The organism is Nostoc mirabile CHAB5784 (assembly GCF_020829645.1).
Lineage (GTDB): Bacteria > Cyanobacteriota > Cyanobacteriia > Cyanobacteriales > Nostocaceae > Nostoc > Nostoc mirabile.
In genome coordinates this window covers 57672-173014 of record NZ_JAIVFS010000004.1, presented here as the reverse complement: position 1 = coordinate 173014, position 115343 = coordinate 57672, and the positions used below count along the sequence as shown (strand labels likewise).

Genomic DNA, 115343 nt, shown 5'->3' with positions numbered 1-115343 from the left:
GAGAGTTTAGTTAGCGGGTGTGCAGATAAAACTATCAAAGTATGGAATTCTAAAAGCGGCAAACTTATTCGCACCCTCGCAGAAGATTTAGGCGAAATTTCCTCTGTTGCGATTAGTCCTGATGAACATTACCTCGCTGTTGGTAGTTGCCAACACCCCAAAAGTAATGTTAGAGTCTACAATGTCAATTCTGGCAAACTAATCCACACTCTGTTAGGACATCAAAAACCGGTTAACTGCATCGCCATCAGTCCTGATGGACAAATTCTTGCCAGTGGTAGCAATAAAATCAAAATTTGGAACTTGCATAAAGGCGATGCCTGCGGCGGGCTATGCCAACGCATTTGTACCCTTTGGCATTCATCCGCAGTTTATGCTGCTGCTATCAGCTCTGATGGTACAATCCTTGCTAGTGGTAGTTCTGACAACAAAATCAGGCTGTGGAATCCCCGCACGGGCGATCCATTACGCACCCTCAACGGACATTTAGGTGGGGTGAAATCAGTAATCATTAGTCCTGATGGAGAAATTCTCTTTAGCGGTAGCACAGACAAAACTATCAAAATTTGGTATCTAGCTACAGGTAAAGTATTACACACATTGACTGGACATTTAGAAGAGGTAAGATCCTTAGCTGTTAGTCCTGATGGAGAAATTCTCTTTAGCGGTAGTGCAGACAAAACCATCAAAATTTGGCATTTGCGGACGGGAGAGTTACTGCAAACTATCACAGAACACTCAGGAGCAGTAAACTCTATTGCTATTAGCCGGAATGGTCAATTTCTTGCTAGTGGTAGTTCTGATAAAACCATCAAGATTTGGCAGATTAATTAAGTTTTTTAGTTACTCGTTTGGTGATTGTTTTTGGCTAGTTCCGTGCAACTTAATAAAGCTATCAAAAGCATACCATGCTAAAACATACCAGGGAATAATTTCTAACTGCAACCCTTTGTTAAGTAATTGCCGCAGCGAAAGACTAGCTAATCCTAAAGGGAAAAGAATCCGCAGATCAAAAGCACCATGTGTTGACTGTTTGACGCGCTGGTTTAAGTCAACAACCGCAGATGATACTCCTGCTGCTGCCTCGGTGTTACCCTCGGTAACATCGGCAAAAATTATTCCTAAATCTTTAAGTGTTGCTAGCACATTTTCTAGACTGCCATCTTTACCATCGTGATTGATAACAATACTGCCATGATGGACATTTGTCTTAACTTGATTAATGTGAGAATTTGCTGACAAAGCATTGGCGATGCGTTGCATCTTTTCTGGTTGACGATGGGAATGAGCCACTCTTAACCGCAATCTTCCGGGAGTCGAACTTACAACTTTTGTAGATATCGGTTTTGGTGGTGTTTTGAAAGTGGGTTTGTCTATAATTTCCGGCATTTTATTGTAAGTGCTATAACCATTAGTCAACATGCAACCACCTTTTTTACTTGTGTGATAGTGGATTCTTTGTTGTGGGTTTGTTATCTATAGGAATGAGTGCAAAATTACTAAAAAACGAACCGCAGAGAAGCCAGTGCGTTGGGCGGCTCTGCCGACTTGTTCGCGCAGCGTCTCCCCTTGGGAGAAGCATCTGGCGCGACGCAGAGAACACAGAGGAATAAGAGGAGCGAGAGAGTTTTTGCGCTATCTTGCACTAGGGACTTCCAAAACATAAATTATATTATGTCCGCTTGATTACTTATTAAACCCGGAGAACCCCACCCCGCCAAAGCTGTGCTTTGTCTCCCCTCCCCGCCTGCGGGGAGGGGTTGGGGGTGGGGTTCTTTTATTTTGGTAATTGGAAGTCGCCTATGGGGAAGAATTTAACTTGCTAATAGGCAGATGAAATTACACACCATTATCGGCGACATTATCCGCATTGGTGGCAGTGGCTTCAAACACGGGGGTTTCTTTTTCTTCAGCAAGTTCTGCTCTGGCTTCGGCTACCATGTCTTCCCAGGTTTCTCCTATTTCTGCAATGGTTCCTTTGCTTCTTTCATAAAGACCAATTCCGCCTTTGATGACTGACTTGACTAAGGGTTTACCAACTCCAGCGACAATGGGCAATAGAACAGGTGCTAAGAGGACTGCACCAATTCCGGCTATAATACCGGGAGCGCCTGCATCTTCAACAAAATCACTAATTTTAGGTGCCATGTTCAATTTTCTCCTATTAATTAAGAAATCTTGGAAAGCTTTTTAAGATACTCTTGGCGGCATAGTTGTATCATCTTGCCGATAGTAGAGCTTTATGTTGACGATTTTTAAGAATTGGACGCAAACCGTTGACTCCGGCAACTACGGTTGAGCCATTGTTGACTACTGTTGCAGCTAAGGGGTTAAGACCAAAGAAAACGGCTATCACCATTGCCGCTAGGTTAGGAACGGCAACAAGTGCTGTGTTTTGCCGAATCAATTGCTTGGCTTGACGAGCGATCGCGATCGCTTCTAATAAACCATGCAAGTCATTCTGCATCAACACTAAGTCTGCTGTCTCGCGGGCTATCTCAGAACCGTTGGCAAAGGATACGGAAACATCTGCGTAGGCTAAAGCTGGCGAATCGTTGATCCCATCACCTACAAATGCAACTGTCTTACCTTGTTCATGCAGTTGGCGGACAACTGTTGCCTTTTGTTCTGGAAAAGCTTCTGCGTGAGTATGCGTTGGCAAGATACCAAGTTCAGCAGCAACAGCAGTAGCAGTTCGCTGATTATCGCCGGTTAGCATGTGAATTTCTACACCTTCGACCGTCGAAAGTGCTGTAATGACTTCCCGGCTTTCGGGACGCAGAAGGTCACTATATTTAATAATACCTTGAAGTTGACCATTGCTAGCTACATAAATCGCTGAATCTGTTGATTTTTGCTGACCATTTAGCGCTGCCATGTCAACGCCACTAGAACGCAAAAAGCGATCGCTCCCAACATAAACTGTCTCTTCATCAATCAGAGCTTGCACGCCCAAACCTAGTTGATAGTCCCACTTACTACGCGGCAAAATTGCCACTTGCTCTGCTTGGGCATAGCGAACAATTGCTTCTGCAACTGGATGAGTTAAACGCTGTTCGGCGGCGGCTGCCAATTCCAACACCCGCAATCTTGATGTTGCTGGATTGAGACTTTCCACACTGACAACATCGACTTCTCCCTTAGTCAGTGTCCCCGTTTTATCAAAAACTATGGTATCAACTTCTGCTAGTTGTTCTAACGCCCGTCCGCTACGGATGAGAATCCCCCGCCGTGCAGCATAAGTTAATGCTGCTAAAACTGTTGTGGGGACGGAGACTCGAATACCTGTAGCAAAGTCTAGAGTTAAAACGCTAGCTGCCCGTGAGGGGTTGCGGGTTGCGGCAAATACTGCCCCACCAAGTAGCAAAGTTGGCACAACAGCTTTTTGAGCAAATTTTATGGCATAATTCTCTATCCGGGTGTCGTGGACAGGCGCTTCTTGCATTAACTTAATGCTTTGTCCGGCGCGGGTATCATTCCCTATCCATTCTGCAAGAATATAAATTCGTCCTTCCCGTACCAGCGTTGAGGCAAAAACTGGTTGTCCCTTTTTCTTCAAGACTGGCATCGACTCGCCAGTTAGTTTTTGCTCATCTAGCAGGGCTTTACCTCGCAAAATGCTACCATCAACCGGCACTTGTTCGCCAGGGTAAACAATCACTGTATCGCCACGCTGCACATCTTGAATGGGAATTTGTTGCTTGTCGCCATTGCGTTCCACCCAGACAAATTGCCCCAGAGAACTAAGTAAATCTAGAGTTTGTTGAGCAGAAGAACGAGCCGTGCGATCGCGGATATTTTCGCCCACTTCAATTAAACCGAGCATCAGCGATGGTGTGAGAAATTGGCCTTGGAAGGTAGTAATAGCGATCGCCATCAGATCCAAAAAGTCAATATTCAATTTTCGCTCTACCCTAATACCTTCCCAGGCTCGTTGGATGACGGGTAGTGTGGCAATGGCGATGGGAAGCACCACTATTAAAGGTGGCATTGGTAATCCTAACGGCCCCCCCAGTACTGCTAAAGTAGTCGCAAGGGCGGAAAGTTGTAAACCTGGCCAAGATGCCTCTTTTTCGGTTTCCGATAAAGATGTAGAGTTTTTGAGAACGACTACAACACTTGCAGCCTGAATCAAATCGTGAAGGTGCGATCGCATCTTCGCATCGGAAACTTTATCAGATTTATAAGTAACTGCAACCGACATTGCCGCAGGCTTGACACGGACATTCTTCACCAGCGCATCTGCTGTTAACAACACTTCCAGACGCTTGGCATAATCGGCATCACAGCGTAAGCGAGGTACGCGAAACCGCAGTCTTCCCGGAGTTGTATGGATAACGCTGTAGGTAACGTTGGGTAACTCTCCTTGAGAGTGTCCATTAGTGTCAATTAAAGAAACTTTTCCATTCCCTTCCAACACAGTGAATTGAGATTTTGGGGGTGATGGTAGTTGCACTGCTACTTTTGCCATTACTTTTCTTTAATCCAAAATTGTTACACTTCGATGAAAATCAGGCTCTTTATTAAGGTAAAGAGAGCAAATTAGCTACCAATCCTGCGAGATTGATTAGCTATCAAAAGTTTGGTTATTTGTCATTTGCTGGATTAGTTAGGGACTTCCAAATAAAAAAATACTCAAAAAACTGGCGAAAAAACTCTCTCCTCCTTATTCCTCTGTGTCGCGCCAGTTGCTTCAAGTCGGGGAACCCGCAAGGGCGCACTGGCTTCTCTGTGTCTCTGTGGTAGCCTGCGGCAAGCCGCAAAGCGTCTACGTTTATTTGGATAATTTATTTCTTGGAAGTCCCTTAGCTAACTTATCGCTGTGGCGGGATCATTGGCAGATTCAATTAAATTGACTAGATGAGATATTGGTGTTAATAAAAAGCTTTGCACTCGCTTCTGAGAATTCCGCATCATTCCAGTTTTATAGGTAATGACAACTGATCTCGCAGCGCTATTAACTCGCTCACTGGTAACTGTAGAATCTGATTTGAGTAATGTCTCTAACCGTTGGACATATTTTGGATCGCAGGCAATTCCAGGCACACGAAACCGCACCCTTCCGGGAATTGCATGAGCAATGCTATAAGCTACTTTTGCAGGTTTTTTTGGTTGTTGAATTACAGAATCAGCCGAGGATGCCGAATTGCTTTTAGTCTTAGAGGATGTTTGAAAAGTCCTTTTATTGGTATCAAAAGTTTTAGATCCTCCTAAATCCCCCTTAAAAAGGGGGACTTTGACTCCGGTTCCCCCCTTTTTAAGGGGAGCCAGCGCGGTCTTGGGGTCTCCCCAAGTGGAGCGACTGGCGTGGGGTAGGGGGGATCTAAAAGTACCTAAAGTCACAGTGAAACACTTTTCAAACAACCTCTTAGAGACTGACGCATCCGCAGAGGATAAGGAGAATGTTGCTGATGTCTGCTTCTGGGCTTCTCTTTTTGGCTTTCTATCCTGCCTGTCTTCTGTCGTCACCGCAGTTGAGCATGGTTTGAATTGGTTTGCAGATGCTGATACCACTTCTGCATTACCAGCCAACTGAATCAAATTAGCCAAATGCGATCGCATGTCAACATCTGACATTAGATCAGATTTATAGGTAATGGCAATTGATCCTAGCATAGTAGTATTGACTTGCTGATTGATTACCAAAGGCTCATTGGCAAGCAAGGCGAGAAGACGTTGCATATATTTTTCATCTTCTCTAATCTGAGGTATGCAAAACGCCACTTGTCCGGGAAATGCACAAATAATGCTATGTGCTACCCTTGAAGGCGGCATTTTTGGGCAATTAATCTCGTCTGTGACTGTTTGCTCTTGTTTTTTGTCTAAATCTGCTACCGTTTCTAAATTTAAACCAGTCATAATTGCCCTCCAGTATTCCGCAATTTGAAACTGTATATTAGGTTCCCAAGGGTAAGTTCGCCATAATACCTAATGACAATGACATCGCAGGCGATTTTAGGTTAGTCCACAGACTGGATAACTGTGGAGTTGTTTGGTTTGCTGTTGTTGAGTTGATAACTTCAGCAGTCTGAGTAACCTGAGTTGTATGATTTGCCGTTGTTGCGTCTGTAATTTCATTCGTCTGACTAACTTCTTCTAGGGGTTGATTAGCCGTTGTCATGCCTAGTGTTGGTGGGTTTATCTCCAACGCTAATTCCATCAGACTCACCCAATAAGATAATGGAATATCACGAGACTGATAAGCGATCGCGATCGATGCTGCATCAAAATTCACACGCACGCTTGTAACTTCAGCATCGGTTTTCACTATTCTCTCAAGTCGCCGCCCATAGGCTCGATCTTCAGCAATTTTTGGCACATTGAAGCGAATACGTCCACCAATTGCATGCACTACACTGTAGTCAATCTTTGCAGGTGCTACCACCTTGCTAGCCTTCTCAAGATTATTTGTTGACTTTTCTGGTTGGATAGTAGATTTGCGCTCCTCTTTTGATAATTCCGATATCGCAGAACTGGTGTTATTACCTTCGTTTTTTTCTGATGTCGGAACTTGAGAGCCAAGATAACCAATTACACCACGGGTTGCATCCGCCGCAATCATATAAACTGGAATCGATACCCAGCCATGAATTCCCAACCCTCCTGTTACCGCCAAGCCTGTCATCATCGGAATTAAGGAAATGCCCTGCTCTTTCCAAAATAAAGGAGATTTCCAAGCTGCAAAGGGATCGGTCTTGCTAGGTGAATCAGACGAAGCCTGTGGCTGTTGGATCTCAATATCGGATTTTAGCGCCAAAATTTGCGGTAATGAGAGCTTATCTTCATCAAAATTAACTACCAAACTGCCCGTTTGCTCATTCACGCTAACTTCCCTCACTCCTTCTAAGGAGCGGAAATCTTGGGCTATGTTGTCTAGTATCGAGTTGAGACTACTGTCAGTGGTACGGAGTCGCACGCGCCCGGTAGTTACATGAACTATTTGCAAGGCACCTGAGGGCTGTGACTTCGTAACTAAAGCGATCGCTTTACTTGTACTCTGATTAACTTCGTTGCTTTGTGGTGTAGAGATGAAATTAGGAGATATTTTCGCTAAAATATTTAATTTTTCACGATTACTGCTATTTTTAGTCATTTACCGAATTAGCCAATAGCTACATCAAGTTAAAGGTTAACAATAGATTAAATGTAACTCAGGGCTAGGGGTTAAGTATGTGTCTTCCGAATTATTTTTTATAACGTTTTGTTATGACAACCCTCAATCCCTCTCCTTGGTATTGTCGGGGGAAGCCGGAGGCAGGGTGAGGTTTTATATTTAATTTGACCCACTTACTTGTAGCCGTAGTCACATAGGTTAGGACAGTGTTGATTAGACCTTAGGACTTACGCAACTAAGTATATGTCATTGCGACCGAAACGTAGTGTAGGGAAGCAATCTCGGTCTTGGGGAGATTGCTTTGCTGTCGCTGGCAATGACGTTTTTTCGTCAAAATGCGTAAGTCTTAGACCTCTTGCATAAATAAAAAATAAAGAACCCCACCCCGCATTTGAGTAAACTTACGCTCCCCTCCCGAAGAGCCTACGGTGTACACACAAGTCTTTTGGTTCACAACACAAGTACTTTGGTTCACAACACAAGTACTTTCGTTCACAACACAAGTCTTTTGGTTCAGGGACTTCCAAGAAATAAATTACCCAAATAAACGAACCACTCCAGACACAGAGAACACAGAGGAATAAGGAGAGAGCTTTTTCGTAAATTTATTGGGTATTTTTTTATTTGGAAGTCCCTCACAACACAAGTACTTTGGTTCACAACACAAGTACTTTCGTTCACAACACAAGTCTTTTTTGAGCCTTTGAGGGAATAAAACAGCTTTACTTTTCAAGAGGGGTTGGGGGGATTAAAAATCTGTGGAGCCACTCTAAAAGACTTGTGTGTACACGGTAGCCCGAAGAGTTCTTAGGGGTTGGGGGTGGGGTGTTTTTGATTACTCTGGTGAGGTCACGTTGCAAGACTCTGTTTTTGCACCCCCACCAAATTTTCAATTTGGTGGTCAACAAGACAGTGGCGGGTGAATCCCCCACTGAAAGATTGCTGAATCCTGAATCCTGAATCCTGAATTCTGAATTCTGAATTCTGAATTATTAACAATTTTGTGAAGCATATCTTAAAGTTACTGGAATTTGATAAGATTTCCAACAAGTAGAATAACTGCTTGTTCTCTTTTTCTTGAAGCCAGTCATTTCGGGCCTTTTTTGGGAAAGGAAAATAAAAAATGTCTCATCTATTGTGGAAAACTCTGGTATTAAGCCCAGTAGTTTTGGGAGTGACAGTGTTGGTTTCCGCTAAGGCTATGGCTACTAAAGTACCAGCCTCTTCTGAAGATATAAATGCAAAAGTTGCTCAGGCAGAAGCACCAATAGCTTCTAGTGCTTCAATATTCATCCAAACACAACCAAAAAATCAGCAGTTGGTTGCCCAAAAGACTGATGATAAGAAGGTTTTAGAACAAGTTAACCGCTACAGCAGTGAAGGCAAGAACCAAAATTCACTGTCTCAAGTCACATCAGTTTCTCAATTTTCTGATGTACAGCCCACTGACTGGGCATTCCAAGCTTTGCAATCCCTGGTTGAACGCTACGGTTGTATTGCTGGATACCCCAATAGCACTTACCGTGGCAACCGGGCATTGACTCGTTATGAATTTGCCGCAGGTTTGAATGCTTGTTTAGATCGGGTTAATGAACTGATTGCCACAGCAACGGCTGATTTGGTGACAAAACAGGATTTAACAACCCTCCAACGTTTGCAAGAGGAATTCTCGGCAGAACTAGCAACTCTGCGTGGCCGAGTCGATGCTGTAGAAGCACGAACTGCTGAACTGGAAGCAAATCAGTTTTCCACTACTACAAAATTGGTGGGTGAAGCCATTTTTGCCGTTACTGATATTTTTGGCGGTAATACTGGCGATGCGAACAATACTGTCTTCCAAGATAGGGTACGTTTAGATTTGCAAACCAGTTTCACGGGTAGAGACGTTTTACACACCCGTCTTGCTGCTGGTAATGCAGGAGCCTTTTCATTAAGGGATAACGCTAATGGGGTTATCAATAGTGCTGAAGGTACACAAACATTTCAACTCGCCGGTGGAAGCACCAATAACAGTGTCGTTATAGACTGGCTGGCGTATTACGTACCCATCGGCCCAGCCCAAGTTTACTTGGCGGCCACCGGAGGTATTCATAGTGATTATGTTGCCACTAACAACCCTTACTTTGAGGACTATGATGGCGGTAATGGTGCTTTGTCTACCTTTGCTTCTGAAAGTCCCATCTATCGCATTGGTGGTGGTGCAGGTGCAGCACTAACTTTACCCTTTGGTAGCGGTGGCAGTTTTTTCAAACCAAGTTCACTGACTGTAGGCTACTTGGCATCAAATGCTAATAATCCTGGAGTAAATCAAGGTTTGTTAGAGGGTAACTATGCAGCTCTTGGACAGTTGAACTTTAGTGTTGGCGATCGCTTGGCGATCGCTGCTACCTACGTTCACGGGTATCATGGTGCTGGAAGTATCGGTTTATTTGATGCAGGTGGTGGTTTGACGACTGGCGCTAGCCCCGTCGTAGGTACTGGTCAAGCTAACAGCCTAGCTAACAACCTTACTGCCCTAAACGCATCTTCCAGTAATTCCTATGGTGTGTCGGCAGCCTTCAGACCCAACGACAAACTGTCAATTAGTGGGTTCGTTTCTTACCACGATGTCACAGGCTTTGGTGCAGATGATGATTATGAAGCTTGGAGCTACGGTGTTGGGATAGCCTTACCTGACTTCGGTAAACAGGGTAACGTTTTAGGTATTTTTGCTGGTGCGGAACCCTATTCCTTTAACCGGACAGGTGTTGCTGCTGGTAATGATATACCCTATCACTTTGAAGGTTTCTACAAGTATCGCGTATCAGATAACATCTCAATCACCCCTGGTGTCATCTGGTTGACCTCGCCTGGTCAAAATAGCGGTAACGACGATGCGATTATCGGTACGCTGAGAACAACTTTCACCTTTTAAAGGTTTTAGGTAAATACTGCTTTTGTTGTGATTTGGCGAACTTTTTTGATTGTGTCATGATCATAGTTGACTCCAATTGTAGGGGTTAAATGAAAGGTGATCGCCCTCGGCCAAGAGTCTGCGACGCCGAATAGCCCGTCGTAGACATCGCCTTTCTTACTTTAATATATAGTATTACTTTATACTTCTCAATGACTTCAGAAGTATTTTTACATAGAATTAGGATGAGGAATTCGTGTAAATTTTTGTGCGATGTCTTTTGATTCGCCCTTCTCTACGAGAGGCTGCGCCAACGGGTTCGGGAGTGACGCTCCTGCGTCGCTAACGCTGCGCTATCGCAATCGACGGGAACCGCCAAGACTGCGACTCCCTCACCGCAACTCTTGGAGACGCTTTGCGAATGCGTCTACGCTTTGTATCAGTTCAATTGTTGCGTTCGCCCTACAGCCCTTCGGGCATCCTACGGCAGGCGTTGGCAAAGCCATCGCTTTTGTGTTTAATAAAAGCAAGTTTGCTAAGTTCCTATATTAAATTCGGGCAGTCGTTGATTGAATTCGGGCAGTCGTTGATTGAATTCGGGCAGTCGTTGATTGAATTTGGGCAGTCGTTTACTGAATTCGGGCAGTCGTTGATTGAATTTGGGCAGTCGTTGATTGAATTTGGGCAGTCGTTGATTGAATTTGGGCAGTTGTTGATTGAATTCGGGCAACCCCCAAGAATTTACATAAAGCCATTCAATATATTTGTCATAAATATAGGACTTACGCACTGTACAAATTCATCGTGATGTGCATTAACGATGCTCCCGGAAGTTTTCAGGCTTTTCTTAATTATCCTGCGATCGTCAATAGACCATGCTGTAGGGGCACAGCAATGCTCATACGTGTCAACTTAACGTAAAAGTGTTGTCCCGCAAGGAACTGAAGTTCCTTGCTAATAGCGAAAGTCATCTAAAAGATGACTAAATTTCTAAAAATCTTTAGTCTACTTCAGTAGACTTTAGCTAAAAGCCAAAGAACTTTAGTTCAAGGCGGGTAAGGAAGCCAACAGTTAAGCTATTTCTAGCTTAAGTTGACACCAATGAGCAATGCTGTGCCCTTACGAAAGATGTTGTAATACGATCGCGCCAACGATCTGACAACTCAGGGCTGGCGCGATCGCGATGACAACATTACTGATAAAATATCCAAAATGCGAGAACTTTACCCAGCGATCAAGCCTTACTTAGAAGGTAGTTTACAGGTTTCTGACCTTCATACCATTCATTTTGAAGAGTCAGGGAACCCGCAAGGTCAACCCATCGTTTTGCTGCATGGGGGCCCTGGTGGTGGATGTCCAACTTTTTATCGGCAATATTTCCACCCCGAAAAATGGCGGTTAGTGATGTTTGACCAGCGCGGTTGTGGTCAAAGTACGCCCCATGCTGAATTACGAGAAAACACCACTTGGGATTTAGTCAGTGATATCGAAAAACTGCGCCAACACTTAGGTATAGAAAAGTGGACAGTCTTCGGTGGTAGTTGGGGTAGCACTTTATCATTAGCCTACAGTCAAACCCATCCCTCTAGATGCGCGGGATTAATTCTCCGTGGTATCTTCATGCTGAGGCAAAAAGAGTTGCGATGGTTTTATCAAGAGGGTGCTAGCTATATTTTTCCTGATGCTTGGGAAGAATATCTCAAACCAATTCCCGTAGATGAACGTGATGATCTAATCGCAGCATATTACAAACGCTTGACCAATCCAGATTTAGAAATTCAATTAACAGCAGCGCGTGCTTGGTCAATTTGGGAAGCTAGTACAAGTAGACTTTTTTTAGACCCAGAACTCATGCAAAAGTTTGGCGAGAGTGAATTTGCTTCAGCTTTCGCACGTATTGAATGCCATTACTTTATAAATAAGGGATTTTTTGAAACAGAAGATCAATTACTCTTAAATGTAGACCGCATTCGCCATATTCCGGCTGTAATTGTTCAGGGACGCTATGATGTAGTCTGCCCAATGATATCAGCTTGGGAATTACATCGCGCTTGGCCGGAAGCAGAATTTATTGTGGTTCATGATGCCGGGCATTCGATGAGTGAATCAGGAATTCGTAGTGCTTTGATTGAGGCAACAGATAATATTTAATTCGGTTGAATATTTAAATTTCTATAAGGATGCAATTGTTAGTTTCCAAACATCTAAGGGATTACAAGTTGATGGAATTGTTGGTATAAAAACTTGGGTAGCTTTACTATGGATTTAGAACGAATTGTACACTCAATAAATAGCCCCATACTCAACATCAATTAAATAGACCTCTTGCATGAATCCTCAAAACCCCACCCCAACCCTCCCCTTATTAAGGGGAGGGAGTAAACTTACTCGATTTCCCCCCTTTATAAGGGGGGACTAAGGGGGGTCTATTTAATATTCGTGCAAGAGATGTAATGTAAAGATAGGTGATGCTTTACATTTAATGTTTACTTGTTTGAATTAGCGATCGCAATTGTTTTAAATATAGCTACTTATTGAAAAGCTCTCAAGTTGCTTCCAGGGTTTTTGAAGAATTAGCAAGGGATAAATAAATTCAATTTTGTACTAGAAACCTTGCTATGAGCGATGAATCGCTCACTACAAACTAGGATTTTATTGTATGTTTAATTATGCATACTTAATTAATGTATTTTTTCTATACTTGATTAGGATCTTGAAATGCACAAAAGTGAGATTCGACCTGGAAAAAACCTTTAAGGATTCGTTTGAGTGAATTAAACTTAACCCGCCTGATAGCTTTAGTCACTTCTAACCACTGCCGTTTTCTTTTACTTGCTTCTGGATAATCTTCACTCAGCATATCAACTGGTAACAAATACATCTTAACTCGGTAAATTTTGCCTCGTTTGCGGTACTTGTAACTACCGAGTTCATTGGTGTCTACCTGCCCAATTACCCCTGCTTCTTCCCACGCCTCTTTGGCTGCTGAAGCGGGCGGACTCATGCCATTAGGAATATCTCCTTTCGGAATTACCCAGTGTTGAAAGTTACGGGTTGTGATTAGCAAGATTTCGACTTTGCCATTGTTCACTCTATAAGGAATCACCCCAGACTGTTTAAAGACTTTGCTGATTTTTCGACTCATGTAATTTGCATCCTTTACGGTCTAGCTTTTTTGTACAATGTTTATTTCAAAAAGTCGAGAGCTGATACCGGATAAATTTTAGTTAACTTCAGGTTATGAAAAGGTTAAAAAACTTTATTAACCATAAAAGTTAATTATTGAAAGTTATTGATTGTTGAAGTAACGCCGCACATCTATGCAGCCCTACCGTAAGGCGGAAGTCAAAATTCATGCATTCACGCATTCACGCATAATTGTATTCCGAGCTTCTTGCCCCATTTGAAATGGTATGCTTATTTCCGCGCCCGCTGTACTAGGCTTGTAATTTTACAAATATAAAATCAACTGCTGTAAAATGTGTATTTCTGATGGCTGATTGACAAATGCAGCACTATTCCAAATATTAGATATTCTAGCTTAATGCTATAAATTTAACTAACTTGACTTTTTCATATTTTGATAGATATACAGCGAAGATATTGTATTTAAATCTACTTCTTTACGCTCATCTTGATCTTTATCCTCATTAGTATTTTTAAACAGTACTGTAAACGCACCAGCACCTAACATATCCTGAGGAAACATCCGATAACAAGGCATTTTAGTTAAATGCGACTGATATTTGGCTAAATTACTAATCTCTATTGCCTGAAACTGGGGAAAGCGTTCCAAGAACCATTCACAAACTTGCTCATTTTCTTCGGGTGAATATGTGCAAGTCATATAAGCAAGATAGCCTTGTGGTGAAACAAGTTTAGCTGAGTTTGCTATGATGCGTTTTTGTCTATTTGCACTCTTATTAATAGCAGTTGGGTGAAAACATCCGGGTGCTTTTTCACCTTTAGCTAGTAAAGATTGTCCAGTACAAGGAGCATCTACTATTACTAGATTGCTAGAGTAGGGAAACATTTCGGCAAATATACTAGAATCTCTATTAACTACTGCACTAGGGCTAATCTGGCAACGCTTCAAATTAGAAATTAGCATTCCCAGACGTTTGCCAATTACTTCATTACTGATGAGTAAGTCAGGTTGTAAAGCTTTCCAAGCAAAGATACTTTTACCTCCTGGTGCGGCACACATATCAAAAACTAAACTTACTGGCACAGGAATAGCTAACAAAGTAGTAGCTGCAAACACTGAAGAAAAATCTAAACAATAGAAATATCCTTGTTGATGTAAGGGATGCTGACCAGGTTTTTCTCCCAAGGATAAACGGTCTATAAATTGTGGTTGCCAATAGGTTGGTGTTTCCACTGTCAAAGGCGAAATCTCTGTCTTTTCTTTACACCAAAGAATACTCGGTGAAAAAGGCTGAGGATTCATTAAAGCCTCAATAAATTTTTCTTGATCATCTAGATTATTGAACAAACGCCGCGAGACTTTAAGTAATAAATTAGAAGGTTTTTCCATGTGGATTATTAATTACGAATTACGAATTACGAATTACGAATTAGCTTGTATCCAAATCAAAATAAAACTGTTACACAAGAACAATGTAATTAAGGCTTTTGGCTTCATACTCAAAATATAATGACCGCCATTGGGAACGCAATGGCCAAGCTACCCCACTGCACCGGAGAAGGTCATGTTCTTAGATAGTTTTCCGCAAAAATTACGCAAAGAAGCACAATTATGGAGGGATGAAGGATTAATTAGTTCTTCGCTGTATGAGCAAATAGCAGAACGTTATCAATTTAAGAACTTGGAAGCTGCTGCACGCGATCGCAATAAAGCGATCGCAATTGCTATAGGCGGCATACTTTTATGCTTAGGTATAATTACCTTTGTAGCAGGAAACTGGCAGGGAGGATCACGAGAAGTCAAGTTTATTTTGATGATAAGTTTGTTTTTTGCGATCGCAATCACTGGTTTTTTCAATTGGAGACAACCTGAAGGAAAGAAGCCACAAAAAAGCAAACGCTTACTGGGAGAGGGATTGCTCATTTTAAGCGCCTTCATTTTCGGTGCAAATTTACTGCTGATGGCCCAGATGTTCAATATTGCTGGTTCAGCTTCCCAACTGTTTCTCGCCTGGGGGTTGGGCGTTGTGGTGATGGCCTTTAGTTTGTGCTTAAATTCTTTAGGAATTCTGTCAATTGTCCTCGTGGAAATCGGCTATTGGACAGGATTAGAAGACTTATGGTACGCTTCAGGTGATCTAACTTGGTCGCGCCTAGTGGTGCAGCACATGCCTTTATTGGCATGGCTAGTGTTTGTACCCTTAGCCTACTTCTGTCGATCGCGTTGGATTTTTGGTCTAGCAGCCTTTGTCTTTGCTAGTTCCTTACAAGCCAACCTCAATCCTCTGCCACTGCTGAATTATGCTGATATAGCCCCTTGGGTGGCATCTTTTGCTTTTGCACTGCCACCTGCATTATTCTGGAGTTATGATGACTTGCTGTTTCCAACCATAAATTACAGGTTGTTTCAATCTTTGGCCCGTAATTTAGCGTTGGTAAGCTTCGGCATTGTCTTTTACATCTTGTCTTTTCGTTGGGTCTGGGAATCTCCAAATTATAGTTATAATCAGCCTACGAATGTGACAAACTTATTTGAGTCTCTGCCGATTATCGATTTGGGAATTCTCAGTGGCTTGGCGGTATTGCAATGGTTGTTTCTACTGCGTCAAAGAAATAACCCTCCACGCCGCGAAGTGATTTTCACGACTGCTGTCATTAGTACCTTCCTTGTCTTTATTACTCTAGTACCTTTTTGGCATCAAACTATCAGCCGAATTGATGAACTTGGTGTTTTTATTTTCAATGTACTTTTAGCAACATTAGCCTGGGGACTAATTCAAGAAGGATTGAAATTAAGCAACAGAAGTTCCTTTTGGGGTGGTATGTTGTTAGTAACACTGCAAATTATCAGTCGCGTGCAAGAGTACGATACCGATTTACTTTTCAAGTCCCTAGTCTTTGTTTTGTGCGGTTCTGCTTTAATTAGCGCTGGACTCTGGTTTGAACGCCGCTTACCTGGTGGTAGCTCTGCAAGTAAAAAGTAGTGTAAAGGATGAAAGAATTCAGGAGTCAGAATTCAGAAGTCAGGAAAAGGCCAACCATAAAGTGATGGAGTTTCAAAATCGATGATTTTTCCTTGCACTCCTAACTCCTGTACAGACGCGATTAATCGCGTCTCTACTCCTAACTTATTCTGAAATTTCTGTGCGTTAAAGTTTTTAAAGTTTCTCTGCGTCAGTCCTAATCTCGTTACTTTTGACCTCCTCAATACCTCTGCTTTTTAGGACTACGCTCATGACTAATAGTTCTTCTGAATCTAAAAATAAAACCTTGTCTCCCGAAGCCGAATTTTCTAATAAGGTGACTTTTCGGGATTACTTGATTGCTAGTGAACAAAAATCGAATAAGCCCTTACCTTTTTGGCGGTTACTAGCTCCCCTGGCGCTGCAAACAGGGCTAATTATGGCAGTACCAGCCCAAGCGCTTTATACAGATGTGACAGGTAAGACGGTGATTTTGCAAACCGTACCTGTAAACCCTAACAATGTGCTAGAAGGTAACACCTTAGACTTAGATTACAATATATCCCGCACCGCAAATTTGAGCAGATTGCCTGGTTGGCAAACATTAGTCAGCAAAGGTCGTGGAAGTGGCAGAAGATTGCCTGAAGGAACCAACATATACGTGACTTTGCAAGAGCAACTATCCTCTGGCCGCGGTGTTCCTAGAGCTTGGAGGCCGTTGCGAGTAACTAGCGATCGCCCCACAACTCTTAGAGCCAATCAGGTAGCCTTAAAAGGTATTTATCAAGATGGCTCTGTTAACTACGGCTTAGAAACATATTACATCCCAGAAAACCAACGGCAGCAGATTAGGAACGACTTACAAGCCCAACGCGCCCGCAGAGGACAAGTACCACCCATTGTAGTTAAGGCGAAAGTTGATCCACAGGGTAAGGCAGTGCCAGTTAGTATGTGGGTGCGCGATCGCAACTATCGTTTTTAAGCTGTTAGGAAAATAAACATTGCATATTTACACGCAAGGTTTGTCTCCAAAGTTCTGAGCGCCGGAAGCCGATGCTCAGACTTCTTTGTTTTTCATTTGTAAATACAAATGAAAAACGAATAGAGATATGAGTGAACAAGAATTGTTTTGACGTAGCACTGCTACGTCTCTACAACGGTTCTGGGTAACGCATATTTAATTTTTGGAGATGTCTAATAGAAAGCATTTAATTATTTAATTTTAATACTTGAAGCCGAGTTAATACTCTTAGTATTGAGTTGACTCTAAGTTACGGTTGCACTTAAATAACCGTCAACTTGCTATGTACAGTCGCCTGAACCGAGGCTTACAAAGCATCCAGAATTTTATAACGTGCAACAGTAATATCAAAATATAAAGAAGACACAAAGTTCAGTACTTGTATATACATTTATCAGCAAATAATATGAAGATTATGCAAAGATATTTTTGAAAGATAGACATCTAAGTAAATTTTCGCTAAGTAAGTACTATCAGGTTGTCAGATGTTTCGTATTTTCAAGTGTTGAATAACAGATTATTTATCGTCATTAACACTCTTAGAGGTTGTTGGGGTCATAACAAATAATTCGTTAACCAACACTTGTCAAGTATGAAACAGATATGGCATTGGCAGAAGACATTGCCCATCGAGCCGCGATCGCCATTGATAATGCCCGCCTCTACCGGGAAGCACAGCAGTCTGCCGAGCGCATTACCCGGCTTCAGTCTGTGACGGCCTGACCCCTAGCCATGCGTCATAGTAGCTCACTAAGATGCTGCTGTGACTGGATTTTTAAATTACATCCGGATTACACAAGTGCAAAGTAGTTTATGTATAAAAAAGAGATTGCTTTGCATGATTAATCAAATTGTCACTTTAGAATCTTGTTGGCATAGTTCTGTACCGTGGGGAAAAGCCATGCCACCATTAGCAGTTCAAATCCTGGAAAAAGTCTTGTTATCAGGCTCTGATATATCAGGCTACTGTTGTGGTGTCCAATGGGAGAGACAGGAATGGATTTATACCATTGTCTGCTGTCGTGAAATACTATACTTGCCTCAAGAAGAATTTTCTGGAACAAACGTAGTGGAAAAAGCCACAGTTGCTACACCAGCTTTTAAATTGGGCGATGTGGTGGAAGTTGATTTTAGTGAAGAACCATCACGTCGGATTATTCAAGGGATTTTTAGCCTGAAAAACAATTGGCTTTATGCAGTAGAATGGCGTTCCCCAATTTTGTCAGAAATGGCATCGGCTCAAAGTAGAATTATCTGGCTTGCAGATGTAGATTTAGTAAAAGTGAATGTATGACTATGTTTTTGGAGTTGTACCAAAAAAGTTAGTGCGTTCATCCGAGTGTGCGCTTAATTGTTTGGGTTGATTTTCTATTGCTGGGATTGAATCTTAATAGTGAATCAACCAAATCCCAAATCCGAAGCTGGTCTATGAAGGACGCCTTTTGCGAGAAACTTTTAGCGATGAAGCAGCGATGCGAGAGGTTTTGATAAGTGATTATTGGGTAACTCTAAGCACTACTTTGATACCAGGCTGACGAATGAGATTTTGACAACTCACTGCACCTTCAAGAAATATCGCCGCTTTCGTGTCCACACCAGTCACAAGTCGCGTGCTGTTTAATAACACTCAGTATCTACACTGTCGTATAAAGATTTACTATTGGATAAAATAATGCTTAGAGGCATAAGATACATATACATTGATATACTCTACTGAGGCAAATAAATCAGTAGAGTATTTTTATAGGAATCCGATATCTGCTCCTTGCCCCTCACCCAACAATTTTGGGGAAGCCAGCCTAGTGCTAGTTTTCCTCTACACTCATATATCTAATGCAGAAGACAGCGATTCGGGGGATGTCGAGGGAATGGCTGCTATGATGAGAGTGGATGAGCATGGGCGATCGCCTTCAATCTAAAATTGAGTCCCCAAAGGTATATAGCGTCAGCATTGCTTGCTCCCGTCGATTGCAGCCCAAGAGAGTCAGGAAACTTGTCCCTCCAGCTTGTTGAATAAACCGTCGTGTAGGTTGAAATAGAGCCATCTAAAGCGCGGGGTACTCCCGCCAGACTGCTCTTAGCAGTTGGCGGTGAGGGGGATAGCGCGGCGCCCTTGGAATCCCACCCCCGACCAATTTTGACCACCGCTCAAATGTTTGTGGGGTGGGTGACGAATCGCCAATCATTCCGACACCGCAGCCTGATTCTCGACATATTTTCTAACTTGGTCAACGGTAACACCTCCACAACTGGCAACGAATAGGAAGTGTCTCACCCGTCAAAGTTAGCTTGCCAGACTACTAGGGCACAATCAGCACTGGGCAAGGGGAAAGATTAATCACGCGAGTCGTAACACTATCATCCGCTCCCTCTTCAGTCAAGCCTAGCCCTCGACAGCCCATGATAATTAAATCGGCTCCGATTTCATCAGCGACATCGCAGATAGTAAAAGCTGGTTTACCTCGCCTTTCCAGGATTTCGGATTGAATTCCTTGCCCAGAAAATAAAGATTGGGCATTTTCCAGCAGTTTAGCAACTACCTCTGGTGACACCATCGGATCTGGACTAGGCGCATCTGGAGGCGGTTCTTCTACCACAGACAGCAGCACCAAGCGACTGCTGTACTTTTTGACTACGTTTGTAACTACATCAGCAGCTTCCCGCGTTTCCCGGCTTTGATCAATAGGAAATAGTACTGTCTTAAATATCTCTGTCACTTGGGTACCCCTGACTCCGGTAAAATCTTGATGGTTCTACTTTCAAAACAATAACAAAAAGGCAATCAGGAGAGTTTGGTGTGTCCAAAAAAAGTTTAGCAAGTTTATCTTCGGCTGATATATCTGGGAAACGTGCCTTAGTGCGGGTTGACTTTAATGTGCCTGTGGACGATCAAGGCAACATTACCGACGATACTCGCATTCGCGCAGCTCTACCAACCATCAGAGATTTGACCCAGAAGGGTGCTAAGGTCATTCTCGCAAGTCATTTTGGGCGTCCCAAGGGTGTGGATGACAAATTACGCCTAACTCCCGTTGCCAAGCGTCTCTCTGAGTTACTGGGGCAAGAAGTCGTTAAAACTGATGACTCCATTGGTGATGAAGTTGCATCTGAAGTTGGTGCGTTGCAAAATGGCCAAGTGCTGTTACTGGAAAATGTCCGTTTTTACCCAGAAGAGGAGAAAAACGACCCAGAATTTGCGAAAAAATTGGCAGCTAATGCTGATTTTTATGTAAATGATGCTTTTGGTACTGCACACCGCGCCCATGCTTCTACTGAAGGTGTGACTAAATTCCTGAGTCCTTCTGTGGCTGGATATTTGGTTGAGAAGGAATTGCAATATCTTCAAAATGCTATTGAAAATCCCCAACGTCCTTTAGCGGCAATTATTGGCGGTTCCAAAGTTTCCAGCAAAATTGGCGTGATTGAAACCTTGCTGGAGAAGTGCGACAAACTGATCATCGGCGGTGGAATGATTTTCACCTTCTATAAAGCCCGTGGTTTAAATATCGGTAAGTCGTTGGTGGAAGATGACAAGTTAGAACTAGCGAAATCTTTGGAAGCTAAGGCTAAGGAACGGGGCGTTACCTTCTTGTTACCCACGGATATAGTATCAGCAGATAAGTTTGCTCCTGATGCTAATGCGACAACCGTCAGCATTGAGAACATCCCCAATGATGGTATAGGTTTGGATATTGGCCCAGACTCAGTAAAAGTTTTCCAAGATGCCCTTGCAGATACCAAAACGGTAATTTGGAACGGGCCAATGGGTGTGTTTGAGTTTGATAAGTTTGCGGTAGGTACGGAAGCGATCGCTCATACCCTTGCGGAAATCGGTAAAACTGGCACAACCACCATCATTGGCGGCGGCGACTCAGTAGCGGCTGTGGAAAAGGTTGGTTTAGCCGACCAAATGAGCCACATATCCACCGGCGGCGGCGCTAGCTTGGAGTTACTTGAAGGCAAGGTTTTACCTGGAATCGCAGCTTTAGATGATGCTTAATAGCCATCTTTAGAATTATGTAGAGACGTTACATATAACGTCTCTACAAATAGGGGAAAAACTGTGGAAACTAAATGGCTGGAATGGGCACAAAAGTTACAAGCGATCGCTCAAAATGGTTTGACTTATTCTGAAAACCCTTTTGATATCGAACGCTACAAACCGACAAAATCTCCCCTCACCGGGAACGGGGAGGGGAGATTTTGGGGAGCCAGTGCGGTCTTGGGGTCTCCCCAAGTGGAGCATCTGGCGTGTGGGGTAAAATGACTGTGGAATGAAGCTCTCTGACTTAAGTTGACACCAATGAGCAATGCTGTGCCCCTACAGCATGGTCTATTTACGATCGCAGGATAATTAAGAAAAGCCTGAAATAGCCTATTTTAAGTAATGCACATCACAATGCATTTGTACAGTGGGTAAGTCCTAAATAAATAACAAAGTATATGCAGAGTTTTATTGGTAATTTTGGATGCTACTAAAGGAACAATTGCACGGCTACATCTCAAGCATCATATCCCCTATGGTTTGCATGGAAGCTTTACTTCTAAGGTTTTTGGGGAAATTTGATCCTCTATTTGGATGAAACCATTTTTTCGCTGGCAATGATATGCAAATCAATATTTTTGAGCAAGCGCACTAATTTTTGCGTCAAAGATCCTTTGAGGAGCATTTGCCAGCGCGATCGCTGACTCTCTCCGATTACAATTTGAGTGATTCGATATTTCTCGGCGACTTCAGCGATCGCATTAGCTACGTTACTGTTGGTAACACGAATAAAAGTACCTTCAAATTCATTACAGAGTTTCTCACAAGTGTGAATGTGTAAGCTTTCCTCCTTGGTGAGGAAGCGTTCTGGATCGGCAACAAACAAGGTATAAAGCGGTGCGTTCATATAGTTAGCCAGCCTCGCACCCCGGCGCAACAGTTGCACTGAGTTGGGATAAGTGGATACACACACCAAAACCCGCTCGTGAATATTACAAAATTGCCCATTGGGGGTAGTAGCAATGGCATTTTCTTCCACGTTGTCTGCTACTTCCCGCAAAGCTAATTCCCGCAAAGCAATCAGGTTACGACGTTGAAAAAAGTTATCGAGAGATTGTTGGATTTTTTCGGGTGCGTAAATCTTGCCTTCTAATAACCGTTCTTGCAGGGTTTCAGGTGTAACATCCACTACCACTATCTCATCTGCTTCATCCAGAATCCTATCAGCAACACGTTCACGTACTACCACACCTGTAATTCTGGCTACTAAGTCATTAAGACTTTCCAAATGTTGCACATTCATTGTGGAGTAGACATCAATACCTGCTGCCAAAACTATTTCTACATCTTCGTAACGTTTTTCGCGTGGGGAACCAGGGACATTGGTATGGGCAAGTTCATCGATTAAGACTAATTGGGGCGATCGCTTTAAAATAGCATCTGTATCCATATCCGTTAGCGTCAACTCACCGCGAGGATATTTCTTACGGGGTAAAATCTCCAGTCCCTCTCCCTTCTCAGCTGTCTCCTTGCGTCCGTGGGTTTCTAAAAGCCCAACGACGACATCAATTCCTTCCTGTTTAAGCGCGTGTCCCTCTTCCAGCATCCGGTAGGTTTTGCCTACTCCAGGAGCCATGCCAATAAATATTTTATGCTTGCCCCGCCGTCGTGCCGGATAAAGCGAGTAACTTACAGAATTTAAAGGTGCAGTGCTAGCTGAACGAGTATTAGTATTATCTGACATTTGAAAATAGGGAGTAGGGAGTGGGGAGTAGGGAGTAGGGAGTGGGGAGTGGGGAGTAGGGAGTGGGGAGTGGGGAGTAGATATCTTCATCCTTTGTTGTGTTTGCGTAGCGTGGGCTTTGTACTCACTTTGTTTATGGTGTGTCTTGCACGAATATTTTAAAACATCCTTTTATGGTTCGCGCAGAGCCGCAGAGAGTAACAAAAAAGTTATCTATTTATTCCTAACTCTCCACTCCCCACTCCCCACTCCCCACTCCCCACTCCCCATTCCCCACTCCCCATTTACTAATTTTCCTGACGATTAAAATCTTGCAAGTAAAGAGCATAATTCAATCGGAGAACATTGACTCCCGGTTCGCCAAAAATCCATAAAAATCTGCCATCAGTATACCTAATAATTAAACGTAGGATCTCCTCTTCTTTTACTCCCCGCGCACTAGCAACCCGCGTCAATTGCTGCCGTGCTGCTCTCAATGAAATATGCGGATCTAAACCAGAACCAGACGTATAAATTATATCAGCGATCGGTTGAAGATTTTCGTCTCGCAATTGATTTGCCTGTTCTAGAATCCGGTTGAGTAGTTCTGGATTGCTAGCAGCGAGATTGCTGGCTCCAGATATGCCAGTTGGCTTGGCTTTTTTGCCTTGGCTATATCTAACAGTACTGGGACGAGGATGAAAATATCGCTCAGATGTAAACACTTGACCAATCAAAGCTGAACCAATTGGTTCGGCTTTTAGATTCCGCATGACGCTGCCATCAGCTTGATAAGGCAAAAAAACTTGACCCACTACAAGGATTATTAGAGGATAGATGATTGCAGTCAACAACCAAAGCATTAGAGTTATAAAAATTGCTCTGATAGTTTCTCGAATAATAGCCATAAAATTTTTCCACTTGCTGCTAATATTTTATTTTTAATTTTTAGTTATTTTACTCAAGCAGAACACTAAACTGTATTGGAACATTGCCTGTATCAGATTCATTGGCAGAAACTTTTCCCAAACATCGACCTGTTTCTTTATATTCTTCTTTTCCCTCTCTCAACAGGTAAAAGTAAAAATGTTTATTATTTTACTTTGGTCAAGATGCGATCGCTTCCCAGCGTCTCTATTTTTGCTGTGATCAAGCCAAGCCTACAACTGTAATCAGTATATCTATCAACTTAATGGCGATAAATGGCGCAATCACCCCACCTAAGCCATAAATTAAGATATTGCGTTGCAGTAGCTGATTAGCTGTCAGCGGTCTAAACCGCACACCCTTCAATGCCAACGGAATCATAGCGGGAATAATCAAAGCATTATAAATCAGTGCTGATAGAACAGCAGATTTAGGGCTAGTCAAATTCATAATATTCAAGCTTTGCAAATTAGCAGCGACAAATATCACTGGGATAATCGCAAAGTATTTAGCAATATCATTAGCTATAGAAAATGTCGTCAATGCCCCGCGAGTAATCAACAATTGTTTGCCAATGCTAATGATATCGATCAGCTTTGTGGGATCGGAGTCCAAATCTACCATGTTGGCGGCTTCTTTTGCAGCTTGCGTCCCTGTATTCATCGCAAGGCCGACGTTAGCTTGGGCTAATGCGGGAGCATCGTTAGTCCCATCTCCCGTCATGGCAACTAGTTTGCCTGCTGCTTGTTCCTTTTTAATGACGCTGATTTTGTCTTCTGGTGTGGCTTCGGCAATGAAGTCATCGACTCCAGCTTCTTTGGCAATGACAGAAGCTGTAATCCGGTTGTCTCCAGTTAGCATGATGGTATGCACTCCCATCCGTCGCAGTGCAAGAAAGCGATCGCGGATACCAGGTTTAACTATATCTTTGAGATAAATAACCCCATAGATTTCGTTATCTAGGCTGACTGCTAGGGGTGTACCTCCCAGGCGAGAAACTCGTTCGTAGGCAGCATCCAATTCTGGTGTATCGCGTCCGTTGCGGGAACGGACAAATCCTTTAATGGCTTCTACTGCTCCCTTCCTCGCCTCATGCCCACCAGGCAAGTTTGTACCACTCATGCGTGTTTTGGCGGAAAAATCAACTCCTTCTGCCTGGCTGGAGTCGAAATCAAATCTTGCGCCTAACTTTTCTGCCAGTCGGATAATGGATTTACCTTCTGGTGTATTGTCAAAGACACTAGCGGCCCAGGCAACATTAGCAATTTCTGACATTGAATGACCATTGATGGGAATAAATTCTTCCGCCAAACGGTTGCCGAGGGTAATTGTACCTGTTTTGTCAAGAACTAAAGTGTTGATATCTCCACAGGCTTCGACTGCTCGCCCTGAAGTGGCAATGACGTTAAATTGGGCAACTCGATCCATACCAGCAATGCCGATGGTACTTAGTAAGCCGCCAATGGTTGTAGGAATTAATGCTACTAGTAGAGCAATCAAAATTGGGATGCTGACTGGACTGTTGACATAGTAGGCAAGTGCGGGCAGAGTTACCACGACTAACAAAAAGACTAAGCTGAGAACTGCCAGCAATACTGTCAGGGCAATTTCATTGGGTGTTTTGCTGCGTTCTGCCCCTTCTACTAAGGCAATCATCCGGTCAATAAAGCCTTTGCCTGGGTCATTAGTGATGCGGATAATTAGCTCATCTGAGATAACCCGCGTCCCACCAGTGACGGAACTAGCAACGTCGGAACCTGATTCTTTTAATACTGGTGCGGATTCTCCAGTAATTGCCGATTCATCCACTGAGGCGACACCCATGATTACTTCGCCATCGGCAGGGATAATATCGCCAGCAATGACGTAGATGTTATCGCCCTGTTTAAGGCTGGTGGATGAAACTTCACTAATTGTGCCATCAGCAGCAAGTTTTTTAGCGCTCGTCTCTGATTTCGTTAATCGCAAGGCATCGGCTTGGGCTTTACCCCGCCCTTCTGCCACTGCTTCGGCAAAATTGGCAAACCAAACTGTAAAGAATAAAATCCCCGATAACAAGCCGTTGAAAACTTGCGCGTTCTTTTGCAGGGCTGGGCCAAATAGATTGGGATCAATCGTTAGCAATAGGGTGATGATTGTCCCCACCCAAACCACAAATATCACTGGGTTTTTGATTGCATACTTAGGGTTGAGCTTGACAAAAGCATCTCTCATTGCCCTTAAGTACAGCCACTTATTACTTGTCCTGGCCTTTTTACGTGCTTGGCGGCGATCGCCAGAACGAGGATTTGGCCGTCTAGCTTTGAAGTTAGTTGCCACTTGATTCATGAATAAAGTTAGAAGTTAGGACTAGGAGTGGAAGCAATACAGTTCCGATAAGATCCCCCCGCCTGTGGCGACCCCCTTAAAAAGGGGGTAAAGGAGGAAATTAGCCCCCCTTCTTAAGGGGGGTTGGGGGGATCTCCGCTTAATAAACAAGCTAACCGAACCGTATTGGGAGTAAAACTAGCGCTGTCAAGGTGAATCTTGTATTTATTACGAGCCTCTGAACTCGGAAGTTGAGCCTCTGAACTCGGAAGTTAAGCCTTTGAACTCGGAAGTTGAGCCTTTGAACTCGGAAGTTGAGCCTTTGAACTCGGAAGTTGAACCTCTGAACTCGGAAGTTGAGCCTTTGAACTCGGAAGTTGAGCCTTTGAACTCGGAAGTTGAGCCTTTGAACTCGGGAGTTGAGCCTTTGAACTCGGAAGTTGAGCCTTTGAACTTGGAATTTTCAAAATTCTAAAAGAACAAGTGAAGATTTTGTTTGAACGAATATGAAATTTAAGCTACATATCACCTTGACACGGCTAGAGTTAGGAGTTGTTAGGAACTTACAATAAAAAAAGATCCAATCTGTAGAGTGCGTTACTAACGCACCATCTGATGAAGGTGTGTTAGCGATCGCGTAACACACCCTACTAGCGTGTCAAGGCTAAAGTTGTGCATTATAAAATGGGCTTTGAACTTTTAAATTCAATGTTTTTAGCGCTAATTTATTGCAACATTTTAGCCTTGACACGCTACTACTGGCGTGTCTAGACTAAAATGTTGCAATAAATTTTCTTGTGGGGTGGACATCTTGTCCGCCCCGGACGGGTGAGACACCCATCCCACAAGAGTTTTTCTAATGCACTATTTAAGGCTAGACACACCCTACGAAACCTACGAAACCGGATAATTGATTTTTTAGTATTCTCTTATATTCCAAACTTATAACTCATAACTCATAAATTTTCTAACTGCCAGATGCTAGTTTCAAACCCTCAGCTATGGGGCCTAAAGCCAGAACGGGAAAGAAAGTCAACACTCCCAAAACCAATGTCACTCCAGCAGTGATACCAGTAAATACCAAAGAATCAGTTTTCAGGGTACCAGGGGTTTCTTGTACTTGTTGTTTGCCAGACATGCCGTCAGCTAACAGTAGGATGGCAATCATCGGAATGTAGCGTCCTCCGATTAAGCTAACTATTGTACTCAAGTTCCACCACAAGGTGTTATCCCTCAACCCTTCTAAGCCGGAGCCATTATTTGATGCTGCTGAGGCATATTCATAAACTACTTGAGAAATACCGTGATAGCCAGCGTTGCTAATTCCAGATAAGGAGATGGGATAAGCCAAAGCGATCGCACTGGGAATCAAAACTAGAATTGGGTGAATCAACAGCACCACGCTGGCAAGAACGATTTCCCGCTTTTCAATTTTGCGTCCTAAAAACTCTGGGGTGCGTCCTGCCATTAATCCAGTTAGGAACACTGTGAGAATTAAGTAAATGAATAGGTAAGCTGTTCCAGTTCCCTGGCCACCCCAGATAACCTGAATAAACAAGTTGAAGAGAGTCGAAAATATTCCTTGCGGCATCAAAGAATCATGCATCCCATTCACAGCACCTGACATAGTAGCAGTAGTCATAACTGCCCAAAATGCCGTTTGTGCCCAGCCAAATCGAACTTCTTTACCCTCTAAATTGGGCTGTTCTAATCCAAAAGCGTTATTAACAAGGGGATTACCTTGCAGTTCTCCCACGGCTGCCACTCCCACCAGAACTACAAAAATCACAAACACCATCCAGAAAAGTAGCCAAGCTTGTTTGATGTTCTTGGCAAATATACCGTAGGTGTAAATCAAGGCTGCTGGTATAGAAATCATGGCGAGCATTTCTATCAAATTAGAAGCACCATTGGGATTTTCAAAAGGATGGGCTGAGTTTACGCCAAAAAAGCCTCCGCCGTTCTCGCCCAAAAGTTTGATCATTTCAAAGGATGCCACCGGGCCTCTGGCAATATATTGCGTTCCGCCTTCTAAGGTTCTTACAACCAGAGTCTCTTTTAATGTTTGTGGTACACCTGCTACAAGCAAAGCGATCGCTCCAATAATCGAAATCGGCAGCAAGATTCGCGTAATTCCACGGACAAGATCGACGTAAAAGTTCCCCAATTTTCTACCCGTCAACCCTCGAATAAAAGCAATTCCCACGGCTAACCCGGTGGCTGCCGAGGTGAACATCAAAAAGCCCAAAGCCGCTACCTGGCTAAAATAGCTTAAGGTTGTCTCACCAGCATAGTGTTGCTGGTCGGTATTCGTCACAAAGGAAATGGTTGTGTGCAGTAATACATCCCATTTGATAGCACCGAAGCCGTTAGGATTCCAGGGTAAGAGTCTCTGAAAATATATCAGCAAATACACTGAAATACCCATAATCAGATTGCTGCAAATTACAGCCCGGATATACTGCCAACCCGTCATATCATCTTTCCTGCGGACACCCGCTACTACGAACATACTTCGCTCTATCGGGTTCATTAAAAAATCAAGCAGTGTTCTTTCTCCCAAAAAGACACGCGCTATGTATCTACCCAGTAACGGAGTGATTGCTATGACAATACACAGCGTTAAGCCAATTTGTAAAAAACCTTGTTCCATATATTTCGCGCTCAATTAAATTTAAGTGTTAGCAAGCCAATTCTTAGAAATAACAGATTAACTGTTGGGGTATTTGATTTCGAGGGATTTGGTGATATTTCATGTCACCGTCATTTTTAAATCTGGATTTACTATTTTCAGTTATTACTATCCAGATACTTATTAAACTTATTGTTAAGAATATGTAATTTTTTATTATTAATTCATCTATCTCGCTAGTTATGATTATTTGTTTATACAATACATTCTCGAAGTTTGCTACTTTCAAAGAATATAAATATCCCAGAGAATTTTATTAAAGGGATTACGGATTGGGAAGGTTGTGGTAAATACTCTACCCCTGGAGGGCAATTACTTAGCCCCCAATCTTCAGTCTCCCAAGGCTATTTCATTCTCATCTAGCCCGCCTCAGAATGAATTCTGAGTCTAATAGCACTCATTCGTCTAAAGACGACTGAGAAAAGGTTATAGCCCGTTTTAACGGACTTGAGCTATAAGAGAGGAACTTTAGTTCTGGGCGGTTTATGTCTAGAACGAAATAGCCCTATCACTCCCCAGTTGCCGTTTTTGCATCTGAACAATCAGAATTTTCAGGTTAATGCTCAAGTTTACATTTGCAGATATAGATTGCAGATAAATCATAATCGCTGAATTAAATAGTTGTAAAGATTGTAGGATAAGGATTTTTTAGTAAATCATAAATGAAGATATTAAATCGATTAGTGGCTATGAAAGAAGCTATAAACGAGCGTGGGGAGACTTACGCGCTAATAGCGATCGCCTTTGCGATCGTGATCAGCTTGGAATATTTAACACCACCTGAGTACGTATTTGGCTACCTCTACACAGGGACGATTTTGTTAGCAGATTCACGATTGAATCGGGTTGCTGTGTTGAGGATCACTCTTGCAGCTACAGGATTAACATTATTGAATTTGTTTGTTCCCGGAGGAGAAATGATTAATTCCCCAACGTTGGCAAATAGGCTGATTGCAGTTTTGGCTTTGGTGGTAACGGGTTGGTTAAGCGATCGCAACCGCCGCAATGAAGAAGCGATCGCTTATACGCAAGCACAATTACGCTCCCAAGAACAACTAGCTACCATGCGTGAAGATTTTGTTTCTACCCTAACGCATGATTTGAAAACACCCCTATTAGGATCAATTGAAACGCTGAAATATCTTCAAAATGAGCAATTTGGTGAAATCACGCCAATGCAAGCAAAAGTCCTACAAACAATGGCTCGTAGTCATCGGAGTACACTGCAATTAGTCCAAACGCTTTTAGATGTATACCGCAATGATACCGAAGGGCTGAAACTACAGATATCACCTGTTAATTTGGTAACTGTGGCGGAGGAGATAATCGCCACCCTGACTGAACTAGCGAGAACACGTCAGGTTTATATTTCTCTCCACTATGGCGAATCAGATTTTCGTAGCTTTCTTTGGGTAAACGGCGATCCTTTGCAACTGGGGCGAGTCTTCACCAATCTCCTGAGTAATGGTATAAACCATACCCCTCGTGGCGGTAAAGTAGAAGTAGTACTTGAAAGTTATTCTAGCGATCAAGTAGTAAAAATACTCGATACTGGTTCCGGCTTTACCGAAGAAGAGTTACCCCACTTGTTTGAAAGATTTTATCAAGGACATAGCGATCGCCACGTCTCAGGATCTGGGCTAGGGCTTTATTTGACCAGGCAAATTATTACCGCTCATGGGGGTACAATTTGGGCAGAGAATCGCTCACCACGAGGCGCACTGTTTGGTTTCCGCCTCCCTGCTTGTCCACCACCGGGGAGATGAGGACGGGGGCAGGGGGCAGGGGGCAGGGAGCAGGGGGAGGCAGGGGAGGCAGGGAGCAGGGGGAGGCAGGGGAGGCAGGGGGCAGGGAGCAGGGGGAGGCAGGGGAGAAAAATAATTCCTAACTCCTGACCAATAATAAATGACTAATGCCCAATGACCAATGACCAATGACCAATGACCAATGACTAATGACCAATGACCAATGACCAATGACCAATGACTAATAACAAATGACGAAAATCTTACTTGTTGAAGATGATGAATTGTTTCGGCTTGGTCTGCGGATGCGGTTGCAACAAGAAACCACTTTGGAGATTGTCGCAGAGGCAGAAGATGGGGAACAAGCTGTAGAATTAGCAAATCGCTATCCCCTGGATTTGGTCTTGCTGGATATAGGTTTACCGGGGATTGGCGGGATTGAGGCTTGTCGCCAAATCAAGCAGAAGCACCCAAATTTACCAATTCTTGTTTTAACCTCTCGTTCTGAAAAACCCCTGATTTCGCGGTTAATTGCCGCCGGGGCCCAAGGTTACTGCCTCAAAGGTATTCCGGCTGAGTCTCTAATATTAGCAGTGCGATCGGTTGCAGCAGGGGCTTCTTGGTGGGATCAAACGGCAACAACAGAAATTAGAGCCGCTTTTGAGGGTAATTCTACTATGGTGCTGCCTGCAAAAACTGAGGAATCCTTAGAAAATCCCCTAACCAAGCGGGAGCAAGAAATTTTGGCACTCGTAGCAACTGGCAAAAGCAATCAAGAAATTGCTGAGGTTCTCTACATTGCCCCTGGTACAGTGCGGGTTCATGTCCATACTATTTTGCAGAAACTAGAAGTACGCGATCGCACTCAAGCCGCAGTTTTAGCGATCCAAAAAGGATTGGTAGCACCAGAATTGTTAATTAATTAGATTTAAAAATTTTCTAACCACAGAGGCGCAGAGAACACAGAGTAAAGATATTAAACTTTACAAGGGTTTCACGTTAAGTTGATATCAATGGGCAAAGACAAGCCCCTACGAGAAAGCCTGCCTATTTTTCAATCTTTTAGCCCAAGAAAATTACATAATATTGATAGGGTCTACATCTATTGTCAAGCTAACAGATTGAGGACAGAGCGATCGCACTTCTTCCCAATCTGGCAATTGTGGTAATGCATCGGGGGCAAATTTAATCAATATCTGCCAGCGATAACGATTAGCTACCCGCAAAATACTTGCTGGTGCTGGGCCTAATATCTCGAATTCTTCTTCTGTACTCAAGGTTGTGGCAATTATTTGCGCGGTATTTTGCACTTGAATGGGATCGATACTACTTAAGCGCAATAAAATTAACCGCCCATAAGGGGGATAATTGAGGGCTTGGCGTTGTTCTAATTCTGCTTGGGAGAAAGAGTGATAATCGTGCGATCGCACTGCTGCAATTACCTGATGCTCTGTAGTATAAGTTTGTACGATCACCCTCCCCGGATCGTCGCCTCTACCAGCACGTCCAGCGACTTGAGTCAAGGTTTGAAATGCCCGTTCACTGGCGCGATAATCTGATAAATTTAGCAATCCATCGGCGGCGACAACGCCCACAAGTGTCACCTGGGGTAAATCCAATCCTTTGGTGAGCATTTGCGTACCTACTAATAAATCTGCTTCGCCGTTGGCAAATTGGGTGAGTAGGGTACGGTGTGAGCCTTTGTTGCGGGTGGTATCGCTATCAAAACGAATCAAGCGTAACTCTGGGAACTGTCGCGCTAATTCCTGCGTTACTCGCTGAGTACCGCTACCGAAAAATTTTAAGTAAGGGGAACTACAATCAGGGCAGAATTTGGGGTGCGATCGCGCATAGTTACAATAATGGCAGCGCAATAATTCCGGCGCTTTTTCTTCGGTGTGGTGATACGCTAACGACACGTCACAGTGCGGACATTCCAACACATATCCACAACTGCGGCAAGATACAAAAGTACTGTGTCCCCGCCGATGGATAAATAAAATTCCCTGTTGTTTTCTCTCTTGCAACTGTTGCAAAGCTTCTTGCAGCGATCTACTAAATATAGAACGATTTCCCTGCTGCAACTCTTGCCGCATATCCACTATTTCCACAGGCGGTAAAGGGCGGGAGTTGATGCGTTCGGGGAGGGAGAGGTAGTGGGAGGGATGAGGGGGATGAGGGGGATGAGGGGGATGAGGGGGATGAGGAGGATATTGCTCCCTCATCTCCCCCATCTCCCCCTGCTCCCTCATCCCTCCCACGCTTACCCAAGTTTCCAACGAGGGCGTAGCGGAACCCAACACCAAGGGGCAATTTTCTAATTCTGCTCGCCATTGGGCGACGGTACGGGCGTGGTAGGTGGGTATGGGGGAGTCTTGCTTAAAACTACTATCGTGTTCTTCATCTAAAATAATTAAACCCAAGTTGGGCAAAGGGGCGAAAACGGCACTGCGCGTACCAATGACAACTTGGGGTTCTCCTGTGAGCATTTGTCGCCAAGTGTCGTAACGTTCACCATCGGAGAGGGCGCTGTGATAGACGCTGACTTTATTGCCAAAACGGGCGCGAAAACGATCAGTTAGCTGGGGTGTGAGTCCAATTTCTGGGACTAAAACAAGGGCGGATTTGCCTTGGTTGAGGAGAGGTGCGATCGCTTGCAAATATACTTCGGTTTTTCCTGAACCTGTCACCCCATGCAACAAAACTTCAGCAAATTTATCTAGTGTCTGGATTGTTTCTAAGGCGCTAGCTTGAGCAACAGTTAAAGATTTAGCCCCATCGCCTGCTAATGCTGGCCCCTGTTCGGTTCGCAATACTTCCCGTTCTTCGATGACGATGTAATCCTTTTGTGCCAACGTTTTGAGGATAGAAGAACTAGCATTGCAAATTTGTAGTAATTCATTTTGCCACAACTCTCCACCATGCCGTCGCAGCACTTCCAAAATCTCTCGTTGGCGAGTAGTTAATTCGTGGTCAATTGTACCTGTAAGCGTGACTGCTTTTTGCAGTTTTGGTCGAGTTAGTCGCGGCGGTTCTAAGTAGCTTTCTACTAAACCGAATCGCAGCAACTCCCGAATTCCCCGATAGGCAGATTTGACTTTTTGTTGCAGGTAGACAAAACTGTAGTCTCCCGCCGGTTGCGCTTGTAAAAGTTCCCAAACTTGCCGCGCAGTAGGAGTCAAAAAAGCTAAAGGATCGGGAGATGCCAGTAAATAACTACTTCCCCCTGCCCCCTGCCCCCTGCCCCCTGCCCCCCTGCCTCCAACAAGGCGGATACGACGTTGCGATCGCCCCAGTAACCCTGGCGGCAGAGCAACCCGGATTACTTGAATTAGGGGCGTATAGTAATATGCAGCGACTCGATTGAGTAATTCCCAATAAGCACTTGGGAAAAATCCAACGCTGACTATATCTTCTACTTCCCGGATTTTTTCTGGTGGTAAATCGACATTTGGTTGTGCCAGTAACCGAATAGCGATCGCTCCTAATTGTTGTGCCCCAAATGGCACGCTCAAAATATCCCCTGGTTTGATTTCTAACTGGGCTGGCAATCGATAAGTAAATAGTCCTGTACTTCCTGGACAGTCTACCAGTACTTCAACCCACCTATTAACAGTTGTACCTGACTGGTATGATTCACTAGCTTGGGCTACCAATAAAGGAGATAATTTGACGTCATTAATATACATAGTTTCTGACTTTATAGTTAGATATTTACCTCACGTAGCTGGTCAAAAACAACCTAGCTAAATTAAGTCTAATTTTTTGTTTTCTTAGACTTAAATGGTATTTCCCAATACTGTTATCCTTCATAATACTTGATAAGTTTCCTCTTATGTAATCTACTAGACAAATTCGTATCAACTATACATGCAATAAATATTTGGTACCCACTATACAAATAAAAGCATGTCAGCCCTTTCTGCAACAGTTGCTCTATCTACTAAATAGGGAGTAGCCTTTTTCCGCCTATCGATAGATATTCAACCCTTTCTGTATATGAGATGCTTTTATACAAATAAGAACATCTCAAAATTAAGCTGCCATTATTATAATTTGTATCATCTGGTTAACTTTAAATCGGGAATGCATAACCCCAGCACCAGATTTTGAACTTATCCAGTTACTTCTAACGTATAAACATTAAAAATATTTGTAAAAATATATGAAAGTTTAAGATATTTGGATGGTTAGCTGAGATTTCTATGTTTGTTAAGGTTGAGAAAGTTTGAGGGGGTTTGACATATTTGGTAATTAAGAAAAAAATGAAGAATATAATCAGTTGGGAGCCTGAGAATAAAGTTTTGTTGGGTGCGAAGACCAGTTTCGTTATAAGTTGTATCTAACTGTAACCCATAGATGTTAGGTAGATGCCATTTTCATTCCTGAAGAAAAATTAGCATAAGCCTGTATTTCGCTATATAAACGGGTGCATTCGTCCCTTAGGGAAAACTACCAAGCCTCAAACGAGTAGCTGTAACTAAATTATGTACCAAACAAAGCAACAATCCCTAAAGGAAAATATGAATATTGTTGAATTAGGAGAAATGGAAATACTGGAGAATACTGCTGATATTGAAGAACCATTACTCGATATTTTAGAAGCAGTGGCAGATGAAGAGACTCCAATTGTAGTAGAAAATCTGGAATCAGACGAACGCGACGGGGATGATATGGCTGCGGCCCGTCCTTCGGGATACAATAAAACCGAGCATGATGATGCCGTCGGCGCGTTTTTTAAAGAAATGGCGCGTTATCCACTTCTAAAAGCTGATGAAGAGGTAGAGTTAGCGCGGCGAGTTAGATTTCTAGAAGAAGTTAGGGAATTACAAGCAGCCTTAGAATTAAAACTGGGACACGAACCTAGCAAGTTAGAGGTGGCTTCCGAGCTAGAAATGACGGAAAAGCAATTAGAAAATCGCTTGTATCAAGGTAGAGTAGCGAAACGCAAAATGATTCGCTCGAATCTGAGATTGGTAGTTTCTATTGCTAAACGATACCTAAATCGCGGAGTGCCTTTCCTGGATTTAATTCAAGAAGGAGCAATGGGTTTAAATCGCGCTACAGAAAAGTTTGATCCAGATAAAGGATATAAGTTTTCTACTTACGCCTATTGGTGGATTAGACAAGCGATTACCAGGGCTATCGCTAACGATGCGCGGACAATCCGGCTACCTATTCATATTGTTGAAAAGCTTAACAAGCTGAAAAAAGCACAGCGAGAACTCAAGCAAAAACTTTGCCGCAATCCTACCGAAGGAGAAATGGCAGAAGCTTTGGAAATTAGTGTGCAACAACTACGCCAGCTACAACAGCTACGCCGTCAAGCACTTTCTCTCAACCACCGCGTCGGTAAAGAAGAAGACACGGAATTGATGGATTTGCTAGAAGATGAAGATAACCTGTCTCCAGAAGCAAAAATGAATGAAAACATGATGCGTCAGGAGATTTGGGAAGTCTTGGGTGACGTGTTAACTCCACGGGAGAAAGATGTAATTTCTCTGCGCTATGGTTTAACAACCAGCGAACCCTGTACCTTAGAAGAAGTTGGCAACATGTTCAATCTTTCTCGTGAGCGAGTGCGACAAATTCAAAGCAAAGCCATGCGGAAATTGCGCCGTCCTCACATAGCCAAACGTTTAAAAGGTTGGTTGATTTAATTGCACTTACGAAGATAGAGATGCAATACCCGATCTAATTAGCTCCATTAACGAACATGGATCAAATAAAGTGCAAAACTTTAATCTCGTAGGGGAGCCAGTGCGTTGCGGAGGTTCCCGACGCTCGAGTACTCGCTAACGCTGCGCTATCCGTTGTAGCAACTGGCGTTGTGTTATCGCGTAGCGTAACGCACCATCCTAGATTTTAGGTGCGTTAGGACAAATGCCCGTAACACACCTTACCAATCTACATGCTTAACGAATGAAGGCGAGCTTGTATCTGCTATATTTCTTGAGCTTTACCTATCGCAAATTGCAAAAACAGGGCGTTTTGTACCTTTTTTCGGCTTTTCTTTAGTCATTAGTCAAAAAAAATTGCACAGTTGCCTATAGACTATGGACTATGAACTATAGACTATAGACTAATGATTTCGCGTAGCAATTTGATTGTGCGTTTTGCTGAACCAACTGATTACAGCGTACTGTTTAAATTAATTCAGGGGCTGGCTGAGTATGAAAAATTATCTCACGCTGTCACTGGCAATGCTCTCGAACTTAAGGAGCATTTATTTGGCTCGCACAAATATATAGAAGCGATTTTAGCAGAATCTGCGGGTCAAGCTGTTGGTTTTGCCCTATTTTTTCATAATTATTCAACATTTTTGACCAAGCCAGGAATTTATCTAGAAGACTTATTTGTTTTACCAGAATTTCGTAGGCAAGGTATTGGTAAGGCTCTCCTTACTAAAGTAGCTCAGATAGCTGTAGAACGTGACTGTGGGCGGTTAGAGTGGAGTGTGCTGGATTGGAACGAATCAGCTAAAGCATTCTATCGTAGTATGGGAGCATCTATATTAGATGATTGGCGAATTTGTCGTGTTACAGAAGATGCGCTTACTCAGTTAGGGGCTGTTCAAATAATTCACAATTGATAAATTGATAATGACGCTCTTACCTTGCTTAGAGGTTGTTTGAAAAGTATTTCGCTGTGACTTTAGGTACTTTTAGATCCCCCCTAACCCACGCCAGTCGCTCATGGGGGAAACCCCCAAGTGAAGCAAGTGGCGTGGATTTAGGGGGATCTAAAACTATTTCATACCGACAAGAGGACTTTTCAAACATCCTCTAACATAATTCGTAATAATAGCGGTAAGCAAGTTCGTAGTAAGGACTTTAGTCCTTATTTTCTAATACCAATTTTCAGTAAGCTTGCACTTAATAATTACCCCTTCTCATTTAGCGTACTTGGCGTTAACCTGTGTCTTGTTACTGAACGTCTACATTTAATAAATATTAAGTGCATTTTATAGCGAATTGATATAAGCACGCTTTGTGCTTACTACAAACCCTGAAAATTGAAAATCAAAAAACTTGATAGCGAAGTTTGACAGCTTGTCATTTGACTATAGCAGCGCCTCAACTGACAATTATGGAGGATATCGCAGCGAATAAGCTGTTATTGGAGAGAGAGAGAACACGAAATGAAAAAAATTATTACAGTGATGCTGTTAGGCATAGCAATCTTCACCTTTGCCTTCAGTAGTTCAGCTTTGGCAGCAGATGCTGTTAGTGGAGCTAAAGTATTTAGTGCTAATTGTGCCTCTTGTCACGCGGGAGGTAAAAATCTGGTTCAAGCTCCAAAGAACCTGAAGAAGGAAGCTTTAGAAAAGTATGGTATGTACTCAGAGGAGGCGATTATCGCCCAAGTTACAAAAGGTAAAAATGCCATGCCTGCTTTCGGCAGTCGTTTAAAAGCTAACCAGATTGAAGATGTAACTGCTTATGTGCTTTCACAAGCAGATAAGGACTGGAAGTAGACTAAAATCTAACTTCAATAATTAACAATTTGCGGGGCTTTTTGTCCCGCTAATTTTAAGGTTGCCGAAGTTGTCAAATAGGATGCATATACCAATTTTGGATTTTAGATTTGTAGGTTGGGTTGAACGGAGTGAAACCCAACAAAGAGAAAGAAAATGTTGGGTTTCGTTCCTCAACCCAACCTACATTGGAGTTATTTTTTAAGCAAAACCTACGCAGTATTGGGATGCATATACCAATTTTGGATTTTAGATTTTGAATTTTGGATTAAGGTTTTTACACAAAGACTGTTCCAAAAATATCAAACAATACTACCTATCCTCATTTGGTATTATGAGTTATTTGTATCGATTATTTCTCAGTCTATTTATTGCTTTCCCTCTCACTTTTCTGACTTTACCTGCACATTCTTCACCCATCATATATATCACGCCAATTACAGGGGCTGATTTCTTGGAATTGGGTATAGATAAGATGCGGCGGGGTAATTACCAGGAAGCAATAGAGAATTTCAACCAGGCGATGCCTACGGCGGTAAACTACGCACTTGAGAAAGATTTTGCTGTAGCTTATAGCGATCGCTGTCTGGCTTATCTCCAATTACAAGATTACCATCAAGCTGTTACAGATTGTACTCAAGCCATAAATTTTGCACCGGATAACTCTGAAGCTTATCTGAACCTGGGAGTAGCACACTACAGACAAGGGGATTATGCAGCTGCCATTGTCGATCTTAATCGAGCGTAGGCGTAGCCCGTCGTAGACATCGCACTTAAACCATCCGATTTTCGAGCTTACTACAATCGAGGGCTAGCCCGTGCTGGGGATGGGAAAGACTTTGAAGCAATTCTTGACTTTAATTTAGCTTTAACTCAAATTAAGAGAATCAGCAGCTTAATGCTTGCAGATATTTATAATGACAGAGGTTTGGCACATTTTGCCTTGCAAGATAACCAAGCAGCTATGCTCGACTTTAATCTAGCAATTCGTCTCAATGCTAACGATTATAGAGCGTACTTTAACCGGGCTTGTGCTTGCGGAAGAAATGGAGATAATTTTGGTGCAGTGCGTGATTTTTCCCAAGTCATCAGACTTAACCCAAGTAATGCCCAAGCTTATGTTAATCGGGGAGTAGCTCAATATCGAGTAAGCCTCAACGCCTCTCTCCTTTTAAGAGAGGAATGGAAATGAGGTCAGATCATATTACCAGTAGAACTGAGATCACACTTCAATGATTTTATCTCGGCTAAACTGAATACTTATACTTAAATCTAACAAATATTCACATAAAAATATAAATTATGACAATGAAGAGAGGAGATCGCAGAGATTCTAACCATAGCAACGCTGTTAATAATCCTCGCTCAACGCAGAAAGAACCAGCTTCTTCTCATGAGCTTGAACTTTCATTAATGACTGTTCCCACCAATATTGACGAAACTGCATCTCAACGCGATGAATGGAAAGAACATGAAAAAGAATATCAAGAAGCTGCATCCCAACTAGTTCATGTTCAACAAGAAATTCAAACTTACCAAATCGAGGCTAATAAGCTAAAAAAGTGTATCTCTCAAAATTATCGCTTTTATATTGATGAGAAAAACAATCATCAAGATACGCTCTACTTTTATACTAAATATGAGTTAGTAAACTCTGAACGAGAAATGTATTTGAGTTTATACAATAAGGCTCAAGCAAAACTCAAGCATGAACAACATTCCAAAGCTAGTATTAAGGGATGGGAAACTCGCCGGAAAGCCGATAATGAACAACTAAAATGGGAAATTGCCCAGATGGTTGTGCTACTGCGTGAATCCTTAGAGAGTAAAGATAAAGCAGTAAACAGCCTTTACGTTGTAGCAGAGCGTATGGATCGGATTCAATCTCTAGTTGATTCGCTAGAAGAAGAAACAACAAACAATCCTATAGGTTTGGTACAAAAGTTTAAAAGCATTTGGCTGGTTATTAAAGATATATTTTCTGAATAAATAAGCATACTCACTTGATGTTACAGAAATGTTTCCCAATGCGGAAGCAGTAAATGAGAGTCTGCGTTTTCTAATTAGAGTTGCAAGGAAATTTTTTTTTAAAAAGTGTAAATTTGTATTCATAAAAATTGGACATAATTCACACAATTAAAAACTGCTATAGCAGTCCTAAATCATTTGTGAAAGTTTCTGTTGATTCTTCTCTCTGTGTTCTCTGCGCCTCTGTGGTTCGATTAAAAAGTAATTTTCACAACTCAGATAGGATTGCTATATAACCCTACTTAATCATTTGTGAACAACAAGATTCCCCGATTTCTCTGAGAAATCGGGAATCTAAGTCGTGGAAATATGACAGCGTGTCTTTTGACATGATTTTACTATTACAGCAACAATACTACGTGGTGACTGTTTTTAGTTGGTGTGAAAGAGAACGTGAAAAAGGATTTTTTGTTGCTAACAGTTGCTTTACCGAGTTTACTGATAGCGTTTCCTGGCTTTGCTGCTGAAAGTGAAATTAAGCAGAGAAATACTGATAAATCAACCGAAGTCATTTCAGATATTCCGAGTTTGAGCGAGATTGAGCTACCCGCCACTAATGCCGAATTATTAACTCAACAATCGGCACCGAGTCAAGTTAATCCAGACCAGCCAGAAACAGAGCAAACTCCCAGCGATGATGCAGACATTTCTATAGAAGTTATCGCAGAACCAGACAACCTACCTCAATCTACTCCAACTTACGTAATTGATAAAGAAGAAATTCAAAAGCAGGGCGCTCCAAGTTTAGCCGATATTTTGAAAAGAATGCCTGGTTTTGCTATCAATGATGTAGGTCATGGTGCAGATATTCATACAGGTACATACTATCGGGGAGCCTCAATTAATCAGTCTGTATTTCTGATTAATGGCAGACCAATTAACAATAATGTCAATACTTATCATGGTGGAACTGACTTAAATAGCATTCCTGTAGAGGCTATTGAACGAGTGGAATTATATAGCGGCACAGCCTCCGCTTTGTATGGTTCTTCAGCCTTTGGGGGAGTTGTGAATATCATAACTAAGGAAGGTTATGGCAAACCTAAATTGAGCGCTAGCGCAGAATTTGGCTCATTAAGTTTAAATAATCAACAAGTAACCTATGGTGGCTCATCTGATAATGTCAAATATAACTTCAGCTTTGAAAGATTCTTTACAGATAACCGTTACCGCGTCCCTGTAGGTGCAGCAAATCGTGACGGACAAGGTTTTTTATCAAATGCAGACACAGCTACAAGTACCTACTTTGGTAGCATTGGAGTAGATTTAGATAAAAAAAATTCTTTGAATTTAGATGTTACTAAACTCAGCAGTCGTCGCGGCTTAATTTATTTCGGGTTCCCTCTCCAAAGAGATAGATTAGACCACGATGGTTTAAATGTTGGCTTATCTTGGAAAACTCGACTAGGTAATGGCGAAAGCTCTAATCTTACAACCTCAATTGGTTATAACCAAGATTATTTTAGCACTTATGGCCCGACGGGAGCATCATTTTATCGTAGAGGGTCTTTAGATACACAACAACTCACAGCCAGAGTAGATCATGAGTGGAAAATTACTTCCAATAATAAATTGCGCTGGGGATTAGATTTGAAAAACACCGACTTAATCGGTGATGTTTTGAGTACAAATCCTAATAGTATTGCCGAAAACGAAACTGAAGATAGAAGTTTGTTCAATACAGGTTTATTTGCTGTCAATACTTGGAATATTAGCGATGATTTTCTGATAGATTTAGGGCTAAGGCAGACATTTGACAGCCAGTTTGGAAATTATCTCAACCCTAGTGTTGGGTTACGTTATGCTGTCACACCAATAGTAGCAGTGCGTGGAAGTTGGGCAGGGGCACAACGCAATCCTGGGTTAGATCAGTTGTATGTTTATGATACAGTTCATGGTTGGACACCTAATCCTGATTTAAGACCGGAAATCGGCTCTACTTGGAGTGCGGGAGTAGATGTAAATTTTTCTCAAAACCTGATTGGACAGTTTACTTACTTTGGTAGTAGTATAGGCGATCGCTTGGGAGTCATCGCCGGAAAATGGGAAAACATTGGATTAGTAGATACCAATGGTTTAGAGGCAGCTTTGCAATTAAGAATTGCCCCAGGCTGGTCAACTTTCCTCAACTATACTTATACAGATGCTCAAATAAAAACAGGTACAGACAGAGGTTTACAGTTAGGTTTAATTCCCTACTCTGTACTTCAAACTGGCGTAGGTTATGAAAATGCGGGATGGCAGGCTAACTTGTATGTTACTTACAATAGTGGCGCTCGCAGATCCATCTTTGCCCCTGATAATAAGACTACAGATTTTGCACCATCTTTTGTGAATTTAGATTTGACCGGTCGTATACCTTTAACTACCAACTTAGGACTGACAGTTTACTTAGAAAATTTACTCGGTGAGCAATATGAGCGAGTTAATCGCATATATAGCCCTGGATTCACTTTTCGTTTGGGTTTAAGCGCTAATTTTTAGGTATTAAATCTAGAGATTTTGCAATGATAAAATCTCTGCGTTCTCTGTGCCTCTGCGGTTTAAAAGTTATTTATTGAACCTTATTAGGCGCAGAGAACACAGAGAAAAGATAAAGACGACGCACCGCCGTACAATATGGTGCGTTAGGCTAAAGCTTTAATGCACCCTACTGGCGTGGCAAGCTTAAAATAGTGCATTAGACGTAGGTTGGGTGGAGCGGAGCGCAACCCAACATATATCAGGATGTTGGGTTACGCAAAGCCTCCACCCAACCTACAACTGCGGTTTAAAAGTTATTTATTGAACCTTATTAGGCGCAGAGAACACAGAGAAAAGATAAAGACGACGCACCGCCGTACAATATGGTGCGTTAGGCTAAAGCTTTAATGCACCCTACTTAAGATTTATTTTTAATCTAAAATTGTTATGAGAGCCAAAATTGAAAATAAAATACTTTTTATCCACCACGAAGATTTGCCAGAGTTTAAGAAGGGTGGTTCGGTGGTGAGAAACTCTTATTTCTGGGCGCTACGTTCAATTGCTGGTAAAGCTTCGCGTTATCGTGATTGGGAATACGAACCGGAGGTTTGGCTAGCGCTTTCACGAATGCTTTTGTCGTTTGCTGAATCTGGGTATTTGGGTCTTAGAGAAACCTTGCTGGAGTTTCCTTTATCTCAAGGGGAAATTCCTAGTTTACTGCGAGATGTATCCACTTTTGAGTAGGGTTGCATAGCTTTTGTTTGTGGAAAACACCGAAATGATTAAGTCAAATGCCCTTTTGCTTACGGAAAATACCAAAATGAGTAAGCAAACTGGGGTTTGAGTAAGTCAAATGAACTTTTGCTTGCGGAAAACACCGAAATGAGTAAGCAAACTGGAGTTTGAGTAAGTCAAATGAACTTTTGCTTGCGGAAAACACCGAAATGAGTAAGCAAACTGGAGTTTGAGTAAGTCAAATGAACTTTTGCTTGCGGAAAACACCAAAATGAGTAAGTCAAATAACCTTTTGAGTAAGTCAAATGAACTTTTGTGAAAGCATTTCAGTATTTTGAGAAAGTAATCAGGTATTTTGAGAAAGCAATTAGCCATTTTGATAAAGTAATCAGCAAATATACTTGAGTAAAAAAAATTGCAACTGCATACTGCTGTAATTAGTATTACATTATCAAAATAATGCTTGAACTCATCGGGCACTCAAATGACGTTCAATCCGTCACAATTAGCCATCATGGCCAAACTTTGCTTAACAGTAGTGCTGAAGTAAGGGTAGTTGTGAGAAGACAATTAAAATGTACCACTTAGTGTAGAAGAACAACGTGAAAATAGCGATTATTACTAAAACATTACTTACACCTATATGTTTGTTAGCTTTATTTACCCCAAGTCAAGCATCGGCTCAACTTATACCGCAACCTTGGGTTTCAGTCGGTGGAAAAGATGGTGATGTAACTTATGCTGTAGGAGCTAGGGCTTTAAATTTTGGGGTTGAGGTAGGAATTGGCCCTGATAGCGCTACGGGAGTAGATGTTTTGAAATTTATCAGTTTGCCTGTAATTTCACCCTATGTAGGAGTTGGGCTTTATTCAGAAGATAAAGGTGTTGCAGTTTCAGGTGGCGTTCAGGTAGGTGCTACTGATAATGTTTTTGTCGGTGCTGGTTACAATTCTATTCGTGGCTTTAACGGGCAACTGGGAATAAGATTTTAACAAAACAGAATTCAGCAGTCAGAAGCCAGAATTCAGAATTACAGCAGATTTCAAGTTAGTGAAGTACACAAGCTAAGTTTCAAAGCCAGATATAAAGCCTGTTTTACTTCTGAATTCTGCTGTAAATTCTGTGCAACTGGTGGATAGTGCAGCGTAAACTCTTTCAGAGATGCTAACGCGCAGCGTCTCGCAGAGAGCGTTTTGATTCTGAATTCTGACTTCTGAATTCTTATTCAATTACGAATTAGTATTATGCAGAGGGGATAACTGAAGTTGACATTAGCTCTCTAACATGTTCTGCGGAATCTTGTTGTAATACTGATGCCACGATCGCTTCACTTTCAACTATACAAAACCTAGCGATCGCCTGTTTCACTCCAGGTATACTTTGAGGATTTACGCTCAATTCATCCAGCCCTAAACCTAATAAAATTGGTGTTGCTAAAGTATCTGCTGCCAATTCTCCACATAATCCTACCGAAATCCCCACCGCATGGGCAGCTTGGATAGTTTGCTGCACCATTCGCAACACTGCTGGATGTAGTGCATCAACTAAATTTGCCACGCGGGGATTAGTGCGATCGCTAGCCATGATGTACTGACTCAGGTCGTTAGTCCCTATACTAAAGAAGTCTACTTCAGCAGCTAACTGATCTGCGATCGCTACTGCTGAGGGAACCTCTACCATAATTCCTACTTTCATCGCTGCATCAAAGGAAATACCAGCTTGATTTAGTTCAGCCTGTACTTCACCCAAAATTACTTTAGCTGCACGTACCTCAGTTACACTAGCAATCATTGGCAACATGATCTTAATTTGGTGTCCGACACTGGCTCTCAAAATTGCCCGTAACTGAGTTTTGAACAAATTCAGATGATCTAAACAGAAACGAATTCCCCGCCAACCTAAGAAAGGGTTAGCTTCTGGAAAACCTACTCTGAGATAAGGAAGCGGCTTATCACCACCGACATCTAAGGTACGAATAATTAGCGGACGATTATCTAAAACTTTTGCGATCGCCTGATACACTTCTAGTTGTTCTTCTTCAGTGGGGGCGCTTGTCCTATCTAGATAGAGAAACTCAGTGCGGAGTAGTCCCACACCTTCTGCACCGCTAGCCACCGCAACTTGCACATCACTTATACTACCAATATTGGCGAAAACGCTAACTTGCCGACCATCACGAGTAATTGCTGGCTGGTGTGCTGTAGCTCGTGCTTCTTGTTGGGCAGTTTGCCAAGCTTCTTGCTTTGCTGCCAGTAAATCTAGGATATGTGATTCTGGTTCTACCCAAGCTTTGCCACTTTCACCATCAAGTGCCATAAGTGTACCATCTGCTAAGTGCAACACCTGGGCATCGACTCCCAAAACTGCGGGAATACCCAATGTTCGGGCAATAATTGCGCTGTGAGAAGTGGCACTACCTGAAGTCGTACAAATACCCAACACCTTTGTCGGATCTAGTCTAGCGGTATCTGAAGGAGTTAAATCAGTCGCTACTAAAATTGCCGGTTCCTCAATATGCAGGTTAGCAGGGGCATTCCCAGCTAATAATCGCAGCACCCTTTGCCCGACATCCACTACATCGTCAACTCGCTCTTGCAGGTAAGAATCCTCAAGTGTGCGGTAGGAAGTCGCTACTTCATCGACTACGGCTTGCCAAGCGGCTTCAGCATTTATATGGTGTTCAAAAATGCGCTCTTTAGCCGCTTCCAGCAGTACTGGATCTTCTAAAAATAGTAGTTGGGCATCGAAGATAGCGGCTTCAGCGTCACCAATTTGAAGAGATGCTTGGGAAAAAATTGCTTGAATTTCTTGTCTGGCGGTGTGGATTGCTGCCTGTATTCGTTGCCACTCTGTATCAGGATCATCTACGTGATATTCCGTAATCTGAATGTGGGTGGGTTGATAATGAACAACAGGTGCGATCGCTACTCCAGCAGAAGCTGCAATTCCCGAAAGTTCGCCGTGAGTTGCTGGTGTAACTTCATGGTGAAGTGCTGGTGGAGAATTCAAAGCAACATTATCTTCACCAAAATTATTTGCGAATAATCCCTGTAATGCCGCTAGCGCCTCATCTGCATCAGCACCAGTGGCAGTAATCACCAATTCGTGCCCTTGACGCACCCCTAAAGTTGTAACTTGGTTAATACTGTCACCCCTAACTAGTTCAGTATTTTTCGTTAAATTCTGCACCAAAATTTGCGATTGAAACCGGGCGGCGGTTGTCACAAACTGCGCTGCGGGACGAGCATGTAATCCTAAGCGATTGCTCACAATTACCCTGATTTCTCGCATTGGTGATTCTAGATTGGTTGTTGAGGTGTTGTGACTTACAATTGACAACGGCCTACTAACTACACCCAATTGAGTTGCTTTTGCTAGGAGTGCGCCGCGTGCTTCCGCCATGACTTGGTGAATATCTCTACCAGCCGCCGCAGCGACTACAGCAGCGATCGCACCTTCTACTAGAGGTGCTTCACACAAATACACTTTTTGCTGTTGTGCTTCTGAAAAAAACTCGATTGCCATTTCCGCACTCAGCAAAGCACTACCCAAATCCATTAATACCAAAACACCATCATCAGAGAAAACAGAAGCGATCGCTTCATAAACCTGAATAGGATCTGTACCCAATGGATTTTCTGGATCTTCAATACCTGCTGCAACAGCGATAGAGACTTGGCCCTGAACCATCTGGGCGGCGAGTTCCCGCACACCCAAAGCTAGTTGTTTACTGTGAGAAACGATAACAATTCCAATCACTGCCACACCGCCAAACTTGTTAAGAGGTTTGCGTTTAGCTAGTTATCCATCTCATTTTCCCATTCCGCACCGCTAAAAATAGCGCTTATCTTGATTACAATTGCAACTGCCCGAAAATATTCCGGTCTTTCCAGCTAGAAATCTGAATAAAATAGCCTTCTTTTACGGGAATACGTGGTGTCCACTCATAAACTCCATCGCTAGCGGTACGGGAAGAAATGTTTTGGATAAGTTTGTTCTCATCGTACAACTTAATCGAGACATCACCGTTAAGATTATCCTGCCACAATATTAAATAAGGCTGATCATTTTTTGCAAGTACTTTCTTCACTGGCTGACTGATCAAGATTTTTGGTGCAACCTTATTTTTGGTTTTCTTACGAAATCCAAGATAATGAGGTAGGTGCCGGAAAGTAGGATTTTCTTGTGAATTAGACAGTTGTGGAACAATAATATTTCCACTCTGGGAATTGAATAAATAAGTTGATCTGCCCCCATCAACAGTAATGATATCCCCTTTAACTCCTAATTTCCGTAATAAATCGGCTGCCTCATCCAGAGTTGCTTGGTTCACCGTCATAATCAACAAAAGCTCGTCACCCTTAACACCATCTTTGTTCAGAGTACCGATGACTTGATATTTATTTACTTGGTTTTGGGCTAATACTTTCGCCGGATGATCGCTGTATCGGTAAGTTACGATCGCATTCTTGACTGCGTTTTGGTTGAGAGGCGAACCGCTAACCTGGTTGTAATCGGTAATGTATGCCTGCTTACTGTTCCAGACTAGAGCTTTCAGGTGAATATTACTATAGTATTTATCTTTTGGTTCCTTGATTGGGCCATAAGGGCTAGTGCCACCACTGATAACTACACCATTGAGTTTAATTGGAAAGGATAATTGAGTACTAGATTGGTATTGCTCAAAAAAAGAACAATTAATCATCGAAAAAACGTTGTTTGCGTAAAGTTTCTTATATTCGTCTGTTACTTCCGAAAACAACTTATTTTTGAAAAAAGGGCTGTAATATCCGCCTTCTCCTTTATAATATTTACCCTCATTTAGACCCATATTATCTACCTCTCCGGTAATTTGGTCTATCTGCATTTTGCGGACATCAATAATTTGCAAATATGCTTCGTTACCATTTGTTAATTGTTTTTTATATAAAGCTGCCCCATCTATAGTTTGGAGAGGCTGATAAGAAGATAGAGGGTTGGAAATTTGGGCAATCAAAAGGCTACTCAGAATCGGCAGCAAAAAAAGCAATAAATTGATGACAACATTCATTAGTATTTTGTTGAGGCAAAAATATTTCTCAGGAATTATAATCTAGATTTTGATATTACCCAGCGCCGTGTGCAACTTTCTTTCAAACCTAACCCCCAGCCCCTTAAGAGCAAGGGAAGGGGAGCAAGAATCAAAGCCTCTCGACCTTTCGGGGAGAGGAATGGAAGTGGGGTTCTAAGAATAAGTTGCACATCGCGTTACCCGGGTTTTGAAGTCCAAGTTTGAACCTCAGAAGGTCAACATTGAACCTCAGAAGGTCAAAGTTGAACCTCAGAAGGTCAAAGTTGAACCTCAGAAGGTCAAAGTTGAACCTCAGAAGGTCAAAGTTGAACCTCAGAAGGTCAAAGTTGAGCCTCAGAAGGTCAAAGTTGAGCCTCAGAAGGTCAAAGTTGAGCCTCGGAAGGTCAACATTGAACCTCGGAAGGTCAAAGTTGAGCCTCAGAAGGTCAAATTTCAAGCAACCTTAGTTGTAGTATAGTTTTGCTTTAGTATTATTAATGGTATAAGAGATAATGCCTAAATTTGAATACAGCACTCTTGCCCATGCCCAGGATATTCAGCAGCTTGGGAGTATCTTTGAACAGTGTTTCATCAGTGGACTTGGTGGCGAGGAAGCTTACATTAATCTGCTTGGCGTAGAAAACTTCCGCATTATTCGTGAGTCAGAACAATTAATTGGTGGATTGGCAACTCTGGATATGGGCCAGTGGTGGGGTGGTGTGCGTGTACCAATGACAGGAATTGCCGTAGTGGGCATTGCTCCAGAGTATCGCGGTTCGGGAGCTGCGATCGCTCTCATGCAGCACACCCTCAAAGAACTTTATGCTAGAGGTATACCGCTCTCTGCTCTTTATCCAGCAGTTCAAAGCTTGTATCGAAAAGTCGGGTATGAGCAAGGAGGTAGCTGGTGTAATTGGGAAGTTCCTACTAAAAGTATCCAAGTGCGAGAGCAACCCCTACCTTTGCAACCAATAGTTCCGATAAATCATCAAGTCTTTCACGAACTATATCAGCAGCAGGCGAGATTAACGCCTGGATATTTAGACCGACATCCAGCAATCTGGCAACGATTAATCCAACCAGATGAAAAGGAAACATTTTACGCATATTTTATCGGTACAAAAGAGAAACCCGAAGGCTACATCCTCTTCAGCCAACATTCAAAAGAGGATAGCACAATCCTGCGAATCAAGGATTGGGTAATTCTCACAGTTGCGGCTGCACAAACATTCTGGTCTTTTCTTGCCAGTCATCGCTCCCAAATTGACCAGGTGCGATGGAGGAGTTCTGCAATTGATTCCTTAACATTGCTGCTACCAGAGCAAACTGCCAAACTCACGTATACGATGCGTTGGATGCTGCGGGTAGTAGATGTAGTCAAGGCGCTGGAAATGCGGGGTTATCCATCGGGAATTGCAACTGAACTGCACTTAGATATTCAAGATAATTTGCTTTCTGCAAACAATGGTAAATTCATTCTTTCTGTTGCCAATGGACGCGGTGAAGTTACAAAAGGTGGAAAGGGTGAGTTGCAGTTAGATGTCCGAGAACTAGCACCAATATATACGAGTTTGTTTACACCTTACCATTTGCAAATAGCCGGAAAACTGCATGGGACAGAAACAGCTATTTCAGCAGCTACGCAAATATTTGCAGGTAGTTCTCCTTGGGTGGCTGATTTTTTTTAATGTGAGTAGTCAACGAACTTTTCTCTGCGTTGAACTAAAGTTCAAGTCTGTTCCTCTCTTAGTTGGAGAGGGACGGTTTTGCGTAGTAAAACCACAGAAAGGGATGTCCGTCTCCCTTGGGTGAGGTTTATAAAAGTGGTCACAAATGATGTATTGTATATGTTACATTAATCATACAGCTAATTAATAGCATATAGTCGTACACGTGGAGAACGTAATTTATGACTGACATGTATCTTTGTGCAAACTCCGACGGAAAGGGGGAAGCTCCAGAATTGCTGCAATTCGAGGAAATTTAAGCTCCAGAACAATTATTTCAGGAACTTGATGACTCTCACCAGTTTAAGGTTTTAGGCGGTCGGCGGAACTTGGCGGTTTTTGGCGGTGAAAAAGAAGAAAAAAAGATTGAGAAATGGCGCTACAACGGAGATTTGGCGCCGGGTGATAATTTTTATTAGAAAAAAAGATTGGTATCAGGCGGAATTTGGGCGGTTGCCTGCCTGAGTGAGTATATAATACCTCACACCCGCACATCAAACCTACAACCTCGATTTGCTTGGACGAATTTCTGTACCACTTCTGCTAGTTCGGGGCTTTCCGTTACCTGGCACTGCCCAATCGGCAATGCTAGTAAAGTGTACAGACATCTTTGTACAAAACCAAAATCGTTGTAGATCCTCCTAAATCCTCCTTAAAAAGGAGGACTTTGAGAGGTGTTTTGCCCCCCTTTTTAAGGGGCGTTGGCGGGATCAAAAGCCTGTGGGGCAACTCTAAAAGACTTATGAGGTACAAAACATAAGAGACTTCCAAATAAAAAAACATCTAACTTTTCTTGTAGGGTGGACATCTTGTCCGCCCTTGTTTATGGGCGGGCAAGATGCCCACCCTACAAGTAGTAGTAATTTATTTATTGGTAATCCCTAAGTTGGAAACATAATTAATCCTTCGCTCGTCCTTCCGCTAGATTAACAATTTCTGTTGTTGTCAACTCACACCACAAATAAAACTGTCAGCGATTTACTTTTAATAAGTAATGATGATTTGTCGTGCTTATCTAATACCAAATATCATCTCAAAAAATAACTCAACGGGATTTATAACTTTTTCTTTGGAAGTTCAGCACAGTCATCAGAAAATAATCTAAGTAAACCTGATTAGTTACGGGAGCATCGCAAATGTGTAAAAACATAATTTGTCATTGCGAGCGTAACGTAGTGAAGCAAAGCAATCGCAACATCCGTACTTTGCGATTGCTTCATTCCGCTTCGCTTCATTCGCAATGACGACTCATTATCTTAATAGATTTGCAAAATTGGGATGCTCCCATTAGTCGCTCCATACTTGCACACCCACAATCACAACATGAAATCACATCTACTAGCGATTGCTTTAAGCAGTTTAGTTCTAGTTGCAGGACAAGCTAAAGCCTCACAATTACAGTCTTGGTACTATGATTCTAGCCAAAACCAATTAGACTTAACTACCACTTCGGGAATAGAACCAAAAGCCTTTTTATTAGATAATCCTAGCCGATTGGTAATTGACTTACCTGGAACTAATTTTAATTCCGATACTGTCAAACAAAGTTTTGGCAATGCAGTGAAAGAAATTCGCCTTGGCAAACCAGACTCTCAAACCACTCGTTTTGTCGTAGAATTAGCTCCTGGTTATGATGTTACTTCCCAAAATATATCAATTAAAGGAGATTCTCGTTCTCATTGGATTTTCAAATTCAATTCATTTGACCGCCAAAACAATCCCATTGTAGGGGAAAATCGAGAAGATATTGCCATCAAATCTACAGATGCATCTACATTTGCTGGAGTTGTGAATCTTGGTCAAGAGATGGTTGGTATCACTTCTCAAATTCGCAGCTTGTTAGCGAGTTATAAAACATTAAATCCAGGAATCTTTTTCTTAGATTTAGATACAGGAAACTATATAGATATTAATGGTGAAAAAAGATTTGCGGCTGCCAGTACAATCAAATTTCCCTTATTAGTCGCTCTTTTCCAAGAAATAGACGCTGGTAGAATTAAACTTACAGATAAATTAGTGATGCGGCGCGATTTAAGGGTTGGCGAATCTGGAACTATGCAATACAAACCCATCGGAACTAAATTTAGCGTCCTAGAAACTGCTACCTTGATGATGACAATCAGCGATAATACTGCCACAAATCTGGTTCTCGATCGCTTGGGTGGTGCAGCAAAAGTTAGCCAACGTTTTCGTAACTGGGGATTGCAAAATACGGCAATTCGGAATCTACTTCCAGACATTCCTGGCAAAAATACAACCAGTTCCAAAGATTTGGTCAGATTGGCGGCGTTAGTTTATAATAACCGTTTGCTATCCCCAACTAGCCGCAATCAAGTTTTAGGCATTATGCGCCGTGTCAAAACCAATAGTTTACTACCAGCTGGTATTGGTCAAGGAGCTACGATCGCACACAAAACTGGTACATTGAGATTTATCATTGGTGATGCGGGTATAATTCAAATGCCCAACGGGAAAAGCTATTTAGCAGGTGTTTTGGTGCAAAGACCAAACTACGATCCCAAAGCTGGAGATTTTGTCCGTGAAGTTTCGAGAAGAGTCTATAATTACCTAGACAATACCAAAGTTAGCAATATAGAACCGATAGTTGGCGATGCCTCCGGCGGGCTACGCCTACGCACTCCTTAATAAATGTCTGACTTTTCACGTTATGTGGAAAAGCTAACGATTCACCTAACCCCCTAACCCCCAACCCGTGGCGGGAAGGGGGAAAATTCAAAGTCTCTCTCCTAAGAGGAGAGAGAAATAGAAGTGAGGTTTTCCAGATACCGTGAAAAGTCAGAATAAATATAGGGGCGTACAGCTGTACGCCCCTACATATCTTATGTATCAGGTTTTTCGTGAAATGTTATTACTCCAAGAAATTTTGTATAGCACTACCGCCATTCCTACCAACAGCAGGAATTTCCAATAGGCTATCCGTAGCTTTGCCCGTACCATCGTCGGTAACGAATCTCTGATTACCCGGATGTCCATTGGGCACGAAAAGTTGCGGATGATCAAAAGGCGCTTTCTCCAACCTAACTCGGTCATCAGTCAGTCCCTTTAAAAAGGCGACCAATTGCTGTTTTTCTTCTGGTGATAGCCTCAGGGGGGGAAGAGCGCCAAAGTCACCACCTCGATTGTAAAAATCAATCACTTGCTCTAAAGTCGCTTGACCTCCATTGTGGAAGTAGGGGGCAGTGAGTTCTACATTGCGAAGTCCAGGTGCTTTGAAAGCTCCGTCTGCAATCACTTTTTCACTAGAATTCAACGGTGGAGTCAGGGTGGGGGGGTTTTCGCCGAGGAGAAGCTGAAATTTACCCAACTGAGCCAATCGTGCCTCTGAAAGCGGATTATTACCCTGCAAACCGTCATTAGCACCCAAACCGGTGTCGTCCGTAACAGGTCTAACGCCGATATTGAAGAAGCCATTGTCTTCAGGGGATTTTGCACCGAACGGCGCACGTTTGATTCGTCCGTCTTTAGCCACGCTGCTCACTGAAGCAGCTGTTAATTCTGATCCAGCATGGCAACCAATACACAGAGCCTTGCCCTGAAACAGGTCTTTACCTAGTTGCTGCTCCTTGGTTAGGGCTGCGGTGTTTCCTGTCAAGAAGCGATCGAAGGGCGTATCGTTGGCAATGAGTGTAGACTCGTACAACTGAATTGCCAGCCCAAAGAACAGCGAGAAGTTATACTCCAACAGCGTATACTCATCGGTTTTAGAAGAGTTATCAGGGCTGTTGACAAAAGTCCGTCTACCTTCAGCATCAACTTGAATGAGTCGATTAGACTTCCACCACTCCGGCTTAAAGGCATCTTTAATCAGCTGATCGTAGGTTTTATCCTTCAGCCCGGGCTGAGGCGATCTACTGTCTGCACCTAAAACGCTGTCTTGTGGATGCACAACCTGTTTACCTAGCGGTCTGAGGCGAGATAACTTTTGCCCCAGGACTCGGGGGAGCTTTGTACCTCTAATTGACAGAACATTTTGCAGCAGTGTGCTGATAGATTTACTGTTGCCAATTTGCGCCAAATTACCAGTAAGTTCTTCAACGGAACTCAGTAGCGGCCCAACTAGAGTATCAGCAAGATTATCTAGCGGCAGTGTGCTGAGAGATTTTTTGTTGTCAATTCGCCCGAACTTATCACCAATTTCTTGAAAAGTGCGACCATCAGCCGACAACTCAAAGGAACTCAGTGGTGGCCCGAGCGCCTGAGAAGCCAAAGACGAATTATTCAGTCTGATTTTGACAAATTTGAGCTGATTTGGCTTTTCTGCTTTTACCACAGAGGCGTTAGGGTCTCTTAAACCGAAGGGATTTACCCCATTAAAGATGTTCTCTGCCCTTCCATCCCAAAAGTTGCGGAAGTTGAATGCTGCATTAATTACAGTTGGGGTATTACGCGGCTGGACGCGGCGCACATTTGTACCTCCAACGTTAAACACCGGATCTAGCTCGTTTTTTACTTCGTCTTCCGCGCTACCAGGTTTAACATCAACAAACTTAGCATTGAAGACGCCCTGAGAGGAACTGACATCATTTCGGTCAGATACAACGGTTTTAGGATCATTCGGGTCTGACAGCTTGTGAAAGGGAAAATCTTCTGGTTTAAGCTGGTAGTTTGGCGCACCACCTACATCAAAAGCTGTATCCGGATTCACTGTACCATCAGCGTTAATCCGCAAAAGCCCAGGAGAAATCTGATTTTTGGATCTATTGTCGGCTCCAGCATGGAAGTGACAACTAGCACAGGAGGTCTTTCCGTCGCTCCCAACCTGCATATCCCAGAAAAGAGCCTTTCCTAACTTGATTGCAGCTACTTTGTCTTTTACAAAGTCTCCAAGATTGTTAGGCTCTGGAACCGATACGCTCTTGAGCGAAGGTAAAGGCGGCGGCGTAACCTGTGCTGATACGGTATTTCCAGCTATTACTGCTGCCAAAATAATCGCAGCAATTGTTATAGTCTTTGAAAATCTTAATCTTAGGTAGTTAAGCTTACCATTCCTGAATTTCCACCCTTGGCGTTTTATTTTTGTCACCAAAGATTTGAGTAAAAACCGACCTCTTGAGGTCAGTAGCAAGTAAATTGATAAGCCAGTAATAAAGACTACTAAGCTGATTATGGGTATAATCCCCATAGGTTTTTTGTAGTAAATGAATACAGAAAAAATTATACATCTCTAATAAAATTTCAAATGTAATATTCATGTAAAGTAAGTACACTATTTACAAATTTTATGTGAGCAAAAAACGCTATAAGACTACAAATAAATTCAGTTGGGTAGGTAAGCTATTCTACATTTAACTTGCATTGATCAGGCTATTAACATGCTTTATCTACAAAAGCTTGATAAAATTTAGGTAGACAAATTCGATACGTTTTAATTTATCATCAACCCTACTTTGGGTAAAATATTTGAATGTCACTACATCAAAGTTCTGGTCGCTGGCGCTTAGGTCTAGCGTTATCGCTATTGACGGTCTTATTGTGGGGAATTTTACCTATTGCTCTGGCGGTAACTCTGCAAATACTTGATGTCTATACCGTTATTTGGTTTCGGTTTTTGGTATCATTTTTACTGCTTGGTGTGTATTTAGGAATACGCGGTAAATTACCAAAGTTAGAACAACTGCGTTCTGCTTCTTGGAAATTATTAGCGATCGCTACACTATTTTTAGGGATTAATTACTTTCTGTTCATGCAAGGTTTAGCACTAACATCGCCTACTAACGCTGAAGTTCTCATTCAATTATCTACCCTTTTATTAGGTTTCGGAGGGTTAGTGATTTTTAAAGAACGTTATCGGCTATATCAATGGATTGGTGTCAGTGTAATGACTTGCGGTTATCTTTTATTTTTTCGCGAACAACTGACAAATTTAATTACAGCGCCTGGCACATACATGCTAGGTAGTGTCTTGATTGCGCTAGGAGCAACGGCATGGGCTATTTATGCTTTGGCACAAAAGCAGTTATTACAATCTTTATCTTCCCCTAGCATCATGCTGATTATTTATGGGGGCTGTGCTTTATTATTCACTCCTCTAGCCAAAATAAAATCACTTTTTATACTTGATAGCTTCCATTTATTAATGCTGGTTTTTTGTGCTTTGAATACTTTAATCGCTTACGGTGCTTTTGCCGAATCATTAGAACATTGGGAAGCATCACGAGTGAGTGCCGTAATAGCTTTAGCTCCCATTGTGACATTAATATCAGTTGCAGTTGTATCAGTTATTGCACCTAATTGGATACCATCAGAAAACTTCACTTCCATAGCAATATTAGGAGCCGGTTTAGTAGTCACAGGTTCAGTAGCGATCGCTTTGGGTAAAGCTAATTAAATAATTCGTAATTCGTAATTCGTAATTCGTAATTAAGTTTTGTAATGGAGATTTAACTCCAACACAAAACTTGCGTGATTTTTGAACCGGGGGACTTAAACCCACGGAACTAGTTAATAAGAATAGTTTTCAGGATTTGTACCTGTGTTTTTCATCTAGTAAATTCATGCCATCTTCAAAGCTACAACATAAATACTGAGGCAGAGCATTTTTTATTTGTTATGATTTACTAGTGAAGGCAAACTACGGGGTCAGCCTCTTATAAGATGGATACTTTAACCATCTATGTGACTCTGTAGGATCTGATTATTGACTTGATAGCCAAGAGAAAATTCTTGAAGAAGAATTCAGAAATCGGAATTCAGGAGTCAGAATTAATTACTAGACAATTCTAACTCCTGACTCCTAAATTCTGTGTTGAAAAAACCCAGGCTAATAACTTTAAGTAAACCAAACAGGGTGCCCGAATAACTACCAAAGCCAACACCTGATAAAACCAGACTACCGAAACAGTTGAGCGATGAATAGTTTGTTTGGTAATTGGGCCAGCACCCTGAGAAAAAATTCCCTATTGCTGGTTCTTTCAATGGTGCTGCCAACATTTGGAATTAGCAATTCTGTCTTGGCAGCAGAGCGGATTTATGCATCTTATTCAGCTTTAGAGCTTTCCATTTCAGTCACTACTTTAGAAAAGTACGCCAAAACAGGTGTAATTAACGAAGATTTGGCACCCTATCAGCAATATCTGCCTCTTCAACAGCTTCAAGAATTGCGGCAGATTTTACTTAATCGTGTGAAAGTTACTCCGGTAGTAGTTTCGCAACTTCTCTACACACCGCAAGGAGAATTGTTGCTGCATCGGTTGGCGCAAATTATCAAAACCAGTCAGCCAGAACCAGGATTTGGTGCTTTACGTTCGGCGCTAATTTTAGCCTCTGGTGAATCGGAAGGCTTGACACTTTTGAATGTGTTGCGTAAATATCCCAGCAGCAGCATTCGCCTTGATGTCGCGCAGACTTTGGAAATAGCTACGGAATTAGAGAAACTTGTTAACCAAACCCATCGGGCGATCGCAGCAGTTTCTCAAGAGTCTAAAATAGAAGCTGCTACCATTTCACAACCAAATTTATCGCAATTGCCCGATTTGCAGGTTCCGGGAAAGTTTAAGTCGCAAAAATACACCCAAAAGTTTTTTGACTCAACACGCAATCGGCTTTTATTAACTGATGTTTACATTCCCAACGTCCAGAATACCGCACCCGTAATTGTGATTTCTCACGGCTTGGGTTTAGATAGCAGCAACTTTCAATATTTAGCCACGCACCTAGCTTCTTACGGATTTGCCGTCGTCGTTCCCAATCATCCTGGTAGTGATGCTAAACAATTGCGTTCGCTGTTAAAAGGACACGCCAATGAAATAGCAGAACCAGGTGAATTTCAAGACCGACCTTTGGATGTAACATATATCCTGAATCAATTGGAAAAAGGTAATCAAACTGATTCACGGTTTAAAGGTCGGTTAAATCTGCAACAAGTCGGAGTATTTGGTCAATCTTTGGGAGGCTACACAGCCTTAGCCTTGGCAGGCGCTAAAATCAACTTTGAGCAGCTAAAACAAGATTGTCAACCAGCAGCACTGCAAAATACCTGGAATATGTCTTTAATGCTCCAGTGTCGCGCTTTAGAATTGAGCATCAGCAAGTCTGGCAAGGATTATAACCTGCGGGATGAGAGAGTGAAAGCTGCGATCGCAGTTAATCCCATTACTAGTTCTATTTTCGGCAAAGCTGGCTTAAGTCAAATCAAAACTCCAGTGATGATTGTCAGCAGTAGTGATGATACAGTTGCACCGGCTTTATCCGAGCAAATTTTACCTTTCTCCTGGTTGGCGAATTCACAAAAATATCTCGTCATGCTTGTAGGTGGCACCCACTTTTCCACCATTGGCAATGCCAACCCCGCAAATCAACAAGTAGCATTACCTGCCGATATGATTGGTGATGCTTCCCAAGCGCGTCGTTACATGAATGTTTTAAGTTTACCTTTCTTTCAAACTTATGTTGTAGGAAGACCGCAATACACTCCCTACCTTAACGCCGCCTACACTCAAAGCATTTCTAGTAAGTCGCTTGGTTTGAGTCTCGTCAAGTCATTGAATACAACCGAATTAGCACAATTGGTGGATATTAAAGGAGCCAAACCCGCAAAAAAAAACTTCCCAACACCATAGTCGGCTTCGGATTTTGGATGTTGGATATTGGTGTTGCATTGCTGCATGTAATGATTTTTATTTGACTATAAACAATTAGTTTGTTTATTCTCCGGCGAGTTTCCGCGCAATGTCCATGTTTGCTGCGAGTACACGCACGATTTCAACAGGGTTTTCACCTCGGTATATCAGGAAATATCGAGGCTGCACCAACCAGAAACGGACAGGAAGCGGAGTCAGGTCGTAACGGTACTGTCCTATTGCGGAGTTGTCTGTCAGTAATTCACAGGCCCAAAGAAGCTTGTCCAGAATCTGTTCAGCAGCATCCGAATTATCTCGCGCGATATAGGCATAAATTCCCGCGAGGTCGTTCTCTGCTTGCGGCGAGAGAATATAAAGTTTTGGGTTCGTCACAACGATTTTTTGCTCAATTGTCGCGCCTTGTTGCGGATGCGCTCTCGCGCACCTTCTTGGGGAAGACCTTGTGCATTATCAAGCTCCGAAAGACCGATAGCAATTTGCTCATTGAGCCACAATTTATATTCCTCGGAATGGTCGTTAAAGCGTTTCAAAAGACGCAACCCCTCCCGAATCACCTCGCTTTGAGAAGCGTACAAGCCGGACTCAACCTGTATTTGGACGAAGGCTTCCAACTCAGGAGTAAGGGAAATATTCATATATCTATTTTCTTATAACAATAATAGACATTATAATAACAGTTTTTGTTATTACTAGCCAGTGAAAATTTTCGCAAAGAGCAGAAGCAAAGGGCTAGTCTTATTACTGTAAAAACCATAACAGGCACAGATGATATGCGATCGCATTCATACTTCTCGGCATATACTTCTAATTGACAAAATCTGTCTCTTAGCAGTGTGTTTAGCTAGTTAATAAAATTTTATTAACAGCTTAATAGATACTTAATAACTTCATGATAAGGTATTCACCAATACTTTGAAAAGCATAAAGGAACTTTATGGCTCTTGTAACAGATTTTGTCGGTGGCTTTAGGTATAACACACAGTACGTAACTGGAGATGTTGATCGAGATCGTGATACTGATTTAATTGAAGTTTGGCAAGATGGAGGAGTATTCAAGTCCACAAGTTGGATTAATAATGGTCAAGGTTTATTTAATAATGCAGTAGTCACAGATTTTGTCGGTAGCTTTAGAGATAACACACAGTACGTAACTGGAGATGTTGATCGAGATCGTGATACTGATTTAATTGAAGTTTGGCAAGATGGAGGAGTATTCAAGTCCACAAGTTGGATTAATAATGGTCAAGGTTTATTTAATAATGCAGTAGTCACAGATTTTGTCGGTGGCTTTAGGGATAACACACAGTACGTAACTGGAGATGTTAATCGAGATGGTTATGGTGATTTAATTGAAGTTTGGCAAGATGGAGGAGTATTTAAGTCCACAAGTTGGATTAATAATGGTCAAGGTTTATTTAATAACGCAGTAGTCACAGATTTTGTCGGTGGCTTTAGAGATAACACACAGTATGTGACTGGAGATGTTAATCGAGATGGTGCTGCTGATTTAATTGAAGTTTGGCAAGATGGAGGAGTATTCAAGTCCACAAGCTGGATTAATAATGGTCAAGGTTTATTTAATAACGCAGTAGTCACAGATTTCGTCGGTGGCTTTAGAGATAACACACAGTATGTCACCGGAGATGTTAATCGAGATGGTTATGGTGATTTAATTGAAGTTTGGCAAAATGGAGGAGTATACTCCTCTACAAGTTGGATTAGTAATGGTCAAGGTTTATTCGTTTAATAATAGAGCCATCGCTGAAGGTGAATTGTTATTTCAGGGTATTCAGTTTACAACTATCGAGAATATACCAGCCGACTTTTCATATTTTCAGGATATTCAGTTTGTTTAGATTTTAGAGGTTGTTTTAAAAGTCCCAGAAGGTATAATTTTCTAGTTCTAATTTGGATCAACGACAACGAAAAAACAAGGTTTCAGCCATGTACTGAAATGCCTCGTTGTGTTCACCATGAGAGTAAAATACCCTTTTAAAACATCCTCTTAGTCGAATTGCTCCATTGCCCATTTGATGTCTATAGCGGTTCTAAGTTGAGTCCAATACAGATCTAACCCCCAACCCTTTCCCTTGAAGGGAAGGGCAGGATGGTTTCATCCGAAAAAATAAAAATACACAAGTCTTGATTTCTCGTTTTGCGGCATAGCTTTTTACCCCTCTTCAAACCTCTCCTCGCTCCGGGGAGAGGTTTGAAACCCAGTTTTAGCAGTTCAAAACAATGAGAACATCCCAAATATGCAAAATTACCTCAATTTATTCGTATTTTTACAAAATTGGGACGCTCTCTTTTGTGTTTATATAACAATACAGTTCACTAAAGTTCACTTAAGCATTTCTTCCTTCTCTTCCTTTGCAGTTCGTTAAAAAAATCGACTTTCACAAATAGTTAAGCCTTAACCCAAGCGTATTGGTTTATAAAATCAGAGGCTCAATTTTTGCTTGTACTTCTTCAATTAGCTCCGGTTCAACTTTCTCTACAAACAAAACTTTCCTAGCTTTCCAGTCCAGCGATTTGATCTGATCCGCTAGCACTACGCCACTGGTTATCATTCCATCAGGAAGCGGAACCTCAAAGTTAAGACCTTTTTTTTGATTAGTAATTGGACAAATTAGAACTATAGAAGCCATTCGATTATATTTTAATGGCGATATAACTAAAAAAGGGCGATAGCCTATCTGCTCACGCCCTTGAGGTTTCAGTTCAGCACTCAGTGTTTCAGCAATATCTTCAAATGACATTCCTGATGTTCTCAGCGCTAACACTCGTCGGATAGAATCAGCCGTAATTTGCTTTGCTGTTTTGCAGTCTAACTTGACAATATCACCCCTACCTGGAACGTATGGTTTAACTACCAAACTTCATTCCCCACACCAGATCCAGTATCTATTTCAGGATGGAAGTTATCTGGAGTCATACCTTCCAATAATTCATCAAGTGTATATTTTTTTCGCTGCTGCGGCGTGATTACAATACTATTGCCTGAGACACTGAAAGTTATATCTGTCCCCTCTTTTACATTAACTTGTTCAGCCAAAGCTTTCGGAAGTCGAATAGCTAGGCTATTTCCCCACTTAGTAACAACTGTAGTCATAACTATCTCAAAATGCTTTCTTAGAGAATTACACACCCAAAGATAAAACTTCGCAGCTTGACGCGCCTACTTTGGACTATCTTACGTATCTACTTTGAATATACCATAATTTCTCTTTTCGGTGCGTTACGGAAGCTGTAATACACCGAAAACCATCTTCCGATTATTTGCACTTACCTACTTACTGTAAAAACTGTAATAAGCAGAGTTAATATACGATCGCATTCATACTTATCGGCATATACTTTAAAGAAATATGACATTTAATTGCGCTATTGTAAAAATCAGCTTTACATAAGTTGATTTATGAGCCAGCCTGAAAATACTACTACCCAAGCTACTGCTCTGACTAACCACGATCGCAAACCTATTCACATACCTGGCTCTATTCAACCTCATGGCGTTCTACTGGCACTCAGTACTCAGCTAGAGATAATGCAAGTTAGCAACAATACCCAAGAATACTTGGGCAAAGAGCCAGAAGAGTTGTTTGGCAAACCATTGAGCTATTTGCTAGAAGCTCAACAAATAGAAACTGTAAAGCAGTGCTTGGTAAAAAAAATTGGCAGTCCTAATGCTTTCAAAGTATCAATAAGTACTTTGCATCGGCAACGGGATTTTGACGCTATTGTTCATCGGACAGAAGAGGCTGTGATTCTGGAGTTAGAACCGACAGACTCAAAATCTGAGGTGAGTTTCTTAGGCTTTCATGCTTTGGCGGGTGAAGCGATCGCCAAAATGCAGAGAACATCAAACCTGATAGAATTTTTGCATGTAGTGGCACAAGAAGTCCAAAAAATTATCGGTTTTGATCGGGTAATGGTCTATCAATTTGACCAGTCGGGAGCGGGTTCTGTTGTTTCTGAAGTCAAACGGGAAGATTTATCACCTTATTTAGGACTCCACTATCCCGCTACAGATATTCCAGCGCAGGCTAGGGAGTTATACACACGCTGCTTTCTCCGATTTCTCCCCGATTTGACTGCCGAACCTGTTAAGCTGGTTCCAACGGAAAATCCGACAACGCATCAGCCTCTTGACTTAAGCTACTCTGTGCTACGAAGTTTTGATTCGTGTTGTGCTGAATATCATCAAAATATGGGAGTAAAGGCTCTTTTAGTGATTTCGCTCATTCAAGAGCAGAAGCTTTGGGGATTAATATCTTGCCATCATTTAACACCAAAGTATATTTCTTATGAAGTGCAGAAGATGTGCGAATTTTTGGGACAGATTGTGTCTTCAGAGTTAGCACACAAAATTAGTTATTCGGAATGGGACTATAAGGTAAAGCTCAAATCGCTACAGTCTGAGTTTCTTGAGTCCATTTCTCAGGCAGATAATTTTATTGATGCTCTAATTAAACCTGAAATCCGTTTGCTGGATCTTGTCAGTGCTTCTGGAGCAGCAGTTTGTCTGAATAATGAAATTACCCTTGTGGGAGCAACACCGAATATTCATGAAGTTCGGGCGTTAATTGAATGGGCAGATACCCAAGTTAGTGACAACCTATTTTCCACTGATTCTCTGCCCAAGCTTTACCCAGAGGCGCTCATATTTAAAGATACTGCCAGTGGCTTGCTGCTACTGCGGATTTCTAAAGTCCGGCGTTATTATATTCTTTGGTTTCGCCCCGAAGTTATCCAAACGGTAAACTGGGCAGGTAATCCCAACGAATCCATTCAAGCTCAGGCAGATGGTAGCCTTAGCCTATCTCCACGAAAGTCCTTTGAACAATGGCAAGAAACGGTTAGATTAACTTCTCTACCTTGGGAAACTTGTGAACTTGAGAGTGCGATCGCTCTGAGTAATGCGATCGTTGGTATTGTACTCTCGAAAGCGGATGAATTAGCTAAAATCAACCTGGAGTTAGAGCGCAGCAACCAAGAACTCGCATCTTTTGCCTACGCCGCTTCCCATGACCTCAAAGAGCCTTTGCGGGGAATTTATAACTTCTCAACAGTCCTGTTAGAAGACTATGCCCAAGTCTTAGATGATGACGGAATTGAGTGCTTGCAAACAGTAGTTTCCTTGTCTGTACGCATGGAAACTCTAATTAATGCTCTACTGCGGTTATCGCAGTTAGGACAAGCACAACTGCGAGAGCAAGCAACTGACCTCAACGAATTGATTACCCAAGTGATTGAAGTCTTTCGTGCTAGTCGCCAAGACTTTGCGCTTGTGGATATTCGCATTCCTCGACCTTTACCAACAGTTCAGTGTGACCGAGTTCTCGTTAATGAAGTCTTCAGCAATCTCCTGGGCAATGCGTTTAAATACAACGATAAGCCAGAGCAATGGGTTGAGATTGGCTACCTTTCTCAAGAAGAAGGGCAGGGGGCAGGGAGCAGGGAGCAGGGAGCAGGGGGAGCAGGGGGAGCAGGGGGAGCAGGGGGAGCAGAGGAAGATGAACTATTGACCAATCCCCAATCCCCAATCCCCAATCCCCAATCCCCAATCTTTTATATCCGAGATAACGGTATTGGCATTCCACAGCATCACCTAGAAACCATCTTTCGACTATTTAAGCGGCTCCACTCTCAGGAAAAGTACGGTGGAGGAGCAGGTGCTGGACTAGCTATTGTTAAGAAGATTGTTGAGCTTCATAACGGCCAAATTTGGGTTGAATCTACCGTAGCCGTTGGCTCAATTTTCTATTTCACGCTGGAATAGTTTAAGATAATAACCAAATATGTATTTTTGTTAAGCTCTTTTAAGACCACGAATGACAAAAAAACTTCATGAACCTCTGCTCGTTGTTGAGGACAGCAATGAAGATTTTCGGATGCTACAACGTCTGATGCGGCGCATGTCCGTCCAGAACCCCATACATCGTTGTACTAATGGGGATGAGGTTTTAGACTTCCTCTATCAACTAGGAAGCGAAGCCTTACGCAACTCTAAAGTAGCACTAAGACCTTCTGTTATCTTGCTCGATCTGAATTTGCCAGGTATTGATGGCCGTGACATTTTAGAGCGGCTCAAGCAAGATAAGAGTTTTAAGGAAATCCCCATCGTTGTTTTTACCACATCATCTAACCCCAAAGATATTGAACTGTGCTACCAAAAGGGCGCAAATGGATATCTAGTAAAGCCGATGGATGCTCAGGAACTAAAAAAGACGATTCAGGCATTTGTGGACTATTGGCTTGAAGCCAATATGCCGCCTGTCTTGGATTAATTTGTTTATTCTCTGTCGATGAGGCAGTAGGGAAAAAAGGATAACAAAGGAAGCGGCTCAGAGGACACAGAGACATTTTCCTCTTTGAGTCACTGTGTCTGCTTGTCTTTTAGATGCGTTTTCCCCATTTTCTTGTTTATCTTACCGCTTATGTTGCTTTAGGATTTTTAAAGAATTTAGATTTTATTTACACTTATTTTATATTATTTTTAGAATTATGCAATAAAAACACAATCTGGATAAAAGGGATCTACATGGCTCCCCGATCCTCATACTTAAACCAGTGAACAGTTAACAGTGAACAGTTAACAGGCGTATGGTGAGGGGCTGTTACCCGCCACCAACGCCTGACACCAATTGGTGGGGGACTTAAACCAAGCGAATTGAAACTGGTAACTGGTAACTGATAACTGATAACTGATAACTGTTAATATGTTGGACACATGGACGCTACTCATCATTGATGATTGTGCAGCAGATCGAAAAATCTATCGTCGATATCTGTTGAAAGATCCGCACCAGTCATACCAGATTTTGGAAGCAGACTGTGCAGAAGAAGCACTTGCTTTGTGCCAAAAAATGCGCTTTGATGTCATCCTCCTGGATTTTTGCCTACCTGATATGAGTGGGTTAGAACTCTTCGATCAGATGCAGCAGAAGATATTTGAAACTTCTGTCCCTGTGATTATGTTGACAGGGCGTGGCGATGAAGAGATAGCTGTGCAAGCAATGAAACGGGGTGCTTTGGATTATTTGGTCAAGCAAAATCTAACACAGGATGTACTGCAACTAACAGTCCGCAACGCTATTAAGCAATCGTGCTTGCAAGCCCAACTCTACAAAACTCAGGAGAGACAGCGCTTAATTGCCACGACTGCTTTAAGAATTCGCCAGTCTCTTAACCTAGAGCAAATTTTGAATACGGCTGTAGCTGAGGTACAACAACTTCTGAAGTGCGATCGCGTGATAGTCTATCAGTTCGCCCCAGATGCCGACGGTAAAATAGTTGCCTCCTCAGTTGAGTCATGCGGCAGTCTAGCATTGTGCGATCGCGTCGGAACAGGGGGCAGGAGACAGGGGACAGGGGACAGGGAGCAGGGGGAAATTCCTCTCGTCTGCACTCTTCCCCCTGCCCCTGTGCCTCTTCCTCATGCCCAATCCCCAATCCCTTATATCTATGAGCTTGGCTTGTGTAATTGTGTCAGCCTGAAAGAGCAATTTAATACTAAGGCAAATCTGGTAGTTCCGATTAATCTGAGTAACAATGGGAACCCAACCCCTAAGCTTTGGGGTTTGTTGATTGCTCACCATAATTCCGGGGAACGACAGTGGCAAACTGATGATGCCCAAATGCTCAATGAAGTTTCGGTGCAACTAGCGATCGCCATCCAACAAGCTGAATTGCTAGCCCAAACTCAAGCATCACTTGCCAAAGAAAAGCAACTCAATGCATTTAAATCGCAAATTATTGCAACAGTTTCCCATGAGTATCGAACGCCGCTAACTTCAATTCTGGCGGCTGCATCAACTTTGGTAAAACATAGCCAGCAACTAGATGAGTCTAAACAACAGAGGTTCTTAGGAATTATTGAACACAAAGCCAGGTATATGTCCAAACTTGTGGGTAATATGCTTCTGGTTAACCAATTTGAACTAGAAAAACCCAAATTTCAGCCAATCCGGCTCGATTTAGAGCAATTTTTTTCTGACTTGATAGAACAAGAGCGAGAAACAGCAGGCGATCGCCACGAATTGGTTTTTAAAATTACTGGTAATAACCAGGACTTTTGGGGCGATCGCGGACTTTTGCAACAAATTTTTACTAACTTAATATCCAATGCAATTAAGTACTCTCCAGATGGAGGGGCTGTAGAATTCCACCTCATCGGTAAAGAATCACAAGTAATCTTTTATATCAAAGATCAGGGAATTGGTATCCCGATCGCAGATCAAGAAAATTTGTTTCAATCTTTCAGTCGTGGAAGTAACGTTGACACAATCCCCGGTACAGGATTAGGGCTAGCGATCGTTAAAGCTTGCGTAGAATTACATGGTGGCAATATTACCTTGTCTAGTCAAGTAGGGCAAGGAACTAAAGTTACAGTCAGCTTACCGAAGATATTCCCAACGGCTCAACTATCTCCATCATCAACTTGACTTGTGGCAATTTGGTTATGAGTTATCAATTAATCTCTATACTTAAAAGCTTGTCATTATTCAATAAGTTATTGAACAATTAACTACACACCGCTCATAGAAATCTGGACAAAACTACCCAAGAGTAGACAAATCTAGACAGCTACGTTTGTAATCTTAGTCCAAAGTCTTAAAACTACAGGGATAAACGGCAATCCCACTATCCCATCCATAAAGTTTGGGATTACTTTACGAGCAATATTCATACTTCCATTGGTATCTGCATTGATTTCTCTACCAATGGAAGTTTTGTACAAACCACGCTTAAATCGTTTACCACTAAATACAGGTTTGACATCTGACTTAACTTTAAAAACAGGCAACGGATCACCATCTAAAGCACTAGCTTTTGACGTGTAACTTTCTTCAGTTAAAGTCACTTCAATGCCTGCTAATTCCGCTTTATAAGTTAACAAATTAATTAGTTTTGCGTGGGGAATTTTGGTAAATTCTTGATTGTTCTTTTTGCCAATGTTGATATTTTGTTTCCATCCTTGGTTATTGCCAATAATTAATTGACCAATATCATTTAACTGACACCAATCAATGACTCTACGGCTAACAGTATGGGAGTTTCTAACCCTCATCTAGTGCCTTCTGAATAGCTTGACGGCAAAATTCAGGCGGGTCATCCTTAGCTTTAACCGCATCCTTCATTTCCTTAGTGACACGGAAACTAAGCTGCTCATTTAGCTCTTTGCTTTGTGGATTACCAAAATTTTCAGGTTTACCCTTGCGGTCAGACATTGTTTAGAGATGTAAATATAGCTTTAAACCGACGAAACCATCGGATAATAGTTTTAAATCGGTGAGCGTACTGTCTGGAAAACTTGTAACTCACCGATACCACTTTTGAGAAATGGTAACTCTATGTTTACACGTTCGGAACTCGAAATCAAAACCATCAAAGAACTGCGTGACTTATGCTTACGCTACGGCATCAAACCAACTGGGAATAAAGGGTACAAGACCTCATGGATTACATCCTTGATGGTATTCCCTCGAATGGCATTATCTCAATTCGAGGCAGGTAAAGGGTTAAAACCTCCTACCTTTGCTTTCATGCAAGCACTGAGTAACGCTATAGATGAGATGAATGCTCCTACAGATGAGCAAGCTGCACTCATCAAAATCACGATGGAAGGAAAAATCATGAATTACCCAGATAGATACACCCAAGAGAAACTGCTAGCCCTACATAAAGCAAAAATGTATCTTGAAATGGCGATCGGGTTACTGAGTCAGTAATCATCCATTAATCTCTGTCAGCTAACTCCCTTCATCCTAAAGGGGAGTTTTTTTGTGAGTGCCTTGGAGTGCAAGGTAAGGGTATGTGACTTTTTTGATGTTTTTAAAGGAAAAATCGATGTGAACTTCTAAATATAGGTTAAATGTCTGGAGTTATTGGAGTAATAGTTAGAGAACTCTGAGGATATAGGATAGAGATATGCTTTTATTCCTCTTTCCCCGATAATGGGGTTGAAAGAGTGAGCATTTTCTGAGCATGATTAACGAGTATGATTTTATATTTATTATTTATGCTTAAATGCTGAAATTAAGATATTTGAGCATTAAGATGAGCATTTGAAAGGAAAAAAGTAAAAGTATTGCTATTGTGTTATCTCAAGGTTTTCTCAACTTAAACAAACCATTTGACTGGACTTCCCACGACTGCGTAGCGCGGGTGCGAAAATTGTTGCGCCTCAAACGTGTCGGACATGCGGGAACCTTAGATCCGGCTGCTACAGGGGTTTTACCAATTGCCTTTGGTAAAGCTACAAGATTATTGCAATATCTGCCAGAAAACAAAGCTTACAAAGCCACTATTCGCCTGGGTGTGCGTACCACAACCGATGATTTGCAAGGCGAAATTATCACTTCTCAACCTTGTGCTGGATTGAGTTTGGCACAGGTGAAAAGCGTATTACCACAATTTGAAGGCAAGATTGAGCAAATACCACCTAGTTACAGTGCAATTCAAGTGGATGGTAAACGTCTCTACGACTTAGCACGCCAAGGTAAAACGGTGGAAGTTCCAGTGCGAACAGTGGAAGTTTTTCAGATAGATATTTTGGACTGGAGAGAAGGGGATTTTCCCGAATTGGATGTGGCGATCGCCTGTGGTTCTGGTACATATATTAGAGCGATCGCTCGTGACTTAGGTGCAATTTTAGAAACTGGTGGCACTCTGGCCGCTTTGATTCGCACCCAAAGCAGTGGTTTCGATTTAACAGATAGTCTCACTTTGACGGACTTAGAAACTAAACTGCAAGCCGATACATTTCAACCGATTTGTCCAGATGCAACTTTACAACATTTGTCATCTGTTACTTTACCAGCACCATCTGCTCAAAAATGGTGTCAAGGTCAGCGAATTTCTTTAACTTTCGATGTTCCTGCGATAGTACGAGTTTATGATGAAGAAACTCGCTTTTTAGGTATTGGGCAATTACAAGATGAAGTGTTGATTCCCCAAATGGTTTTTGAACCGATTTCTTAAAACTGTGATCAGTTGAAGGTTTTAATTTGAACACATTTGACCACAATGTGTAAAATTATCATCAACAGTAAATTAAATGGTAGCTCTACCCAATAGTTGGGCAGATATTGAATCTGATATCACATATCAAACAACGAGTGATTTGCTAGTTTCCTTTAGCCAAGAGCAAATAAAACTGGATTTAAAAGCGATTGAGAAAGGGCAAGTTCCGCCACGCGCTAATACTGGGCTTGTTGCTTCCCAAGAAGAGGGGTACGATTTGAAATCAAAAGTGTTAGGTAAAGGCGGCGATAGGCGGTTTCATGCAAAGTTTATCGTAAGTTCAAGGGTTTAAGACCCCTACATCTATATGTAGCACCAGTTTCAGTCGGGGTTTAAATCCCCCGAAGTTGCCACAACGCTCTTAACCCGCGCAAGGCACTTCTCTTCGTCTGAAATGTCTAAAATGTTTGAATTTTGAATTTTGAATTTTGAATTGTTAATGATGGTGTGTTGCACTTTCCAGGTTTGGGAACAGAACATTAGTGCAGAATAAGTATGACAAGACTAGAATTAAAAAATCATCCAGTATGGCGGGATTTGACTGAAATCTTAGAAAAATTAGATGCTCATAGACTAGTTCAAGAACATCTTGAACTATGTGATTATAAGGTTTGCGGCTACTGGGATGAGCAAGATAAATATTATGAAATAATTACTTTGCCTCGTATCCTCGAAACAGAATTAGTTAGTAGTTCTATAGGCTTTACTCACAAAAAACGCTTTCTAAAACTAAAGTTTTTTTTCACAGTCTCTAGTATTGATGCTATAGATAAGTCAAGTCATAACGCTCAAAGAATTGGTGAGTTGCTTCTTGTCTATGATGAAAATCTAGGATTTGTAGATGAAAATTGGCTTTTAGATATTAATTCCCCTTTTTTGGATATCAAACTTCCTCACACCTGAATACTGTATGTAGCAACTTGAACTGTAATCGAACACTGCAATGCTTGGCAGCTAGCCGTATGACACGATTAGAAAAATAATATAACGCAATACGCTTGGGTTAAGGCTAAAACCCTTTGTGAAATCAATTTTTTTAATGAACCTTATTAGGCGCAGAGAACACAGAGAGAAGGAAAAAATGCTTAACTGAACTGTATTGTAATATAACGAACTACTATGACAGAAAGGCTAGATCGAATTGAGGCAATTTTAGAGCGGACAGCAGAAAGGGCTGAAGCAAATACTACAACGATAGAAGCGATCGCTAGACAGGAGAACAACAAGTAATGAGCGATCGCCATCCTACCACTGCTGCACAGCTCAATGTCTACATCCAAGGTCAAGGATTCCCCATTCTGGGCTTACATGGTCATCCTGGTACTGGTCGTAGTCTATCTGTCTTTACCAATCATTTATCAAAACGTTATAAAACTTTTGCCCCTGATTTACGTGGATACGGCAAAAGTCGCTGGAATGGCAATTTTGATATGAATGACCATTTAACTGATTTAGAAGCGCTGCTAGACCGCTTTGAGATTGAAAAGTGTCTAGTATTGGGATGGTCACTTGGGGGCATTCTGGCAATGGAACTGGCATTACGTTTGCCAGAGCGCATTACAGGGCTGATTTTGGTAGCGACAGCCGCAAAACCCCGTGGCAGTCATCCTCCTATCACTTGGCAGGATAATTTATATACTGGTGTTGCTGCCCTAATAAACTATATAAAACCGAGTTGGCAATGGAATATTGATACTTTTGGCAAGCGATCGCTTTTCCGCTACCTAATCCAACAACATACATCTACCACTTACAACTACATTTCTACCGAAGCAGTACCAGCTTATTTGCAAACCTCTCCTGCTGCGACTCGCGCCCTCTATAGTGCAATTCAATCGGGATACAACCGACTTCTAGATTTAGAACAAATACAATGTCCTAGTTTAGTACTTGCTGGTGAACAAGACCGCCACATCACATCTGATTCCAGCTTACAAACTGCTCAACACCTCAACAATTCTCAATGGCAGTGCTATCCCAACACCGCCCATCTTTTTCCGTGGGAAGTCCCCCAGCAGGTGCTCAATGACATTGACCATTGGCTCGAAGTTCATCCGCAGGTAATTGGTAGTCAATAGTCCACGGGCTTTTGACTCTTGAGCAAATAATTCGTAATTAAAACTCGCAATTACAAATTACGAATTACGAATTACGAATTATATTGACTCTGGCCTAACTTAACTTAAAATTTGACCGCCAAAGGCAGGCTGTACTTTGCGGTCAAATCTTTCCCCCAAGTCTTCAGCGATTGTTAAGTTATTAGGTTTGCAGCGCTTGACATTCACAGAAATTCCCGTAGCTCCTTCGATCTCCAAATCTTCTATATATCCAATGCTTGACAATTTTGCATCAGAAGAAGTCAGAAATGGCCCGAAGTAGTATGTGCAACGGGGATTTTGCGTCACAATCTCTACCCACCAAGCCAAGCCGATGGAGTCGAATGTGTTAATTAACACTTCCTTAAGGTTATGCCAAATGGTTTTCATGGTTTTCGCCAATTTATAAACGTCTACAGGGTGTTAAACGATATGTTGCTTTATTATCTTTTACATTTCTTTATACTCTGTTACTGTTATTTTTTCAAAGATATTTTTTGTAATTTATCTAGGTGGTGGGTATTTAGCGATCGCTGGCGATAAATTTCATAAAGCGTCATCCCTGCTGCTACAGAAGCATTGAGACTAGGAGTCTTACCCTGTAGAGGAATCGATACTAAGAAATCACAGGAGCGTTGAGTTAACATACTCAGACCTTCGCCTTCTGAGCCGATTACCAAAACGATTGGGCCAGTGAAATTGACTGTATGCACAGGTTCGCTCCCACTTGCAGCAGTGCCGTAAATCCAATAGCCAGCTGCTTTTAATTCTTCTAAGGCGCGGCTGAGGTTGACAACTCTAGCTACAGCAAAATTTTCTAAAGCGCCTGCTGCGACTTTCATCACAGTGGAAGTGATCCCAGATGCCCTTCTTTGGGGAATCACCAATCCTTGAGCGCCTATTGCTTCGGCGGTGCGAATAATTGATCCCAAGTTGTGGGGATCAGTAATTCCATCAGCCACGACAATTACGGGATCGGTTACAGCTTTTGCCTGTTCAATTAGATCCCGCAATTCGATGTAAGCGTAGGGAGCAACTTGTGCTGCCACACCTTGATGATTGGCCCCGTTGGTGAGATAGTCTAAGCGCTTGGGTTCAACCTCATCAATAACTGTGCCATTTTCCTTCGCTTGCAAGAGACAATGGTGAAAGCTGGGATCGTAGCGCAGACGAGTAGTAATCCAGATCCGGTTGAGATTGCGCTGATTTTGCAACGCACTCAATACTGGATGACGACCGTAGATGAGATCGCTATCTTCTTCTGTCGCTGTAGATACAGGCGGCGGGGAGAAGTTGCTATTTCGTTGGCGGGAGTTGTCAATGGGATTGCTATCTATTTTCCTGGGATTGCGAGTTGGATTAGCAACATCTATTTTTTTGGGATTGCGAGTCGGATTAGCACTAGAGACAGGCTTGCTATCTATTTTTCTGGGATTGCGAGTCGGATTAGCACTAGAGACAGGCTTGCTATCTATTTTTCTGGGATTGCGAGTCGGATTAGTAACAACACGCTTACCCTGAATTTTTACGGGTTGCCCACGATTGGATTCGTTAGAAGCCTTGACTTTTCTAGGTTTATTCTGCATTTGACTTATAGATATAGCGTATGGTTGGTCATCACAATTACGTCAATTTCTGGAACCAAATCTACTGCTGCGGCTACTGTAAAATTAAGTTCTCACTCTTTTTTTACATGAAGCATTTGCAACAGTTCGGTTAGACGCTGGTAATCGGTGAGATATAAGTAGCCAATTAAGGTTTCTAGACTGGTTGCCTGTTGATAAATTTCGGGATTAAGTCGCTTAGGGCGTCCTGTAGCGGCGTTTCTACCCCGTCGGACAATTTCTAATTCGGTGTCCCTGAGATGAGGAATTAGCGATCGCAAATGTAGCGCTTGTGTTTCCGCTCTTACCTGCTCCACTACCAGACTATGGTAAATTCCTGTCCGCTGCAATGGCAGCAGATAGAACATTCTAACATACAACTCATAAATTGCATCCCCTAAATATGCTAAAGCAGTAGGAGAAATTTGTTGCACTTGTGAGAGGGAAATCTGTTGGTATGGCGCTGTGGTTGTCAAGAGTGCTTGAGTCCAAGATAAAGTCTGTTTGGGAGTTTCATCTTGTCCATCTAATACCTTGTCCTCCTGTGACTTCACAAATAAATCATTCCTTGACGGGCTACATTTGGCAGGCATTCTTTGCAAAGACTGATTTTTCTGAAGTAAGCCATAATCCTATACTTAGCATAATCAATACTATCAGAAATACTTACTAATTCTATCTTTTTGATTGAGAAGAAAGCATTTTAGCTCACCCTAATGTCAACGCCTATAAACCAAATTTTGCCTACTTGTGGTCTGTGCCTAAGATAGAGTAAAATTCTGACATCAAACTCACCCTATTACTTGATCGCATTGTCATGCTTACTTACTAAGCGACAATTTTTAACTATACACTATCAAGTCAAGTTTACCTATAAACAAATCTGCTGGCTTTGTATTTCTTACAAATTTCTCAGACTTGATTGTTTATCCGATAAGAAGCCAAAAATTACATACCCAAGAACTGGGTGTCTATATCTTTATTATTGCTCAACTTTAAACATAATAGCTTAACTGGCTTTGTGCCTCTCCCACAAGGAGAGAGGTTTTCTGCCAGAAGTTTTAAAAATTAAGCTATCCGATGTTGAATCTGGATAGCCGAATTGATCTCTCGGTTCAAGCAATCAAGACTACTTGACGTTTTCTAGAGCTTCTTCAACTGATTTTTGCAGGGAGAGAAACTTCTCTAGGCGAACAAGCTTGACCGTTTGAGTTACCCGGGCATTCGTGACGATTTGTAAAGTGCCTTCGGCAGTTTGAGCCTGCTTGGCTAGCTGCACCAAAGCACCCAAGCCAGAGCTATCAATAAAGTCGATTTGTGAGAGATCCAAAATAATATGCTTAGGGCCCTCGTCAATCTTACTGCCAAGTACCTTGCGAAATGTCGGCTCAGAAAAGGCATCTAACAAACCTGTGAGGCGGAATAGCTGACAGTTATCCCGGACTTCACGAGTGCCCCTCAGGCTAACGGTTAGATTCAATGGATCAGCAATAATTCCCTCCTCATGAGTTAAAGTGAACGCTCAAGTATAGATGGTTTTTGAGCAAGTTGTCTACAATCTGCTGAAGTAGGGGATTGGGGATTGGGTACTGGGTACTGGGGATTGGAAAACTTTTTCCCAGTCCCCATTCCATAGTCCCCCATTTGCATTTTGCTATTTTTATTTAATCCCAGATGCGACAACTTGACTCTTGCTTTTTGCTCCAGTTCCAAATTAAAAATGCATAGTTCAAAAATAAATCTTTCATTTTTAATTTTTAATTTTTAATTTTGAATTCTCCGTTCGCGTAGCGTCCCGTAGGGAAGGGGTTGACGTGCTGTTCGCATAGCTTGAACAAATTGCTCAAACAAGTAATCAGCATCGTGAGGGCCAGGACTGGCTTCTGGGTGATATTGGACGGAGAATACAGGTAGAGATTTGTGACGTACCCCAGCAACAGTGCGATCGTTTAAGTTCAGGTGGCTAATTTCCACAACTGCCGCAGGTAAAGAATCTGGATCAATAGCAAAACTATGGTTTTGGCTGGTAATTTCTATGCGTTGTTGTAAACCGGCAGGCTGATTTAAACCACGATGACCAAATTTGAGTTTATAGGTTTCTGCCCCTAGTGCATGACCTAAAATTTGGTGTCCCATACAAATACCAAAGATGGGCTTTTCACTTAACAAAAGCGCTTTGGCAGTTGCAATTCCTTCAGTAACAGCAGCAGGGTCGCCTGGCCCATTTGAAAGAAACACACCATCTGGATTGTAGTTGAGGATTTCCTCTGGTGGCGTATCGGCAGACACAACAATTACCCGACAACCATAACTTGTTAAGCGACGCAAAATATTGCGTTTTATGCCAAAGTCAAGGGCAACAACGGTAAAGGGTTCTCCACGATTTTCCGCAGCTTCCGAGTTGAATTCCCAAGCTGGAATTGTAGGATCTGACCATTCATAAGCCTTTGCGGTGGTAACTTCCCGAACCAGATTCAATCCTGCCATGTTGGGAGCCGCTAGTACCTGCTCTAGCAATTCCGCCTCATCGAGAATGGTTGTGGAAATGCCACCGTTCATGGCTCCAAACATCCGAATTTTGCGGGTGAGGGCGCGGGTATCGATGCCGTAGATCCCTGGTACTTGGTTTTGTTTAAGGTAGTCTGGTAAGGATTGTGTCGATCGCCAGTTACTCGGACGGTGACAAATATTCCGTGCGATCGCACCCCGAACCTGGGGGCCATCTGATTCCTCATCTTCAGAATTTACCCCAGTATTCCCTAATTCAGGATAGGTAAAAATTACAATCTGACCGCAGTAACTTGGGTCGGTTAGTACTTCTTGGTAGCCGGTCATACCAGTGTTGAACACCACTTCTCCGATCGCGGTTCCCGTAGCACCGAAAGACCAACCGCGATAAGTGGTTCCATCTGCCAGGACAAGTAAAGCAGGAATTGCGTCAGACAGGGGCATAGTAAATTGGGGAGTGGGGAGTGGGGAGTGGGGAGTGGAAGAGGCAGAGGGAAGGGTGGAGAGGAGAGGAATTTTCCCCCTGCTCCCTGCTCCCTGCTCCCCTGCTTCTTCCCCATTCCCCAATACTGCGATTGTTAATTATCCCATGAGTTGAGCAATTGGGAGTTTTTAGAATAGTTAATTAAAATTAAAAGGGAATTAAATTAGCGGGAGTGGCTTTGGCAAAGCTTGGGTGGTTAAAATTAATTATGCTTCAGTCTTTTTTATCCCGTGCAACCCTAATTTTTCTATCAAGCGCTCTAGCGGTTTTGTGTGTTGCCTGTAGTGAAGACCAACGGAACACTGCGACTGGTGACAATGAGCAACCCGCGCCAATTGGGGAGCAGGCATCAATACAGCCTGCCGTCGAACCAACAACACCAGCAGTTACCCCTACCCCAGAAGCACAGCCGTTAGAGCCGCTAGAGCCGTCTGAAAGTGAACCAAGTCTTTTTGAGATGGGGCTAGACAAAGCCGTTGGCGCTTGGAGTATCAGCCAATCTGCTCAATCTCCAGGTGATTGGGCTTTGGTGGCGAATCAGTACCAGGATGCGATCGCGCTGATGCAAAGAGTCCGGCGACAAAGCCCAGAATTTGCGATCGCTCAAACCAAAATTACTGAATATCGTCGCCAAATTAAATATGCCCAACAGCAAGCTAATCCTCGCCCTGTGCGCGTTGCCGAACCGAAGAAGATAGTAGTTGTGGTTCCCCAAATAGCAACCAAACCAAAGTTCACCTCGCCTCCACAAGAAATAAACCCGTTACCGCCAAAACCAGCTTTGCCCTCATCAGCAGTGGTAATTCCAGATCAGGAAGTATTTACAGCCCCGATTAAAAGGCGAATTGGTGGAACGCCAATTGTCGAAGTCACCTTTAATGGTCAGCAACAATTTGACATGATTGTGGATACGGGAGCCAGTGGCACTGTAATTACCCAAGAGATGGCCAATACCTTGGGAATAGTGCCAGTGGGGAAAGCTAAGGCAAACACCGCGAGTTCTAGGGCTGTAGAATTTCCTGTGGGCTATGTTAATTCGATGGCAGTTGGCGGGGTAATAGTGAATAGAGTAGCAGTAGCGATCGCAGGTACGGAACTAGAAACTGGACTTTTAGGACATGACTTTTTTGGTAACTACGATGTCACCATCAAACGTAATGTGGTAGAGTTTCGTCCGCAATTGCGATCGCAAATCAGTTCCCCAAAAACTCAACTAACTGCTCCAACTTCGTCCAAGCTGCCCCGCTTTGTAGGATATCCTTAGCGATTTTAATCCCTTGGGCGTGATCTAGGAGTGCGATCGTACCTCCTACTTGCAGCGCCAACGACGCATTCAACGCTACTGCATCCTGTTGTGCCTGAGTTCCCTTACCTTGGAGTACCGCCTTGAGAATCACAGCATTCTCTTGGACATTTCCACCTCGAAGCATACCTATGGGAGCGGGCGTTAAATCCAAATCTAGGGGATTAATGGTAGTTAACTGCACTTCTTTGTCTGATAATACCGCCAAGTCAGTTAAATCTCCCAACCCAGCCTCATCAAGTTTTTCTCGCCCGTGCAGCACAATCGCCTTTTCCTTGCCCAAATTCTGTAAAGCTTCGGCAACAGTTGCCAAAAGCTTAGGAGTAAATAAACCCACCACCTGCCCAGTAGGACGCAAAGGATTTACTAACGGCCCGAGCAAATTAAAAATTGTTCGCACTTTCAAAGTCCGCCGTAATGACGCAACCGCCTTGAGTGCTGGATGCCAACCAGGGGCAAACAAGAAAGTGATCCCGACTTCTTGTAGTGCGGCTTGCACCTTTTCGCTGGATGCACTCAAGTTTACACCCAAGGCTTCCAATACATCTGCACTTCCCGTGAGACTTGAGGCTGAACGATTGCCGTGTTTGGCGACAGGTATACCATAGGCTGCTGCAACAAAAGCAACGGCTGTGGAAATATTAAAGGTTGATGACCCATCTCCACCAGTGCCACAGGTATCTATTACAGTGCTGAATGTTGAGTCGTCAGCGCTGAGTGGGGAAGATTGGGATTGTAATACTTCAGCCATGCCGGTCAATTCGTCGGCAGAAATGCCTCTAAAGTTCAGCGCTGTTAATATAGCCCCTGATAACTCTGGGGGAACCGCTTCACTGAGCCAACCTTGCATCAATTTAGCAGCTTGAGTACGAGACAATGATTGGCCATCTATTAATTGTTGCAACAGAATATACCAGCTAACAGAGGATTCTTGGGCAGGGATTGGGGAAGTTGCCATAGCTAAGGTTTTTGTAGGTATGGGAGCTATCCTACCGAAAAATGAGAACGTAGCAGCCAAGCTTGGGAAACTAAAATCCCAACCTTTTGCTGTTCTGAGGAGTTGACATTTAAGCAATTACTTATGTATTATATAAATAGTTAAGCGTTTGCTTAAATATATGGTTAATAGGAATGAGTAGACCTGCTGCCAGTGCGGATGTTTTTGTGGCGATCGCAGATCCCACACGCAGGGCGCTACTGGATCTGTTACGTAGTGGTGAGCAACCAGTCAAAGAACTAGCCCAGCCATTTGCCATGAGCTTGCCAGCGATTTCTCAGCACTTACAGATTCTTTGCGAAGCAGGCTTAGTACAAATGCGAAAAGCAGGGCGACAGCGTTTCTATCGGCTAAACCCGGAGCCATTGAAACAGATATCTGAATGGATTGCTCATTATGAGCAGTTTTGGCAAGAAAAACTCGATGCTCTTGGCAATTATTTGGAGGAAAATTGATGCTCCGAAATTTGAATATGGAAGTGTTCTATCCCTATCCTCCCCAACGGGTTTGGCAGGTACTCACCAACCGTCAGGCATTGGCAGTATGGTTAATGGAAAACGACTTTGAGCCGCGTTTAGGACACAAATTCCGATTTGTGCATTCGACACTGCCAGGGCTGGAGGGAGACATAGACTGTCAGGTAATTGAACTCGATGAGCCAAGACGACTAGCGTTCACTTGGCAAGACAGTATGATGTGCCAGCCTTCAGTTGTTACCTGGACAATCCAACCCGTAGTTGGGGGTACGAAACTTCTACTCGAACATAAAGGTTTGATTCAAAAAGCCATCAAGCTCAATGAACCAATGGAACTTTCCCAAGCGTGGCAAGGCAAATTTATGCATGAGTCCAAGGCAGGGATGCAGACAGTAATACCAAATAATCGCAGCACTGTATTCTCATCAATACCAGTTGGTAAATATGAGGCATTAGATAGTATCGTTCTTAGTTATTTTCTCAATGGTGGATGGAACTACAGTATGCACGAAAAACTACCGCAAATCTTAGTTAAACTTTGCACAAGTTAAAGTGGTAATTTACATATTGCACGTCAATATCTACATTTAAATTCAAAGCTTGGCAACATTATCATTTGTGGTTAGACAAGTATTAGCCAAGCCAAATTAAATTGAGCTTTTGGAAAACTCAATATGAAGAAACAGACTTTTGTTGACACAGAAGCTGAAACATGGTTTGAGTTTCAGCCTGTTCCAGGTACAAAATTATTGCCATTAGCTGAACCAGTGCCAAAAGCGCACTGAAAACCACCAAACATAGATCCCCCCTAACCCCCCTTAAAAAGGGGGGAATCCTAAAAGCCCCCTTTTTAAGGGGGTTGGGGGATCTCTTGTACGTAAGTCCTAAATTAATTAATATTTTATCTTTTTTGGAGATATCAAATATGAATTCTCAAATTCAACTCAGCATCCCAATGATTATTCAACAATCAGAAAGAGGGGAACGAGCATTAGATATTTATTCACGCTTACTTGCAGAACGAATTATATTTTTGCGAAATGAAGTTACAGACGAGACAGCTAACCTCGTAGTTGCACAAATGCTATTTCTTGATGCTGAAGATCCAGAGCAAGATATCACATTGTATATTAACAGTCCTGGAGGATCGGTGACAGCAGGAATGGCTATTTACGATGCTATGAATCAAATTCGTTCAGAAGTATGTACTGTCTGTATCGGTATTGCTGCTTCAATGGGATCATTCTTGCTTGCTGCTGGAACTAAGGGTAAAAGATATGCTCTACCAAATGCTCGAATTATGATTCATCAACCATTAGGAGGCGCTCAGGGAAAAGCATCTGATATTGAAATTGCAGCCAAAGAAATTTTGTATTTCCGCCAATTAATGAACAAAATACTCGCTGCTAATACAGGTAAATCGCCAGAGCAGATTGAACTGGACTCGGAACGAGACTTTTTCATGAGTCCTGAAGAAGCAAAAGCTTACGGTTTAATTGACAATATCATCTTGAAAACATCTGCATCTATTTAATCTACAAACCACTCTCATATCGACAAACAGTAATGGATGGAAACCAAAAATGAAAATACTCATCATTGGTGGTACAAATTTTATTGGCCCTCCTCTAGTCCGTCAACTGATTGCAATAGGTCATGAAGTGAGCGTATTTCATCGGGGAAAAACTACAACTAACTTACCACCTGATGTGCATGAAATTTTGGGCGATCGCTCCCATCTTTTGGAGATGAAAAGCAAGTTTAGGCAGCTTTCGCCTCAAGTTGTGGTAGATATGATTGCCTATAACGAACAAGATGCACTAACTCTAACGAACACATTTGAGGATATTGCCCAGCGTGTTGTTGTAATCAGCAGTATGGATGTGTATCGTGCATACGATGTGCTTTGGGGTAAGGAATCTGATGTTGTACCTGTACCACTTACGGAAGATTCGCCCCTGCGCCAACAACTTTATCCATACCAGGAAATGCCCTCTAGACCGATCGCTGTGCCAATTGATTATGAAAAGATTCTGGTGGAGCGGATAGTGATGGCATCCAACTTACCCGGAACGATTATACGCCTGCCAATGGTATATGGTTCCAGAGATGTCCGACATCGCCTGTATTCCTATCTTCAGCGGATGGATGATAACCGTCCTGCAATTGTTTTGGAAGACAATATCGCTCGATGGCGTGGCTCTTACGGCTATGTAGAAAATGTAGCGTATGCGATCGCACTAGCAACAACAAACGAAAGCGCAACTGGTCGCATTTATCATGTCGCTGATGTAGAAGCACTTACGGAAGCTCAACGCATCACCAGAGTCGGGAAAATAGCAAAATGGCAGGGTAAAGTTGTTATCGTACCCAAAAGCCAGTTACCATCAGAGTTGAAATTGCCTGGTAATACAGAGCAAGATTGGTTTGTAGACTCAACTCGCATCCGTCAAGAGTTGGGATATAAGGAAATTGTGCCGTTAGATGAAGCATTGCGGCGAACCATTGATTGGCAACGGACTCATTCACCTCAAGAACCGCAGCAGTTTGCAGTACCGTGGTTGCTGGACTATACAATAGAAGATGCGATTTTGTCTAAATTCCGTTGAACTTCATAGTTAGTAATGAATAGCTCTTTTCCTTTAGCTGCACCACTTTGTTTGTAGTTATTCATGCCGTACTGTAATTCCCACTCTGAAATATTAGCCCATTGAAAATTTTCTAGAATTTGCGTTGAGTTGTCGTAGGTAATTAGCCAGCGATGATGACATTGTTGCAAAAGTTCAGCAAATCTCTGATGTTCAAAAGAAGTGTGCAAGTGACCATCTTTACCATATAGCTTTGATTTTGTAGCACTAAAATATGGTGGATCTAAAAATAAAAATACATCTTCTCCTTCTGCTTTTAATAGGTGGCTGTAATCCAAATTAGTAATTTTGACATTGTTTGACAGAATATCTTCTAACTTTTCTAATCGTTCTATTGAAGAATCGGTAAAACGCTTATAAAAAGCTTCTTGCGAAAAACCACCTGATTCTACAGTTCCAGAAAAAGTAATTCTGTTAAGGACAAAAAAGCGAACGGCTCTTTGGAAATCAGATAAATTATTGATATCTACCTTAGTCAGTTCTGCAAAGAGTAATTTGCCATCTGTATATTTAACTTTAATATACTGAATCTCTTTAACTAACTGAGCTAGATCCGATTGGGCAACTTTCCAGAATAAGAATAGTTCGCGGTTTAAATCGTTAATCCAAATTTTGATATCAGGAAATTTTTGTCTTAAATAAATGAATACAGAACCACCACCCACAAAAGGTTCTCGGAATTCCGAAAAGCTCTCTGGTAAATATTCAACTATTTGATTTATTGCTTTCGACTTACCACCAGGATATCGTAGAGGACTTTTGAGCATAATTCGTAAAAATCGTCACACTTGGGGTAATAACAAACGTCGAAAGCCTTCCTGCTCAAAATGGTGATCGGTGGTTAATGCCTCGGTGACACTACGCTGACGCATCAACACAAAGCTAACAGCGTCGCATAAAGAGTAAGTTTTATCTTGCCGAGCCATTAGAAGTTTAACAGCTTCTCTATGTAACAATTCATTGATCCATACAGTCTCGATATCTGGATTTTCTAACAAATCAATAATAAATTGCAGTGCTGCTGTACGTGGAAAGCGACGAACCTGAGCTAGTGCAATAAACTATGCTAAAACATAGCTGTGAGTTAAACTTCCACTAACACTATCCAAAAACTCAACTGCTTTTTGATGTTCTGGTTCACCACTATGGACATAGCAAAGTAGCCCAGATGTATCAAGTAGAAGCACTCAATTTGTTTCCTCAGAAGTATCACTGTATGCTCTGACTAAATCAGCATCAATACTTTCATTGTCTGCTGCTGTAGCGTAACCCAGGTTAATGCTTCCAGCATGACTTCGGAAACGTTGGCGAGCGGCTTCTTTTTCTGTTTCAGCTTGCGACTTTTCACGTCTTGGAGAACCATACTGCTGTTCTATGGAAGTAGCTACCAATTCTGCAAGAGATACGCCTGCAACCTCGGCTTGCTGCTGCAATGCCGCGTAGACTTCATCACTTAATTCCAAGCTCAAAACCCGACTCACCGCACTACACCTCAGCTGCTATATGTAATTATGGATGTCATACTAGCTTAGTTTATTGACAACACATAACCTTTTAATCCTAACCATCATCGGGATATTGACACAAAATTACGTATGCTTAATATAAGCCAATACAGTTCAGTTAGCGCCAAAAACCATAAACTGCGTAGGTTGGGTGGAGGAACGAAACCCAACCTACGACGCGGGTTTGTTGGGTAACACTTAAGTTCCACCCAACCTACGATTATCCTTAACCCAAGCGTATTGTAATATAAGCTAGCTACATAAATTTTATTTTTGAGCCAATTAAATGTTGCATTTTTGTAAAAGTCTGTTACATTACTTTACAGGCAGTTATAACTGTTACAACATAAAAGCTCGGAGTTTTTTTTATGGCAAACGTTAAGAAGACTACGCCTTCAGTTTCAGAAGATCCTAATGCTTTACGCTGGGGCTTCACCCCTCAGAGCGAAAACTGGAACGGTCGTTTTGCAATGATTGGTTTTTTATCTGCTGTTGCGCTTGAAGTATTTTCTGGTCAAGGAATTTTACACTTCTGGGGCATCCTTTAGATTTAAACGTTTTTACCTTCATTAGATTATCAGGCAAGGCGGGGATTGGTAAAATTGTCTGCCTTGCCTGATAATCTCAAGAATTAGAAAAGTTGCTAGCAGCTAGCGTGATGAGCGAAATATTACACGACCTGGAGATTCTTCTTGATTAATTCGCGCATATACTCGAAGACAAGTTAAGACTTCGCCAGGAATACCACCACAGTCTAGTTGTAAGTCATCCTTGGATAAAGCACAGATATCTGCATAAAGTCCCGATAATTGGCGAATTCGCACTTCATTACCTGCATTAATAGCTTCATCAGCAACTTTCTTCAGGATACGCCGTGATTCATGTTGTAGCTTTCCCCACCAAGAATAGCGTTCAGCAGGTGGTACGAATACTAGGGAATGTATAGCCTCGTCCATGTCAATCCAGGCACGGAGAATTAATAAGGGATCAGTGTTTTTCTCTGCTTTTTCGGTGCGTTGGAAGCGATCGCTTAAAGCATCAATATATTGATCGCGCTGTTCTGGTTTGGAGTGTAAGGAAATGACATCGAAGCTAAAAACGCTCTTTAAAGCGTGATGTAAATCCGGGTCTATTTCGATAAAATTCATATATAAAAATAGGAATGCCGCTGGTAAATCGGATGCATTACCTTGAGTAACTAATGGATTTGAAAGTGCTTGTTGATATAAGCATAATCCCTGAGTTTGAACAGTACCACTAAGACCAGGGTAGATAATTTCATCACGGATAAAGGGAAGTTGAAAGAGATTAGAATTATCTGCGATCGCACCAACTTCTTGGGCTAAATCTAAGGTGCGCGATCGCCAAGTTGCAGCCAAATCCTCTGGGACTCGCAGCAGTTTGCGTTGAATCTCATTCCACAAATCAGTGTCCGTTGTGCTTTGCAGTTGGGAATTACCCAGATAATAATTAAGTTCTGAGTCAGAATTAAAAGCTTCCCGCAAGTGACTTAGTTTTAAATCATCTGGTGCATCTTCCCAACCAGTATTTTGCTGTGGAGGTGAAGGTTCCAACAGGTTATGAAGTTCTTGCAGCACCTCATCGCATATTTTAGATCCTGGATCTAATGGTAATTCTGTGCGAGCCTGATTTAAAGTAGCTTCTAGCCCATACAAACTAAACCGCAGTAACTGGGCTAACTCTGAGTTTTCTATCTCTAATAATTGACGCAAGTGCTGCATGAATCTCACCTCCAAATATTACTTGTATGTGATTCGTAGCGAATTAAATTTGGCAAACCTCTGCGCCCCTTTGCGTTTACTCCGCGCCCCTACCCTGCGGGAAGGCGAAGCGCCTATGCGTTTAAAAATCTTAATTTTTTCAACGCAGAGGAACGCAGAGGTTTAATGCAAGAGTTAATGTATGCCGCAAAATGGATCGCGTTCTTTATCAACTTCGTTGGGCTGCAATTCTAATTCAGCAAGATAAACGCATCCCTCTTGTTTGAGGCATTCTTGACTGTTTGATGTCCAGTAAGGGACTTCCCCGGCGTGCATCCGTAGAATGCCTTGATCATCAAGAGTTACCCGATATTGGCAAGGGTAATCTGTTGTCACATCTGGTTTGCTGAGTGCGCCAATTCTTATCCATTTTTTACTGTTGGTTTCCGCATCTGTTTGATAAACATAGAAGGTGTGTTGGCCAGTTTGCGGGAATGGTGGTAAGGGATTACTAATTAACCCAATTCCTGGTTGCGTCGCGCCATCGCGCAGATAGTGAAATTTTTGGAACAATTTACTACCATCATTTCCCACTTCAAAGACAAGATGATAGGCATCTGGTTGATCAACAGTTGCGGACTCAATAACATTGACGGCAATATCACCATCATTTAAATCTTTATTGAAGCCTTCCACAGCAATATTCCAGTTCAATTTGCCATCAGCAAATAGGGCTGAAGTTTCTGAAACTACCGATTCTAAATCAATGCCAGGAATGTCAATTAAATAATGGGGATTTCCCTGACAAAGCAAGACGTTAAACTCAAGGGTTTGGTCAATTTCAAACTGGACTTTAATTTTTTTCAGAAACTCTGCTTCTTGCATTTCCAGTTTATTCATGAGGTTTTTGCCGTCGAAGCTACCCCATAGTCGTAAATCTCCATCCTCGTAGTCTTGACGGTAAATAATATTAGTTAATTGGATTCCTTGCCATACAGTACGAACCTTGGCGACAGTTTCCCAAGGCGCGAGTTGATAGAGTTCTTGTCCGGCTTTGAATATGGTGAGTAAATCGTTACTTTGAGTTTTGCGTTTGAAGTTGCAGGGCAAATAATAAAACAGGTTTTTGACATCAATTTCTAGCTGGTTGGCTCCCTTACGCAGCAAGCTTTTTGACTCTTCTGGATCGAATCTTAATCTTCGCAGTTTCTCGGCATAGCAAGCACCGGCGGAGGTGGCTAATTTGGTAAATTCCAGCACAAAGGTAATTCGTTCTGGATTCCACACAAAATATGGAGACTTACTAAATTCTTGGTAGATTTGGCGCTGCACTACGTCTAAATTACAAGTTTTTCCAGATAAAATTAACCAATCAACTTTTTGGGAATTCCAAGAATCTTTGGTGATATCATCGGGACGCAAGCGACTTTCCATTAATCCTTTGGCAATACCGATCGCTTCTTTAATTCCAGAAGCGGCGGCTCGTTCAAATTGCTGGTTATCTAGGGTAACGCAGATGCTATTTGGATCTTTGACTTGTAATTTAACGGCGCTTTGGGTGAGCAGTTCGGAAATTTGCTGTTCAGAAAGTGTGAAGGTTAATAGAGAATTATCTGCTGGTGGCTTTTGCCCAAGTTTAAGTTTAGCTGCTTCCGCATGATCCCAAAGGATATAAAATGATTGCAGGCGTTGGGGTGCTTGTTGCCAACGGGTGGGTAATACTTTCTCGGCAGTATCTAGGGCATCTTTGTAAGCAATATCGCCTTCTGGATTCTCTTTATCTAGACATTTTAAAAGACTGCCAGTTTTGAATTTGCCTTGTTCTAAAAAGCGTTCGTTTAACTCAGAGTTAATTAAATCTTCTAGCTTTTCGCTTTCAAGATCACCTGTTGTTACTGCTGTCAATAAAAAATCTGCGATCGCAACTTTCAATAATCTAAAAATTCGCAGTGTAATTAATTCACCACCTAACTGTAAATGACCAGATGAACCTAATAGTTTGGGAGTAAGTTTATAGTAACGTCCTCCTAAACCTCGGTCTTCATAATCGGCAAAGGTAGGGGTTTTATCTTCTAAAGTCAGTTCAATTAAAGCTAAATCTGTGGTTCCCCCGCCAATATCCAAAACGAGAACATTTTGTGACCATTTGTTTCCTGCTTGGTGACAACGAGTTTTGAATGACTCGATGCCAATGTTGAGATTACCACCAAATTCTCGCCATAAAAAGAATATCGCCACAGAAACGGCTTCATCATAAGCAGTTTGTACATCGTCGATCCCCAACTGCTCAACTAATTCCTTAACTTCCTTGCGAACAACTGGTGGGGCGACAGTAGGGTAGGTGACAACTGCTGTTAAAAAATCTCCCTCTGAAAACCTGCGTTGTGCGCGTTGGCGGTAATCTTCAGTTAACTCGATTAAATGCGCCCAAGCAGATTGGATCAGTTGGTTAGCGGTAATTATTTCTTCTTCACCATCCAAAATAACTGGAAACAACCGCTCCTGACCAAAATAGCGTTTGGGTGAATGGTGAAATCTGCTGATAATTTCCTTTAAAGAACCGCTTGTACCTTGAGCGATCGCTTTTTTTCGGTTATCTCTAGCTTCCCTACCCATCCGCAGTTTTAAGTCGCTTAACTGCGAAATTTCCGACTCGCTGGGAATTTCCGTATCGCGGCGATCGATATCCAGCACAACTGGAATCAGATTTTGCGACTCTAGGGTAGGGACGCGGAACACCTCATGATAGATTTGGTAAAGTTTTTTGCTGACAGCACGGCGGAATCTCTCGCTGTTTCCTAAAGAAAGTTCAATTTGGCGAATTGCTTCTAAAAATCGCTCTTTATTGTCACTTTCAAAGACTTCACTCAATCGGCTGGGTTCTATATCCAGGTTTCTGCTAATTTCTGCGATAAACTTTTCCCAATCATCAGCACTGACATCTGGTAAAGCCACTGAGGCGGGAGAACTTAGCCATTGTGATAAGCGATCGCGCAACCGCATCTCTTGTTCTTTGGGTAGAATTTCTGCGATCGGTACTTCAATTGGATCGAAGAGTGTAACTGTGGAATTCGATGTACCAAAATCTAAAGCAAACCATCCAGGAAATCTTTTTTGTTGTTTTTCGCTTGGTTCTTGATCGCTATATTTGTTGAGTTGAAAAGGGTTCATTATAGTATCACTTTCTGTTGTTTGTTTTATACCTGGCTAAAAACTGTAATGTTGTATCATAAAATTACAAATTTAGAGAATCTTTGGTCTTGTACCACTGATTCTCTTTAGCACTGGCTTTTTTATTTGGCACGATATCTAGGTTGGGCTATGCTTTTATATGAAAGGGCGTAGGCGTAGCCCAAACTAGGCGATCGCTATGAAAATTACGGCAGTTACTAAGTTGATGTTGAAGATTCTTGCTCATTTGCAAGTCTTACTTGTTCGACTTCTTCGATAGTTAAATGAAGTAACCTCGCAACCTCTTCTATCGAAATACCATAATCTAAGAACCGAGGTATAAGTTCAAGTTTTGCTTGTTGTAGTCCTTGTTGTAGTCCTCGCTGTAGTCCTTGTTGTATTCCTTGTTTTAGTCCTTCTTGTCGTCCTTCTTCTTTAGCTTCTCGATAAACCCTAGTTTCTTGTAACTTAATTTCAAACATCGCCTCTACCTCTTCACGACTTAAGTTGGCAAATTTATAACCAGTAATTTTTGTGATTACTCAGCTGCAAGCCTTACTTGTTCGATGGTTAAATTAAGTAATTGGGCAACCTCTTCCATCGACATACCACGAGCTAAAAACTGAGGTACAAGTTCAAGTTTTACTTCTTCTCGTCCTTCTTTTCGTCCCTCTTCTCGTCCCTCTTGTTTAGCTTCTTGATAAACCCTAGTTTCTTCTAACTTAACTCCTAACATAGCCTCTACCTCTTCACGACTTAAGTTGGCAAATTTATAAACTGCAATCGTTGTAATTACATCTATTATCTCCTCCTTAGCTAAAACAGTTATCTGTTCTTGTTGCACCCGCTCAATTAAACGTTTCGCTTCTTGCACCATTTGAGTCTCTGAGGCAATAGTCAACTGCATCAAACTGATACCTAATTTTTGCTCATCAGGACTACCTAACTCATCTAAATAAATCCGTTGTACTTGGGAACTGTTCAGTAGCGATCTGTGAATAGTAGTGTTTTCCGGTTCCAAGCTGCGAGACTGTAAAATAATTACCCCATACCAGTCATCGTAAAGTGACGGGTTACGATACATATACAGCATGGATTCGGAGAAAAACCGATGATACAGTAACTCATCTCTTTGGAATTGTACCTCAGCAAAAAAGATCATCTGAGATGTTGCATCCGGTGGAGGTAAAAATACCCCATCAATCCGAAAGGTTGGTTCTTTAACTTCAACTGATTCAAAGCGATAGTTACTAGCTTCGGCTGGTGGCTGTTCTACTAACTCGAAAAACAATCCTGGAACACGCTTAAAAATTGCATAAAAAATCGCATCACGTCTCACAAATACATCCTCATAACCGTAGCGATCGCAATCAGTTATTTTCTCAGTTTGCTTATCTCAAATCATCTAAGTAAGAAACAGCAGCAAGTTCTGAAATAATCTGCAACCAAGTAGGAATTGCGATCTCAGATGGCAAGTCTCCAGCCGCCAAATATCTCAGCAAAGTTTCTTTTTTTGAAAGGTTTTGCAAACTAGGAATAATTTGATCCAAAATACCTTCAAGTTCGGAATTTATTTGCTGATTAACTTCGCTAACATACTGCACAAGGTGAAGGCTGGCGCTAGCAGTAATTTCATCTCGCAGCCGCAGTACTAAAAGTTGGTGATTACTCGATCTAGGTAAACCTTGGCTTTTTTCTGGTGCCCAGTCAAAGATTTGACCAACGTTGTGTTTCTCGTCTTGACGCGCTAGAGGAAAGATGATTTCGGGCGCAACGGTTTTGTTTTTACTAGTGATTTCAGAGATAATTGCTTCTTTCCATTCGTTAGGATCGCATCCTAGTAATAATTTGTAAAAGAGATCGGCATCTTCAAAACCAAATTTTTCTTCGATTTCTTGCTCCATATCTGGATGGAAAAATGCCTGCAATTGTTCGCGTTCTGGGGCTACATAATTTGACAATTGATTCAACAAATCTACCACTGCTTGATGGATGCGATCGCGGGCAAAATCTTCTACTTCTTTAACGGTTTTCTCAAATACTGGATAAAAATCATCGCTTTTAGTCGGAAGGGAAGTATTTACACGATTTCCCCGATCAAATAATTTCCCAGCTGCACCTTTAGATTCTGCCAGAGCGATCGCTCCATTGTTGGCTTTGTTGAAGAGTAAAGTCCACTGGTTCCAATTCAGTATTCTAAAAGTGAGTTCGTCTTTAACTACATCGCTGACGACAACACCGCGCCGGTCTTTGAGTGGTTCTTTCCCTAAATCTTTTTGAAAATTCCTGTAGATTTTATCCAAGCTTTCGACCACAAAGCGCAACTCGATAAAGGCGGGACTATCGCCTGTAGGGATACCTTGCTCGTGAATTTCATCTATGATGTCCTTCAAGTGATCTTGTTGCTGACTCACCACATCAGCCGATCTCCGAGTATCTTCATACAGTTGCTTCAGTCCATGAGTCGCTACGTGGGTTTGAATCAATTCCCGCAGCTTACTAAGTCCCCCATCTTGACTAAAGTAACCTAGCTGTCTGCCCAAATAACTGCGAGTGTTAGATTCTAATAGTCGTTCACTTAATAGCTCCCATTTTTCTTGTAGCCGTTTAGACCGATCTAGATAATCAGGATAGTCTAAGTTAGCCAAAAACTCTGTTGAACCTGCTTTGACGGTACTAGAACGTTTTGCCAATTCAGCTAGTCCCAACAGTGGCGATAGTAAAACGATGCGGTCTTTTTGAGTTGTAAACGCTTCTGCACCGTCAATGGTAGTTTGCAGAACTTTGAGTTTTTGGAAAACGGTTTCCTCTTGTAAATCGCTATCTTCAATCAGTTGGTCAAGTTCTCTTTCGCCACCCTCGCCCTCTAGCGGTAGTTGATCAAAGCGACCCACACCTACGAGAATTAAATCTTTCAGGTCTTGTCCCGGTCGCTGCTGCTGCATCATCGTGAAGATTTTATTGGCGCGATCGCTCCCAGGAGATTTACCATTTAGCAATACCAAAATTGTTTGTACTTCTGCCAATTCTCGCAGTGACAAAAAGGTATCCCTAGCCCCCGAATTAGCAGCCCCTAATCCCGGAAAGTCGATGAGAATAAATTTGGCTGCGCCTGTAAAATCCCAAATTTCCCGTGAGATTTTCACATCGATATCTACGCGGCGGATCAGTGGGAAGCTGTTTTGTAATAACTTTGTTGGTAGCCTCTGGGGTGGACTCGGTAATCGGATATGCGCTGGAGGTAAATCTTCAAATTTCAGCGTTTGGATTGCCATTGGCTGTTCGACTAGCTGTAGCCCTTCGCGGGCTGTAATAGCATCAATCTGGTAATGCCCACCACACATAACTTCCCCATAAGCTTGATAAGCCCGTAGGAATAATACCAACTCCCGGAGTAAATAACGTAGCTCTAAATTGTTACTGCTATTCCATGCTTCTTCACACCAGCCAATAATATCTGTGCCAGAGTTGAGTTTCGATACTGGTATAGGAGGAAGCCCTGCTGCTGTTGTCCGTTTATTGGCTTCCCCTAGCATGAAGCGTAGACACTCATGTACCCCTTCATGAGAAAGATAATCTACAGTAAAATTACTTAATTGTGTAGTGGCAAAGTCATCTTGCGGTATGATGTGTATGGCGGTAACATTACCTGTAGTAGGGTTTTCGCTGACCGGCAAAGCATCGGCATATCCAATTAGACTGCCTAAAAGTAAAGTTTTCCCACTACTGAATTCCCCCATCACCCCAATTTTGACAGGTGAAGTTGCAAGGTCTACAGTTTTCTGGGCAGCCGATCGCAGACGCAGGAGACAGTCGTCAAGACTAGCTGGAACCCAATCTTCTTGTTTTGAAGGTTGCTGGGGCACAGAATCTATCTTTCGGAGGATGAATTCGCCGTACTCCTTAAAACGGCCCAGTTTATCTGGTTCCATAAAGTAGTTTCCGCCTAACATTAATTTCTGTGAGCTTTATAACATATAAAATGCGATTACCAGCCATTGTTGCAACGTGTTGATATCACATTTAGCATTTCTCTCATTTAATTTGCGATTTTCGTATGAGGCGTTTTGAACGGTCAAGACAATTTTGAGAAATCGGGTTTGAATTGGAAAATTGAAGAATAATTTAGAAGTCAGAATTCAGGAGTCAGAAGGAATAAAGTAGAGTTTTATACCACAATTTGACTAGAGACTCCTTAGTAGAGATGTGGGTATTAAACCCTTTTATACCCTTTATTTTAAGAGGATGTCCAAAAAGTATTAGGTGAATATAATTCGCTACTACACTAGCATTGTCTATCTACGTGGAAAACATGAAAAATCAAAAATTTCCAACCCACGGAGGTGGGTTTTGTCTGTATAGCCAAGCCAGTGCGTTGGGGAGCCAGTGCTGTGGGCGGGTTTCCCGACTTGAGGCACCTGGCGTCCGGCTTTGCCGACTTGAAGCACCTGGCGTGCGACTTATAGTCGCTAGGACTCTAATTCATGCTGAATTCTTCTTGATAAAAAATCAATATTTATTTGATATGAATTTTCTGATTATTGTGAATTTCTGATAAAGATGTAAGCGCCTCATAGTGAATCATATAGTTTTCGTGAAGCTAAATTAGGTTTTTGAGCAATGCAATTACATAGCTAAGATGAATTTATAGGTAATTTTAAGAATAAACAAACTCAAACAAGTTTCCTCACACATGGATAGCTTAAATTTTACCAAAAATGCTGAAGTTAATCTTAATCATAACTTCAGCATTTGTTCAATTTATTTACAGTAAAAGAGGAATTTTTTAATGGATAAAAACAAATAAAGTATTAAGATAAATATTAGGTTGGCACAAAGATTATATATATCTATTAACAAATCCTATTTTCAGACTATTACCTTAATAATTTAGGCAGAGCAGGCAGGCAAAAGTGTTTTCTAAAAAGGTGCAGAGCTACATTAACCAAATCATGGTCAAAGAGAAAGAAATAGAACAGGATGAAAAAGTATTTTGTCAGGAGGCGGATACTGCTCCTCTGATGATTTGGATGGCTGGATGCAATGCACTTTACTGTTATTTAAATGCAAATTGGCTGGAATTTACTGGAAAATATTTAACAACAGGCGCGTCTGTATCTGTGCGAGGAGAGGAGATAGGCAATATCTGGGCTTGCAGCGTCCATCCAGAAGATAGACAGCGATGTGAAGATATATACCTGAGAGCATTGACGGCGCATGATTCGTTCCAGAGGCAATATCGTCTGCGTCGGGCTGATGGCGAATATCGCTGGATTTTAGATACAGCCGTGTCACGGTTTGCAGCAGATGGTAGCTTTGTTGGTTACATTGGTTATTGCGTGGATATAACAGAAGTGTCACCCACCCTGAGAGAAAGCTGCTCGGCATCTACAAATTATCAACAAAAACAGGCGGCAGAATTAGCAAAAACACTAGAACAACTACAAGCTGAAACTGCAAAACGCCAAGCAGTTGAATCACAGTTACGCCAAAAAACATCAGAATTTGCAGCGATTTTGCAAGTGCTTCCTGATTTATACTTTCGTCTTGATGCTGATGGAATTATTCTGGATTACAAGCCAGGAAAGATGGCTCAACCGTATATCCCAACAGGAGATTGTCAGGGCAAGAGTTTGCGAGAATGCCTACCGATTGCTGTAGGCGATCGCTTCCAGCAAGCAATAACTCAAGTACTTGAAACTCAATCTTTATTCAGTTTTGAATATACCTTAGCGCTACCAGAAGGGAAGAATAATTTTGAAGCTAGGTTATTACCATTACCAGACCAGCAAATCATAATTCTTGTCCGCGACACCAGCGACAAAGTACAAGCAGCATTCATAGAAAGCGATGCCAAGTTTCGCAGCATTGTCGAAAACGCCAATAACATTATTTTTGCGCTGACACTTGAAGGGATATTTTCTTACGTTTCTCCTAACTGGACTGAAATTTTTGGACATGAGGTTGCAGAGGTTGAAGGCAAATCCTTTGTTCCCTTTGTACATCCTGACGATGTGCATATTTGTGCCGATTATTTTCAAAGAATTTTGACAACAAGTGAGAAACAAGACGCAATAGAATATCGGGTAAAACACAAAAATGGTAGTTGGCGATGGCATACAAGCAACTCATCTGTTATTAAAGACGCCAATGGTAATGTTTTAAACTTTGTTGGTATTTGCCATGACACCACTGACCGCAAACAAGCAGAAGTTGCACTCAGAGAAAGCGCACAACGGGAAGCCCTACTCAATCGTCTTTCTAACCAGATTCGAGCTTCCCTGGATCTCAATTACATTGTGGAAACCGCAGTGCAGGAAATTCGCAACTTATTCCAGATCGATCGCTGCGCCTTTTTTTGGTATCGGCAAGACGCTGAGTTACCTTACTGGGAGAGAGTATATGAGGCGAAAAGTTCCTCTTACCCCTGTTTGCTTAACCAGCAAGAAGCAACTAATGCAGAAATCGAACTAATCGCAGCCAAAACCTTGAACAGAGAAATCATCCGCATTAATGATGTAGAGACTGTGGCCGAGCGCACTGCACAGCAGTTTTTGCAGGATTTTGGTTTCACCGCCTTTATGTCGCTCCCCGTACACACCCAATCTGGGGAAATTGGCACATTTAGCTGTAGTTCTTGTAGTGGCTTCCGGCCTTGGTTGGACAGCGAAGTAGAATTACTACAAGCAGTTACAGTTCAACTAGCGATCGCCATTGACCAAGCTAAACTTTACACCCAAAGCCGCATCGCTGCCCAAACTGCCCAAGACAAAGCCCAACAACTAGAAGCGGCGCTGCTAGAACTTCAACAAACCCAAGCACAACTAATTCAAACTGAAAAAATGTCCAGTTTAGGACAATTGGTTGCAGGTATTGCCCACGAAATCAATAATCCCGTCAATTTTATTTACGGTAATATTACCTACGCCCGTGAATACACTAAGGATTTGCTGCACTTGGTAGACCTTTATCAACAGAACTATTGCCCACCAACACCAGAGATTCACCAACAAATCTACGCCATTGATTTAGACTTTCTCAAGCAAGATTTGCCCAAAATCCTAGATTCTATGAATATGGGAGCCGAACGCATTCGGCAGATTGTCCTATCTTTACGCAATTTCTCTCGCCTTGATGAAGACGGTACAAAGCGAGTAGATATTCATGAAGGTATTGATAGCACCTTGCTGCTGTTGCAAAATCGCTTAAAAGCCAAATCAGGACATCCCGAAATCCAAGTAATCCGAGACTACGGCAACCTGCCACCAGTAATGTGTCACGCTGGACACATGAATCAGGTATTTATGAATCTGTTGACAAATGCCATCGATGCTTTAGAAGAGTCATATCCTGCGGGAAGGCGAAGCGCCTATGTCATTAGTCATACCCTGCGGGAAGGCGTTCGCGTAGCGTCTCGTAGAGAAGCGCCTATGTCATTAGTAAACAACACTGAACAAAGGACAAATGACCAAGGACAAATGACTTTTCCACAAATTCGCATTCGCACCCTCATCCAAAAAGACCATGTAATCATTGGCATTGCCGACAATGGCGCAGGCATGACTGAGGAAGTACGCAAACGCGTATTTGACCCCTTTTTTACTACAAAACCCGTCGGGAAAGGCACGGGCATGGGGTTATCAATTAGTTACCAAATTGTTGTCAAAAAACATGGCGGGCAAATCCAGTGTATTTCAGCACCAGGAGAAGGTGCCGAGTTTGCGATCATGATTCCATTCAAGCAGCAACTCGATTCGTAAATATTATATAATTTTAATCAAAAATTAATCAAATATTAACCTATTAGTTGTTAACTAAGATTAATTCACTTTTTGCTGCAACATTTGAACCCCCCCCAACAACCTGAAATTTACAGGAATTGGGGGATTATTTCTTCTAATACAGGGAAGTAGGACTAGAAATGTTGCAGTTGAATCGTTTAAAAAACGTTGTAATGGTAGTATTATCTTTGCGTAGGTGTAGCCCCAATACCATTCGGTTCAGGATATTTCTTAGTTGAGGCAGTTCGGGAAGAGAAGCAGGGGGAGAGAAGAATTATGATACAACCCCAAAGTCAAAATAGTATCACCTATACACGCGTTATCCACTTAAGTCATGTAATTGACATAGATATTCCCCAATGGTCTGGCGACCCTCCAGTAGAATTTGAAACTGTGGCTGAACTAAATAATGATGGCTATTACCTACGACGTTTCTCCTTGGGGGAACATAGCGCTACTCATATCAACGCCCCTAACAGTTTTCATAGTTATGCTGTGGGAATTGACCAATACCCCGCCCAGTCTTTGGTTGTACCTGCGGTGGTCATAGATATTCGCCAAGCCACAGCAGTTAATCCTGATTATGCCTTGACTATTGCTGATGTTCTGGCTTGGGAAGAACAATACGGTGAAATTTCTGGCGGCTGCGTAGTTATACTGAATACTGGTTGGCAAAAAAAGTGGTTTGATAAAAGTGCATTCCTAAATCATGATTCTCAAGGAATTGTCCACTTTCCAGGCTTTGGCAGCGATGCGACTCAATTATTACTGGATGAACGGCAAATAGTAGGGGTAGGAATTGATACTCATGGTGTAGACCCCGGACAGGATAACAGTTTTGCTATTAACCACTTGGTGTTGGAGAAACCACGCATTGTATTGGAAAATCTCACCAATTTGGATCAACTGCCACCTAAAGGTACTACTCTAGCGATCGGCATTCTCAGGTTGCGTGGTGGTTCTGGTTCTCCTGTGGGGGTGTTGGCGTTCGTGCCTTAATTTTTATATCGATATTTCTATCTCACGCCAATTTTCTAAAGGCCAGTAGTGGCATTGATTGAGGTTAATTCTTTTGAGGAAGCGATGCCTACGGCGGGCTACGCCTACGCAATTCTCAATGATAGCAATTACGGTCTTTCTTCTTCAGTTTACACCCGCGATATCAACCGGGCTTTTACTGCCATGCGCGACATCGAAGCAGGTATCACCTATATTAACGGCCCTACTATCGGCGCAGAGGTACACTTGCCCTTTGGTGGCGTGAAACAAACTGGTAATGGACACCGCGAAGCTGGAACTACTGCAATGGATGTTTTCACAGAGTGGAAAAGTGTTTATGTTGACTTCTCTGGAAGTTTGCAACGCGCTCAGATAGATAACCGCAGTTAATTACATCTACTATTAACATCCCGACTGCAAAACTTTCGCAAGTCTTACAACATGTTGCGCGATCGCTCAGTTTCACAAAAATTTGTGTCACTTTCAGCAAAGAATAATCTGTAATACCAATTCACGAAAACCCTGATACATATAGATTTCTCGTAGGGGCTTGTCTTTGCCCATTGGTGTCTACTTTTGCCTTGGCTCAGGGAATTCGCGGCACTCTCGCTCTCGTCCACCTCCGTGGACTAATACAAAATCTTTGATTGCTTAACCCACGGAGGCAGGTTTTGTCTCGTGTAGACAAGCCAGTGCGTTGGGCGGCGAGCCACTCTTGTTGCAACTGGCGTGCGGTTTATAACCGCCCTTTTAACGTTAAGTTGACACGCATGGTCTTTGCCATGCCCCTACCAACGTATTTGTATCATTGTTACAGCGAAATCGTATAACCCTTATTAATAGGAACTTTCGCAATCAGAAAATCTAAATGACACGCATCGGAATGCGAAATTTGTAGTATCCCCTTGACACCATGTAATTTATGTATTACATTTGTAGTATCAAGAAAAAAACCTCCTCAAAAGGCAAAACTAAAACCTCTCGGAACCTTGACAATTGCATAGATGCTAGTTTTTGGGGATTAGTTTAGCAACTTCCTTCGGCAGTACCCAGTTTTGGGGCCGCGATTGGTGTTCGACTGCTCCGAAGCCAACAAACGGACGGTTGCAGGATTCGGGTACCCTTCAGGAAGGCAAAGCCTACAATTCCCGACGGCTCCATTTGCTTTGACTTCTATTGAAGGTTGCAATAACCTCAATTAGAGCATCGCAATCATGCTTTCCTTGGGTCTGTAGCTCTAACGGTAGAGATCCCGGATGTCACTTGTGCCCTGACAGAAAAAGCTTACATACTAGCTCAATAGTAGAGCTATCGTCTCTAAAACGATAAGTTGCAGGTGCGATTCCTGCGTGTGTCACCACAGCTTTTTCGACTCGCACGAGGTGTGAGTGTAACTCTCACAGGGAGGGTATCGGTTCAATCCCGATCAGATCCACTAATACGAATTCGTAATTCGTAATTCGTAATTCGTAATTAAAACAAGAGGTGATTGCAATAGTTCATATTCGATTTGAAGGACGTTCTATTGATGTCCCAAAAACACAACTCGGAATTGCAGCAGGGATGAATGATGTGGCGGTGAAGGAGCGCGTTGCTCGGCATTTAGATGTGAATAGCGATCGCCTTTCTGCTTACGTAATTGATCGCCGTCCCAGTGGTGATTTTATCGTCCGCCCGGAAGCTGTCTATGGTTAAAGTGGCTAGAAGTTAGGAGTTAGGAGTTTTGAATAAATTAGTTTCTTTGACTCATCACTTTTAATTATTTACTCGGAACTTATAACTTAGCACTTTCCAAGCAGAAGGTAAGAAAGTTTAAAACATAAACCTTTGCTTCATTTCTAACTGCATAGTTTTATTCCGCGCCCTAACTTGTGAAGCCTACACACACTCCGGCAACGGAATGCAGGTTCGATTCCTGTCGCTCCCTTTGATGGGAGCGTAGCCAAATTGGTATAGGCAACTGTGAAAACTGCTTTGCTAACTTGTGCGGAATTTAAATTATTTAAATCGTATTTGTCTATAACCTTTACTCAATACAGAGGTGATTTCAATGATGTTAGCCATGTGTGGGACTACGTTGAACGGTATGTAGAAATAATTGATGGTGGTTTTTACAGCAAGCCTTATCGAGGGTATCGAATTCAGCTAGATGCAAACCATCGCGATCGCTTCTATATTCATCCTGAAACTGGAATTCTTTGTGCATCTGAGAAAGTGCCTCGAAAGCAGAAGCTAAAGCAGGAACAAACTGATATTGTCATCATTGATAATTATCATCAATACCAGAAGCTAAACGAGATTTGGTATTTAATTACCTTTGAAGATTTTCCACCGCCACCAACTCATTATGTGACGGATGTTGTCAAAGGTATAATTCATCGTTCTGCCGCAATGTATAGAGGTCGAAGAATTTACGCTGTCAGGATTCAGCAGTGTAATAAGAAAGAAATTTGATTTATTTTAAATCAGCTTTCTCACAACTAAAATTTTCACTTCGTGCCCTAACCGGAAAAGCTTACATACTAGCCGAATTGGAACAGGCACTTGACTCTGGATCAAGCTACTACGGGTTCAAATCCCGTGTGTGAATCAACAGCTTTTTCGACTTGCATGAAGTGATTTTATTCATTATCAACTATGAGTTAACAGCGACTCATTGGAGGTTGCTATGTCTGTGAAAACCCTAGAAATTTTAGAACAACTCAAGTCTCTAACTGTCAACGAAACTACTCAACTAGTGAAGCAGATTGAAGCAACCTTCAATGTTGATACTTCCACACCGAAACTCAGTCGGATTGATAAGCGAGATGAAGATGAGGTTCAACCACAGATTCAAACGGAGTTTGATGTCTTGTTGGTATCGGTTCCAGCAGAGAAAAAGATTGCCTTACTCAAGGTCATTCGGACGGTGACCGGACTGGGACTCAAAGAAGCAAAAGATTTTGTAGACTCCCTTCCTCAAGTGGTTCAGGCAGGATTAAATCAAGAAGCGGCTGAAAACCTCAAGCAACAGCTAGAGGAGACAGGATCTGTTGTTTCTCTTATGTAATTTAAACGAACCGCGTCCCGCAGAGAAGGACACGAAGGCCGCGAAGAGAAGAAAAAATATAGAGGATTTCATAGATGAATTAGGACTACTATCTAAAAATTCAATTTTATTAATTGGCAGTTGTTGCCGCGCCCCGATCGCAGAAGCTTACATAACTCTGAATAAGTTATACACAATGCTTCTACAACTTGCGCGGTGATATCGCCTCGCGTGCAACATCTGCCTCCTTCAATTTTGGATTGCAATCTAAAATCCAAAATCCAAAATCCAAAATTCTTAAAGGAGGTTCATAATGGATATCGCAGAACGTGACCTGCGTTTGGAAATGCTCAACAGTTTGCTCACAACTCCTCACCGCAAACTTGAGCAAGTCACAGAAATTCATCAGTTAATTGTTGAACTCGATCCCATCTTCTACGGACATCTGGCAGTCTGGTATCAGCGTCATGGTGATGTCCGCGACCACAAGGAAGTGTTTCTTGCTTACTTGTTAACTAGCAATTTAACTGAACACCGGGATGCTGGATTTATGATGCTCCAAGAGTTTCCACCCTATCAAGTGGCTCGTGTAGTGGACTTCATGAAGCAGCAGCAAAACAAGCTACCTCGTTCGGCTCGGACTGCGGTACGGCGTTACTTGAAGACACGGGAGAGCAATCCGGCTCTGTTTGATCGCGCCGCTTTGCGAGGTCGTAAGGCAATGAAGCATTTATATGCTTCGCTGCACATCAAACCAAATGAGCGGGCAAATGCGATTCTGTTCCGTGATACTCCTCCAGAAGGTTCCTTAGCAAATGTGCTGAAGCAGGTTGCCAAGGCTGAAAATGCCGCAGAACAGGCACGGCTGATTGTGGAGTTCAAAATTCCATACACGATCGCAATTGGTGCGATCAAGCAACTCACACCAGTTGTATTAGTGGCGTTGATCAACAGCATGTCTCCACAAGAAGCAATCAACAACCTCAAGTCTCTCCAGACTAGGGGTGCAATGGATCACCCAAAAGTTAAGAAGCTGATTGATTCCAAGCTGGAAGAAGCTTCTAAGAGTGGGCGTGTCTCAGCATTCAAAGCACAGATTGCAACAGACGCAGGAGATTTTGACGCAGACACCGTTGCTCGACTGGAAAAGGTGACAAACGAACAGGTGAAACGGCGTGGTGCGATCGCACGTCCAACTGCTTTATTGGTGGACAAGTCTGGTTCAATGGAGAATGCGATCGCGACGGGTTTGCAACTCGCTGCCCTAATCTCTGGTATCACTCAGGCAGAACTGTTTGTCTACGCTTTCGATACCATTCCTTACGCTATTACGGCAAAGGGCAAGGAGTTGACCGACTGGGAGCGTGCTTTCCAGCATATCAATGCAGGTGGTGGTACTAGTATCGGCTGTGCATTAGAAGCAATGCGGCGGAAAAAGCAGGTTGTTGACCAGATTATCCTAGTGACGGATGAGGGCGAAAATGCGGCTCCTTACTTCGATGAAGTCTACAAGACTTACTGCCGGGAGTTGGCGATAATGCCCAATGTGGTGATTGTCCGTGTAGGTACTAATTACAACTGGGTGGAGAGTCAACTGAAGCAGCAGCAAGTACCTGTAGATACATTCACCTTCGCGGGTGACTACTACAGTTTGCCGAACATCGTCCCACTGCTAACGCGCCCCTCTCGTCTGGATTTGCTGATGGAGATTCTGGATATGCCGTTGCCTGTGCGAGATGATAAGTAAGTTCTAAAATACAAGGGTGCGTTAGCCTTTGGCATAATGCACCATATTTATTTACTCGGCGAGTATCAAAGACTCATTAACGGAGTTCAAAGACTCATTCACGAGTATCAAAGACTCATTAACGGAGTTCAAAGACTCATTAACGGAGTTCAAAGACTCATTAACGGAGTTCAAAGACTCATTAACGGAGTTCAAAGACTCATTCACGAGTATCAAAGACTCATTCACGAGTATCAAAGACTCATTCATGAGAATTATAGGTAAATAGGACTAGCCCATTTCTTGCAATCTGGAAAGTAACAAGTCTTTATTGTAGTGTAATGTAGTATATATCCTGCGTGTCCCAACTCGTGGAGCCTACATACTAGTACGAGAGGAAAGGTAACACTGTCAAATGCAGTGGGCGTGTGTGAACGGGGAGTGCGAAGAACCTGGGAGGTTGGCTTAAAAGTAGCCATCCTTAAAAGAGTGTGTAACAACTCACCAGTGGAGTCCCTCTAGTAACTGAGAACACGCAATGCTCCACCAACTTGCACGCAGAATTATATTAATTCGTAATTAAGAAAGTGAGATTTCATAACGGTTTCTAGGGTTGCATTGGTAGCCTTATTTTTGAAAATTGGCATTAGTTATGACTAACATATTTAAGCTAATCAACCAAATTGCGATCGCACAAGCACAATTGTCTACAACCCAATTCCTCGCGCCCTGTGTCAAAGGTGGACGAGTTCGCACACGGGTAGCCGGGATGATCTACACCTTCAGCCCAAAGCCTAGTAAATTTGAAGGTTGGGGCATTTTTCAGGCTGTGGATGAGAAAACAGCAACGGTTGTAGAAGAAGCAGACTTACCCCAGATTGCGGAATACTTGCAACACTTTCCCCAAATACGACTGCGGTTAGCACATCAACTGCAAAAACAAACTTGGTTAGCATACCCTGTAAATGAAGTAGATATGCGTCAACGGTTGAAGGTAGTTAAGCCGATCGCAGTCCACCTAGTTACCGAGGGCGTTACCTTTGAGCAAATTATTGCCCGTTGGAATGGACAGTCATGCTGGTTCGAGGAAGTTGATCGCCGTACAGATCCGGCAATTTCTGAAACTCTGCAATCTGCCGTTAAGCAACTTACTTCTGCTGAGGAATTACAGTTTAAGGGCATCACTCCAGAAATCCGCACAGTGTATGAATTAGCAACGCGGCGCATTGAGGGCTTTACTCAACCCCAACAGGATGAAAAGCGACTGAAAAAGGCATTGCGGATGGGCGGCGGTACCTTAAATCAATTCCAAGATCGCGGCGATTATTGGACAGTTGATTGGACAACTGCTGATGGTGTTCGCCACACTAGTGCGATCGCTAAAGCTGACTTGACAGTTGTCAGTTCTGGCATTTGTCTGAGTGGACGCGATCGCGATTTTGACTTGCAATCCTTAGTAGGTGTAATGGAACATCAAGAGTGGTGAGTGTATTAATTACGAATTACGAATTACGAATTACGAATTATTATGAGTATGTTTTTTCACGAACAGCTTTACCGCAGCAATGCTGTGATGGCAAAGCTAAAAAATTATTCTGTAACAATTTGTGGCGCTGGAGCATTAGGAGCTAACATTGCGGAAAACTTAGCTCGGTCTGGTTTTGATCAACTTACAGTGATTGATCGCGATCGCATTGAGGAGCGTAACCTTTCGACTCAGCCTTACTACCGTTCTGATGTTGGAGCCTTCAAAGCGAAAATCTTGGCGAACAATTTATATCGAGCAATTGGTACTAAAGTTGATGCTAAAACAAAGGAGTTGACATCAGCAAATACAACCCAACTACTCAAAGACAGCCAGCTAATTGTCGATGTTTTTGACAATAGTGTGGCACGTCAAGCAGTGAAAGATTATGCAGAACAACTAAGCACTCCTTGTCTTCATGCTGGGCTATCGACTGATTATGCAGAAGTGATTTGGAATGACGTTTATCGCGTTCCTTCCGAGGTGAATGATGATGTCTGTGATTATCCCCTGACACGAAACCTGGTAATGTTAACCGTAGCCGTGGCATGTGAAGCGATCGTTTCATTCATTGCCACAGCAGAACAGCGTAACTTCACCATTACCCAGAAGGATTTAACTGTTCAATCTCTGTTTTTGTACATTGCCTAGACGCTCTTAGCGGCTTGTCGCAGCCATCGCCCATCAGGATTTACCAAACTCTCTGGGTTTAAGTAAAGAGCAAATAACAAGCCGTAAGTTTTATGGCGGGGTATAAATCCCCATTACGAATTACGAATTACGGCGTTGCATAAGGGACTTCCAAATAAAAAAATACTCAAAAATTAACGAAAAAGCTCTCTCCTCCTCATTCCTCTGTGTTCTCTGTGTCTCTGTGGTTCGTTTATTTGGGTAATTTATTTCCTTAAAATTACTTTGGCAGCATTCACATCGCGTTGTTCTATATATCCGCAACGTGGACAAGAATGAGTTCTAGTGCTGAGAGATTTCTGGACTTTAGCACCACAATTACTACATTCTTGACTCGTGAAGTGGGGAGGAATCGCAATTATTTCTCTCCCAAACTTCTTTCCAAAGTATTCGAGCCACTGACGAAAGTTGTACCAAGACGCATCACTAATGCTTTTGGCTAGCTTGTGGTTTCTTACCATGCCGGAAATATTTAAATCTTCCAAGACTACCAAGCGCGTTAGCCAGGGTTAAGTTACGCGCCAGTAGTAAGGCGTGTTCATTCCTTTGTCTTGTTACTTTTAAATGTTTACGCGCATAAACACCACGCGCTTTTCTTCTACCAGATGACCCTTTTTTCTTCTTGTAAATATTACGTTGAACCCGCTTGATATCAAGTTCCGCCTTGCGTAGATATCTGGGGTTTTCTTCATGGTTGCCCAAAGAATCAGAGTAGAAATATTCCAAGCCTACATCAATACCGATAACAGAAGTAGTTGGTGGTGCATCTTGCTGGTTATCCACTTTGACGCATTGGCATTCAATACGGTTCGGATAAGACTCGATCCCCCCAACCCCCCTTTTTAAGGGGGGCTAAAAATGGCTCTATTTCCCCCTTTTTAAGGGGGACTAAGGGGGATCTTTAAGGCCTATGCACCTTAACCGAACCGTATTGCATTGGCATTGTCAGCCGATGCGTTGGCATTGTCAGGCGATGCATTGGCATTGTCAGCCGATGCGTTGGCATTGTCAGCCGATGCGTTGGCATTGTCAGGCGATGCGTTGGCATTGTCAGCCGATGCATTGGCATTGTCAGCCGATGCATTGGCATTGCAGGGTATTGCCAAATTTAATTCGCTACGAATTAATGAAATGCTGTACTTAGCTGGGGGAAAGAGGGTTTTCCGATTTTTGCACAGATTATGAACAGTACTATCGTGAGCGAACAGTCAACAATCTCCACAAAAGGGCAAAGCAATTGGGTTTTGAGCTTATTCCCCAACCCCAAGCAAATGCGGTTTCTTAGAGAAGGATAAGCCATTGCACAGGGCGCTCAACTTTGTTTGCAGCGATGCCTACGGCGGCAAGAAGCTACGCTGCATTGCACCAAGGACAATCGCCTGCCCCATCCCGACACTGTTCAATAGCTTTAAAAGCTGTAGTGCTTATCCTGCAAAGCTTATAGCTATGCTCCGTATTATGGTGAGGCGAGTGGCTTAATTTTTGACTCCCTAAAACTTTTCAAACATCCTCTAAGAAGAAACGATTCTTCGGCTCTTGCATAATTCCTCAATTAACCTCTGTTAAATGCAAGAGCGTTGGCTCAATAACACTCCTAAACCGAAACCAAAACTTGAAGTGAGTCGCAAAATTAGCCCAGTAAAATATGCCGAAAGCATCACCCTTGAGGCGAATTTTTGTGCCCGAAAATAGCGCTTATAGCAAATTGACAACTGAAGTTACTGAAAAAATTGATTTAAATAGTAAAAGTTATGGCAAATATAATTGGAACCAAGGGTAATGATACGCTAGTCGGCAGCGAGTTAGCGGACACGATTAAGGGTCTTGCAGGCAACGATACCATCACAGCTACTAATGGCAACGACACTTTGACTGGTGGTGGCGGCAAGGATAAGTTTAAATTCGTTGACGTGTTCAACGGCACTGATATTATCACCGATTTCGGTGGCGTCGGTAAAGGAACAAACCCGACAGCAGCAGTCACTGCGGAAGTGGATACCTTAAAATTCGAGGGATATGACTTCTTTGGTGCCGAAAATTTGCTGCTTACTCAGAATGGCAGCAATCTGGAAATTGCGTTTGAAGGGGTAGGTGAACCCATAGTCATTCTGCAAAACTTCAAATTAGAAAACTTGGAGAACCAGAAAGCTTCTGGAGCAACACCAGCGATTGGCAATATCCTGTTTAATGGGCAAACTAGTATCACCGACAGCTTTGATGTCTTTGATGCCAACTCCACTGAAACTAAGCTGGGCATCAAAAACACGGTAACTTTCCTCAATGACCTCTCCAACAACATTACGGGTTTAGACGACTCAGATGATGTAGTTAATGGTCAGGGCGGTAATGACAAAATCGACGGCAAAAGTGGCAACGACTTGCTGCGGGGTGGTACGGGAAATGATACCCTCATTGGTGGTGCAGGGAAAGATACCCTAATTGGTAGTACGGGCAATAACTCCCTCGTTGGTGGTACTGGTGACGATGTATTGAATGCTGAGGATTCAACAGGCAATAGCACCCTTAACGGTGGTGCTGGTAAAGATTACTTGAGTGTTGAGGGTTCAACAGGCGATAACCTGCTTTCTGGTGGGGATGGCAATGACAGCTTTTCTTTGAGGGCTTCATCTACTGCCCCCTCTTTCTTAGTAACTCAAACAGTAGATGGAGGGAAAGGTGATGATTTTTTACAAGCGTATTATACCAATGCTACGGGGAGAATGACTTCGACATTCAATGCAACCACTAACATTGGTTCGATTACAGCAGGCACGAATCAGGTTAACTACGAAAATATAGAACGATTAGAGATCAGAGGTACAACCTACGATGACTTGATTGTGGGGACTAATGGCAACGATTATCTTTTTGGCGGCAGTAGTGGAAATGATCCAAGTTATGGTAACGATACGATTTTTGGCGGTGAAGGTTACGATTACTTGAGTGTTGATTATTCAACAAGCAATAATATCCTCAACGGTGGCGCTGGTAACGATCAATTGAGTGCTACCTCTTCAACAGGTAATAACCTGCTCTCTGGGGACGATGGCAATGATAATCTCTCCACTTCTGGGACTCACATCGACTACGACGGGGGAAATACCAATGCCGCCTCTGGCAATAACACCCTCAACGGTGGTGCTGGTGATGATAACTTAAGTGCTGACTATTCAACAGGCGATAACCTACTCTCTGGAGGCGATGGCAATGATTCTCTTAGTGCCTCTAGCTACGCTTCTGACAGGTACGGATTTGACACCTCTGGCAATAACACCCTCGATGGTGGTGCTGGTGACGATACTTTAAGTGCTAACTATTCAACAGGCGATAACCTGTTGTTTGGAGGCGATGGCAATGATTCTCTCTTTGTCTCTAGCTACTATGACTACTCTGGAAGGTTTGATGGCGCGTTTGGCAATAACCTACTCTCTGGAGGGGATGGCAATGATTCCTTCTCTTTGGTTCTATATACTTTCCCCTCTGACTTAGTAACTCAAACAGTAGATGGAGGGACAGGTGACGATTTATTGGAAGTCTCGTGTATCTATACTACTGGGGGAATTACTTCGACATTCGATGCTGCTACTAAAACTGGCAGGGTAACAGCAGGCAAGAATCAAGTTAGTTACAAGAATATCGAACAATTAAATATCTCAGGTACAGAGTACGATGACTTGATTGTGGGGAGCAATGGCAATGATAAAATAGATGGGAGCGTTAGTGGAAAAGATACAATAGATGGGGGCGCTGGTGACGATTACTTATCGTTCTCTTACTATAGTGCAACCCAGAGCATCACTTCGACATTCGATGCTGCTACTAACACTGGCTCTATAACAGCAGGCACGAGTCACGTTACTTACAAGAATATCGAAGGATTAAATATTTATGCTACAGACTACGACGACTTGATTGTGGGGAGCAATGGCAACGATTCGCTCCACGGGGGCAATAGCGGCAACGATACCATCGATGGAGGGAAAGGTGACGATTTGTTGTCGTTGTATAACTATACTACTAGCGACGGAATTACTTCAACATTCGATGCTGCTACTAACACTGGCTCTATAACAGCAGGCACGAGTCACGTTACTTACAAGAATATCGAAGGATTAAATATCTCATGTACAGAGTACGATGACTTGATTGTGGGGAGCAATGGTAACGATACGATAAATGGGGCAGGTGGGAATAATACGATTTTCGGCGGTGCAGGTAAAGATTACTTGAGTGCTTACTATTCAAATGGTAATAATCTGCTCTTTGGCGGCGATGGGAATGATTCTCTTAGTATCTCTGGTGACTACAACGACTATCGAGGCGAGTTTTATCTTGATGCTGTTTCTGGCAATAACACCCTCAATGGTGGCGCTGGTAATGATAACTTAGTAACTAACTATTCATCAGGCAATAACCTACTCTCTGGGGGCGATGGGAATGATTCTCTTAATGCCTCTGGTTCAGCCTCCTTATACTCCTCATACGGAGTTTATACTGTCTCTGGTAATAACACGCTCGACGGTGGTGCAGGTAACGATCGCTTAATTGTTGACTATTCAACAGGCGATAATCTCCTCTCTGGTGGCGATGGCAATGATTCTCTTACAGCTTCTGGTGCGTCTGGTAAGAACACACTCACAGGTGGTAATGGCAATGATACCCTCACTGGTGGCAAAGGTAATGATAGCCTAATTGGAGGAGCTGGTACTGACACCTTTGCTTTCAATAGTTTCAATGAAGGTATTGATACTATTTATGACTTCAACGCGACTAATGAACTGATTCAGATATCGGCTGCTGGCTTTGGTGGCGGCTTATCATCAGGTTCACTTAAGACAAGTCAGTTGACTCTCGGAACATCTGCAACTACTAGCGAAGAGCGATTTATCTACAACAGCGCTACTGGTGGATTGTTCTTTGACCTTGATGGCAGTGCGTCTGGGTTTACTCAGGTACAATTTGCACAATTATCTGCTGGATTATCAGTAACCGAAAAGAATTTTGTGGTTGTTTAATCTTTATTAGCGCTCTGCTATTACCAAGCGGTAAAGTTTGCGAGGTGCTATTTTTAGCATCTCTCAAACGATAGTGCTCAATGCAAGTCATTGGCTTTGAAACTCAGCTTGTGTACAACACTTTCCTGGAAATGTGCTGTATGTCTTTTCTAATCCTTCTCGGATTTTGGCCTTTTTCTACCAAACAAACTAGTCATACTTAATCCAGTAACCAACAATCCCAATAGTCCTACTCCGTTCAAAATCGGGTAGATTCCTTGTAAACCAAATATTTCACCACGATGAATCGAAAGCAGTAGACTACGCCCTACTCCCAGGTTAGCTGACCACTCACCTACCAGCGTAGCTGCAATTCCAGTTAACAATGTTACAGCAAGCGGTAAAGCCAAAATAATCGCCAGAGTCCGGTGGTACTTGCGAAATGAACGCATTATCCAAAATCTCCAGTGGAAACAAACTATAATGCATCAAGGCTGTTTTTGTATGTTAAGCTGTTGCGCCTTCAATTTGCACTAATATTTTTTTCAATATGATTGTGGGGTGGGCAACATGAGCGCCCTGATAATGCAAGTTGTATACGTAACAGCTTAATTACGGGTTTATACTCGATCATTTTTGATTGGTAACAAGGTGCGATTTGTTACCTGGTTTCTGATTAAAAAATCTTGAATGCAGTTAACAAATTCTTTTAACTCTAAAATTAAGTTAGTAGTATCTCTAAGGTCTTGATGGTAAGCCAATCTTTCTAGTTTGTCAGCTGCTAGGTATATAGCTGTGGCTCCAATGTTGGCAGTAGCACCTTTAAGGTGATGAGCTTCTCGCGCAATTTGCCCAAAGTCATTATATGCGATCGCTGCTTTAATTATCTCTAAACGGGGTTTTATATCTTCAACGCATACAAGCAATAGATTTAATTCAAATTCTGTGTCATTTCCCGATATTCGATGCAAATGTTCCCAATCAATTGCTAGGTCAGTGGAAACTGTATGTTCATGTACAACTGGCTCTTGTTTTGAAAGAATCACACCTGTCCAATGCTCTAGAGTCGCAGCCAATTTTTCTTTAAACACTGGCTTACTCAGATAGTCATCCATTCCGGCATTGAGACACCTTTCTTCATCTTCTTTCATTGCATTAGCGGTCATCGCAATCACCACAGGACGACGACGCAGAGCAAAAGTATCCTCTTGCCAACGATGAATTTCTTTTGTGGTTTCTAAACCGTCGAGAATTGGCATTTGGCAATCCATTAGAATCAAATCGTAAGGAATTTTTTCTAATAGCTGCAAAACTTCCTTGCCATTAGCAACGACATCGGCTTTGTAGCCTAAACTATCGAGTTGCTTCAGGGCTACTTTCTGATTCACCAAATTATCTTCAGCTAAGAGAATTCTTAACTTGAATTTAGTAGCGGGGTTAGGGGAAGAGGAGGTAAGAATGCCTGAATCTGTACTCTGGATTTTTTCAGTAGGCTTTAGCAAAAAGCCTTTAGCCCCTTGTTCTGATTCCGACTGAGTTTCTAAAATATTCATAATGGCATCGAAGAGTCGTGATGGCTTAATGGGTTTGACCAAATAAGCAGCAAATCCGATTTTGAGCGCCTGCTGCACTTCATCCCGTTGATTAGTAGAGGTGAGCATAATCAAAGGTATTTCAGCAATTGCAGAATTGGCTTTAATTTGTTCTTCTATTGTCATGTCATTTTTTATATCAACCAAGGCGACATCATAAGATTTTCCCTGCTCACAAGCTAACTGAATAACTTTAAGGGCAGCAGCAATGCTGTCAGCTTGATCTACCTGCATTCCCCAATGAGTAGCTTGATGGTAGATAATTTTGTAATTAGTAGCGTTGTTATCCACCAATAACAAGCGGCGATTGTTCAAAAGTCCGCGTTCGCATTTTGGCAAAACAGGCTCAACAAGCTTTGTAAAAAGCACCTCAAACCAAAACTTAGATCCTTTTTCCATCTGACTTTCTACCCCAATTACTCCTCCCATCAAAGTCACCAGTTGTTTACAGATGGCTAATCCCAAACCAGTACCACCATACTTGCGAGTGGTCGAAGCATCCACTTGGGTAAATGGCATAAAGAGTTTGCGTTGGTCTTCAGGGCTAATGCCAAGACCTGTATCTGTGATGGCAAAATGGATGGTGGCTGTAGTAGAGGTAAGAGAACGTAATTCGGCTTGTACTAATACTTCGCCAGCACTGGTGAACTTGATAGCATTGCTGATTAAATTCATGAGAATTTGCCGCAGCCTACCAGTATCTCCTTTGATCTGGGTGGGGACGTTATGCTCAATCAGTGTGGCAATTTCTAATCCCTTGTTATGGGCTGAGGGAGCCAATAATTCCACCACTTCTTCCAGACAAATGGATAGGTCAAAATCTAGAGTTTCGAGAGCCATCTCTCCAGCCTCTAGTTTGGAAAGATCCAAAATCTCGTTGATTAAACTTAAAAGGGCGTCTCCACTACTACGAATTATTTCAATAAAATCTCGCTGTTCTGGGTCTAAGGGAGTATCTAATACCAAACTGGTCATGCCCAATACAGCGTTCATTGGAGTACGAATTTCATGACTTATATTTGCCAAAAAGGCACTTTTAGTCTGAGAAGCTAATTCGGCTTGGCGACGGGCAATTTCAAGTTCTTGTCGCTGACGAGTTTCTGCTGCTAATAGTTGGGCTTGGGCTAAGGCAATACCTACTTGGTCTGCGATTTGCCGCAAAAGATGAGTTTCAAAGCTAGACCAGTGATGGGAATCGTCACACTGATGAACTATGAGCAAACCACGAAGTTCTTCTTTGACAAGAATGGGCACAACCAAATTGACTTTGACCCCAAACTGTCGCATTAATTCCAGATGGTTTTGTTGGACTTCTGGCAGATCGAAGTTAGCTAGCCCGAAAACATGTCCTTTACGGTACTGCTGTAGATAGTACTGTTGTAAATATTCGGCTTGAAAGTAGGGGACGGTGATATTTTGATTTTGCTCTTTAATTGCTGGTAAGCCAGAAACCACTGCTTCAATAACGGTGGGTGCAGATTCATCTGGCAAAAGCTGATAGATCAAAACTCGGTCAGTCTGAAGAATCTTTTGCACCTCCTTGACAGTGATTTTGAGAATTTCTTCGATTTGCAAAGACTGGCGAATCTTAAGGGTGATTTCGGTAAATAATTGCGATCGCAAGTTTTGCCGTTGTATTTCTTCTTCAGCCTGTTTACGCTGGATAAATTGCCCCACTTGCTCACCGATAGAATTCATCGTTTTAATCAAATCTTGGTCAGGCGGTTGGATCTCATGGTTAAAGCAGGTAATCACACCAAGGATTTTGTGACCGCTACGGATCGGAAAACCAAAAGCTGCGTGTAGTTGTACTTCAGCGCTGATTTTGAAGCGGGAGAAACTGAGTTCTTTAACGATATCAGCGATCCAAACAGGTTCAGAACTAGCCCAAACCCGGCCAGGTAGACCAATTCCTGGTGCAAAGGTGGTTTGCCGATTCAGGGCTTCAAACTCTTGCACTTCAAAGGATGCTTTATGCCACATATCGAGAAAACGCAGCACATTTGCTTGTTCATCCACCATCCAAATTTCACCCAAATCCCATGCCAAACTCTCGCAGATCCCTTGCAGGGTTTGGCGAGTACCTTCGCTAATCGTGGCGGACTCTGCTAAAACGCGAGTTGCAACATATTGAGCAGTCAGATGCTGTTGTGCGCGTAAGCGTTTGCGAAGCTCGTCGGAGACATCGGTGATGTCAATACCAGTGGCAACAATGTATTCCACTGATCCTTCATAGTCTTTTAAGAAGGTATTCGACCAGGCAATCAGTCGGCGGCTGCCATCCTTCATTACCCAATAGTTTTCGTGTTCTAGGAAGCCTCTACCAGTTAGTAATTGCTCAAAAACTGCTTTGACTGACTCTACCTCTTCAGGAAGTAGGAATAAGTTCCAGAAATACCTACCCCTCACCTCATCGAAGGAGTAACCTGTGGTTTGCTCACAAGCTTGATTGAAGCGAACAATTTTACCTTGGGAGTCGGCAACTACTACTAAGGCGCTGGCTGTATCCAGGACTGCTGAGATAAAGTTACGTTCTTGGTTTAAGGCTTCTTCTGTTCTCTTGCGCTCAATGACCTCATGATAGATGAAGTAGTAGACTACAGCAAGAACGATAAAACTTAGGCAGATGGCGATCGCAAGTGTCAGAATTGTGTTGCGACTCCTGGCTTTTCTTGCTTGTGACTGCTGTTGGAGTCGTCCCCTTTGCTCGTTTTCCATCTCATTGATCGCCTTGCGGATATCATCCATGAGATTTTGTTGATCATTTCTCACTAGTACTTGCAATGCCGCCTCCAATCCCTTGTTTTGGCGCAAGTCAATAGTCTGTTTTAGTTCAGTAAGTTTAGCCGTTATTAGAAATTCAAGGGTTGCAATTTGCTTTTGTTGATTCGGTTGATCTGCTGTTAAACTCTTGAGCTTGGCAATTTCTTGATCGACGTTAGCAAGTGCTGCTTGATAAGGTTTGAGATAAATTTGTTTTCCAGTGAGGATGTAACCACTTTGTCTAGTCTCAACATCCTTTATGTGGGACAGTAGTTTTTCTAGACTGTTGATTTTTTCATAAGTGTTTTTTACTATACTGCGATTATTAGTAGATACTTTTGTATTTTGATAAGAAACCACACCAATCAAAACTAAAATTACCGACGCTAAACCAAAACCTGCTGCAATCTTTTTGAAAAATTGCTTGCGTACCTTCTGCGCCTGTTTGCTTTTCTTGGTTACAAGTACCAAACTTGCTAAATTTCGCCGTAATTCCAGTTGCTTGATGACTTGACGACCTAAAGTTCGTAATGCCTCGACTTGTTCTGGATTCAGCTCTCGTGGTACGTAGTCAATTACACATAGGGTTCCTAGCGCGTATCCTTCAGGATTAGTCAGAGGTACACCAGCATAAAACCGAATCTTTGGGCCAGATGTTACCAGTGGGTTGGTGGCGAACCTTTCGTCATCTGTTGCATCAGGCACAATAAAAACATCAGGCTGTAGAATAGCATGGGCACAGAATGCGAAATCTCGATGTGTTTCTAGGGCTTCCATTCCGACTTTTGACTTGAACCACTGACGATTTGTATCAATTAAGCTAATTAAAGCAATAGGAGTCTGACAAATATACGAGGCTAAACGGGTGAGATCGTCAAAAGCGGCTTCAGATGGGGTGTCGAGAATCTTATACTCCAAAAGCGTCTCGATTCTCTGTGCTTCGTTATCAGGTAATGGTGCTTTCATCCTTATTCTGGGGATTAGGGACTGGGGACTGGGGACTGGGGACTGGAGATTGGGGATTAGGGATTGGGGATTAGGGGGAATAAAAAAGAAGTCTTTATCTTGTTTTTTCCATTCCTTACGCCGTGTGCAACTTTCTCTCAAACCTAACCCCCAACCCTTGTAGCGTTGGGGAGCAAGAATCAAAGCCTCTCCCCCACAGGGAGAGAGGAATGGAAGCGGGGTTATAAGAATAAGTTGCACATCGCGTTTCCTTAGTACCCAATACCCAGTCCCCAGTCCCTAGTCCCCAGTCCCCAATCCCCAATTTGTCAACAAACTTACTTTAATTAATGACAACAGTTTAGTTAAAAGCGTTAGCGTAATTTCACTGAGTTCAACCTTATTAAAAATTTATTAAATGATTAAGTCCCTACTGTGTTTTTTGTGGGCTGGTTTATTAGAAATTGGGGGCGGCTACCTAGTCTGGTTGTGGTTGCGCGAAGGTAAGCCTTTGTGGTGGGGCATCTTGGGTGGAATTGCTTTAGCTTTCTATGGTATTATTGCAACTCTCCAATCGGCAAATTTTGGCAGAGTGTATGCGGCTTACGGTGGCGTGTTTATCGCAATGGCAATGTTTTGGGGTTGGAAGGTAGACGGGGTTACTCCAGACCGCTACGACTTAATCGGAGCATGTTTAGCTTTAGTGAGTGTTTTAATTATCATGTTTGCACCCAGAACTTAAGTAAAATTTCTATATTATTTTTGACCAATAAATTTTATAGTGTTCCCTTTTAAAGGGATAATACCCTCATCCAAAATTGCAAAGATTTTTTGGCAACTAATCTCTAAGAATCAGCCATCTGGATCTCTACGCATTTATGCGGGAGATATCAAGAGAAATCAGGACATATTTGGCTAAATTATCTGATAAGACTGACTGACGATAATTTATAATGATTCTCAATTATCACACGGATCTTGGTTTGTAACAGTAAGTAACTAAAAATTTTGAATTTTGTAGCGCTTCAATAAAATGCTATTCTTCAAAAAATAAAGATGCAATCGTTGCATGTGTACACCCTTATTTAAACCTTGGCAACTACAAACAGGATTATATTTTCGTTAACATTTCTAAAAAATTAAGGTTAAGTAACTTTCAACA

General features: G+C 42.3%; 94 protein-coding genes, 1 tRNA gene, 3 pseudogenes and 1 other annotated feature (1 of these 99 only partly in view). Of the genes and pseudogenes, 57 read left to right on the top strand and 41 right to left on the bottom strand.

What is annotated here, in order from left to right; all coding sequences use genetic code 11:
• Positions 1-834, top strand: the final stretch of a protein-coding gene (locus LC653_RS05110) for a WD40 repeat domain-containing protein (protein WP_229493050.1). The gene continues 1533 nt to the left of window position 1, outside the view; 834 of the gene's 2367 nt are visible here — the last part of the coding sequence; the start codon falls outside the window, past its left edge; the stop codon is at positions 832-834.
• A gap of 9 nt (positions 835-843) precedes the next feature.
• Here LC653_RS05110 and LC653_RS05105 read toward each other — a convergent pair whose 3' ends face one another.
• The 5 genes from LC653_RS05105 to LC653_RS05085 form a co-directional block, all read right to left on the bottom strand.
• Positions 844-1422 carry an HMA2 domain-containing protein gene (locus LC653_RS05105; RefSeq protein ID WP_229493049.1) on the bottom strand — a complete coding sequence of 193 codons (579 nt, stop codon included), beginning with the start codon at positions 1420-1422 and terminating at the stop codon, positions 844-846.
• A 417-nt stretch (positions 1423-1839) separates the two neighbouring features.
• Positions 1840-2148, bottom strand: coding sequence for a DUF5132 domain-containing protein (locus LC653_RS05100; protein ID WP_229493047.1), 309 nt, complete (start codon positions 2146-2148; stop codon positions 1840-1842).
• Between the two features lie 70 nt (positions 2149-2218).
• Entirely contained in the window at positions 2219-4471 is a 2253-nt protein-coding gene (locus tag LC653_RS05095; RefSeq protein WP_229493046.1) for a heavy metal translocating P-type ATPase, read from the bottom strand.
• Positions 4472-4809: 338 nt separating this feature from the next.
• Positions 4810-5859, bottom strand: coding sequence for a hypothetical protein (locus LC653_RS05090; RefSeq protein WP_229493044.1), 1050 nt, complete (start codon positions 5857-5859; stop codon positions 4810-4812).
• 37 nt (positions 5860-5896) lie between these two features.
• Positions 5897-7093, bottom strand: coding sequence for an HMA2 domain-containing protein (locus LC653_RS05085; RefSeq protein ID WP_229493042.1), 1197 nt, complete (start codon positions 7091-7093; stop codon positions 5897-5899).
• 1144 nt (positions 7094-8237) lie between these two features.
• Between LC653_RS05085 and LC653_RS05080 the strand changes: the two genes are divergently transcribed.
• From LC653_RS05080 to LC653_RS05070, 3 genes are all read left to right on the top strand, one after another.
• A complete protein-coding gene (locus LC653_RS05080; RefSeq protein WP_229493041.1) occupies positions 8238-10028 on the top strand; it encodes an iron uptake porin in 1791 nt (596 codons plus the stop codon).
• A 1191-nt stretch (positions 10029-11219) separates the two neighbouring features.
• Positions 11220-12158, top strand: coding sequence for a prolyl aminopeptidase (gene pip, locus LC653_RS05075; RefSeq protein WP_229493039.1), 939 nt, complete (start codon positions 11220-11222; stop codon positions 12156-12158).
• A complete protein-coding gene (locus LC653_RS05070; RefSeq protein WP_229493037.1) occupies positions 12136-12276 on the top strand; it encodes a peptidoglycan-binding domain-containing protein in 141 nt (46 codons plus the stop codon). The genes pip and LC653_RS05070 overlap by 23 nt, the downstream gene beginning before the upstream one ends.
• A gap of 426 nt (positions 12277-12702) precedes the next feature.
• On the opposite strand, the gene LC653_RS05065 is transcribed toward LC653_RS05070, so the two are convergent.
• Together LC653_RS05065 and LC653_RS05060 are read right to left on the bottom strand one after the other, a co-directional pair.
• On the bottom strand, positions 12703-13152 hold the full coding sequence (locus LC653_RS05065; RefSeq protein ID WP_229493035.1) for an NUDIX hydrolase: 450 nt from the start codon (positions 13150-13152) through the stop codon (positions 12703-12705).
• Positions 13153-13566: 414 nt separating this feature from the next.
• The gene (locus LC653_RS05060; RefSeq protein ID WP_229493034.1) at positions 13567-14544 is read right to left on the bottom strand and encodes an RsmB/NOP family class I SAM-dependent RNA methyltransferase; all 978 of its coding nucleotides are present in this window, start codon (positions 14542-14544) and stop codon (positions 13567-13569) included.
• A 175-nt stretch (positions 14545-14719) separates the two neighbouring features.
• On the opposite strand from LC653_RS05060, the gene LC653_RS05055 reads away from it, so the two are divergent.
• The 5 genes from LC653_RS05055 (at position 14720) to LC653_RS05035 (ending at position 19401) form a co-directional block, all read left to right on the top strand.
• Positions 14720-16138: a DUF2157 domain-containing protein gene (locus LC653_RS05055; RefSeq protein WP_229493033.1), complete on the top strand. Its 1419-nt coding sequence runs from the start codon at positions 14720-14722 to the stop codon at positions 16136-16138.
• Positions 16139-16388: 250 nt separating this feature from the next.
• On the top strand, positions 16389-17099 hold the full coding sequence (locus LC653_RS05050; protein ID WP_229493031.1) for a GDYXXLXY domain-containing protein: 711 nt from the start codon (positions 16389-16391) through the stop codon (positions 17097-17099).
• Between the two features lie 877 nt (positions 17100-17976).
• Positions 17977-18432 carry a DUF1392 domain-containing protein gene (locus tag LC653_RS05045; RefSeq protein WP_229493029.1) on the top strand — a complete coding sequence of 152 codons (456 nt, stop codon included), beginning with the start codon at positions 17977-17979 and terminating at the stop codon, positions 18430-18432.
• Positions 18433-18838: 406 nt separating this feature from the next.
• Positions 18839-19057 (top strand): hypothetical protein, encoded by a 219-nt coding sequence (locus LC653_RS05040; RefSeq protein ID WP_229493028.1) that lies wholly within the window; start codon positions 18839-18841, stop codon positions 19055-19057.
• A 194-nt stretch (positions 19058-19251) separates the two neighbouring features.
• Positions 19252-19401, top strand: coding sequence for a hypothetical protein (locus tag LC653_RS05035; RefSeq protein ID WP_229493026.1), 150 nt, complete (start codon positions 19252-19254; stop codon positions 19399-19401).
• Between the two features lie 37 nt (positions 19402-19438).
• Here LC653_RS05035 and LC653_RS05030 read toward each other — a convergent pair whose 3' ends face one another.
• Entirely contained in the window at positions 19439-19846 is a 408-nt protein-coding gene (locus LC653_RS05030; RefSeq protein ID WP_229488010.1) for a universal stress protein, read from the bottom strand.
• A gap of 89 nt (positions 19847-19935) precedes the next feature.
• Here LC653_RS05030 and LC653_RS05025 point away from each other — a divergent pair, with 89 nt between their 5' ends.
• The 3 genes and pseudogenes from LC653_RS05025 to LC653_RS05015 all read left to right on the top strand — a co-directional run.
• Positions 19936-21138: a phosphoglycerate kinase gene (locus tag LC653_RS05025; protein WP_229493025.1), complete on the top strand. Its 1203-nt coding sequence runs from the start codon at positions 19936-19938 to the stop codon at positions 21136-21138.
• A 63-nt stretch (positions 21139-21201) separates the two neighbouring features.
• A pseudogene (locus LC653_RS05020) lies at positions 21202-21300 on the top strand (NUDIX hydrolase N-terminal domain-containing protein); the annotation flags it as partial.
• A 294-nt stretch (positions 21301-21594) separates the two neighbouring features.
• Positions 21595-21705: pseudogene (locus tag LC653_RS05015) on the top strand (carotenoid oxygenase family protein); the annotation flags it as partial.
• A 4-nt stretch (positions 21706-21709) separates the two neighbouring features.
• Here the strand turns inward: LC653_RS05015 and LC653_RS05010 are convergent.
• From LC653_RS05010 to kdpB, 3 genes are all read right to left on the bottom strand, one after another.
• Positions 21710-22867 (bottom strand): universal stress protein, encoded by a 1158-nt coding sequence (locus LC653_RS05010; RefSeq protein ID WP_229493143.1) that lies wholly within the window; start codon positions 22865-22867, stop codon positions 21710-21712.
• A 287-nt stretch (positions 22868-23154) separates the two neighbouring features.
• A complete protein-coding gene (kdpC, locus tag LC653_RS05005) occupies positions 23155-23754 on the bottom strand; it encodes a K(+)-transporting ATPase subunit C (protein ID WP_229493023.1) in 600 nt (199 codons plus the stop codon).
• A 241-nt stretch (positions 23755-23995) separates the two neighbouring features.
• Positions 23996-26101, bottom strand: coding sequence for a potassium-transporting ATPase subunit KdpB (kdpB, locus tag LC653_RS05000; protein WP_229493022.1), 2106 nt, complete (start codon positions 26099-26101; stop codon positions 23996-23998).
• A 259-nt stretch (positions 26102-26360) separates the two neighbouring features.
• Between kdpB and LC653_RS04995 the strand changes: the two genes are divergently transcribed.
• A complete protein-coding gene (locus tag LC653_RS04995) occupies positions 26361-26555 on the top strand; it encodes a hypothetical protein (protein ID WP_229493020.1) in 195 nt (64 codons plus the stop codon).
• A 492-nt stretch (positions 26556-27047) separates the two neighbouring features.
• Here the strand turns inward: LC653_RS04995 and kdpA are convergent, their stop codons facing one another.
• A complete protein-coding gene (gene kdpA, locus LC653_RS04990) occupies positions 27048-28733 on the bottom strand; it encodes a potassium-transporting ATPase subunit KdpA (RefSeq protein WP_229493018.1) in 1686 nt (561 codons plus the stop codon).
• 728 nt (positions 28734-29461) lie between these two features.
• Here kdpA and LC653_RS04985 point away from each other — a divergent pair.
• Positions 29462-30538 carry a sensor histidine kinase gene (locus LC653_RS04985; RefSeq protein WP_229493011.1) on the top strand — a complete coding sequence of 359 codons (1077 nt, stop codon included), beginning with the start codon at positions 29462-29464 and terminating at the stop codon, positions 30536-30538.
• Positions 30539-30768: 230 nt separating this feature from the next.
• A complete protein-coding gene (locus tag LC653_RS04980) occupies positions 30769-31443 on the top strand; it encodes a response regulator transcription factor (RefSeq protein ID WP_229493010.1) in 675 nt (224 codons plus the stop codon).
• Between the two features lie 150 nt (positions 31444-31593).
• Here the strand turns inward: LC653_RS04980 and priA are convergent, their stop codons facing one another.
• Entirely contained in the window at positions 31594-34206 is a 2613-nt protein-coding gene (gene priA / locus LC653_RS04975; protein WP_229493009.1) for a primosomal protein N', read from the bottom strand.
• Between the two features lie 798 nt (positions 34207-35004).
• Between priA and LC653_RS04970 the strand changes: the two genes are divergently transcribed.
• The 9 genes from LC653_RS04970 to LC653_RS04930 all read left to right on the top strand — a co-directional run bounded on the left by LC653_RS04970 (position 35005) and on the right by LC653_RS04930 (position 44212).
• The gene (locus LC653_RS04970) at positions 35005-36177 is read left to right on the top strand and encodes an RpoD/SigA family RNA polymerase sigma factor (RefSeq protein ID WP_229493007.1); all 1173 of its coding nucleotides are present in this window, start codon (positions 35005-35007) and stop codon (positions 36175-36177) included.
• Between the two features lie 425 nt (positions 36178-36602).
• A complete protein-coding gene (locus LC653_RS04965) occupies positions 36603-37109 on the top strand; it encodes a GNAT family N-acetyltransferase (RefSeq protein WP_229493005.1) in 507 nt (168 codons plus the stop codon).
• Positions 37110-37658: 549 nt separating this feature from the next.
• Positions 37659-37994: a cytochrome c6 PetJ gene (petJ, locus tag LC653_RS04960; RefSeq protein ID WP_229493003.1), complete on the top strand. Its 336-nt coding sequence runs from the start codon at positions 37659-37661 to the stop codon at positions 37992-37994.
• A 334-nt stretch (positions 37995-38328) separates the two neighbouring features.
• Entirely contained in the window at positions 38329-38742 is a 414-nt protein-coding gene (locus tag LC653_RS04955) for a tetratricopeptide repeat protein (RefSeq protein WP_229493001.1), read from the top strand.
• 150 nt (positions 38743-38892) lie between these two features.
• The gene (locus tag LC653_RS04950) at positions 38893-39186 is read left to right on the top strand and encodes a tetratricopeptide repeat protein (protein ID WP_229492999.1); all 294 of its coding nucleotides are present in this window, start codon (positions 38893-38895) and stop codon (positions 39184-39186) included.
• Positions 39187-39296: 110 nt separating this feature from the next.
• Positions 39297-39983 (top strand): hypothetical protein, encoded by a 687-nt coding sequence (locus LC653_RS04945; protein WP_229492997.1) that lies wholly within the window; start codon positions 39297-39299, stop codon positions 39981-39983.
• Between the two features lie 432 nt (positions 39984-40415).
• Positions 40416-42506 (top strand): TonB-dependent receptor plug domain-containing protein, encoded by a 2091-nt coding sequence (locus LC653_RS04940; protein WP_229492995.1) that lies wholly within the window; start codon positions 40416-40418, stop codon positions 42504-42506.
• Positions 42507-42932: 426 nt separating this feature from the next.
• On the top strand, positions 42933-43229 hold the full coding sequence (locus LC653_RS04935; RefSeq protein WP_229492993.1) for a hypothetical protein: 297 nt from the start codon (positions 42933-42935) through the stop codon (positions 43227-43229).
• Between the two features lie 593 nt (positions 43230-43822).
• Entirely contained in the window at positions 43823-44212 is a 390-nt protein-coding gene (locus LC653_RS04930; RefSeq protein ID WP_229492992.1) for a hypothetical protein, read from the top strand.
• 250 nt (positions 44213-44462) lie between these two features.
• Here LC653_RS04930 and ptsP read toward each other — a convergent pair whose 3' ends face one another.
• Positions 44463-46979 (bottom strand): phosphoenolpyruvate--protein phosphotransferase, encoded by a 2517-nt coding sequence (gene ptsP / locus LC653_RS04925; RefSeq protein WP_229492990.1) that lies wholly within the window; start codon positions 46977-46979, stop codon positions 44463-44465.
• Positions 46980-47073: 94 nt separating this feature from the next.
• Positions 47074-48270, bottom strand: coding sequence for a phosphodiester glycosidase family protein (locus tag LC653_RS04920; protein ID WP_229492989.1), 1197 nt, complete (start codon positions 48268-48270; stop codon positions 47074-47076).
• A gap of 208 nt (positions 48271-48478) precedes the next feature.
• On the opposite strand from LC653_RS04920, the gene LC653_RS04915 reads away from it, so the two are divergent.
• The 3 genes from LC653_RS04915 to LC653_RS04905 all read left to right on the top strand — a co-directional run bounded on the left by LC653_RS04915 (position 48479) and on the right by LC653_RS04905 (position 52643).
• A complete protein-coding gene (locus tag LC653_RS04915) occupies positions 48479-48748 on the top strand; it encodes a hypothetical protein (protein ID WP_229492988.1) in 270 nt (89 codons plus the stop codon).
• 31 nt (positions 48749-48779) lie between these two features.
• Positions 48780-49958: a GNAT family N-acetyltransferase gene (locus tag LC653_RS04910; RefSeq protein ID WP_229493141.1), complete on the top strand. Its 1179-nt coding sequence runs from the start codon at positions 48780-48782 to the stop codon at positions 49956-49958.
• Between the two features lie 1362 nt (positions 49959-51320).
• Positions 51321-52643 (top strand): serine hydrolase, encoded by a 1323-nt coding sequence (locus LC653_RS04905; protein ID WP_229492986.1) that lies wholly within the window; start codon positions 51321-51323, stop codon positions 52641-52643.
• 223 nt (positions 52644-52866) lie between these two features.
• Here the strand turns inward: LC653_RS04905 and LC653_RS04900 are convergent, their stop codons facing one another.
• The gene (locus LC653_RS04900; RefSeq protein ID WP_372478106.1) at positions 52867-55140 is read right to left on the bottom strand and encodes a cytochrome-c peroxidase; all 2274 of its coding nucleotides are present in this window, start codon (positions 55138-55140) and stop codon (positions 52867-52869) included.
• Positions 55141-55422: 282 nt separating this feature from the next.
• Here LC653_RS04900 and LC653_RS04895 point away from each other — a divergent pair, with 282 nt between their 5' ends.
• The gene (locus LC653_RS04895) at positions 55423-56346 is read left to right on the top strand and encodes a DMT family transporter (protein WP_229492984.1); all 924 of its coding nucleotides are present in this window, start codon (positions 55423-55425) and stop codon (positions 56344-56346) included.
• Positions 56347-56866: 520 nt separating this feature from the next.
• Positions 56867-58576: an alpha/beta hydrolase gene (locus LC653_RS04890; protein WP_229492983.1), complete on the top strand. Its 1710-nt coding sequence runs from the start codon at positions 56867-56869 to the stop codon at positions 58574-58576.
• A gap of 84 nt (positions 58577-58660) precedes the next feature.
• Here LC653_RS04890 and LC653_RS04885 read toward each other — a convergent pair whose 3' ends face one another.
• Positions 58661-58969, bottom strand: a complete 309-nt coding sequence (locus LC653_RS04885; RefSeq protein WP_229492981.1) for a type II toxin-antitoxin system RelE/ParE family toxin — start codon at positions 58967-58969, stop codon at positions 58661-58663.
• Positions 58966-59232 carry a type II toxin-antitoxin system ParD family antitoxin gene (locus LC653_RS04880; protein ID WP_229492980.1) on the bottom strand — a complete coding sequence of 89 codons (267 nt, stop codon included), beginning with the start codon at positions 59230-59232 and terminating at the stop codon, positions 58966-58968. The genes LC653_RS04885 and LC653_RS04880 overlap by 4 nt, the downstream gene beginning before the upstream one ends.
• 299 nt (positions 59233-59531) lie before the next feature.
• On the opposite strand from LC653_RS04880, the gene LC653_RS04875 reads away from it, so the two are divergent.
• Complete coding sequence (locus tag LC653_RS04875; protein ID WP_229492978.1) at positions 59532-60344, top strand: hypothetical protein; 813 nt, start codon at positions 59532-59534, stop codon at positions 60342-60344.
• Positions 60345-61029: 685 nt separating this feature from the next.
• Here LC653_RS04875 and LC653_RS04870 read toward each other — a convergent pair.
• On the bottom strand, positions 61030-61473 hold the full coding sequence (locus LC653_RS04870; RefSeq protein WP_229492976.1) for a type II toxin-antitoxin system PemK/MazF family toxin: 444 nt from the start codon (positions 61471-61473) through the stop codon (positions 61030-61032).
• Positions 61467-61709: an AbrB/MazE/SpoVT family DNA-binding domain-containing protein gene (locus tag LC653_RS04865; protein WP_229492975.1), complete on the bottom strand. Its 243-nt coding sequence runs from the start codon at positions 61707-61709 to the stop codon at positions 61467-61469. The genes LC653_RS04870 and LC653_RS04865 overlap by 7 nt, the downstream gene beginning before the upstream one ends.
• Positions 61710-62015: 306 nt before the next feature.
• Here LC653_RS04865 and LC653_RS04860 point away from each other — a divergent pair, with 306 nt between their 5' ends.
• From LC653_RS04860 to LC653_RS04850, 3 genes are all read left to right on the top strand, one after another.
• Entirely contained in the window at positions 62016-64379 is a 2364-nt protein-coding gene (locus tag LC653_RS04860; protein ID WP_229492973.1) for an ATP-binding protein, read from the top strand.
• A gap of 52 nt (positions 64380-64431) precedes the next feature.
• The gene (locus LC653_RS04855) at positions 64432-64887 is read left to right on the top strand and encodes a response regulator (protein ID WP_229492964.1); all 456 of its coding nucleotides are present in this window, start codon (positions 64432-64434) and stop codon (positions 64885-64887) included.
• A gap of 432 nt (positions 64888-65319) precedes the next feature.
• Positions 65320-67044, top strand: a complete 1725-nt coding sequence (locus LC653_RS04850) for a hybrid sensor histidine kinase/response regulator (protein ID WP_229492962.1) — start codon at positions 65320-65322, stop codon at positions 67042-67044.
• Positions 67045-67178: 134 nt separating this feature from the next.
• Here the strand turns inward: LC653_RS04850 and LC653_RS04845 are convergent, their stop codons facing one another.
• A complete protein-coding gene (locus tag LC653_RS04845; protein WP_229492960.1) occupies positions 67179-67670 on the bottom strand; it encodes an IS200/IS605 family accessory protein TnpB-related protein in 492 nt (163 codons plus the stop codon).
• Positions 67660-67830: a hypothetical protein gene (locus LC653_RS04840; RefSeq protein WP_229492959.1), complete on the bottom strand. Its 171-nt coding sequence runs from the start codon at positions 67828-67830 to the stop codon at positions 67660-67662. Before LC653_RS04840 ends, LC653_RS04845 begins: the two co-directional genes overlap by 11 nt.
• Before the next feature lie 123 nt (positions 67831-67953).
• Between LC653_RS04840 and LC653_RS04835 the strand changes: the two genes are divergently transcribed.
• The 5 genes from LC653_RS04835 to LC653_RS04815 all read left to right on the top strand — a co-directional run bounded on the left by LC653_RS04835 (position 67954) and on the right by LC653_RS04815 (position 71703).
• Complete coding sequence (locus LC653_RS04835; protein ID WP_229492958.1) at positions 67954-68331, top strand: hypothetical protein; 378 nt, start codon at positions 67954-67956, stop codon at positions 68329-68331.
• Positions 68332-68698: 367 nt separating this feature from the next.
• A complete protein-coding gene (truB, locus tag LC653_RS04830) occupies positions 68699-69583 on the top strand; it encodes a tRNA pseudouridine(55) synthase TruB (protein WP_229492956.1) in 885 nt (294 codons plus the stop codon).
• A gap of 76 nt (positions 69584-69659) precedes the next feature.
• Positions 69660-69917 carry a hypothetical protein gene (locus LC653_RS04825; protein WP_229492954.1) on the top strand — a complete coding sequence of 86 codons (258 nt, stop codon included), beginning with the start codon at positions 69660-69662 and terminating at the stop codon, positions 69915-69917.
• A 203-nt stretch (positions 69918-70120) separates the two neighbouring features.
• A complete protein-coding gene (locus LC653_RS04820) occupies positions 70121-70528 on the top strand; it encodes a hypothetical protein (protein WP_229492952.1) in 408 nt (135 codons plus the stop codon).
• A 326-nt stretch (positions 70529-70854) separates the two neighbouring features.
• Positions 70855-71703 (top strand): alpha/beta fold hydrolase, encoded by an 849-nt coding sequence (locus LC653_RS04815; RefSeq protein WP_229492950.1) that lies wholly within the window; start codon positions 70855-70857, stop codon positions 71701-71703.
• 99 nt (positions 71704-71802) lie between these two features.
• Here the strand turns inward: LC653_RS04815 and LC653_RS04810 are convergent, their stop codons facing one another.
• The 5 genes from LC653_RS04810 to carA form a co-directional block, all read right to left on the bottom strand.
• Positions 71803-72111 (bottom strand): DUF1816 domain-containing protein, encoded by a 309-nt coding sequence (locus LC653_RS04810; RefSeq protein ID WP_229486686.1) that lies wholly within the window; start codon positions 72109-72111, stop codon positions 71803-71805.
• An 86-nt stretch (positions 72112-72197) separates the two neighbouring features.
• Positions 72198-73307 carry a 23S rRNA (guanosine(2251)-2'-O)-methyltransferase RlmB gene (gene rlmB, locus LC653_RS04805; protein ID WP_229492949.1) on the bottom strand — a complete coding sequence of 370 codons (1110 nt, stop codon included), beginning with the start codon at positions 73305-73307 and terminating at the stop codon, positions 72198-72200.
• Positions 73308-73399: 92 nt separating this feature from the next.
• Positions 73400-73879: a Mini-ribonuclease 3 gene (locus tag LC653_RS04800; RefSeq protein ID WP_229492948.1), complete on the bottom strand. Its 480-nt coding sequence runs from the start codon at positions 73877-73879 to the stop codon at positions 73400-73402.
• A 575-nt stretch (positions 73880-74454) separates the two neighbouring features.
• A complete protein-coding gene (locus LC653_RS04795; protein ID WP_199326607.1) occupies positions 74455-74805 on the bottom strand; it encodes an STAS domain-containing protein in 351 nt (116 codons plus the stop codon).
• 284 nt (positions 74806-75089) lie between these two features.
• Positions 75090-76277: a glutamine-hydrolyzing carbamoyl-phosphate synthase small subunit gene (gene carA, locus LC653_RS04790; RefSeq protein ID WP_229492946.1), complete on the bottom strand. Its 1188-nt coding sequence runs from the start codon at positions 76275-76277 to the stop codon at positions 75090-75092.
• A gap of 248 nt (positions 76278-76525) precedes the next feature.
• Here carA and LC653_RS04785 point away from each other — a divergent pair, with 248 nt between their 5' ends.
• Positions 76526-77581: a retropepsin-like aspartic protease family protein gene (locus tag LC653_RS04785; protein ID WP_229492939.1), complete on the top strand. Its 1056-nt coding sequence runs from the start codon at positions 76526-76528 to the stop codon at positions 77579-77581.
• Here LC653_RS04785 and trpD read toward each other — a convergent pair.
• A complete protein-coding gene (trpD, locus tag LC653_RS04780; RefSeq protein WP_229492937.1) occupies positions 77511-78578 on the bottom strand; it encodes an anthranilate phosphoribosyltransferase in 1068 nt (355 codons plus the stop codon). The two genes, LC653_RS04785 and trpD, sit on opposite strands and share 71 nt — an antisense overlap.
• Positions 78579-78751: 173 nt before the next feature.
• Here trpD and LC653_RS04775 point away from each other — a divergent pair, with 173 nt between their 5' ends.
• The 4 genes from LC653_RS04775 (at position 78752) to LC653_RS04760 (ending at position 81702) form a co-directional block, all read left to right on the top strand.
• Entirely contained in the window at positions 78752-79072 is a 321-nt protein-coding gene (locus LC653_RS04775) for an ArsR/SmtB family transcription factor (RefSeq protein WP_229492935.1), read from the top strand.
• The gene (locus LC653_RS04770; protein WP_229492933.1) at positions 79072-79644 is read left to right on the top strand and encodes an SRPBCC family protein; all 573 of its coding nucleotides are present in this window, start codon (positions 79072-79074) and stop codon (positions 79642-79644) included. Before LC653_RS04775 ends, LC653_RS04770 begins: the two co-directional genes overlap by 1 nt.
• A 374-nt stretch (positions 79645-80018) precedes the next feature.
• Positions 80019-80627 carry an ATP-dependent Clp endopeptidase proteolytic subunit ClpP gene (clpP, locus tag LC653_RS04765; protein WP_267922958.1) on the top strand — a complete coding sequence of 203 codons (609 nt, stop codon included), beginning with the start codon at positions 80019-80021 and terminating at the stop codon, positions 80625-80627.
• A 49-nt stretch (positions 80628-80676) separates the two neighbouring features.
• Complete coding sequence (locus LC653_RS04760) at positions 80677-81702, top strand: NAD-dependent epimerase/dehydratase family protein (protein ID WP_229492932.1); 1026 nt, start codon at positions 80677-80679, stop codon at positions 81700-81702.
• Here the strand turns inward: LC653_RS04760 and LC653_RS04755 are convergent.
• From LC653_RS04755 to LC653_RS04745, 4 genes are all read right to left on the bottom strand, one after another.
• Positions 81663-82508: a DNA adenine methylase gene (locus LC653_RS04755; protein ID WP_229492930.1), complete on the bottom strand. Its 846-nt coding sequence runs from the start codon at positions 82506-82508 to the stop codon at positions 81663-81665. The two genes, LC653_RS04760 and LC653_RS04755, sit on opposite strands and share 40 nt — an antisense overlap.
• A gap of 15 nt (positions 82509-82523) precedes the next feature.
• On the bottom strand, positions 82524-82739 hold the full coding sequence (locus tag LC653_RS04750) for a type II toxin-antitoxin system VapC family toxin (RefSeq protein ID WP_229492929.1): 216 nt from the start codon (positions 82737-82739) through the stop codon (positions 82524-82526).
• A gap of 63 nt (positions 82740-82802) precedes the next feature.
• Entirely contained in the window at positions 82803-82928 is a 126-nt protein-coding gene (locus tag LC653_RS46120; RefSeq protein WP_267922957.1) for a hypothetical protein, read from the bottom strand.
• Positions 82929-83222 (bottom strand): hypothetical protein, encoded by a 294-nt coding sequence (locus LC653_RS04745; protein ID WP_229492927.1) that lies wholly within the window; start codon positions 83220-83222, stop codon positions 82929-82931. It abuts the gene before it with no gap.
• A gap of 392 nt (positions 83223-83614) precedes the next feature.
• Here LC653_RS04745 and LC653_RS04740 point away from each other — a divergent pair, with 392 nt between their 5' ends.
• Positions 83615-83794, top strand: coding sequence for a CAB/ELIP/HLIP family chlorophyll-binding protein (locus LC653_RS04740; RefSeq protein ID WP_104907792.1), 180 nt, complete (start codon positions 83615-83617; stop codon positions 83792-83794).
• A gap of 102 nt (positions 83795-83896) precedes the next feature.
• Here LC653_RS04740 and LC653_RS04735 read toward each other — a convergent pair whose 3' ends face one another.
• The 5 genes from LC653_RS04735 to LC653_RS04715 all read right to left on the bottom strand — a co-directional run bounded on the left by LC653_RS04735 (position 83897) and on the right by LC653_RS04715 (position 92070).
• The gene (locus LC653_RS04735) at positions 83897-84988 is read right to left on the bottom strand and encodes a hypothetical protein (protein WP_229492925.1); all 1092 of its coding nucleotides are present in this window, start codon (positions 84986-84988) and stop codon (positions 83897-83899) included.
• Positions 84989-85162: 174 nt separating this feature from the next.
• The gene (locus tag LC653_RS04730) at positions 85163-88138 is read right to left on the bottom strand and encodes an acetate and sugar kinases/Hsc70/actin family protein (protein ID WP_229492923.1); all 2976 of its coding nucleotides are present in this window, start codon (positions 88136-88138) and stop codon (positions 85163-85165) included.
• 218 nt (positions 88139-88356) lie between these two features.
• Complete coding sequence (locus LC653_RS04725; protein ID WP_229492922.1) at positions 88357-88620, bottom strand: RpnC/YadD family protein; 264 nt, start codon at positions 88618-88620, stop codon at positions 88357-88359.
• Between the two features lie 56 nt (positions 88621-88676).
• A complete protein-coding gene (locus LC653_RS04720; RefSeq protein WP_229492920.1) occupies positions 88677-89477 on the bottom strand; it encodes an Rpn family recombination-promoting nuclease/putative transposase in 801 nt (266 codons plus the stop codon).
• Between the two features lie 52 nt (positions 89478-89529).
• Positions 89530-92070 carry a GTPase family protein gene (locus LC653_RS04715; protein WP_229492919.1) on the bottom strand — a complete coding sequence of 847 codons (2541 nt, stop codon included), beginning with the start codon at positions 92068-92070 and terminating at the stop codon, positions 89530-89532.
• 1020 nt (positions 92071-93090) lie between these two features.
• On the opposite strand from LC653_RS04715, the gene LC653_RS04710 reads away from it, so the two are divergent.
• The 10 genes and pseudogenes from LC653_RS04710 (at position 93091) to LC653_RS04665 (ending at position 103848) form a co-directional block, all read left to right on the top strand.
• Complete coding sequence (locus tag LC653_RS04710) at positions 93091-95898, top strand: PAS domain S-box protein (RefSeq protein WP_229493136.1); 2808 nt, start codon at positions 93091-93093, stop codon at positions 95896-95898.
• A gap of 297 nt (positions 95899-96195) precedes the next feature.
• Positions 96196-96918, top strand: coding sequence for a cyclase family protein (locus tag LC653_RS04705; RefSeq protein ID WP_229492917.1), 723 nt, complete (start codon positions 96196-96198; stop codon positions 96916-96918).
• 42 nt (positions 96919-96960) lie between these two features.
• Positions 96961-97308 (top strand): annotated as a pseudogene (locus LC653_RS04700) (aldehyde dehydrogenase family protein); the annotation flags it as partial.
• A 1104-nt stretch (positions 97309-98412) separates the two neighbouring features.
• On the top strand, positions 98413-98613 hold the full coding sequence (locus LC653_RS04695; protein ID WP_229493134.1) for a hypothetical protein: 201 nt from the start codon (positions 98413-98415) through the stop codon (positions 98611-98613).
• A gap of 318 nt (positions 98614-98931) precedes the next feature.
• Entirely contained in the window at positions 98932-99372 is a 441-nt protein-coding gene (locus tag LC653_RS04690; RefSeq protein ID WP_229492915.1) for a hypothetical protein, read from the top strand.
• 62 nt (positions 99373-99434) lie between these two features.
• Positions 99435-99505 (top strand) — tRNA-Gln (locus LC653_RS04685).
• 81 nt (positions 99506-99586) lie between these two features.
• The gene (gene rplL, locus LC653_RS04680; protein ID WP_229492913.1) at positions 99587-99967 is read left to right on the top strand and encodes a 50S ribosomal protein L7/L12; all 381 of its coding nucleotides are present in this window, start codon (positions 99587-99589) and stop codon (positions 99965-99967) included.
• Between the two features lie 292 nt (positions 99968-100259).
• Complete coding sequence (locus LC653_RS04675) at positions 100260-101693, top strand: vWA domain-containing protein (protein WP_229492912.1); 1434 nt, start codon at positions 100260-100262, stop codon at positions 101691-101693.
• 431 nt (positions 101694-102124) lie between these two features.
• Positions 102125-102180: a sequence feature (23S ribosomal RNA rRNA prediction is too short), on the top strand.
• A 144-nt stretch (positions 102181-102324) separates the two neighbouring features.
• Entirely contained in the window at positions 102325-103158 is an 834-nt protein-coding gene (locus LC653_RS04670) for a hypothetical protein (RefSeq protein ID WP_229492910.1), read from the top strand.
• A gap of 42 nt (positions 103159-103200) precedes the next feature.
• Complete coding sequence (locus tag LC653_RS04665) at positions 103201-103848, top strand: HesA/MoeB/ThiF family protein (protein WP_229492908.1); 648 nt, start codon at positions 103201-103203, stop codon at positions 103846-103848.
• Positions 103849-104093: 245 nt separating this feature from the next.
• Here LC653_RS04665 and LC653_RS46755 read toward each other — a convergent pair whose 3' ends face one another.
• Positions 104094-104348, bottom strand: coding sequence for an RNA-guided endonuclease InsQ/TnpB family protein (locus LC653_RS46755; RefSeq protein ID WP_308189034.1), 255 nt, complete (start codon positions 104346-104348; stop codon positions 104094-104096).
• On the bottom strand, positions 104314-104670 hold the full coding sequence (locus LC653_RS46750; protein WP_308189033.1) for a transposase: 357 nt from the start codon (positions 104668-104670) through the stop codon (positions 104314-104316). The genes LC653_RS46755 and LC653_RS46750 overlap by 35 nt, the downstream gene beginning before the upstream one ends.
• Before the next feature lie 153 nt (positions 104671-104823).
• Between LC653_RS46750 and LC653_RS04655 the strand changes: the two genes are divergently transcribed.
• Positions 104824-105072 (top strand): hypothetical protein, encoded by a 249-nt coding sequence (locus LC653_RS04655; protein WP_229492907.1) that lies wholly within the window; start codon positions 104824-104826, stop codon positions 105070-105072.
• 566 nt (positions 105073-105638) lie between these two features.
• The gene (locus tag LC653_RS04650) at positions 105639-108902 is read left to right on the top strand and encodes a calcium-binding protein (RefSeq protein ID WP_229492905.1); all 3264 of its coding nucleotides are present in this window, start codon (positions 105639-105641) and stop codon (positions 108900-108902) included.
• 149 nt (positions 108903-109051) lie between these two features.
• Here LC653_RS04650 and LC653_RS04645 read toward each other — a convergent pair whose 3' ends face one another.
• Both LC653_RS04645 and LC653_RS04640 read right to left on the bottom strand, forming a co-directional pair.
• Complete coding sequence (locus LC653_RS04645) at positions 109052-109333, bottom strand: peptidase (RefSeq protein WP_229483886.1); 282 nt, start codon at positions 109331-109333, stop codon at positions 109052-109054.
• A gap of 168 nt (positions 109334-109501) precedes the next feature.
• On the bottom strand, positions 109502-114202 hold the full coding sequence (locus LC653_RS04640) for a GAF domain-containing protein (protein ID WP_229493132.1): 4701 nt from the start codon (positions 114200-114202) through the stop codon (positions 109502-109504).
• A 397-nt stretch (positions 114203-114599) separates the two neighbouring features.
• Between LC653_RS04640 and LC653_RS04635 the strand changes: the two genes are divergently transcribed.
• Positions 114600-114923 (top strand): YnfA family protein, encoded by a 324-nt coding sequence (locus LC653_RS04635; RefSeq protein ID WP_229492904.1) that lies wholly within the window; start codon positions 114600-114602, stop codon positions 114921-114923.
• Positions 114924-115343 lie beyond the last annotated feature (420 nt).

What these genes read in the sequence shown, in the direction of transcription:
- LC653_RS05105 (WP_229493049.1), bottom strand. Translation starts at nt 1,422, where the DNA reads ATGTTGACTAATGGTTATAGCACTTACAATAAAATGCCGGAAATTATA.
- LC653_RS05100 (WP_229493047.1), bottom strand. Translation starts at nt 2,148, where the DNA reads ATGGCACCTAAAATTAGTGATTTTGTTGAAGATGCAGGCGCTCCCGGT.
- LC653_RS05095 (WP_229493046.1), bottom strand. Translation starts at nt 4,471, where the DNA reads ATGGCAAAAGTAGCAGTGCAACTACCATCACCCCCAAAATCTCAATTC.
- LC653_RS05090 (WP_229493044.1), bottom strand. Translation starts at nt 5,859, where the DNA reads ATGACTGGTTTAAATTTAGAAACGGTAGCAGATTTAGACAAAAAACAA.
- LC653_RS05085 (WP_229493042.1), bottom strand. Translation starts at nt 7,093, where the DNA reads ATGACTAAAAATAGCAGTAATCGTGAAAAATTAAATATTTTAGCGAAA.
- LC653_RS05080 (WP_229493041.1), top strand. Translation starts at nt 8,238, where the DNA reads ATGTCTCATCTATTGTGGAAAACTCTGGTATTAAGCCCAGTAGTTTTG.
- pip (WP_229493039.1), top strand. Translation starts at nt 11,220, where the DNA reads ATGCGAGAACTTTACCCAGCGATCAAGCCTTACTTAGAAGGTAGTTTA.
- LC653_RS05065 (WP_229493035.1), bottom strand. Translation starts at nt 13,152, where the DNA reads ATGAGTCGAAAAATCAGCAAAGTCTTTAAACAGTCTGGGGTGATTCCT.
- LC653_RS05060 (WP_229493034.1), bottom strand. Translation starts at nt 14,544, where the DNA reads ATGGAAAAACCTTCTAATTTATTACTTAAAGTCTCGCGGCGTTTGTTC.
- LC653_RS05055 (WP_229493033.1), top strand. Translation starts at nt 14,720, where the DNA reads ATGTTCTTAGATAGTTTTCCGCAAAAATTACGCAAAGAAGCACAATTA.
- LC653_RS05050 (WP_229493031.1), top strand. Translation starts at nt 16,389, where the DNA reads ATGACTAATAGTTCTTCTGAATCTAAAAATAAAACCTTGTCTCCCGAA.
- LC653_RS05045 (WP_229493029.1), top strand. Translation starts at nt 17,977, where the DNA reads ATGATTAATCAAATTGTCACTTTAGAATCTTGTTGGCATAGTTCTGTA.
- LC653_RS05010 (WP_229493143.1), bottom strand. Translation starts at nt 22,867, where the DNA reads ATGTCAGATAATACTAATACTCGTTCAGCTAGCACTGCACCTTTAAAT.
- kdpC (WP_229493023.1), bottom strand. Translation starts at nt 23,754, where the DNA reads ATGGCTATTATTCGAGAAACTATCAGAGCAATTTTTATAACTCTAATG.
- kdpB (WP_229493022.1), bottom strand. Translation starts at nt 26,101, where the DNA reads ATGAATCAAGTGGCAACTAACTTCAAAGCTAGACGGCCAAATCCTCGT.
- kdpA (WP_229493018.1), bottom strand. Translation starts at nt 28,733, where the DNA reads ATGGAACAAGGTTTTTTACAAATTGGCTTAACGCTGTGTATTGTCATA.
- LC653_RS04985 (WP_229493011.1), top strand. Translation starts at nt 29,462, where the DNA reads ATGAAAGAAGCTATAAACGAGCGTGGGGAGACTTACGCGCTAATAGCG.
- LC653_RS04980 (WP_229493010.1), top strand. Translation starts at nt 30,769, where the DNA reads ATGACGAAAATCTTACTTGTTGAAGATGATGAATTGTTTCGGCTTGGT.
- priA (WP_229493009.1), bottom strand. Translation starts at nt 34,206, where the DNA reads ATGTATATTAATGACGTCAAATTATCTCCTTTATTGGTAGCCCAAGCT.
- LC653_RS04970 (WP_229493007.1), top strand. Translation starts at nt 35,005, where the DNA reads ATGTACCAAACAAAGCAACAATCCCTAAAGGAAAATATGAATATTGTT.
- LC653_RS04965 (WP_229493005.1), top strand. Translation starts at nt 36,603, where the DNA reads ATGATTTCGCGTAGCAATTTGATTGTGCGTTTTGCTGAACCAACTGAT.
- petJ (WP_229493003.1), top strand. Translation starts at nt 37,659, where the DNA reads ATGAAAAAAATTATTACAGTGATGCTGTTAGGCATAGCAATCTTCACC.
- LC653_RS04955 (WP_229493001.1), top strand. Translation starts at nt 38,329, where the DNA reads ATGAGTTATTTGTATCGATTATTTCTCAGTCTATTTATTGCTTTCCCT.
- LC653_RS04950 (WP_229492999.1), top strand. Translation starts at nt 38,893, where the DNA reads ATGCTTGCAGATATTTATAATGACAGAGGTTTGGCACATTTTGCCTTG.
- LC653_RS04945 (WP_229492997.1), top strand. Translation starts at nt 39,297, where the DNA reads ATGACAATGAAGAGAGGAGATCGCAGAGATTCTAACCATAGCAACGCT.
- LC653_RS04935 (WP_229492993.1), top strand. Translation starts at nt 42,933, where the DNA reads ATGAGAGCCAAAATTGAAAATAAAATACTTTTTATCCACCACGAAGAT.
- LC653_RS04920 (WP_229492989.1), bottom strand. Translation starts at nt 48,270, where the DNA reads ATGAATGTTGTCATCAATTTATTGCTTTTTTTGCTGCCGATTCTGAGT.
- LC653_RS04905 (WP_229492986.1), top strand. Translation starts at nt 51,321, where the DNA reads ATGAAATCACATCTACTAGCGATTGCTTTAAGCAGTTTAGTTCTAGTT.
- LC653_RS04900 (WP_372478106.1), bottom strand. Translation starts at nt 55,140, where the DNA reads ATGGGGATTATACCCATAATCAGCTTAGTAGTCTTTATTACTGGCTTA.
- LC653_RS04895 (WP_229492984.1), top strand. Translation starts at nt 55,423, where the DNA reads ATGTCACTACATCAAAGTTCTGGTCGCTGGCGCTTAGGTCTAGCGTTA.
- LC653_RS04890 (WP_229492983.1), top strand. Translation starts at nt 56,867, where the DNA reads ATGAATAGTTTGTTTGGTAATTGGGCCAGCACCCTGAGAAAAAATTCC.
- LC653_RS04880 (WP_229492980.1), bottom strand. Translation starts at nt 59,232, where the DNA reads ATGAATATTTCCCTTACTCCTGAGTTGGAAGCCTTCGTCCAAATACAG.
- LC653_RS04875 (WP_229492978.1), top strand. Translation starts at nt 59,532, where the DNA reads ATGGCTCTTGTAACAGATTTTGTCGGTGGCTTTAGGTATAACACACAG.
- LC653_RS04865 (WP_229492975.1), bottom strand. Translation starts at nt 61,709, where the DNA reads ATGACTACAGTTGTTACTAAGTGGGGAAATAGCCTAGCTATTCGACTT.
- LC653_RS04860 (WP_229492973.1), top strand. Translation starts at nt 62,016, where the DNA reads ATGAGCCAGCCTGAAAATACTACTACCCAAGCTACTGCTCTGACTAAC.
- LC653_RS04855 (WP_229492964.1), top strand. Translation starts at nt 64,432, where the DNA reads ATGACAAAAAAACTTCATGAACCTCTGCTCGTTGTTGAGGACAGCAAT.
- LC653_RS04850 (WP_229492962.1), top strand. Translation starts at nt 65,320, where the DNA reads ATGTTGGACACATGGACGCTACTCATCATTGATGATTGTGCAGCAGAT.
- LC653_RS04845 (WP_229492960.1), bottom strand. Translation starts at nt 67,670, where the DNA reads ATGAGGGTTAGAAACTCCCATACTGTTAGCCGTAGAGTCATTGATTGG.
- LC653_RS04840 (WP_229492959.1), bottom strand. Translation starts at nt 67,830, where the DNA reads ATGTCTGACCGCAAGGGTAAACCTGAAAATTTTGGTAATCCACAAAGC.
- LC653_RS04835 (WP_229492958.1), top strand. Translation starts at nt 67,954, where the DNA reads ATGTTTACACGTTCGGAACTCGAAATCAAAACCATCAAAGAACTGCGT.
- LC653_RS04825 (WP_229492954.1), top strand. Translation starts at nt 69,660, where the DNA reads ATGGTAGCTCTACCCAATAGTTGGGCAGATATTGAATCTGATATCACA.
- LC653_RS04820 (WP_229492952.1), top strand. Translation starts at nt 70,121, where the DNA reads ATGACAAGACTAGAATTAAAAAATCATCCAGTATGGCGGGATTTGACT.
- LC653_RS04815 (WP_229492950.1), top strand. Translation starts at nt 70,855, where the DNA reads ATGAGCGATCGCCATCCTACCACTGCTGCACAGCTCAATGTCTACATC.
- LC653_RS04810 (WP_229486686.1), bottom strand. Translation starts at nt 72,111, where the DNA reads ATGAAAACCATTTGGCATAACCTTAAGGAAGTGTTAATTAACACATTC.
- rlmB (WP_229492949.1), bottom strand. Translation starts at nt 73,307, where the DNA reads ATGCAGAATAAACCTAGAAAAGTCAAGGCTTCTAACGAATCCAATCGT.
- carA (WP_229492946.1), bottom strand. Translation starts at nt 76,277, where the DNA reads ATGCCCCTGTCTGACGCAATTCCTGCTTTACTTGTCCTGGCAGATGGA.
- LC653_RS04785 (WP_229492939.1), top strand. Translation starts at nt 76,526, where the DNA reads ATGCTTCAGTCTTTTTTATCCCGTGCAACCCTAATTTTTCTATCAAGC.
- trpD (WP_229492937.1), bottom strand. Translation starts at nt 78,578, where the DNA reads ATGGCAACTTCCCCAATCCCTGCCCAAGAATCCTCTGTTAGCTGGTAT.
- LC653_RS04775 (WP_229492935.1), top strand. Translation starts at nt 78,752, where the DNA reads ATGAGTAGACCTGCTGCCAGTGCGGATGTTTTTGTGGCGATCGCAGAT.
- LC653_RS04770 (WP_229492933.1), top strand. Translation starts at nt 79,072, where the DNA reads ATGCTCCGAAATTTGAATATGGAAGTGTTCTATCCCTATCCTCCCCAA.
- clpP (WP_267922958.1), top strand. Translation starts at nt 80,019, where the DNA reads ATGAATTCTCAAATTCAACTCAGCATCCCAATGATTATTCAACAATCA.
- LC653_RS04760 (WP_229492932.1), top strand. Translation starts at nt 80,677, where the DNA reads ATGAAAATACTCATCATTGGTGGTACAAATTTTATTGGCCCTCCTCTA.
- LC653_RS04755 (WP_229492930.1), bottom strand. Translation starts at nt 82,508, where the DNA reads ATGCTCAAAAGTCCTCTACGATATCCTGGTGGTAAGTCGAAAGCAATA.
- LC653_RS04740 (WP_104907792.1), top strand. Translation starts at nt 83,615, where the DNA reads ATGGCAAACGTTAAGAAGACTACGCCTTCAGTTTCAGAAGATCCTAAT.
- LC653_RS04735 (WP_229492925.1), bottom strand. Translation starts at nt 84,988, where the DNA reads ATGCAGCACTTGCGTCAATTATTAGAGATAGAAAACTCAGAGTTAGCC.
- LC653_RS04730 (WP_229492923.1), bottom strand. Translation starts at nt 88,138, where the DNA reads ATGAACCCTTTTCAACTCAACAAATATAGCGATCAAGAACCAAGCGAA.
- LC653_RS04725 (WP_229492922.1), bottom strand. Translation starts at nt 88,620, where the DNA reads ATGTTTGAAATTAAGTTACAAGAAACTAGGGTTTATCGAGAAGCTAAA.
- LC653_RS04715 (WP_229492919.1), bottom strand. Translation starts at nt 92,070, where the DNA reads ATGGAACCAGATAAACTGGGCCGTTTTAAGGAGTACGGCGAATTCATC.
- LC653_RS04710 (WP_229493136.1), top strand. Translation starts at nt 93,091, where the DNA reads ATGGTCAAAGAGAAAGAAATAGAACAGGATGAAAAAGTATTTTGTCAG.
- LC653_RS04705 (WP_229492917.1), top strand. Translation starts at nt 96,196, where the DNA reads ATGATACAACCCCAAAGTCAAAATAGTATCACCTATACACGCGTTATC.
- rplL (WP_229492913.1), top strand. Translation starts at nt 99,587, where the DNA reads ATGTCTGTGAAAACCCTAGAAATTTTAGAACAACTCAAGTCTCTAACT.
- LC653_RS04675 (WP_229492912.1), top strand. Translation starts at nt 100,260, where the DNA reads ATGGATATCGCAGAACGTGACCTGCGTTTGGAAATGCTCAACAGTTTG.
- LC653_RS04670 (WP_229492910.1), top strand. Translation starts at nt 102,325, where the DNA reads ATGACTAACATATTTAAGCTAATCAACCAAATTGCGATCGCACAAGCA.
- LC653_RS04665 (WP_229492908.1), top strand. Translation starts at nt 103,201, where the DNA reads ATGAGTATGTTTTTTCACGAACAGCTTTACCGCAGCAATGCTGTGATG.
- LC653_RS46755 (WP_308189034.1), bottom strand. Translation starts at nt 104,348, where the DNA reads ATGGTAAGAAACCACAAGCTAGCCAAAAGCATTAGTGATGCGTCTTGG.
- LC653_RS04650 (WP_229492905.1), top strand. Translation starts at nt 105,639, where the DNA reads ATGGCAAATATAATTGGAACCAAGGGTAATGATACGCTAGTCGGCAGC.
- LC653_RS04645 (WP_229483886.1), bottom strand. Translation starts at nt 109,333, where the DNA reads ATGCGTTCATTTCGCAAGTACCACCGGACTCTGGCGATTATTTTGGCT.
- LC653_RS04640 (WP_229493132.1), bottom strand. Translation starts at nt 114,202, where the DNA reads ATGAAAGCACCATTACCTGATAACGAAGCACAGAGAATCGAGACGCTT.
- LC653_RS04635 (WP_229492904.1), top strand. Translation starts at nt 114,600, where the DNA reads ATGATTAAGTCCCTACTGTGTTTTTTGTGGGCTGGTTTATTAGAAATT.